The organism is Streptomyces sp. NPDC001507 (assembly GCF_042894765.1).
Classification (GTDB): Bacteria; Actinomycetota; Actinomycetes; order Streptomycetales; family Streptomycetaceae; genus Streptomyces.
The window spans coordinates 641,298-728,376 of sequence record NZ_JBIAVV010000004.1 but is presented as its reverse complement, the minus strand read 5'-3'; the positions used below and the strand labels follow the sequence as shown (position 1 = coordinate 728,376).

Sequence of the window (87,079 nt, the reverse complement as noted above, 5' to 3'; positions counted from 1 at the left end):
CGGTTACATTCCGAACCCGGAAGCTAAGCCTCACAGCGCCGATGGTACTGCAGGGGGGACCCTGTGGGAGAGTAGGACACCGCCGAACAAATATTGGGAAAGGCCCACGCCATTGGCGTGGGCCTTTCTGCGTTTTCCAGGAGGTTCACAGGAGGTTCAGCGGGAGGCGCAGCAGAGGTTCAGAAAGCGACGTCCGCCGTCGCGACCGTGCCGCCCTTTCGGCCCGGGGCCTCCTGCCAGTTCCAGTAGAGGTTCGTGTGCGAGATGACCTGCTCCGGGGCCGGCGCGCCGTACGCGGTCAGGTCCTCCGTGGTGTGGGCGTCGGCGACCAGCGTCGCGTCATAGCCGCGGACCATCGCGCCGTGCAGGGTGGAGCGGATGCAGGCGTCGGTCTGGGCGCCGGTGACGACCAAGCGGCCGATGCCTTGCTCGGCGAGTACGGACTCCAGCTCGGTGTCCTCGAAGGAGTCTCCGTAGCGCTTGTGGACGAGCGGCTCGGAGGCCTCGCGGACGAGTTCCGGGACGTACTGCCAGGGGGCGCTGTCCGGCTTCAGCTCGTCGCTGGCGTGCTGGATCCAGACGACGGGGACCGCCTCGGAACGGGCCCTGGCGAGCAGGGCGTTGATGTTGGCGATGACCTCGTCGCGGTTGTGGGAGCTGTCCACCACGCCGTTCTGCACGTCCACGATCAGCAGGGCGGTGTTCGGGCGGTTCGGGAGAGTCGTCATGGCGCCCACCGTAGACCGCGGCACTGACAGACCGGTCGGCGAACCGATCGGGAAACCAGGTGAGTGCGGTGTGCGTTGGGCGTTAGCGTGGCCGTATGAGTCCTATGACCAGCGGTGATTACGTGATTCGCGCGATACGGGCCGACGAGTGGGAGGCCGTCAAGCGGCTGCGGCTCGTCGCGTTGCGGGATCCGGTTGCGGACATCGCGTTTCTCGAGACCTATGACGACGCCCTGAAGCGGCCGGACTCCTTCTACCGGGAGCGGGCGGCGCGTTCGGCCGAGGAGCCGAGTGGTGCGCGCCAGTTCATCGCCGAGACGGCGGACGGGGAGTGGGCCGGGACCGTGACCGTGCTGATCGAGGAGGCCGGGTCCACGGACTGGGCCGGGTTCCTGGTCGAGCGGCGGCAGGGGCATGTGGTGGGGGTGTTCGTCCGGCCCGAGCACCGGGGGAGCGGGCTGGTGAAGGCGTTGTTCGACGCCGGTGTGGCGTGGGCGAGGGAGCGTGGGGCTCAGCGGGTGCGGCTGCTGGTGCACGAGGACAACCCACGGGCCCAGGGGGCCTACCGCAAGGCCGGGTTCGTGCCGAGCGGCGTGACCGTGCAGCTGGAGGCGGACGCGGGGAAGCGGGAGTTCGAGTTCGTTCTGGAGTGGCCGGCCTAGACCGGCAGTTCCCGGTGCGGCCAGCGGGAGCGGGCCTGTTCGTGGGAGCGGAGCAGGGCGAGGGACGGCAGGCCCTGGTCGGTGCCGGTGGCCAGCAGGTCGGGGAGCTGGGGCAGCGGGGCGACGGCCGCCACGTCGTCCAGGACCAGCGTCAGTGGTGGGTCGAGCCGACCGGAGGATGACCGTTCGGCCATGCGCCGGCCGTGCTCGACCACGCTGGAGACGAGGGCCGTCAGGAGGGGCATCGCGCCGGGGTTGGTCCTGGGGTCCTCGATGGATTCACCGACCACATAAAGCGTGCCCCCTTCGGCGACGAAGGAATCCAGGGCGAGGGCATCGGTTCGGTTGGGTGTGCAGGCCTCGCGGATGTTGACCGTGAAGAGGGCCGCGAGTGCCCTGGCCGTCAACTCCTGGGCGATGTCCCGCCGTTCGGGATGGGACGTGAGGGCGGCCTCCAGCTCGCCCGCGGCGCCGGGGGCGGCCTTCGGGTGGGTGCGGAGGGTCCGTACGGCGTCCTGGACGCCGGTGCCCTGGGCCCAGCGGTGGACGTGCCGCACCGTGCGGTTCTCCAGGGCGGCGGCGTGGAGGTAGCTGCGCAGGAGGGTCTCGGCCGTGTCGGTGACGGTCTGGTCGATCTTCGCGGTGGGCCGGACCGGGGCGAGGAGGGCCTGGGCGCGCTGGATCGCGGTGGGCTTGTCCTCGCAGTGGGCCGTGGGGGACCAGTGGAAGCGGGCAGGGGTGTCGCAGAGGTGGTTCGGGTCGTAGAGGAGGACGGGGCCGAGTTTGGCTCTGGCGTCCTTCGTCTCCGACCACAGGGCGGGGTTCGAGGTGACGACGAGGGCGGGGCCGAGCGCGTCCTGGATCGCCTGGGTCGCGATCGTCTGCCGGCTCTCCCGCGGTGCGACGTGGATTCTGGTCCAGGTGCCCGGCCGGTCACTTTCGGCCGGGAGGGGGGCGGGACGGACGTCCTCCAGGGGGCGGTCCGGCTCCGCGGTGGGCGCCGGGACCGCGGGCGTCAGCGGGGCCTCCTGGAAGGCCGGCTGATAGGCCTCCTGGCGTCTTTCCGGTTCGGTGTGGGGCTCCGGAACCGGGTTGGCGCGTGCGGTCTTCGCCGTCGCCGCCCGTCTTCTCCTGCCGGCCCGCCACCGGGCGATCGTCCCCAGTACGAACACGGTGAGGACGATCAGGACCATCAGCTGGCCGATGAACAGGCCCCAGAACAGTCCCCAGCCGGCCAGCCGGTCCGCCGGTGTGTCCGGCCAGGCGCCCGTGATGTCGTGCGGGGAGCCGATGAGGTGGCGCATCGCGAGGGGGGTGTGGGAGAGGTCGACGGTCGACGGCCAGCTGCCGTGGGCGAACCAGGCCGCCAGTCCCGTCGCCGTCCACACCATGATCGTGATGCCGAGCAGGAACCCGAGTATGCCGATGAGCAGGCCGTCGGGAATCCCGCCGCCCTGCTGATCGCGCCGGTCGCGCTCCTGCCGCGGGTCCGGTCTCACGAACGGCCTCCCTACGCCACCGTCGATTCGGAGTCGCCGAGGTGCTGCTCCACGAAGGCCGCCGCCCGCTGCTCCGCCTCCAGCTCGGCGGCGAGCAAGGCGTCGTCCGCGGCCAGTACGTCGCTGGACGACTCGGTCATCGCGCGGTCGGTGAAGACGAGCGGGCGTTCCGTCTCGGTGACCAGGTGTTTGACCACCTGGACGTTGCCGTTGACGTCCCAGACGGCGATACCGGGGGTCAGGGTCGGGATGATCTCGACCGCCCAGCGGGGCAGGCCGAGGACGCGGCCGGTCGCCCGTGCCTCGTCCGCCTTCTGGGCGTAGACCGTCCTCGTCGACGCCATTTTCAGGATGGCCGCCGCTTCCTTGGCCGCCGCGCCGTCCACGACGTCGGAGAGGTGGTGGACCACCGCCACGAAGGAGAGACCCAGGCGGCGGCCGAACTTCAGCAGTCGCTGGAACAGCTGGGCCACGAACGGGCTGGCGATGATGTGCCAGGCCTCCTCGACCAGGAAGATGCGCTTCTTGCGGTCGGGGCGGATCCAGGTGTGCTCCAGCCACACGCCGACGATCGCCATGAGGATGGGCATGGCGATGGAGTTGCGGTCGATGTGGGAGAGGTCGAAGACGATCAGCGGGGCGTCGAGGTCGATGCCGACCGTGGTCGGGCCGTCGAACATGCCGCGCAGGTCACCGTCGACCAGGCGGTCCAGGACCAGGGCGACGTCCAGGCCCCAGGCCCGTACGTCGTCTATGGCGACGTTCATCGCCTCGGCCGACTCCGGCTCGGGGTGCCGTAGCTGCTCGACGATGTCGGTCAGAACGGGCTGGCGGTCGAGGATCGACTCGTTGACGTAGGAGTGGGCGACCTTCAGCGCGAAACCCGCGCGCTCGTCGAGGCCGTGGCCCATCGCCACTTCGATGATGGTCCGCAGCAGCGCCAGCTGGCCCGTCGTGGTGATCGCCGGGTCCAGCGGGTTGAGGCGGATGCCGTGGTCGAGGGCGGCCATCGGGTCGAGCCGGATCGGCGTTATCCCCAGCTCTTCCGCGATGAGGTTCCACTCGCCGACGCCGTCCTCGCCCTGGGCGTCCAGGACGACGACCTGGCGGTCGCGGAAGCGGAGCTGGCGAAGGACGTAGGTCTTCTCCAGGGCCGACTTGCCGTTGCCGGACTCGCCGAGGACCAGCCAGTGCGGGGCGGGGAGTTGCTGGCCGTAGAGCTGGAAGGGGTCGTAGATGTAGCCCTTGCCGGAGTACACCTCGCGGCCGATGATCACGCCGGAGTCGCCGAGGCCGGGCGCGGCCGTGGGGAGGTAGACCGCCTGGGCCTGGCCGGTGGAGGTGCGGACCGGGGAGCGGGTCGTCTCGACCTTCCCGAACAGGAAGGACGTGAAGGCTTCGGTGAGGACGGACAGCGGGTCCCTCATCAGCGCATCAGCCTCTACCTTCGGATTCCGGTGGCGAAGGGCAGTGTGTTCACGAAGGCGCGGTGGTGCTCGCGGTCGCACCACTCCAGTTTCAGGTACGACTTTCCGGCGGACGCCCTTATCGTGCGCTTGTCGCGGTTGAGGGCCTCCGGGGTGCGGGAGGAGACGGTGATGTAGCCGACCAGGTTGACGCCGGCCGCGCCGCTGGCCAGGTCCTCGCCGCGCTGGTCGAGGCGGTTGTGGGCGGCGATGTCGCGGGGGTCGACGGTCCGGTTCATCTTGGCGGCGCGGGACGCCTCCGCCTCGTCGTTCGTCTTCTCGGTGAGCATGCGCTCGATGGCGACCTCGGTGGGTTCGAGGTCCATGGTGACGGCGACCGTGCGGATGACGTCCGGGGTGTGGACCAGGAGCGGGGCCAGGAAGTTGACGCCGACCGGGGTCATCGGCCATTCCTTCACCCAGGCCGTGGCGTGGCACCAGGGCTCGCGGGTGCTGGACTCGCGGGTCTTCGCCTGGAGGTACGTCGGTTCCATCGCGTCCAGTTCGGCCGGCCAGGCGTTGCGCTGGGTCATGGCCTGGATGTGGTCGATGGGGTGGTCCGGGTCGTACATGGAGTGGATGAGCGAGGAGAGGCGGCCCTGGCCGAGGGGCTGGCGGACGCGGATGTCCGCCTCCTGGAGGCGCGAGCAGATGTCCGTCAGTTCGCGGGCCATGACGACCGCGAGACCGGCGTCGCGGTCCAGCTTGCGGCCCGCCTGGGGGCGGGACGCGCGGGCCATCGCCTGGGCCTCGGCGGCCAGTTCGCGGGAGTAGTGCATGCAGGCGACGAGGTACGCGCGGTGCTGCTCGCTGCTGGTGGAGACCATGGACTGGAGCTGGTCGTAGGAGCGGGACAGCCAGTCCGGGGCCTTGTCGTCGCCGCGCTGGGCGACGTCCTTGGCGTGCGCGTCGGGGTCGGCCGGGAGGGTGCGGGCGAGCATCTGGAGGCGGGTGACGAAGCCGTCGCCGTTCGCCACGTGCTTGAGGAGGGTGCCGAAGCGGTCGACGAGGGCCTCCTGGTCCTCGGAGTCGCGCAGGCCGACGCCGGGGCCCTCGATCTCGATGGCGGCGGTGACCGTCTTGCGGTCCGCGTGCAGGAGTACGGCGATCTCGTCGGGGCCGAAGGGCGCGGCGAGCCAGGTGATGCGGCCGATGCCGGGCGGCGGGCCGATCTCGACCTCACGGCCGTCGAGGCGGGTGCCGGCCTCGGAGGCGGTGGAGCGGTAGACGGTGCCGTTGCGCAGCGTCCGCTTGAAACTGCGGTTGATCTCGAACCACTTGTAGAAGGTGCGGCGCTTGTACGGCACGTAGACCGCGGCCAGTGCGATCAGGGGGAAGCCCATCAGGAGCACGATCCGCAGGGAGAGCACCGGGACGAGGAGCCCGCACATCATGCCGAGGAACGCGCCCGCGATGATGAGCACGATCTCGCCGGACTCACGGTTCCTGCCGATGATCGCGTTCGGCCGGGCGCGGCCGATGAGATACGTACGGCGGGGCGTGATCGGATGGGACAGGTGGGACTCTGTCGTCAACGCCCTTCACCTCCCGAGCTGTTGTTGCGGGTGTTGCTGGCGTGCGGGGTGTTCACCGGGCTGGGCGCCCGGGGTGCGGGTGCGGCGGAGGGGACAGTTCCGCCGCCACCACCGTTCGGGGTGCGCGTGCTGTGCGCGGCGACGCCGCCCGAGGCGGGGTTGGCCGGGCGGGCTCCGGAGGCGCCGGAACCGCCGCTCCCGCCGCCGTTGTTGTCGGTGCGGGCGCTGTGGGTTCTGATGCCCTGGGCGACCAGGTTGGCGGGGCTGCTGATGACGGCGGCGGCCTTGCCCTCGGCGCCCTGCATGATGCGGTTGCTGCGGCCGTTCGCGATCTCGTCGCCGAAGCCGGGCACGAAGCGGTAGATCATCGCGCTGGCGAAGATGGCGAGCAGGATGATGGCGAGGCCGGAGACGACCGCGGAGAAGGAGTCCGGGCCGCCGTCGGAGGACAGGGCGCCGGCGAGGCCGAGCACTATCACGATGACCGGCTTGACGAGGATGACGGCGATCATGATGCCGGCCCAGCGGCGGACGTGACCCCAGAGGTTCTTGTCGACGAGGCCGGCGTAGACGACGGTGCCGAGGAGGGCGCCGACGTAGAGCAGGGCGGCCCTGATGACGAGCTCCAGCCAGAGGACGCCGGCGGCGAGGATGCTCACGAGGGAGACGACGATCAGCATGATCGGGCCGCCCCCTATGTCGGTGCCCTTGCTGAGGGCGCCGGAGAAGGTGCCGAAGAACGTGTCGGTCTGGTCGCCGGTGGTCTTGGCGAGGACGTCGGTGACGCCGTCGGTGGCCGAGACGACCGTGTAGAGGATCAGGGGGGTGAAGGCGGAGGCCAGCACGGTGAGCCAGAGGAAGCCGATGGCCTCGGAGATGGCGGTGGAGAGGGGGACGCCTCGTACCGCGCGCTTGGCCACGGCCAGCAGCCACAGGAGCAGGGTGAGGATCGTCGACGCGGCGAAGACCACGGCGTACTGCTGGAGGAACTTCTCGTTGGTGAAGTCGACGTTCGCGGTCTCCTTGACGGCGCCGCTGAGCTTGTCGATGGTCCAGGAGGCGGCCTTGGCGCAGCCCTGCCCGAGGGAGGCGAGGGGGTCGAGGGTGGAGGTGAGGGGATCGGTGGTGGAGCCGCTGCTGCCGCCGGAGCCGCTCTCGCAGAGCTGCAGGGACGGGCCGGTGATTCCGGCGCAGTTGTTGCTGCTCGGCGTGGCGGACGGGGTCCCGGAGGGGGTGGCGGTCGGTGACGGGTCTGCGAAGGCCCGGGTGGCCAGAAGGATGGCGGAGGCCTGCACGGAGGCCACCAGGCCGGTCAGCTTGAGCACGCGGTGCTGGCTAGCGGGCATAGGTGAACCCTCCGAATTCCTGGACCGCCTTGCTGATCTCGTCGGTCCCGGAGACGGGGTTGTCTCCGGTCACCGGGGTGGGACCGGTCGTCTGGCTGGATTCCAGGACCTTCCAGTCGCCGTCGCTCCAGTTCAGCTTCATGGTGATGGTGAACCAGTTGCTGGTGACCGGGTTGGTGGACTTCTCGCCGGCCATGCCGAACAAACCGTTGCACCAGACCTCGACGGTGGCGGCGGCGTCGCTGTACGACGTGACCTTGGTGCCGGCGGGTAGCGTGCGGTTGACGAAGGTGCTGCCCTGGGGGGCGGTGCCGTCAGTGTTGAGGCCGGCCTTCTTCAGGAAGTCGGCAGAGTAGTCGGCGTCGAAGCCGGACAGCATGCTGTTCACGACGCTGGGGTCGGCGACGGTCTGTACGATCGCGTGCCGGGTGGCCGTGATGAACATGCCGTCGGAGCCCAGCGCCGTCGCGTAGTTGGCCGCCGCGCTCTGTGCGCCCTGCTGGCTGTGCGCGTATCCCGTCGGGATTCCGTCGCTCTTCGCCTCCACCGGCTTGGTCCCGCTGGCCGCCGTCGAGGAGGTGGCAGGTCCGCCGTTGTTGCCGGTGCCGGCGTTGCCGCTGGTGTCCGAGGAGCCGTTGTTGCCGCCTCTGTTCGCGAAGGCGATCGCCGCGATGAGGAGGACGACCACGCCGACGACCGTGACCAGGCTCCGTGAGGAGGAGCGGCCGCCGCGCCGGGAGGCGCCGCCGTACGGGTCGCCCTCGGGCAGCCGGGTGCGGGTGTGGCCGGTCTCCGGGTAGCCGGGCTCGTCTCCGAGGCTCATGCCGGGTACTCCCCCTCCACGTCGTACCGGAACGCGTAGCAGTACGACGGTAGCCGTGCTGGTTCCCGCGCGGGCGCGGTGTGGTGACTCGACATCAGGGAGACGCAACCTCGGAGCGGGGGATACGGAGGTCCAGGCAGCTAGACGGCCATGCCGTACACGATGGTGAACAGGGTGCCGAGTGAGCCGATGATGAAGACCCCGGTCAGTCCGGCGATGATGAGGCCCTTGCCCTGTTCGGCGCTGAAGGTGTCACGGAGGGCCGTGGCGCCGATGCGCTGTTTGGCGGCACCCCAGACGGCGATGCCGAGGCAGAGCAGGATGGCGACGGCCATGACCACCTGGATCATCGTCTTCGCTTCGTTGCCCAGGCTGCCGAAGGGGCCCCAGTCCGGAGCGATTCCGCCGATGATGGTGTTGATGTCACCCTTGTCGGCTGCAAGGAACATGTAAGTCACCGCCCCTGGTGGGTAGTTCTGTCCGCCCCTGCCCGGTGCAGAGGTCACGCATCATTCTCGCCGACAACGCCGCCGGAGTATGTCGACTTGACGTCATTGATTGGCGGGTTTCGCACGAAGGGGTCGTACGGTCACTCTGTGTATCACGGCAGGTCACGCCGGGCAATGAGGCCTGGGCGGAACCTGTGGTGTAGTTCCGTCGTTGTGCCCTTTTGCGACCTGGCGGGGTTTTTGACGGCCAGTCGGGTGAATGCCACCGTCCCGATGTTCTCATGACGAACGGGCCGCGGCTGGTTGCCGCGACCCGTCGGGGGGAGTAGCCGTTACTAGTTGGCGAAGGCGCTGATGCCCTCGGGGGTGCCCCAGCCGGTCGGGCCGTCGTAGCCGGTGGTGGCGGTGCAGTAGTACGAGACGGAGCAGGAGCCGTTGCTGCCGCTCGTCACGTCGTTGAGGGACGAGGTGCCCGCGTAGTCGTACGGGTACTGGGCGGGGTAGGTGCCGCTGGCCGGGGTGCCGGCGAGGGCGTAGACGCCGGCGATGATCGGCGCGGAGACGCTGGTGCCGCCGAAGGTGTACCAGCCGGCGGTGACGCCGTAGGAGTCGTAGACGGAGACGCCGGTCGCCGGGTCGGCGACCGCGGAGACGTCGGAGATCATGCGCTTGGTGCAGCTGGTGTCGGTCTGCCAGCTGGGCTTGGCGTCGTAGGAGGAGCAGCCGGAGCCGGTGCCCTCGGTGCTGGACGTCTTCCAGACGGTCTCGGTCCAGCCGCGGGTGGTGGAGGACGTCGACAGCTTGGTGCCGCCGACCGAGGTGACGTAGCGGGAGGCGGCCGGGTACTCGGCGCCGTAGCCGCTGTCACCGGCGGAGACGGTGATGGCGACACCGGTGTGGTTGAAGTACGAGGAGTCGTACGAGGTGTCCGAGGAGGACTCGCTGCCGCCGTAGCTGTTGGAGACGAACTTCGCGCCCAGGGTGACCGCCTCGTTCACCGCGGTGCCGAGGTTGGCCATGGTGGCGCTGGTGGCCTCGACGAGCAGGATGTTGCAGTTCGGGCAGATCGCGGAGGCCATGTCGAGGTCGAGGGAGATCTCCTCGGCCCAGCCGGAGTCGGAGGAGGGCAGCGAGGTGGTGGAGCCGGTCTGGCTGACCTTCTTGAAGCAGCCGTTGGCCGTGGTGCAGGCGGACAGGCCGTAGTACGAGCGGTAGGTCGCGAGGTCGGACTCGGCGTTCGGGTCGTTGTACGCGTCGACGATCGCGATGGTCTCGCCCGAGCCGTTGGAGGCCGCGGCGGAGGTGAGGCCGTAGGCCGACCGGAGGTTGGTCGGGCTGTAGCCGGAGGGGGTGGACGCGTCGGCGGCCTTGGGGGTGATGCCGGTCTTTGCGGCCTGCTGCTTCTGGTAGGCGGTGAGGCCGCCGGTGACGCGGTAGGAGTTGCAGGCGAGTTCGCCCGTGTGCTTGGGGGTGGCACAGGGGGTGGCGGTGTAGGTCACCTTGGACGACGCCGAGGGTGCCGCGTCGGCCTGGACGGCGGTGCCGAAGCCGGCGAACACCAGCGCGGCCGTGGCCGCTGCGGCGGCGCCGATCCGGCGCCGGCCGCTGCGGGTGGACGGTCTGGCGGGGGGAGTGGAACGCATGCGTGCAGCCTCCTGAGTTCCGGTACTTGGGGGTGGGAACAGGGGCGGTGCGGGTGCGATCTGGTGCTTTCGCCGTCGGTATGGGGGTTCGGCGGCGAGGGCGGCGGCCCGCGAAGAGAATCCTTTGTTGAGTACGCGACAACAAGAGGCTGCTGGAATCCTGACTTCCGCATTGCCGAACGGGGCCTTCGCGTGACCCTTCGATGGCGGGGCGTTGGCTCGCGGGTGACGGGTGCTTGACGCAACTCACAGCAGACGCACGGGAGTTGCAAAAGGACAAGAAACCGTAGCCGTCGGGCACGTGAAAAACGGGCCACGGCCGGATGCCGTGGCCCGTTTCTCTTTCCCTGCCGCCGAGGGGACCCCACGTCCCCCTCACGGTGGCGGCTCCCCGTGACCCGACGGGGAGGTCAATCGGTGCGGGGCTCAGCCGGTGAAGGCGTCGAGACCCTCGGGGGTGCCCCAGCCGGTCGGGCCGTCGTAGCCCGACTTCGCGGTGCAGAAGTACGAGGTGGAGCAGGTGCCGTTGTTGCCGCTCGTCACGTCGTTGAGGGCGGAGGTGCCGGCCGCGGCGTACGGGTACTCGGCCGGGTAGTCGCTGCTGCCCGGGGTGCCGGCCAGGGCGTAGACCGAGGCGATCAGCGGCGAGGAGGCGCTGGTGCCGCCGTAGGTGTTCCAGCCGGTGCCGTCGGAGCCGTAGCTGTCGTAGACCGAGACGCCGGTGGCCGGGTCGGCGACCGCGGAGACGTCGGCGATCATGCGCTTGGAGCAGCTCGCGTCCGTCTGCCAGGTGGGCTTGGCGTCGTAGGCGGAGCAGCCGGAACCGGTGCCCTCGGTGCTCGACGTCTTCCAGACCGACTCGGTCCAGCCGCGGCTGTTGGAGGAGGTCTTCAGGGCGGTGCCGCCGACGGCGGTCACGTAGCGGGAGGCGGCCGGGTACTCGGCGCCGTAGCCCTCGTCACCGGCGCTCGCGGTGATGGCCACGCCCGCGTGCTTGTAGTACGAGGTGTCGTACGACGTGTCCGAGGACGACTCGGAGCCGCCGTAGCTGTTGGACACGAACTTGGCGCCCAGCTTGACGGCCTCGTTCACCGCGGTGCCCAGGTTGGCGTCGGACGCCGACTTCGCCTCGACGAGCAGGATGTTGCAGTTCGGGCAGGTCGCGCTGACCACGTCGAGGTCGAGGGACTCCTCGCCGGCCCAGCCGCTGTCGGCGGAGGGGAGCGAGGTGGTGGAGCCGGTCTGGGAGACCTTCTTGAAGCAGCCGTTGTCGGTGGTGCAGTCCGACAGGCCGTAGTACGACCGGTAGGTGGCCAGGTCCGCCTCGGCGTTCGGGTCGTCGTAGGCGTCGACGATGGCGACGGTCTCGCCCGAGCCGTTGGAGGCGGCGGCGTCCGTCAGGCCGTAGGCGGACTGGATGTCGCTCGGGCCGTATCCGGTGGGGGAGTCGGAGGCGGCGTTCGGCTTGACGGTCTTCGGCGTGACGCCCCTGAGGGCGGCCTGCCTCTCCATGAAGGCGGTGGTGCCGCCGGTGACCCTGAGGGCGTTGCAGGCGGCGAAGCCCGCCTTCGGGGTGGCGCCGCAGCCGGCCTTCTCGTACTGGACGTGGGCCTTGGCGACCTGGGCGGCGATGGCCTTGGCGCTGACCTTGTGGGTCGCGGTGGCGGTCGCGGCGGCCGCGTCGGCGTGCGCCGCGGTGCCGAAGCCGGCCACGAGGAGCGCGGCGGTGGCGGCGGCTGCCGAACCGAGCTGGCGCCATCTACCGCTTATGTGGGGGGAGTTGGGGGTGGGCGTACGCAACGTACAGCCTCCTGGGAGAGGTGGGACAGAGGCCTGCGGGTGGGGGACCACCGGCGTGGTGGCCGGTGGGGGCGGCGGCCCGCGACGAACCATCCCCTTGTTGAGTACGCGACAACAAGGTGGGTTTCGGAATCCTGACTTCCGCGTTACTGAAGCGCGGGAAGGGCTTACTGATCATTGGGGCCCGGATGGCCGGAAGTTGGGGTTCGGTTGACCCGAAGCCCCTTCGGGGCGGGGCTCAATGCGCGTTGATCGGGGCGTACCGAGCCGTTGCGTGACCTGAACTGAGCCTGGATCAGCGGGGTTTGAGGCCGTGCAGAACGAGGTGGACGTGCTGGTCCAGGCCGGCCAGGACCGCGTCCGGCGCGAGGGTGCCGTTGGTGGCCAGCGCGGCCAGGCCGTGGATGCTGGCCGCGGCCGTGAGGGTGACGGCCTCCGGGTCGCCCTGGACGATCTCGCCGCGCCGCTGGGCGTCGGCCACCAACACGACGAAGGAGCCCAGGGAGAGCTCGGCGGCGGCCGCGAGGTCGGTGCCGACGTCCGGGGCGTGCTTGCGGGAGTACATCAGCTCCAGCAGCTCGGGGTTGGCGACGGCGAAGCCGACGTAGGCGCGGGCGAGCGCGGTCATGCGCGGTTCGAGGGCGGCGTCCGGGAGGTCCGCGGCGGCCAGGGTCTGGTTCAGCCGCTCGTACCCGCTGAGCGCGAGCGCGTCCAGCAGGGCCTGCTTGTCCCTGAAGTGCCGGCCGGGGGCGGCGTGGCTCACCCCGGTGTCGCGGGCAAGTTCGCGCAGGGACAGTGCGGCGGTGCCCTTCTCGCGCAGGGTGCGCTCGGCGCTCGTGAGCAGGGCGGCGCGCAGGTCTCCGTGGTGGTAGGGGCGGCTTTGCGGCATGGGGGCCATCGTAACCCGATGTAGTCGCTGCCAGCTTTGTAGGCGGCGTCAGCTTTGTTGTCGTTGCCACCTTTGTTGTCGTTGACAGCATTGTTGTCGACGCCTACATTGGCGGGCATGGCTGAGAAGAATCGCAAATGGAACGCGTCCGACCTCCCCGCACTCGCCGGCCGTACCGCCGTGGTCACCGGTGCCAACAGTGGCCTCGGCTTCACGGCCGCGGACGCGCTGGCCCGGGCGGGTGCGCACGTGGTGCTGGCGGTACGGGACCCGGAGCGCGGGCGGGCGGCCGCGGCGCGGGTGAACGGCAGCACCGAGGTGCGCCGCCTGGACCTGGCCGACCTCTCCTCGGTGCGCGAGTTCGCCGCCGGCTGGGACCGGCCGCTGGACCTCCTGGTCAACAACGCGGGCGTGATGATGCTCCCGGAGCTGCGCACCAAGGACGGCTTCGAGATGCAGTTCGGCACCAATCACCTGGGCCACTTCGCGCTGACGAACCTGCTGCTGCCGTACGTCACGGACCGCGTGGTCACCGTCTCCTCGGGCCTGCACCGGGGCGGCGACGGAGTGATCCGCTTCGAGAACGTGAACCTCGAGGGCGCCTACACCCCGACCCGCGCCTACGCCCAGTCCAAGCTGGCCAACCTGTTGTTCGTGCTGGAACTCCAGCGCCGGCTGACGGAGGCCGGCTCCCGGGTCCGCGCCCTCGCCGCCCACCCGGGCTACGCGGCCACCAACCTGCAGAGCCACACCGCCAACCCGCTGGCCCGCCTGGGCATGCGGCTCGGCAACCGCCTCTTCGCCCAGGACGACCGCGCGGGCACCCTTCCCACGCTGTACGCGGCGACCCAGGACCTGCCGGGCGCGAGCTATGTCGGCCCGGACGGCCTGGGCGAGATGCGGGGAGCGCCCGCCCTGGTCGCCCGCAGCGCGGCGGCGAGCGACCCGGCGGCGGCCCGCAGGCTGTGGACGCTGTCGGAGGAACTGACGGGTGTGCGGTGGCCGCTGGGTGTCGAGGCCGCGTGAACGCCGGTCCGGCGCGGTGACCGCCCAGTTGCTGGACGCCCGGCCGGCCCGTCACGGCACCCGGCTACGGTGAGCGGACACGACGGATGCGACGGGTACGACGGTTGTGCGGGAGGTGGCCGGATGAGCGGCGGCGCCGTGGACTTCTCGCTCGGCGGGCGGACGGCCCTGGTGACCGGCTCCGTGCGGGGGCTGGGCCTGGAGATGGCGCGGGGGCTGGCGGGCGCCGGTGCGCACGTGGTCCTCAACGGCCGGGACGCCGCGACGCTGGAGGAGGTGGCGGCGGGCCTGCGCGAGCACGACGGCCTGGACGTCACGGGCGCCGCCTTCGACGTCACCGACCGCGAGGCGGCCGAGGAGGCGGTGACCGCCCTCGGCGCGATCGACATCCTGGTCAACAACGTGGGCCACCGGGACCGCAGGGGCGTCGAGGAGATGGCGCCGGACGAGCTGTCCGCGCTGCTCGACGTCCACCTGACGTCGGCGTACGCGCTGAGCCAGACGGTCGCCCGGGGCCTGGCCGAGCGGGGCACCCCGGGCCGCATCATCAACGTCTCGTCCGTCGTCGGCCAGCTCGGCCGCATCGGCGACGTCGCCTACGCCACGGCGAAGGCGGGCCTCGACGGCCTGACCCGGGCCCTCGCCGCCGACCTCGGCCCCAGCGGCACCACGGTCAACTCGGTGGCCCCGGGCACCTTCGCCACCGAGGTCAACGCGGAGCTGGCCGAGGACCCGGAGTGGAACAGATGGCTCCGCACCCGCACCGCCCTCGGCCGCTGGGGCCGCCCGGCCGAGATCGCGGGCATCGTCGTCTTCCTGGCGAGCGACGCGGCGTCCTTCATCACGGGGCAGACGATCGCGGTGGACGGGGGGATGACGACGACGTTCTGAGCGCGGGGCCGGTGTCAGGGGCTGCCCGAGGCGAGATACGCGTGGGTCCTGGCCAGCCGAGCCGTGGCCGCCCTGAACGTGATCCCCGAATCCTGGGTTCCCAGGACCACGTCGAAGCAGTGCTCGTGCACGGCCAAGCCGACGTTCTTGGCTTCGGAGGCCCCCCAGCCGGTGACCCGGAGGTCCGTCACTCCTTCGAACGCGAGGTAGAAGTCGAAGGCGTTGAATTCTTTCTCGCGCCATTCTTCTGGAGCGTTCGCCGGGAGTGTCCGAGTACTGAAACCCAGTGTCACCGAAACGTTCCGTTCGTCGATGTGCACGTAGAACGGATCGCACGAGTCGGCCGCGGGCGCGGTGCCCTCGTAGAGCTCTCCGAGGTATTCAGGGGACGCGAGGACGCGTGACCAGTCAGCGCTCATAAAATGTCTTCTCCGTGGTTCCGGGAAGGGTATCGTGCCGTCGGGCGTCCACTTTGCTGAGGAAAAGATGACGTCCCCTGTCGGATCCGTCCTCATGGATTGCGAAGGCGGTCACGTGGCCGACACGTACGGAGTCGCTGCAGTCGAATTCCAGTGACATTCCCGTGCTTCTCACGGAGACCTTCATACGTCGTTCCGTACCCCACGGAGTCGTCTTGACGTCGCCCACGACCGGCGGGACCCAGTTGGTGAGTAAAAGACCATCCACCGCCAGGAACTGAAACTGACACTGCACGGTGTCCATGCCCGCGTCGATCCACTCCTGAGGAGCCGAGCCGGGAAAAGAGGGCATGTCGAGGCGGAGCGTCACCGTGGGGCCGCGCCAGTTCAGGTTGACCGACCGGATCCGAACGCCCGTCAGGTCGGGAATTCCTCCGTAGAGGGACCGAAGCGGTCCCGGATCAACCAGAATGCTCTCAACGGTCATAGTAGTAGTGCTCCTCGCAGCCGGGGACCTGCCCGTTGCGCGTGTCCTCGAACGGCCTCACGTGGACGTGCGGGCCCTGATAGCCCGGTTCCCCCGGTTTCTGATGGCCGAACCAGTGATCCTGGAAGACTATCAGGTCCTCTCCATTCGGATGCTCGTAGATCTCCTCCGTGTAATAGATGGGCTGGTGGTCCTCGCCCATCAACTGCTTGGCACCCTGCCATTCCGGCGTTGTTGCCGGTACATAGGTGTCGACTTCGATGGGTTCGGCACCTGCCGGAATCCCGGCATCCCGAAGTGCCATTGCCTTCGCTTCGTCGAAGGTGCGCCCTACGTGCTCGTAACACGATCTTGTGACTCAGCCCGGGTAGTCGTGTCGTGGTGGAGCGTGGGAGTGTGGCCCTGGATCGTGGGCGATGGCCTGTGTGGGGGGAAGCGGGACTCGGTGAGCGTGGTGTGGGCGGCGACGTCGCCGGGATCAGGACTGTTCGATCCGGTTGAGCGATGCACAGAGGTGAAGGATCTGTCAGATCGCTTCGATGACTTGCGTTCCTGTGGCCAGGGATACGTCGAGGTTCGGTCGCCGGACAGGGAGTTCCCGGTACTGACCCTGGCCTTTCGAGATGATCACGCGGTCGTTCACCTGATGAGTGACACCGGGCGGATGTCTCTGCTCGTAGGAGACGGCACCACCCCCTCGGGTGCCGAGGTCGAGGTCCCGATCATGGACGATCTCGCCGCGTTCACGGGCGACTTTGTCCTGGATATCGATCGGGCGTGGGACCTGGTGCACGACTTCACGCAGACGCGGGTGGCCGGCCCTCTGGGTGAGTGGTGTGAGTTGTAGCCGAAAGCTCGTGACACGATCATGATCGGTGTTTCTTCAGGCGCCTCCAGCAGATGAGGCCGCAGGCCAATGAGACGAAGGCGTCGTGGAGTTCGGTTCGGCGTTCCCATCGCAGGGCTAGGCGTTTGAACTGGTGGAGCAGGGCGAAGGTCTGCTCGACGACGTAGCGGAGCTTGCCCAGGCCCTTGATGTTCGGGGCGCCCTTGCGGGAGATGACCGGCAGGATCCGGCGCTTGCGTAACTCTTCGCGGTTGGGGTTGGAGTCGTAGCCCTTGTCCCCGAGCAGCGAATCGGGGCGGCGGCGTGGCCGGCCGGCTCGCCCGGCCACGGGCGGGATGCCGTCGACCAGGGCGAGGGTTTGGGTGACGTCGTTGACGTTCGCTGCGGTGGTGATGACCTTGAGCGGGGTGCCGCGTCCGTCGCAGATCAAGTGGTGCTTGCTGCCCGTCTTCCGGCGGTCGACCGGTGACGGACCGGTGTCGGCTCCCCCCTTTTCGCACGGATGTGGGAGCCGTCCACACACGCCCTGGACCAGTCGAGCCCACCCGCGGCATTCAGCTCGGCGAGCAGAATACGGTGCAGCCGGTCGAAGACCCCGGCCTGCTGCCACCGCTCCAGACGCCGCCAGCAGGTCTGTCCGGAGCCGAACCCCAACTCCAGGGGCAGCAGTTGCCAGGCTATGTCGTTGTGGAGCACGTACAGGATGCCCTGCAGACACAGCCGGTCCGGCACAGGCCGCGGCCCCGGTGATCGCTCAGGCCAGGGCGGCAGCAATGGCTCGATCAATGCCCACAAGCCGTCATCCACGATCCACGGCCGAGTACTCACACCGTCCCGAACGGCTGAATCGTCACATCGGTCACGCCCGACCAGGACACCTCAACAAGATCGTGTTACAAGCTCTACGGGCTCACCGCATCCCGGCGCGAGGCCGAGGGGGTCGATCCACGTGTGCGGATTGGGTACGTACGTGACGGGGTTGGGTGCCGGGGCCAGGCCGAGGGGGTCAGGGCTGAGGTAGCGGGCCGTCTCCGGGTCGTACGTGCGGAAGTAGTTGTAGTGGAGACCCGTTTCGGGATCGAAGTACTGGCCGGGGAAGCGAAGGGGCGTGTAGGCGGTCGCGCCGGTGTTCCATGTCGTGGTCCCCCAGAGTGTGGCGCGGGTGCGCCACGCTATGGCGCCCGACTCGTCGACGAGCTCGGTGGGCGTGCCGACGAGGTCGCTGACTATGGCGAAGAAGCGCTGGTCGACAACGCTCTGCGGCGCGTCGGCAGCGATGATCCGTTCGGTCTGGGCCAAGGGGCGGAGGCCGTCGTGGTCCCAGGTGACAACGACCGGATGAGACCGGGCCTCGGCCCTGGTGGTCTGCTCGCAGAGCGAGTGCCCGTCCCAGGTGGAGGTGGTCTCCTCCAGGACGCTCTCGCTGTCGGCAGCGAGACGCTGTTTGGCGATGCGGCGCCCCAGCGGGTCGTACAGGTAATGCCAGCGCGTGCCGTCGGGAGTGACGACGGAGGTCAGACGGTCCTCGGCGTCCCAGATGTAGCGCCAGGTGTCGGGTTTGCGCGCTGCAACGGCCTCGCCGTGTGCTGCCCGACGTTCCGCAGCCCCGACGCCGCCTTGTGCATGGACGCGGCTTCTTTCTTCAGGTCCGACATGCCACCCCCCGAACTTCGCTCTGTGTACATGCCAGCCCAAGACACTATGGAGAGCGGGTAGGCGGGAGGTATTGCTGACGTCAAGCAAAAGTAAAGATCGCTGGAGACGGTGCGCACTGGTCGAAGTCGCCCGACCGCCTCGCCGCCCTGAGGACACCGCGTACGGCGAGGCCGGTCGGCCGCAAGGGCGGTTCCCAGAAAAATCTCAGTGAAGTCGGGAACCGTTTCTCACCTTTGTGGGAGACAGTAGGCGCGATGAAGCGCACCTCACGCATCTCCGCCCCCTTGCGACGCGTCGCGCTCTGCGCTGTCGTCGTGCTGGCCGCCACCTCGGCCTCCGTCGCGGCCGCCGACGAGGCGGCGGGGCCGTTCGGGGTGACCGCCGTGGTCGGGGCCTCGCCGGCGAGCGCGCGGGTCGGGGCGCTGTTCGGTGCGGACAAGGCCGGGAACCTGTCCGGCAACCACTTCTGCACCGCCTCCGTCGTGCACAGCCCGCGGCGCGACCTGATCGTCACCGCCGCGCACTGCGTCGACGGGGTGGGAGAGGCCACCGGCCTGGTGTTCGTGCCCGGGTACCGGGACGGGCAGGCGCCGTACGGGGTGTGGAGGCTCGGGAAGCGGTACCTGCCCGACGGGTGGGCCCACGGGCAGAGCGAGGACAGCGACGTCGCCTTCGCGGTCGTGGCGGAGCGGGACGGGAAGCGGGTCGAGGACGTGACCGGGAGCAACCGGTTCGCCGCCGGGGTGGCCACCGGCGCCACCGCCGTCACCGTCACCGGATACCCCGACTCCCGTGAGGTGCCCGTCAGCTGCACCAACAAGCCCGTTCCGCGCAGCGTCACCCAACAGCGCATCGACTGCCCCGAGTTCACCGGCGGCACCAGCGGCAGCCCCTGGGTGAACGGGGACCACGAGGTGGTCGGGGTCCTCGGCGGGCACGAGCAGGGCGGTTCGACCCCCGACGTCTCCTACAGCGTGGTGCTCGGCCGGGAGGCCGCCGAGCTGTACAAGGACGCCACGGGTGACTGAGCGGGCCGGCTGAGGGCGCGTCATGTGCGCCGTCTTCCTGTGAAATAGCGCCACTCTCAGCCGAAATGGCGTTGAACAGCCCTGACATGGGGGAGGGTTGGGGCGTGCGCAAAGTATGGGTGATCGGTGGCGCGGTGACGGCGCTCGGCGTGAGCTTCGTCATGCTGCTCGTCATCGGTGTGTACGTCGTCGCCGGGAACCTTCTCAACGGGGTCGGCGGCGCCGGCAAGACCCTGGCCAAGGGAGCGGTACCGGCCGCGTACTCCACCCTCGTGCAGAAGTGGGGCAACCTCTGCTCCGCCATCAACCCCGCCCTGCTCGCCGCACAGCTCTACCAGGAGAGCGGGTTCAACCCGAAGGCGCAGAGCGCGGCGGCCGCGCAGGGGATAGCTCAGTTCATCCCGGGGACCTGGGCCACCCACGGCATCGACGGGAACGGCGACGGGGTCCGCGACGTCTGGGACCCGAACGACGCGATCCCGTCGGCCGCCTCCTACGACTGCGAGCTCGCCTCGTACGTCAAGGACGTGCCCGGCAACATCTCCGAGAACATGCTCGCCGCCTACAACGCGGGGGCGTACGCGGTCATCAAGTACAAGGGTGTGCCGCCGTACAAGGAGACCCAGAACTACGTCAGGACCATCACCACCCTGGAGGACAGCTTCGCCGCGCCGGTCAGCCGGCTCTCCCCGACCAAGCAGGCCGCCGGGGCCATCAACTACGCCCAGAACAAGCTCGGCACCCCCTACCTCTGGGGCGGCAACGGCACCGCGGCGGACAACGGCCGCTTCGACTGCTCCGGGCTGACCAAGGCGGCGTACGCCAGTGTCGGGATCACGCTGCCCCGGGTCGCCAACGACCAGTACAACGCGGGGCCGCACCCCTCGCGGGGCGAGCTGCTCCCCGGGGACCTCGTCTTCTTCTCCACCGACCTCTCGAACTCCCGCGCCATCCACCACGTGGGGATCTACGTCGGCGGCGGATACATGATCGACGCGCCCTACACCGGGGCCGTGATCCGCTTCGACCCCATCGACTCGGCCGATTACTTCGGGGCCACCCGGGTCACCGAGGATGGCGCGAAAGCACTCCCCACCACGGTGTGAACGGAGCGTATAACCCACCCCCTGAGCTGGGGGTTTGTGTCTCTCTTCGATAACGTCTGCGTGATCATTCGGTGGAACCTGGAACGTAGTGGTGTGGGCCGTGCGTTCCTGTTGACGTAGCCGACCACGGGGGTGGCAGCGAGCGACGCACACCAGGTGCGTCCCGGAACGACGACGAAGGGGCCGCAGCGCGATGGCTGTAATCGCCGAATCCGGGTCGAACCCTGACGTCGACCTGCTCTACGACATCAACGGGCTGGCCAAGGACGCGCCGCACTGGTTCGACCGGGCCATGGAGTTCGTCGGGGAGTACGGGCTGCTGGTCGCGATGGTGCTGCTGGTGGTGTGGTGCTGGTGGTCCGTGCGGCGCCGGGGGGACGAGGACGCGCCGTCCACCATGGCCGCGTTGGTGTGGGCACCGCTCGCCGCCGCGATCGCCGTCCTCGTGAACGTCCCCATCCGCGGGTTCGTCGAGCGGCCCCGGCCGTTCCTCACCCACCAGGGCATCGACGTCCTCGTCTCCGGCAAGACCGACTACTCCTTCGTGAGCGACCACGCGACGATCACCATGGCGCTGGGGGTCGGCCTGTTCGTCGCGAACCGGAGGTTCGGGGTGGCGGGGATAGGGCTGGCGCTGCTGGAGGGCTTCTGCCGGGTGTACATGGGCGTGCACTACCCGACGGACGTGGTCGGGGGGTTCGCGCTGGGTACGGCGGTCGTCCTGCTGCTGTCTCCGCTGGCGACCGCCTTGCTGACGCCGGTGATGAAGGCGGTGGAGGGGTCGGCCCGGGTGGGGTGGATCGTGCGGGGGCGGTCGGCGGGGGTGGGACTGGTGCCGGGGGGCCGGACGCCGGTCGAAGCCGAGGAGCGTGACCTGGCGGCGTAGGCGGGGCTGAGGTCGGGGGTGGGGACGCTTACCGGCCCGCAGCTATGTGGGGCACGGCTGTGAAGCGCCCCTTCAGGGGCGCGGGGAACTGCGCGAGCAACCCCCACGCGCCCGCAGCCGAAAGACTGCTCTACAACCCCTGCGGAGAAGAGAAGAACCGATTCGGGTCGTACTGCTGCTTCACCTTGCCCAGCTTCGTCACGGCGTCGCCGAAGTACGCCTTCTTCCAGTCCGTGAGCGTCGGGTCCGTGTAGTTCTGGTAGGCCGCGCCGGAGGCGTACGGCTTCATGGCGGTGTGCGCCGCGTTCAGCCAGGACTGCCCGGTGCTGCCGGAGGCCCCGGCCCCCCAGGACACGATGTACTGCGCCAGCATCCGCGACCGGCGGTGCACGAACGCCGTCGCCGTCGGCGAGACCCTGTTCACCGCTCCGCCCAGCGCCGTGAACGCGATGCTGCCCGCCCCGCCCCGGACGGCGGCGATCTGGCGCAGGGCCGTCTGGATGCCGGCCGCGGAGAGCGAGCGGTCGAAGAAGTCGGAGCGGGCCGTGTACGTCTCGCGGCCGAGCCTGCCCTGGGGGGAGCGGCCGGGGGTGGAGCCGGGCAGGTGGCACTGGGGCTCGGTGGCGAAGGAGGAGCAGCCGGCGTAGATCTCCATCACCTCCTCGTAGGCGTGGCGCCGCAGGGAGACGGAGGAGGCGTTGGCGCCGGCCTTGTGGGCGAGGGCGTCCACCGCGTTCTGGAGTTCGCCGTACGTGCCCATCGAGAAGCAGGCGACCGAGACGCGGGGGCCGCTGCCCGAGTTCTCCAGGTGGAGGGAGGACCAGATCTCGTCCGGCTGGGACGGACCCCACTCCTGCCAGGCCTTGAACACCTGCGCCGCCTTCGCCCACGGCCAGGTCAGGTACGCGGTCACCCCCTGCGGGGTCGGGTGGGTCCCGAACTGCAGCTCCGTGACGACGCCGAAGTTGCCGTTGCCGGCGCCGCGCAGTGCCCAGAAGAGGTCCTTGTTCGTCGTCGCGTTGGCCACCACCTGCGTGCCGTCCGCCGTGATCAGCGTCGCCTGGGTGAGGCTGTCGCAGGTCAGGCCGTACGCGCGGGACGCGACCCCGTGGCCGCCGCCGAGCACCAGGCCGGAGACGCCGACCGTGGGGCAGGAGCCAGCCGGTATGGTCACGCCCTTGGCCGCGAGGGCCCGGTATACGTCGATCAGCTTGGAACCGGCCCCGACGACCGCCGTACCGCCGCTGACGCGGATGCGGTTCAGCCTGGAGACGTCGAGGATGAGGCGGCCGTCGCCGGAGGAGTAGCCCGCGTAGGAGTGGCCGCCGTTGCGGATCGAGACCTTCAGCGCGTGGGCCCGGGCGTACGACAGGGTGGTGCGGATGTCGTCGGCGTGGGCCACGTAGGCGACCGCCGACGGCTTCAGGCCGTCGAAGCGGGTGTTGTAGAGCTGGTGGGCGGTGGTCCAGGCGGCGTCGCCGGGGCGGACCAGGGTGCCGTCCAGGGCGTGCGCGAGGGCCGTCCAGTTGGCCGCGGCCGCCGCGCTGGTGGTCTTCAGCGCCGTACGAGAGGATGTGGTCGCAAGTGGCGCCCCGGTCGTGTGGGTCGCGGTGGCGCTGCCGGAGCTGCACCCCGTCAGTGCGGTCGCCGCGAGGGCGGCCGCCCCGCCCGATATGAAGGTACGCCGTTCCATGCCCGTGCCTTTCGCTTCGGCTGTCGTGGGACGAGACGGCGTCCGTCGCACACGGGTTCCCGTGCGGTGTAACGAACGCTGTGACGCCGTAACGACTGCGATGGCGAACGGCGAAGAAATGTTCGCGTAACCCGCTCGTTGGAACCGGCATGTGCCCTCACCGTAAGCGTTCCGTGACCTAACCGGGTCGACGGCAGGGGTTCACCCTCCGTTTACCTATGGCCATCGGCCGCTTCACCTGTTCTGCCTAATTTCGGCCTTACCGGGTGCGGTGAGCGGTCGTAAATGCCCAGTCAGGAGGCCCTCACTCACCATCTACTTCGCACGCCGCCGAAGGTGGCGCCTCTGGAAGGAACTCCCGAAAGTGAAGCTTCAGCGCAAGAACCGGCTGCGCGCCCTGTCTCTCGGTGCTGTCGCTGTCTCCGGCGCCCTGGCCCTGACGGCGTGCGGCTCCAACGACAACGGCAGCAGCAGCGGTTCGAGCAGCAACCCCTCGACCTCTGCCAACGCCAGCTCCATCAAGTGTGACGACGCCAAGGGTCAGCTGCTCGCCGACGGCTCCTCCGCGCAGAAGAACGCGATCGACGCCTGGGTCAAGAACTTCTCGCAGGCCTGTGGTGTGCAGATCAACTACAAGGGCTCCGGCTCCGGCGCCGGTGTGACCGCCTTCACGCAGGGCCAGGTCGCCTTCGCCGGTTCCGACTCCGCGCTGAAGCCGGATGAGGTCACCGCCTCCAAGAAGGTCTGCTCCGGCGGCCAGGGCATCGACCTTCCGATGGTCGGCGGCGCCATCGCGATCGGCTACAACGTCCCGGGTGTCGACAACCTGGTTCTGGACGCGCCGACCCTCGCCAAGATCTTCGACAGCAAGATCACCAACTGGAACGACGCGGCGATCAAGAAGCTGAACCCGACCGCGAAGCTCCCGAACCTGAAGATCCAGGCGTTCCACCGCTCGGACGAGTCGGGTACGACGGACAACCTGACCAAGTACCTGATCGCCACCACCCCGTCCAACTGGAAGTACTCCGGCGGCAAGGCCTGGCAGGCCAAGGGCGGCCAGTCCGCTCCGCAGTCCGCGGGTGTCGCCCAGCAGGTCAAGCAGACCTCCGGCGCCATCGGCTACTTCGAGCTCTCCTACGTCTCGGACGGCATCAAGGCCGCCAGCATCGACACGGGCGCCAGCAAGCCGGTCGCCCCGTCCACCGCGTCCGCCACCGCCGACATCGCGGCCGCCCAGGTCGTCGGCACCGGCAAGGACCTGTCGCTGAAGCTCGACTACAAGACCAAGGCCGAGGGCGCGTACCCGATCAGCCTGGTCACCTACGAGATCGCCTGCGACAAGGGCAACAAGGCCGACACCCTCCCGGCGACCAAGGCGTTCCTGCGCTACATCGCCTCCGAGGACGGCCAGAAGATCCTCTCCACGATCGACTACGCCCCCGTCCCCGACGAGATCATCACCAAGGTCCGCTCCACCGTCGAGGGCCTGAGCTAAAGATCCGCGAGTGCGGCCGAGTTCCGGAAGGAGCCCGGCCGCACCGTCCGGTGCACCGCCGCCCGGAGCCGAACGCCCCTACGTGCGGGACGTACGGCTCCTCCGAGCCGCCCCACAGGGCGACTCCGCAGACCGGAGAACCCGATGGACATATCGACGCAGACAGCAGACGCATCTCCCCCGACGCCCCCACAGCCCTCCGCGGCCCAGCAGAAGCGCAACGCGCGCGGTGCCACCCGGATCGGTGACCGAGTCTTCCTCGGTTTCTCCCGCGGTTCCGGCATCCTGCTCCTGGTGATCATGGCCGCGATCGCGGTCTTCCTCACCTACCGGGCCGCCCTCGCGATCAACCGCGACCACGGCAACTTCCTCACCACCTTCGAGTGGAACACCAACCTCATCCCGCCGAGCTTCGGCATCGCGGTGCTCGCCTTCGGCACGGTCGTCTCCTCGATCATCGCCATGGCCATCGCGGTCCCGATCGCGGTCGCGATCGCGCTGTTCATCACGCACTACGCTCCGCGCCGCCTGGCCGGCCCGGTCGCCTACGTGATCGACCTGCTCGCCGCCGTGCCGTCCATCGTGTACGGCCTGTGGGGCGGCCTGATCCTCGTACCGCACATGACCGGCCTGTTCGGCTGGCTGAACGACTACTTCGGCTGGACCGGGATCTTCTCCTGGGACGGCGGCGCCCCGCGCTCGATCCTGACCGTCTCGATCCTGCTCGCGATCATGATCCTGCCGGTCATCACCAACGTGAGCCGCGAAGTCTTCCGCCAGGTCCCGCAGATGCACGAAGAGGCCGCCCTGGCCCTCGGCGCCACCCGCTGGGAGGTCATCCGGATGTCGGTGCTGCCCTTCGGCCGCTCCGGCGTGATCTCCGCCTCGATGCTCGGCCTCGGCCGCGCCCTCGGCGAGACGATGGCCGTCGCCACCGTGCTCTCCCCGGACTTCGACATCCACGCCAGCCTGCTCAACCCGGGCGGCGGCACCTTCGCCCAGAACATCGCCAGCAAGTTCGGCGAGGCGACCTCCGACGGCCGTGACGCGCTCATCGCCTCCGGTCTGGTCCTCTTCGTCATCACGCTGCTGGTCAACGGCGCGGCCCGCGTGATCATCGCCCGCCGCGCGGAGTACTCGGGGGCCAACGCATGAGCACCGCAGCAGTCGACAGGCGCGCCAGCACCCTGCGCGGTGCCAGCCTCCCGAAGTGGACCCCCTACGCCATCGTCGGCGGATCCATCGTCCTCGGCGTGCTCATCGGTCTCGTGGCCGGCCTGGACAGCAAGGTCCAGTGGGGCCTGATCGCCGGCCTCCTCTACGTCCTCGGCACCTATGTCGTCGCCGCCCGCGTCGAGGGCCGCCGACAGGCCAAGGACCGGGTCGCGACCTCGCTGGTCTGGGTCGCCTTCGTCATCGCCGTGGTCCCGCTGGTCTCCCTGCTCTGGGTGACCATCTCGCGCGGTGTGAAGGTTCTGGACCCCTACTTCCTCTCCCACTCCATGGGCGTCGTCGCCGACTCCCAGCCGGGCGGTGGCGCCTACGCGGCCATCATCGGCTCGCTGGAGCAGGTCGGCCTCGCCACCCTGATCGGCGCCCCGATCGGCATCCTCACCGCGATCTACCTCGTGGAGTACGGGCGCGGCCGCCTCGCCAAGGCCGTCACCTTCTTCGTGGACGTGATGACCGGTATCCCCTCGATCGTCGCGGGTCTGTTCATCCTCAGCCTCATGCTGATCTTCGACATGCAGCCCTTCGGCTTCGCCGGATCGCTGGCCCTGGCCATCCTGATGATGCCGGTGGTCGTGCGCTCCACCGAGGAGATGCTCAAGCTCGTCCCGAACGAGCTGCGCGAGGCGTCCCTGGCGCTCGGCGTGCCCAAGTGGCGCACCATCCTGAAGGTGGTCCTGCCGACCTCCATCGGCGGTATCACGACCGGTGTCATGCTGGCCATCGCCCGTATCGCGGGTGAGACGGCGCCGGTTCTGCTGCTGGTGTTCGGCAACCCGTTCATCAACAACAACCCCTTCGAGGGTGCGCAGTCGTCGCTGCCGCTGTTCATCTACCAGCAGTACGCGAACAGCGCCGGTGCCAACGCGGCCTACGACCGTGCCTGGGCGGCCTCGCTCACGCTGATCGCCTTCGTGATGATCCTGAACCTGGTGGCCCGCGGCATCGCCCGCTGGAAGGCCCCCAAGACCGGTCGCTGACGCGGCCTCACAGCGACCGACTGTCTGGAAGTGAAGAAGTAATGTCCAAGCGAATCGACGTAAGCGGGCTCACCGCCTACTACGGCTCCCACAAGGCCATCGAAGACATCTCGATGAACATCGAGCCGCGCACCGTCACGGCGTTCATCGGCCCCTCCGGCTGCGGCAAGTCCACGTTCCTGCGCACGCTGAACCGCATGCACGAGGTCACGCCCGGCGGCCGCGTCGAGGGCAAGGTCCTCCTCGACGACGAGAACCTCTACGCCGCCAACATCGACCCGGTGGCGGTGCGCCGCGAGGTCGGCATGGTGTTCCAGCGTCCGAACCCCTTCCCCACGATGTCGATCTTCGACAACGTGGCCGCGGGTCTGAGGCTGAACGGCAACTTCAAGAAGAGCGAGCTCGGCGACATCGTCGAGAAGTCGCTCAAGGGCGCGAACCTCTGGAACGAGGTCAAGGACCGCCTGAACAAGCCGGGCTCCGGGCTCTCCGGTGGTCAGCAGCAGCGTCTGTGCATCGCCCGCGCGATCGCGGTCGAGCCGAAGGTGCTGCTCATGGACGAGCCCTGCTCCGCCCTCGACCCGATCTCCACCCTCGCCATCGAGGACCTGATCGGCGAGCTGAAGGAGCGCTTCACGATCGTCATCGTGACGCACAACATGCAGCAGGCGGCGCGTGTCTCGGACCGTACGGCGTTCTTCAACCTGGCCGCCGTCGGTCAGCCGGGCAGGCTGATCGAGATCGACGACACGGAGCGGATCTTCTCCAACCCGTCGGTCCAGGCCACGGAGGACTACATCTCCGGCCGCTTCGGCTGAGCCGAGGATTTCACCGACCCCTCGCGGTGCTGCATGGCGGTGCCACCGCGAGGACGCAAAAGGGCCCGCCCCTGGCTCCCGGGGGCGGGCCCGCCCTTTTGTTTCCCTTCAGCCCACCCGCCCACCCGACTCGGTTCGCCGAGAGGCGAGGCCGCAACCGGGCGGGGCTGCCGGCCGGCGGCTGCGGGCCGGGGGGTGCGGAGGAGCCGCGGGGGCTCCTTGTCGTACGGCGGCTGCGGGTGCGTTGGGGCTGGTCGCGCAGTTCCCCGCGCCCCTTACGGGGCTTGTGGTTGCCGTCCCTCGGGGGGCGAGGTCGTGGTCGGGCTTCGAGTGCGGGCTGGTGGGGGGGCTGGTCGCGCAGTTCTCCGTGCCCCTTACGGGGCTTGTGCTTGTTGTCCGCTGTACGTGGGGAAGGGCCGTGGCTACAGGAGCGTCAGGTCGACGATGCCGAAGGCTGCTGCGGCTACGAGGGCTGCCGCGGGCATCGTGATGAACCAGCCCAGGACGATGTTCTTGGCGACGCCCCAGCGGACCGCGTTCACGCGCTTGGTCGCGCCGACGCCCATGATGGCCGAGGTGATGACGTGGGTCGTGGAGATGGGGGCCTTGAAGAGGAACGCGGTGGTGAACATGATCGACGCACCGGTGGCCTCGGCGGCGAAGCCCTGCGGGGGGTCGAGTTCGATGATCTTGCGGCCGAGGGTGCGCATGATGCGCCAGCCGCCCGCGTAGGTGCCGAGGGAGAGCATCGCGGCACAGACGATCTTGACCCAGACCGGGATCGGGTCGCCGTACGTCTCGTGGCCGGAGATCACCAGTGCCATGACGACGACGCCCATCGTCTTCTGGGCGTCCTGGAGGCCGTGGCCGAGGGCCATGCCGGCCGCGGAGACGGTCTGGGCGATGCGGAAGCCCCGCTTCGTCTTGTGCGGGTTGGAGCGCCGGAACAGCCACATGATGGCCGTCATGACCAGGTAGCCGAGGATCAGGCCGACGACGGGGGACAGGAACATCGGGATAATGATCTTGTCCACGACGCCGTTCCAGAGGACGGTCGTGCCGCCGGCCAGCGCCGCCCCCACCAGGCCGCCGAACAGGGCGTGGGAGGAGGACGAGGGCAGGCCGAAGTACCACGTCACGAGGTTCCAGACGATCGCGCCGACCAGCGCCGCGAAGAGGATGCCCAGGCCGGTGGAGCCCTTGGGGGTCTCGATCAGGCCCTCACTGACCGTCTTGGCGACCCCGGAGCCCAGGAACGCGCCCGCGAGGTTCATCACGGCCGCCATCGCGAGGGCCGCGCGCGGCGTCAGTGCGCGGGTGGAGACCGAGGTGGCGATGGCGTTCGCCGAGTCGTGGAAACCGTTCGTGTACGTGAAGAAGAGCGCGACCAGGATGGTCACGACGAGCGCGAGGGTGTCCATCGACGGCTCAGGACTCCTTGACGGCGATGGTCTCCACCGTGTTCGCCACGTGCTCGAACGCGTCCGCCGCCTCTTCCAGGACGTCCACGATCTGCTTGAGCTTCAGCACCTCGATCGCCTCGTACTTGCCGTTGAAGAGGTGCGCGAGGAGCTTGCGGTGGATCTGGTCCGCCTGGTTCTCCAGACGGTTCACCTCGATCCAGTACTCGGTGAGGTTGTCCAGCGTGCGCAGGTGCGGCATCGCCTCGGCCGTCAGGTCGGCGGCCCGCGCCAGCACCTCGATCTGCTGCTCGACGCCCTTGGGCAGTTCCTCGACGTTGTAGAGGACGACCAGGTCGACGGCCTCCTCCATGAAGTCCATGATGTCGTCGAGGGACGACGCGAGGTTGTAGATGTCCTCGCGGTCGAAGGGCGTGATGAACGAGGAGTTCAGCTGGTGGAAGATCGCGTGCGTGGCGTCGTCACCTGCGTGTTCCGCTGCCCGCATACGCTCTGCGATCTCGGCCCGGGCAGACGTGTCCGCCCCGAGCAGTTCCATCAGGAGTTTCGAGCCCGTGACGATGTTGTCCGCGGACGCGGCGAACATGTCGTAGAAGCTCGTCTCCCTGGGGGTCAGACGAAAGCGCACTTGGGGTCCTCGGTATGCATGGGTTTCGGTCAGGCTGATGCTAAGCGCATCATCCGGCCACGGCTAATGGGCCGTCCTCCAGTTTCGCCCATCGGGCTCGGTGATCATGAGGGGGGCGTCCCGAGGGCCCTATACCCAGCAGAGTTCGTTACCATATACCCACCAGGGGTATATGAATCGACGACGCGGAGGACGCGATGACGACCACCGAGGCCGGCGCCACGACGCCCTCCGGAAGCGGAGCGCCGGCGACCACGCACGGCTACCACAAGCAGAAGGACGAGCACCTCAAACGGCTGCGCCGGATCGAGGGCCAGATCCGGGGCCTGCAGCGCATGGTCGACGAGGACACCTACTGCATCGACATACTCACCCAGGTCTCCGCCTCGACCAAGGCCCTCCAGTCGTTCGCCCTGCAACTGCTCGAGGAGCACCTGCGGCACTGCGTCGCCGACGCGGCCGTCAAGGGCGGGTCGGAGATCGACGCGAAGGTCGAGGAGGCCACCCAGGCCATCGCCCGCCTGCTGCGGACCTGAGCAGCGCCGGGCGGGCCCGACCGGCTGCCGGCCTGAATCAGTAGGCCTCGCGCTCCTCGGCGACGCGCAGCACCTCGTCGATACTCTCCAGGCTGAGCCGGTCCTCGGCGGCCGACGCCGCGATGATCAGCTCTCCGCACAGCTCGATCTCGGCGAGGGCCACGTGGTCCTGAACTGCCGTACCGCCGACCGGAGCCACGTGCATCACCTCTTCTCTGCCGTCACCGACTCTCTAGAGTAGGCAGCGGTCTACACAACGCGCATGGCACGGACGGGCTAGTTCACAGGTTGTACGGAGCCGTTCCCTGACTAGTGCGTCGGCTGGTTTTCGGCGATCCGGCCCGCGTAGATGTCCTCGGAGCGTGGCAGTTTCACGTCGACCGGAGTGCCGAAACCGTACAGCAGAGTCGTCGAGGCGACCGCCACCGTGCCCTTGCCGCTGTCGTTGACGAAGCTGAACCGCTGCCGCAGTTTCCGGATCCGGCCCTGGTCGTCGAGGTACACGTCGAACGGGACCTCGGGGGTGGCGAACCCTTTCGCCGCGGCGGCCAGAGCGGCCCGGCCCCCGGCCGACGCCGAGCGGGCCGCGGCCGCGAGGTCGGCGGTGCCCCGGTAGTGCCGGACCTCGGTCCCGGCGAGTTCGGTCCTGCCCAGGTACGTCGCCGTCCGCGTGCCGCGCAGCAGTTCGGCCGCCGCGAACGGGTCGGTCGCGCCGCCGGTGACCAGGTTGCCGTCGGAGAGGCTCGCGGTCTCCACGCGTACCCACTTGTCGGCCGGCACCCCGGCGCCCCGGTTCTTCATGAACAGCGCGCCCGGGGCGAGGAGTTCGGTGATCGGGCGGTGCTCGGAGGCGCCGGCCGGGTCCTGCGGGAGGACGACCGTGAGCCTGCCGAGCTGCCGGTCGTAGTCGTAGACGCCCTTGCCGCGGATGGTGACCCGGGTGCCGCCGGTGGCCATCTCCATCGAGGTCGTGGCCTTGGAGGTGCGGGTGGCCCGCAGGGTGTCCGCCGCGCGCTTCAGGAGGGGGACCGGGTTGGCGCCGGGGGAACCGCTGACGCCCTCGGCCGTGGCGCCGCCACAGCCGGTGGCGCAGGCGCCGAAGGCGACCACGAGCCCTACGGTGACGGCCGTCTTCCCAGCGCGCCAGTGCTGCCGCCGATCCATTGCCTGCCTACCCCCAGCCGGTACGTCCGTCACGGGTCCCGCGTCGTTCCGCTTAACGAGGGGTCGGTGGGGCCGTCACGCATACCGGTGCTTTACCGAGCGTGGGTAACGTTGTCGGCGTGGCGCAGGAGGACGGTTCAGGGCGGGCCTGGCAGGGACACGAACACCACACGAGCACGGTCGAACAGGGGCGGTTCTGTTTCGCCCGCTGCACCTGCGGATGGCGGGGACCGGCAAGACGGGCGAGAAGCCTCGCCCGCACGGACGGCGAGGGACACAGAGCCCAGGCGTGAGGGGCGGCAGCGCCCCGTAGGGGCGCGAGGAACTGCGCGACCGGCCACGACGGTGCCGCGGCCGACCGACGGCGGTGGCCGGCTCAGCTCTCCAACGCCTGCAGCGCTTGCCCGAGTTGACGCCGCGACGAGATGCCGAGCTTGGCGTAGATGTGCGACAGGTGGTACTCGACGGTCTTCTGGCTGACGTAGAGCTCGGCCGCCGCTTCCTGGTTGGTCCGGCCGCCTGCCACCACGTACGCCACGGACAGTTCGCGTTCGGTGAGGGTCAGCAGCCGGCTGGGGGCCTGCGGGGGCGCGGTGAGCCCGCCGGCCGCCAGCCGGGCGTCGCAGCGCTGGAGGAACGGGGTGGCCCGCAGTGCGCTGAAACGGCCGTGCGCCGTGTGCAGCCACATCGCGGCCGTACGCCGTGAGGCGGCCTTGGTGGCCAGCAGGAGCCTGCCGTATTCCTGTTCCGGCAGGGCGCGGTGGAGCGGGGGCGCGTCGGCGGGGTCCGTCGCCGCGGCGACGGCGGCGACCGCCTGCTCGTAGATCTCCAGGGCGTCGTGCGGGCGGCCGCGGGCCTCGGCGACGAGGCCGGCGAGTCTGGCCACCACGACCTGGAGGTAGCCGGTGCCGTCGAACGCCTGCCGCATCTCGTCCAGCGCGGCCGCGGCCGCTTCCGGCTGTCCGCAGCCGGTCAGGGCCTCGACGAGCAGCGACTGCTGCCAGAGCCCGAACGGCCGGTACCGGAGCCGGACCGTGCCGCCCGCGGAGCCCGGCGTGCCGTCGAGCAGCGGCGTGAGCGCGCGCAGCATCGCCGGGTGGTCGGCGCGGGCCTGCGCCACCGTGGCCCCGGCGAGCGACCAGTAGACGATCTCGGTCGACGCGCCGAGGGTCTTCGCGAGGCGGGCGAGGTTGTCGACGTGGTCCAGGGCGGCGTCCCACTCGCCCCGGCCGGCCAGCACGCAGACGGCCGAGAAGCGGGCCGCCGCGTCGCCGAGCAGCTGGTCGTGGGTGGCCGCCACCGCGAGCGCCCGGTCCGCGACCGACTCGCTCTCGTTCCAGTCGCCCGCGAGGTAGTGGACGACGGACAGCAGGGCGAGCGTGAGCGGGCCCATCTTGGCGCCGGCGCCCTGCCGGTCGCGCGCCGCCGCGGTCTGCAGATCGGCGCGCGCGGGAGCGAGTTCGCCGAGGAAGAGCCGCAGGACTCCCCGGGTGGCGAGCGTGTCGAGGCTGTGGTCGGGGACCGCCGAGCCGTCGTCCGGCAGGTGCGTGAGGTCCTCGAGGGCGGCACGCGGGCCCCGGTGCCAGAGCCGTCCGGTGGCCAGGGCGGCCCGGGTGAAGTCCGTGGTGGCCGGGTCCAGGTCGCCGATCGCGAGGGTCCGGCGGGCGACCTCCACGGTCTGGGCGCCGCGGCCGTGCCACAGGGTGATGTTGGCGAGGAAGGTGCCCGCCAGCACGGCGACCCAGTCGGCCGCAGGCTGCGCCAGAGCGTCCTGCCAGGCCCGGTCGAGGTGGGCCTCGGCGGCGGCGAACTGGCCCGCCATCATGTCCATCACGCCCAGCACGCAGCTGCGCAGCGGGCCCGGAGCGCACTCCTCGACCTGCGGGCGCAGCTTCGCGGACCAGCCGGGCAGCATGGTGAGCAGCGACTGGGCACAGGCGGTCAGGAGCAGTCGCTCGTGCTCCTCGCGGTGCTCCGACAGCGAGGCGGCCCACAACAGCCGGGTGGCGGCCAGGGCGTTGCGCCCGTTCGCCGCCTCCCGCATGCCGGACTCCTCCAGCTCGTCGGCGAGACGGGCGTCGGGCCCGCCGGCCGCGGCGACCCGGTGTGCCCAGCCCGCGGACGTGCTGACGACGGCGGCCGCGCCGGCGTGCAGGGCCCGGCGCCGGTCGGGGGTGAGCGTCTCGTACACGGCGTCGCGGTGCAGGGCGTGCACCAGGGCGACGGGGCTCTGGTGTTCCATCGGCCACCACTGCGCGAGCCCCGACGCCAGGGCGGGGCCGAGGGCACGGACCGGATCCGCGACCCCGGCCAGCCGTCCGGCCGTCGCCAGCGGCACCCGGGCGTCCAGCACCGCCAGCGCCGCGAGCAGGTCGCGGGAGCCCTTCGGGAGACGGTTGAGCTGGGCCCGGATCCCGACCCGCAGCGAGGGCGGCACCGGCCAGCGCTCCAGCACGCCGTCGTGGAGCGCGGCGGCGGGCACCTCGGCCAGCACCATACGGACGTACAGCGGGTGCCCCTGGGTGTAGGCGTACAGCCGCTCGATCAGGCCCGCCGCCAGCCGGCCCTCCACCAGCCCCTGGGCCAGCTGGGCCACCTCGCCGTCGCCGAGGCCGCGCAGCTCCAGCCTGACCGTCCGGTCAAGGGACCGCAGCAGCCGGTCCAGGGGCTCCGCCGCGGCCTCCGCGTCCGGACGGGTGGCCAGCACGGTCAGGACCCGGTCCGCCCACAGGCGCCGCAGCACGAAGCCCAGGGCCTGGACCGAGAGCCGGTCCGCCCACTGCAGGTCGTCCACCATCACGGCGACCGGCCGCCCGGACTCCTGGAGCGCCCCCAGCAGGAGCAGCAGCTGCCCGCCGACCGCGTGCGGGGCCGCTCCGGCGGGCGGCTCCCCGGCCAGCAGCGGGAACTGCGCGAGCAGTTCGCGGTCCACCCGCCGGGTGAGCTGGCCGATGACCCCGCCCGAGAAACCCGTCTCCGAGGCGTCGGCGGTGGCCCACAGGACGGTGTGGTCGTCCAGCGAGGCGGCGAACCTGCGCAGCAGGGCGGTCTTGCCGATCCCGGCCTCTCCCTCGACCACGGCGAGCCACGATTCCCCGGCCCGCACCCGGTCGGCGCACTCCGCCAACCGGGCCGACTCACCGAGGCGGCCCACGAACAGCCCCTCCGAACCAGCGCGCTCCAACACGAACCTCCGAGGGCCGGGCCTGCCGCAACCCGCAGGATATCGCCGGGAGGCGGCCCCTCGGGGCTCAGAGATCGTCAAGTCACCGGCAAACAACTGCCGTTCGGTGCCCGCGCGCGGGCCGCCCCGACCCCAGGGGCCGGCGCCCCCGGGGACTGTGGCTCCACCCCGATTCGAACCGCACGGCCCGAATGGTGTCCTGAGCCTCGGCAAGTCCGCACCGTTCCTTCCTAGGAGTTCCCCGTGCGACATCTCTCCGCCGTCTCCACCCCGAGAGCCCTCACCCTGCTGGCAGCGGCGGCGGCGCTCGGTCTGACGGCCGCCGGTGCCACGCCGTACGCGACCGCCGCACCCGCCACCCGGGCCGCCGCCGTGCGGGAGGACCTGCCGGCCGGCTTCACCCAGCACCGGACGCAGGTCGGAGCGCTCGGCCTCGACTACGTGATCGGCGGCCACGGCCCGACCCTGGTCCTCCTGCACGGCTACCCGCAGACCTGGTACGAGTGGCGGTACGTCATGCCCGCGCTCGCCGAGCACTACACGGTCGTCGCCCCCGACCTGCCCGGCGCCGGCCACAGCGACGCCCCGGTGAGCGGCTACGACAAGAAGAGCATGGCCGCGGACATCCACGGCCTGCTCGCCAAGATCGGCCACGACAAGGACATCCGGCTCGTCGGGCACGACATCGGCACGATGGTCGCCTACTCCTACGCCGCCGCCCACCCCGCCGACGTGCGGAAACTCGTGCTCAGCGAGGCCCCGATCCCGGACCCGGCCATCTACACCTTCCCGGCGCTGACGGCGGACGGTCCCGGCGCCTGGCACTTCGGGTTCTTCGCCCTCGGCAACGGCCTGCCGGAGGACCTCATCCAGGGCCGCGAGGAGGTGTGGACCGACCGGTTCATCGACGACCTGGAGGTCCACAAGGGCGCGGTCACCCCCGACGACGTCTCCGTCTTCGCCGGCTACCTGAAGGACCCGGCCCATCTCAAGGCGAGCCTCGCCTGGTTCCGGACGCTCCCGCAGGACATCAAGAACGACGCCGTCTACCAGAAGAAGAAGCTCACCATGCCGGTGCTCGCGATCGGGGCCGAAGGCAGCCTCGGCGACTCCGTGCCCAAGCAGGTCGAGAAGTACGCCACCCACGTCACCGGGGTCGTCGTACCCGACTCCGGCCACTGGCTCTACGAGGAGCAGCCGGCGGCGATGACCCGCATCCTGCTCACCTTCCTGAAGGGACGGTCATGACCGCACCGCACACGGCCGGGGAGCCGTTCTGGTTCCTCGGCGGGCAGGCCCGCGTGCTCGTGCCCAGCCGGGCCACCGGCGGATCGATCAGCGTCATGGAGTTCACCGACGCGGCGGGCCACGCACCCCCGCTGCACGTGCACGACGACGAGGAGGAGGTCTGGATCGTCCTGGACGGGAAGGTGACCTTCTTCGTCGGCGACCAGAAGTTCGACCTCGAACCCGGCCAGGCCGCGCACGGCCCGCGCGGTGTCGCGCACAGCTACCTCGTGCGCAGCAAGTCCGCCCGGCTGGCCACCGTCTTCTCGCCGGCCAGCGTCGAGGACTGGTTCGTGGCCAACGGCACGCCGGTGTCGAGCGTCGACGAGGCCCCGGCCGCCTTCGACATCGGCGCGATCATCGCCTCGGCCGAGGCGTACCGGGTACGGGTCGCGGGACCACCGCCCACCGAGTAGCACCGCTCAGGGCAGCCGGGCCTCGGCGTCCAGCACGGACGTCAGGTGACGCCGTGAGGTGACGCCGAGCTTCCGGAAGACCTTGCCGAGGTGGTACTCGACGGTCGAGACGCTGATGAACAGCCGGACCGCGATGTCGGCGTTCATCACCCCGCCGGCCGCGAGCCTGGCCACCTCCCGCTCCCGGCGCGTCAGTGCGCGGTCGGCCGGCTCGGTGCGGGTGCGGGCCTGTTCTCCGGTGGCCGCGAGCCCGGCGCGGGCCCGCTCGGCGAAGGCCACGGCTCCCATGCCGGCGAACATCCGGTGGGCCGTGCGCAGCTGGTCCCGGGCCCGGTCGCGCCGCTTGCGCCGCCGCAGCCACTCGCCGTACAGCAGACGGGACCGGGCCGCCTCGGTGACGATCCCGGTGCGGCCCAGCAGTTCCACGGACTCGGCGTAGTACGCCTCCGCGTGCTCGTCGTCGGCCATCAGCGCCCGGCAGCGGGCCAGCAGACCCTTCGCCCAGGGAGTGCCGCTCGCGGCCGCGCGCTCCTCCAGACGGGCCAGGGCCTGTTTGGCGGCGCGGTGGTCGCCGCTGCGCACGCCGGCCTCGACCACCTCGTGGAGCACCCGGGTCCCCGTGCCGGGGCGGTCGTTCTCCATCACCACGCGGGCGCAGGCCAGCGCCTGCGGATAGCGTCCGAGGCTGGTCTCCAGCACCGCGAGACAGGCCCGGGCCCGGTCGCCGAAGTCGTCGTTGCCGTGCTGCCGCACCCAGACCTCCGCGATCCCGGCAGCCGCCGCCCGCGTCTCGGCCTCCCGGCCGCTCCAGGCCAGCAGCTCGATCTGCTGGGCGGGCCCGTGCGGGGGCAGGTCCATGGCGGCGGCCAGCTCCGCGGCCTCCTCGAAGCCGGACCGGGCCGAGCCGAACCGGCCCGCCCGCACGTCCCACAGGGCCTGGACCATGAGAGCGGTCTGGAGGGCGCCCAGCGTGCTGGTGTCCCGGGCGTGGCCGGCCAACCGGGTGCAGGCCGCCCGCCCGCCCGCGTCGTCCCACACGTCCTCGGCCGCGAACAAGGCGAGCACCGCCAGCGGAACACCGTCCCAGCCCGGCTCCTCCTCGCCCCCGAACTCCTCGCCCCCGAACGCGCCGTCTCCGAACGGCTCGCCCCCGAACGGCTCGCCCCCGAACGCGCCGTCTCCGAACGGCTCGCCCCCGAACGGCTCGCCTCCGAAGTCCTCGCTCCCGAACGCCTGGAGCGCCCGCTTCAGCAGCGGTACGGCCGACGGGTGGTCGTCGTGGAGCCGCGTGGCCAGGCCCCTGAGCAGGAGATCGGCGGGCGCGGAATCCGTCGGCCGCAGCGCCGGGGACGCCAGCACCGCGGCGGCGAACTCGTACGGCGTGGTGGCGCCGGGGCCGCCGTGGCCCACCACCGCTGCGGCGAGCCCCTCGATCAGCAGCCGGCGGGCCAGTGGGGCGTCGGACTCGGCGACGGAGCGGGCCGCGTCCAGCAGGCGTGCCGGTATGCCCGTCAGCCGGGCGGAATACAGGTCCGCCCGCGTCCTCGTCTGCCGGACGCGGGCGCGCAGGAGGGCGTCGCCGGGGCCCAGTTCGGTCTCGGCCCGGTCCAGGGCGGCCTGTGCGGACGCCGGGTTGCCGAGCGCGAGGTGGGCGCGGGCGGCGGCGAGGAACCGCGGAACCCGGTCGGTGGGGGACAGTTCGGCCGCGCGGAAGAGGAACGCCGCCTGTGCGGCGGGTCCGCCGCCGGCCCGTGCGTGGCGTGCGGCCGCTTCGAGTTCGCCGGCGACCTCCGCGTCGAGTCCGACCGTCGCCTCGGCGCGATGCCAGGCCCGGCGGTCCGGGGCACGCACCGGGTCGGTGACCGCGGCCAGCGCCGCGTGCACGAGCCGGCGGTCCGCCGCCTCGGCACCCCAGTAGACGGCCGACCGGAAGACCGGGTGCCGGAACCCGGTCGCGTGCTCACGGGTGAGGATGCCCGCTGCCGTCGCCGGGTCCGCGGCGTGCGCGGGTATGCCGAGACATCCGGCCGCCCGCCAGCGCTCCGCCGACTCCTGCGGCGCGGCCGCCGCCATGAGCAGCAGCAGCGTCCGGGTCTCGGCGGGCAGCGCGCGGACCCGGCGCAGGAAGTGTGCCCGGAGCGGGCCGGGGACCGGCAGCGCCGGGGGCAGCGGCGCGGTGCCGGAGAGCTGCTCGGCGGTCAGCGTGCGGGTGAGCCGGAGCAGCGCCAGCGGGTTGCCGCCGGTCTCGGCGGCGATCCGGTCGGCCACCGCCGGATCGAGCCGGCCGGCGCTGTTCGCCGCGAGCAGGTCGCGGGCGTCGGCCGGGGGCAGCCCGGTCAGGGACAGGACGGGAATCCCGTCGAACGGACCCGGCCCGTCGCGGTCGTCGCGGCCGGCGAGCACCAGGGCGACGGCGTCCCCGTGCAGGCACCGGCCGACGAAGGCAAGGACGTCGGCCGACTCGGGGTCCAGCCACTGCACGTCGTCGACCAGAGCCAGCAACGGGCGGGCCGTGGCGGCGCCGGCGAGCAGCGTGAGGGCCGCCAGGCCGACCAGGTAGCGGTCGGCGACGGTTCCGGACACCAGGCCGAACGCGGCCCCGAGCGCCTCGCGCTGGGGCGGCGGCAGCGTGTCCAGGCCGTCCAGGAAGGGACGGAGCAGGCCGTGCAGGGCCGCGAAGCCGAACCGCGCCTCCGAGCGCACCCCGGCGATCTGGACGACCCGGTGCTCCGGGCAGGTCCCGGCCAGCCGGTCCAGCAGCCGGGTCTTGCCGATGCCCGGCTCACCGGTCAGCAGTACCGCGCCGCCCGGGCCGTCCTGGACCTGAGCGCCCGTCACATGACCTGCGAGCACCCGCAGTTCCTCGTGCCGGCCGACGAGCGGAACCCGGCGCAGGGCCCGCGCGGATACGGGCAGGTGTTCGGTCATGCCCGAACCAAAGCACCTGCGGCTGTTCAACTCCCCAGGGCCGGACCCCAGTCGGACCCTGGTTCGGTGGCGTTCCTAGGGGGTGTTGTGCAGCGAGGCCAGCAGTTCGTTCACCAGCTCGGCGTCGCGTGGCTGGGTCAGCCGTTGCCGGGCCTCCGCCGGGCGGAGCCACAGGATGCGGTCCACCTCGTGGTTCGGGGTGAAGTGGCCCTCGCCCGCCTCTGCGGCCCAGTAACGGACCTCCTTGGGACGGCCGTTGGCGTAGTAGTGGGCGGTGGAGAGTTCGCTGCCGAGGGCGGCCGCGTAGCCGGTCTCCTCCGCCACCTCGCGCAGCGCGCCCGTGACCGCGTCCTCGCCGTGCTTGAGCTTGCCCTTCGGGTGCGACCAGTCGTCGTACTTGGGGCGGTGGACGAGGCAGACCTCAAGGCCGCCGTCGACCGGCGAGCGGCGCCACAGGACGCAGCCCGCCGCCTGCACCGGGGAGTCGGTCACACGGCCTCCACCCGCTGCTTCTGCCACGCCTGCTGGAACTCGAACCTGGCCGCCTCCACCTCGTGCCGCTGGTCGGCGTGGAGGACGCCGAGGGCGTACGCGGTCGCGGGGGCGATGCGCGGGGTGCGGGCCGCCGCCGCGGCCGCGGCCGCGGCTTCCGAGGCGTCCCGGTGCCGGTTCAGGGCATGGCCGGCCGTGAGCAGTCGTACGTCCACGGGCGCGTCCCGGCCGGACAGCACCTCGCGGGCGTAGCGGTGCAGCCGCAGCAGGAGGCGGACCTGGTGCCAGGGGCCGTCCTGGGGATGCGGGGACGGGTCCGGGGACAGGCCGTGGACCAGGGCCTCCGCGTTGTAGGGGTGGCCCGCGGTGACCAGCGGGAGTGCCGCGATGGCGTCGGTGAGCCGCTCCTCGGCCGCCGACGCCAGCGGGCGCAGGTCGGTCGCGGGCGCCGTGGCCGTCAGCGGGACCTCGCTGGCCAGCACCGCGACCTTGTCGGCGACCGCGTGGAAACGGGAGGAGCCGAGCGCCTGGAGGGCCGTGGAGTGGGCCCGGGTGCGGGCGAGGGTGAGCTGGCGGTCGAGGAGGGCACCCGCCTTGGCCGCGCCCACCGTGAGGTTGCCGCGCTCGGCCACCGCCTCCGAAGTGGCCTGGTTCGGCAGGCTCGTCGAGCCGGAGAGGCGGTGCAGCGCCAGCAACAGGCGCTCCAGCCGGGCCTCGTAGGCGTGCTCAAGGCCCAGCGTGCCCGACAGCCAGGCGAGTTCGGGGCGGATCTCCTCGGACCAGTTGGCCTCCAGGAGTGGTCGGAAGGTGTGCAGGCTGCCGCTGATGCGCCGGGCCGAGCGGCGCAGGGCGCGGGCCGCGTCGACGGACTCCTCCGTCGCGCTCGCCGTCCCGGTCTCCCGGTGCAGGCGCAGCGCGCGGAGGAACTCCGTGGCCTGGGCGCGCAGGTAGCCCGCGAGGGCGTCCCCGGTCGTCACCCGGGCCGTCGGGTCCGTCGGTTCAAGGTGTTGCTGTGCCACGCCGGCGCCTCCGGGCGTCTATGAGCATCTCCTGGATGTTGCGCAGGGGCTGGCCGTCCGCGTCGGTCGCGTGCCGGGTCCATTCGCCGTCCGGGCCCAGGTGCCAGGAGGAGGTGGAGTCGGACATGCCGGTTTCGAGGAACCGGTTGAGCGCGGCCCGGTGAGCCGGGTCGGTGACCCGGACCAGCGCCTCTATCCGGCGGTCGAGGTTGCGGTGCATCATGTCGGCGCTGCCTATCCACACCTCGGGCTCGCCGCCGTTGCCGAAGGCGAAGACCCGGGAGTGCTCCAGGAAGCGGCCGAGGATCGAGCGGACCCGGACCGTCTCCGAGAGGCCCGCGACACCCGGGCGGATCGCGCAGATGCCGCGGACCCAGATGTCGACCGGCACGCCCGCCATGGACGCGCGGTACAGGGCGTCGATGATCGCCTCGTCCACCATCGAGTTGACCTTGATGCGGATGAACGCGGGGCGGCCGGCCCGGTGGTGCTGTATTTCCTTCTCGATGCGCGCGATCAGGCCGTCGCGCAGCGACTTGGGGGCCACCAGCAGGCGGCGGTAGGTCTCCCGGCGGGAGTAGCCGGAGAGCCGGTTGAACAGGTCGGACAGGTCCGCGCCGACCTGCGGGTCGGCGGTGAGCAGGCCGAGGTCCTCGTACAGCCTCGCCGTCTTCGGGTGGTAGTTGCCGGTGCCCACGTGGCTGTAGCGGCGGAGCGTCTCGCCCTCCTGGCGGACCACCAGGGACAGCTTGCAGTGGGTCTTCAGGCCGACCAGACCGTAGACGACGTGGCAGCCGGCCTCTTCCAGCTTGCGCGCCCACTTGATGTTGGCGTGCTCGTCGAAGCGGGCCTTGATCTCGACCAGGACGAGGACCTGCTTGCCGGCCTCGGCGGCGTCGATGAGCGCGTTGACGATCGGGGAGTCGCCGGAGGTGCGGTACAGGGTCTGCTTGATCGCGAGGACGTCCGGGTCCTCGGCGGCCTGCTCGACGAAGGCCTGCACGGAGGTGGAGAAGCTGTCGTACGGGTGGTGCAGCAGCACGTCCCGCTCGCGCAGGGCCGCGAAGATGTCGGGGGCGGACGCCGACTCGACCTCGGCGAGGTCGCGGTGGGTGCCCGCGATGAACTTGCGGTACTTCAGCTCCGGCCGGTCCAGGCTCGCGATGCGGAACAGGCCGGTGAGGTCGAGCGGGCCGGGCAGCGGGTAGACCTCGGCCTCGGAGATCTTCAGCTCGCGCACCAGCAGGTCGAGGACCTCGCGGTCGATGGACTCCTCGACCTCCAGGCGCACCGGCGGCCCGAAGCGGCGCCGCATGAGCTCCTTCTCCAGGGCCTGGAGCAGGTTCTCGGCGTCGTCCTCCTCGACCTCCAGGTCCTCGTTCCGGGTCAGCCGGAAGGCGTGGTGCTCCACGACCTCCATGCCCGGGAACAGCTCCTCCAGGTGGGCGCCGATGACGTCCTCGATGGGGACGTAGCGGCCCGGGGAGCTCTCCAGGAAGCGGGACAGCGACGGCGGCACCTTCACGCGGGCGAAGTGCTTGTGACCGCTGACCGGGTTGCGGACGACCACGGCCAGGTTCAGGGAGAGGCCCGAGATGTACGGGAAGGGGTGCGCCGGGTCGACCGCCAGCGGGGTCAGGACCGGGAAGATCTGGTGCCGGAAGAGCGTGAAGAGCCGCGCCTGCTCCTTCTCGGTCAGCTCGGCCCAGCGGACCAGGTGGATGCCCTCCTCGGCGAGCGCGGGGGCGACGTCCTCGTGGTAGCAGGCGGAGTGCCGGGCCATCAGCTCGCGGGAGCGGGCCCAGATCATCTCCAGCACCTCGCGGGGCTGCAGCCCGGAGGCGGAGCGGGTGGCCACGCCGGTGGCGATCCGGCGCTTCAGGCCCGCGACCCGGACCATGAAGAACTCGTCCAGGTTGCTCGCGAAGATCGCGAGGAAGTTCGCCCGCTCCAGCAGGGGCGTGTTCGGGTCCTCGGCCAGTTCGAGGACCCGCTCGTTGAACGCGAGCCAGCTGCGCTCCCGGTCGAGGAAGCGGCCCTGGGGCAGCTGGGCCCCGTCGACCTGCGACTCCTCGTACGTGTCGAGGTCGGCGTCGATGTCGGGTTCCAGGTCCGAGACCACGGCGGCCACGGTGTGCGGGCGGTGTGCGGCTATGGAGCCCACCGAGGGCTGGGCGTGCTGGACCTCGGCTGCCTGGGTGTTCTGCTGACTCATGACCCCATTCTTCCGCGCCCGGGCCGTGACGGGCGCGTCGGAACGCGCGGGTGGGAGCTGGACGACCCCGTTTCCCGCGAACCCCTCGGGGGGTGGCGAAGGCTCTGGCACGGCGGGCTTCATTGGCTGAGCGTCGCAAGTCCGTCTGAACCAATGGTTACGAAGACATGGCGTATGGGATAGCGGAGGGCGGCCCGCGGACGTCTGTGATCAGCCTCGGGAGGCCTTGGGGATCACGAAAGCGACGTTCCCGTACGACCTTCCCACCGGAGCTTCCCACAGGTCCCGTCCGCCCTGTCCGCCGTCCGGGGTACGCGTGGGACCGACGGTCCCTCAGCGGGCCCGGCGCCGCAAGAGGAGGAACGCGCCGGCCGTGGCCGCGGCGGTCAGGGCGAGCACCATCGCGGTGGCGCTGAGCTGCACCGCCCAGAAGCCGTGCAGCGGGCCGTGCAGCGGCAGCCAGGCCTCGCGCAGGTACAGCCTGGTCACCAGCGTCACCGCGGCGGCCGCACCGAGCGCCGGAAGGGTGCGGCCGAGCGCGATCCCGGCGAGGGCGCCGACGGCGAGGCCGAGCAGGAGCAGGGCCGGCAGCAGCGGGCCGTGCGGGATGAAGACGCGGTCGTAGGTCCAGCTGCTGACCAACTGCCCCTCGTCGGAGCCCCACACCCAGCCGAAGACCAGCGCGAGCACCCCACCCCCGGCGACCAGCGGCAGGGCGGCCGCGGTCAGCTTGCCGGACAGCCAGCGAGCCGGGGACACGGACTGGGTCCAGGCGAGCCTGGCGGTGCCGGACTCCAGCTCCCGGCCGATCAGCGCCCCGCCCGCCCAGGCGGCGACGGCGACGCAGGAGTAGGTGAGGACCTCACCGAGGAAGTTGAAGACGTTGTTGGCGTCCGTGAACGCCGAGTAACCGCAGCTGGGGAGGTCGTCACCCCGGACGGCGTAGTGGAAGCCCTGGCAGGCCCGCTCGGCGGGCACCTCGGCGAAGTGCACCCAGAGCAGCCAGCCGGTCACGAGCAGCGCGAACGCGGCCCAGACGAGCAGGGCGGGCCGGTGCAGCCGGCGCACGGAGCGGTGGGCGGACACGGGGCCGGGGGCCGGAGCGGGGGTGGCGGGCAGGGCGGTCATCGGGCGGTCGTCTTTCCGGTCAGGCGGCGCAGCGCCAGGAAGCAGCCCAGGGTCAGCAGGGCCGTCACGGCGAGGAGCAGGGCGGTACTGGTCAGCTGGAGCGGCCAGTAGTGCGAGGCGGGGTGGTAGTCGCCGGCGGGGACGGTGCCGCGCGGGCTCTCCCACACCGTCCAGGAGCTGTTGGGGAGGGCGTCGAAGGCCTCTCCGGTGCTGGTCCTCGTCGGCCACAGGCGGGGCAGGAGCAGCTGGAGGCCGGTCCAGACCGCGCCGGTGAGGACCAGGCCGAGACCCAGGGCGGGCAGGGTGCGGCGGGACAGCAGCCCGGTCAGCGCGCCCGCGGCCAGGCCGCACAGGGCCAGGGCGACGAGGGTGGGGCCGTTGGTGTGGAAGGTCCAGACGTCGTACCACTGCTTGGCGGTGTCGATACGGCCGTTGCCCGCGGTCCAGGCCAGGTGGTGCAGCCAGACCAGCAGCGCGGTCCCGGCGGCGACGGCCGCGGCCGGTACCGCGAGCCGGAAGGCCAGCCAGCGCACGGGGGTGCTGGACTGGGTCCAGGCCAGCCGGGCGGTGCCGGACTCCAGTTCCCTGCCGAACAGGCCACCGGCCCAGGCGGCCACCAGGAAGGGCACCGCGGCCGCGGCCAGGGTGGCGTAGTTGTACCAGTCCTTGTAGCGCACGATCGCGTTCTGGTCGTACCTGCACCGCCGCCAGTCCGTGCAGGCGTCGTACCGGCGCCAGGCGTCGGCCGCGGCGTCGGTCAGCGGGCCGTGCAGGACGAGGAGCAGGGCGGCGAGGGCCAGGACCAGGCCCGCCCAGACGTACAGCGCGGGGCGGTGCAGGCGCAGCAGCCAGCGGGTGAGGTGGACCCGAGGGGCCGGCGCGGCTGCGGTCAGGGTGGTCATACGGTGGCCTCCACCGCGGTCAGGGCCGGGGCCTCGGGGTTGCGGAGATGGGCGAGGACCAGCTCCTCCAGGGAGGGGGTGCCGGCGCGCCAGTGGGCGGGTAGCGGGCCGGCCGGGCGGACCAGGGCGCTGAGCTGCCGGCCGGTGGTCCGTGAGTCCACGACGGTGTGCGGGGCGAGGTCGGTGCCGGCCTCGGCGGCGATGCGGGCGTGGGCGGCCAGCAGGTCGTCGATCTCGCCGGCCAGCCGGACCCGGCCGCCGCCGATCAGCAGCAGGTGGTCGCAGGAGTCCTCCAGTTCGGCGACCACGTGCGAGGACATCGCGATGGTGGTGCCGTGCTGGGCGGCCTGCACCATCAGTACGCCCATCAGCTCGTGCCGGGCGAGCGGGTCGAGGTCCGCCATCGGCTCGTCGAGGAGCAGCAGTTCGGGCCGCTTGCCGAGGGCGAGGGCGAGCGCGACCCGGGTGCGCTGGCCGCCGGAGAGGGCACGGACCCGGGACTTCGGGTCCAGGTCGCCGGCGGCCACGACCTCGTGGGAGGCGGCCGCGTCCCAGCGCCCGGGGTTGAGGTCGGCGCCCATCGCCAGCGTCTCGGCGACCGTCAGCTGCGGGTAGAGCGGCTTGTCCTGGGCGACGTAGCCGACCCGGGTGCGCGCCTGGTCCGGGGTGGTGCCGAGGACGGTCAGCCCGCCCTCGGTGGCGCCGAGCAGACCGGCGGCGAGGGCGAGGAGCGTGGACTTGCCCGCCCCGTTGGGGCCGACGACGGCGCAGACCCGCCCGGCGGGGAGCCGGAAGGTGCAGTCGCGCAGCGCCCAGCCCCCGCGTCGGCCGAACCGTTTGCCGAGCGCGGACGCCGCTATCGCGGTGTCGGTCATGAACTCTCTCCTTGGAGGTGCTTCTCGAAGTGGGTCTCGAGTACGGCGGTGAAGAGTGCGGCCACGTCGTCGCGGTCCAGGCCGGCCGCACGGGCCCGGTCCGCCCAGTCCGCCAGCTCCCCGTGCAGGGGGGACTCGGCGGCCGGGGCGGAACCGAGCGAGCGCTTCACGAAGGTGCCGAGACCACGCCGGGCCTCGACCAGGCCCTCGCGCTCCAGCTCCCGGTAGGCCTTGAGGACGGTGTTGGGGTTGATGGCGGTGGCCTCGACCACCTCACGGGCGGCGGGCAGCTTGTCTCCCGGCTGGAGGTGCCCGAGGCGCAGCGCCTGTTTGGTCTGCTGGACGATCTGGACGTAGGTGGCGACGCCGGAGCGCCGGTCGATGCGGTACTCGACCACCCGTACAACCACCCTTTCACTAATTGAGTAGTGAAAGGGTGGTGGAAGCACTGCCCGAAAGTCAACCCGGGACCGGTGAACCGATCGCCGGGGCTCGTGCGATGAGGAGACGTGAGCGGAACGAGAAGCGACGGTGAGCTGCTGCGGGCCATAGCCGCGGACTCGGACCGGCGTGCCTTCGAGGAGCTGTACCGGCGGTACGCGCCGTGGCTGACCGCGCGGCTGCGCGGCCGGTGCGCGGACCCGGCGGTCGTCGACGACGTGGTGCAGGAGACCTTCCTCGCGGTGTGGCGGGGGACCGCCCGCTACCACGAGGACGGTGACGCCGCCGGGTGGCTGTGGCGGATCGGGTCGCGGCGGCTCGTCGACGCGCTGCGCGGCGACGGGGCCCGCGGCCGGCTGCGGCAGGCGCTGGCCCGGCTGCGCCACCGGGACGAGGCCTCGGCGGAGGAACGCGTGCTCGCGGGGGTGGAGCACGGGGACCTCGCCGGGGCCCTGGTCCGGCTCTCGCCCGAACTGCGGGCGGTGCTCCAGGCCACGGTGATCGACGGACTGACCACCCGGGAGGCCGCGGTCCTGCTCGGCATCCCGCCGGGGACGGTCAAGACCCGCGCGATGCGGGCGCGCAAGCAGCTGCGGGAGGAGCTGGCATGACCTGGCACGTGTCTGAAGAGGATCTACGGGCGTACGCGCACGGCGAGTTGGCGCCGCCACTGCTGTGGTCGGCCGACACCCACGTCGGCTCCTGCGCCGCGTGCAGGGCGGTACTGGCGTCCGTGTCGGACCCGGTCGCGCTGGACGCCGGCTGGGACCGCCTGGACGCCGAACTGGACGCGCCGAGCCCAGGGCTTGGCCAACGGCTCCTGGTCCGCCTCGGGGTCGCCGACCACACCGCACAACTGCTCACCGCGACCCCGGTGCTGCGCCGCTCCTGGCTGGCCTCGGTGGCGTTCGTGCTGGCGGCGACGGTGCTGGTGGTCGACGCGGTGGACGCCCCGGCGCTGTTCCTGGCCCTCGCCCCGCTGCTCCCGCTCGCCGCGGTGGCCCTGTCGTACGGACCGGTCCTCGACCCGACGTACGAGATCGCCGCGGTCGCCCCGACGCACGGGTTCCGGCTGCTGATGATCCGCACGGTGGCCGCGCTGACCGCCTCGCTCGGCCTCAACTGCCTGGCCGCGCTGGCCCTGCCCGGCTACGGCCTGCTCGCCTTCGGCTGGCTGCTGCCCGCCCTCGCGCTCACCGCGGCCGGCCTCGCCCTCTCCGCCCGGCTGGGTCCGCTGCTCGGGCCCGGACTGGTCGGCGGGGCGTGGACCGCCCTGATGGCGATGGCGGCGATGCACCCGGCGCACACGTCGGTCGCCTTCACCACGGCCGGGCAGTCGGTGGCCGCCGCGCTCGCCGCACTGGCGACGCTCCTGCTCCACCAGGTGCGCGACCGCTTCGACGCCAAGCCCTACTGACCGCTGGAGTCCTGAGTTGAACACCACTGTCTCCGCCGCCGGCCTCACCGTGCGCTACGGCGGCACCCCCGCGCTCGACGGCGTCACCCTGTCCCTGACGGACGGCGTCACCGGCCTGCTCGGGCCCAACGGCGCCGGGAAGACCACCCTGTTGAAGGTCCTCGCCACCGCCGTACCGCCCGACGGCGGCACCTTCACGGTGCACGGCGAGGACCCGGCCACCCCGGCCGGCCGGCTGGCGGTCCGCCGCACGCTCGGCTACCTCCCGCAGACCCCCGGCTTCCACCCGGACTTCACGGCCTTCGAGTTCGTCGACTACGTCGCCATCCTCAAGGAGCTCACCGACCGCGGCGGCCGCCACCGCGAGGTCCGGCGCGTCCTGGACCAGGTCGGCCTGGCCGACGTGCGCGGCAGGCGGATCAAGCGGCTCTCCGGCGGGATGCGGCAGCGGGTCGCGCTGGCCGCCGCGCTCGTCGGCGGCCCCCGGTTCCTGGTCCTGGACGAGCCGACCGTCGGACTCGACCCCGAACAGCGCATGCGGTTCCGGGAGCTGATCGCGGAGGCCGGCGAGGGCCGCACGGTCCTGCTCTCCACCCACCAGACCGAGGACGTCGCGATGCTCTGCAACCGGGTGATCGTGCTGGCCGGCGGCCGGGTGCGGTTCGACGGCACACCGGCCCGGCTGACGGCCCGCGCGGCCGGACGCGTGTGGAGCAGCACGGAACGCGCCCCGGGCGCACGGGCGGGCTGGCGCACCGGCACCGGTGCCTTCCGCAACGTCGGCGACCCGCCCGCCGGCGCCGACCTGCTCGAACCGACCCTGGAGGACGGCTACCTGCTGGTCCTCGACGACGAGACCACGGGGGTGGCGGCATGACGGCCGTACTCGCGGCAGAGCCGGCGGCCGCCGGGCGCGAGCACCAGGAGCGGGTCACCGCGTCCGGGTCCGTCTTCGCCCTGGCCGTGTTCGAGGCCCGCCAGCTCCTCCTCCAGATACCGCTGCTCTTCTTCGGCCTGCTCTATCTCGTCTACGTCGGCTACGGCCTGTTCGGCCGGGACGAGGGCATGGACGCGTATCCCGTCCTGCACGACGTGGACCGCGCCACCCAGGGCGGCCCCGAGCTGTTCGCCGTGGCCCTGCTGGTGTGCGTGCACCGGGCGGCGCTGCTGAACCGGCGGCGCGGCCTGGAGGAGCAGTTCGGGGTGCTGGCGATGGCGCCCGCCCGCCGTACGCTCGCCCACGCCCTGTCCGTCGTGCCCTTCGCGGTCGGCGTGGCCGCGGTGGTCGACGTCCAGTTCGCGTGGGCATCGCTGCGGCCGGGCGCGGTCGGCCATGGCTCGGTCTTCGAACTGGCGGTGGCCCCGCTGACCGTCCTGCTCGCCGGCGCGCTCGGTGTGCTGCTGGCCAGGGTCCTGCCGCACCCGGCGGCCCCGCTGCTCTTCCTGCTCGCGATCGGGTTCGTCACCAGCCTGCTGCCCGCCGGCTCGGGCACGCACGGCGTGGACTGGCTGTGGCCCGCGGTGCTGCAGAACGGCGGCACCCCGGTCCCGGGCGAACTGCTGGGCCGCCCGGCGGGCTGGCACGCGCTGTATCTGCTGGGCCTCACGGTGCTGTCGGTGTGCGCGGCCATGCTGGTGGCCGGCGGCCGGGCGCGGCTCCTGAAGGCGGCGGCGGCCGTGGCGCTTGCGGCGGCGGTGGCCGGCGTGGCCGGGCAGACGCCGGGGGACTCCCCGGGCCTGCAGGCCGAGCGGAAGGCGGAGGCGGACCACCCCGCGAAGTTCCAGACGTGCGTCGAGCGGGCCGGCTCCCGGTACTGCGCGTACCCGGACTGGAAGGGCTGGACCGTCGACTGGGCCTCGGTCGTCCGTCGCGTCCAGGCCGAGGCGGGCGGCGAGCAGGCCACGGCCCGTCTCACCGTCCGCCAGCGCATCCCGGAGATCACCGACCTGACCGCGGACGCCACCCTCCCGACCAGCTCCGCCCCCGGCACGGTCACCGTCGGCACCCAGTGGGGCGGCAACCGGGTCCCCGAGTTCGCGGTCGGCGTCGCCCGGATCCTGGTCGCGGGCAACGAGCAGGCGTCCGTCGAGATGTGCGACGCCCGCCCGGTCATGACGATGTGGCTGGCCCTGGCCACCGACCCCAGCCCCGAGGACGCCTTCCGCCACCTCCGCATCGACGACAGCCTCACGGGCTCGGCCGCGGTCCTCACCCCGGACGGCGGCAGCATGTCCGTCTCGGCCCAGCAGACCCAGGTGGTACGGGAACTGCTCCGCGAGCCGCACGACACGGTGGCGGCCCGGGTCAAGTCCCACTGGCAGCAGCTGGTCTCACCGCACACGACGACAGCCGAGGCGGCCCGCCTGCTCGGCGTAGCGGTGCCCAAGGGCCCGGACGACTGCCAGGAGGGCTGACGGGGGCATGATGGGGGGCAACAGAGGCCGGGACGGGTGAGGAGACGGACGTGGACAATCCCTTCCGCGACAATCCCTTCCGTGACGGGGGCCCGGCCGAGAGGCTGATGCCCTGGCTCTCGGCCGCCGTCGTCCTCGTCCTCGCCACCGCCACCCTGGCCGGCGGTGCCGGGCCCCTCGTCAAGGCGCTCGCCGCGGCGGTCGCCGTCGCCGTGCTCGGCAGGTCCGCCTACCTGATCAACCGCAGGCGGCCGCCGAACCGGTGAAGGTTGCTCACGTCTCCGTCCGGTACATCAGGTCCGTCTCGTGCGTCACGAAGCCCAGCCGTTCGTAGACCGCGACCGCCGCCGTGTTGTCGGCGTCGACGTACAGCATCGCCGTCGGCAGCCCCCGTGCCGCCAGGTGCCGCAGACCGATGGTGGTGAGGGACTTGCCGAGGCCGCCGCCCTGGGCGGCGGGGGAGACGCCGAGGACGTAGACCTCGCCGAGGCGTTCCGCGTCGTGGACCTTCGTCCAGTGGAAGCCGAGGAGTTCGTCGCCGCGCTCGGCGAGGAAGAAGCCGGCCGGGTCGAACCAGGGCTGGGCCTTGCGGTCGTCGAGGTCGCGCTGGGTGAGCGAGCCCTGTTCCGGGTGGTGGGCGAAGGCGGCGGCGTTGACGGCGAGCCAGGCCGCGTCGTCCCGGCCGGGGACGAAGGCGCGGACGGTGACGCCCTCGGGCAGCTTCGGGTCCGGCAGGTCGAGGTCCGTCAACGAGCGGCGCATCTGGCGCAGTTCGCGGAACAGGGTGAGGCCGAGGACCTGTGCGAGGTGGCGGGCCGCCGAGTGGCCGCCGTGCGCCCAGACCCGCAGCCGCTTGCCGGACGCTGCCAGCAGGGCGGAGCCCAGTGCGCGGCCGTGGCCGTGGCCCCGGTGGGCCGGGTGGACGACCAGTTCCGCGGCCGGCGCCTCCACCGGGTCGGTGTCCTCCAGCTGGGCGTAGCCCACGAGTTCGTCGCCGACGGAGAGGAGCAGATGGGAGACGCCCTCCCGGGCGCCGCCGCTCAGCTGGAGGCGGCCCTGCTCGGACACCGGCTGCTGGCCGTCGGCCTGAGCGGCCGCCGCCAGCAGTTCCCGTACGGCCTCGGCCTGATCCGGGGCGAGCGCGGAGTAGGTGTCGATGGAGCGGGAGTACATGGGCGGCCGTGCGGTGTCGTCGCTGGTCATGCGTACGAGGGTACGGGGCCGGATCGGCAAAGTGCGGGCACCTGGGGAAGGTAAAGGACAGGGCAACCGGCAACCAAGATGTAACCATGAACCCCCTGTTGCGCTACGCGCGTTGACCCTAGGCTGCGCCGGACCGGGCCACTTCTCAGCAGACCCACAGGGGGGTTCCATGCACGCGGAGTCCAGACCGTCCCGACGCCGTACGTACGCGCTGCTCGCGTCGGCCGCCGGGCTCGCCACCGTCGCGGCCCTGGCGAGCGCGCTGCCCGCCGACGCGCACTCCGGCAAGGAGCACGGGCACCAGGGCCCCGGCCGCTACCAGGACGTCCAGTTGCTCTCCTTCAACGACCTGCACGGCAACCTGGAGCCGCCGTCCGGCTCCTCTGGCCGGGTCACCGAAACCCAGGCGGACGGGACGTCGAAGACGATCGACGCCGGTGGTGTCGAGTACCTCGCGACCCACCTGCGGCAGGCCCGCAAGGGCAAGGAGTACTCCGTCACCGCCGCGGGCGGCGACATGGTGGGCGCCTCCCCGCTCGTCTCCGGCCTCTTCCACGACGAGCCGACCATCGAGGCGCTCAACAAGCTGGACCTGGACGTCACGACGGTCGGCAACCACGAGTTCGACGAGGGCGCGAAGGAACTGGCCCGCCTGCAGAACGGCGGCTGCCACCCCACCGACGGCTGCTACACCGGCAAGAGGTTCAAGGGCGCCGACTTCCCGTACCTGGCGGCCAACGTCCTCGACGAGAAGACGGACAAGCCGATCCTCAAGCCCTACTGGGTCTGGCAGAAGAAGGACGTCAAGATCGGCTTCATCGGCGTCACCCTGGAGGGCACGCCCGGCATCGTCTCCGCCGACGGCGTCAAGGGCCTGGCCTTCAAGGACGAGGTCGAGACCATCAACAAGTACGCCAAGGTGCTCCAGCGCCAGGGCGTCCAGTCGATCGTGGCGCTGGTCCACGAGGGCGGCTTCCCGTCCTCGTCCAGCTACAACTACGACTGCGACTCGCCAGGCGCGGGCGACGGCATCTCCGGCCCGATCGTCGACATCGCGAAGAACGTCACCCCGGCCGTGGACGCGCTGGTCACCGGCCACACCCACACCGCGTACGTCTGCACGATCGACGACCCGGCCGGCAACCCCCGCATGGTCACCTCGGCCGCCTCCTTCGGCCGCCTCTACACCGACACCACGCTGACCTACGACCGCCGTACCGGCGACATCGCGCGTACGGCCGTGCAGTCCGCGAACCACGTGGTCACCCGGGACGTCGCCAAGGCGCCCGACATGACCGAGCTGATCGGCAGGTGGAACACCCTCGCCGCCCCGATCGGCAACCGCGCCATCGGCTACATCTCCGCCGACGTCAACAGCACCGGCACCGAGTCCCCGATGGGCGACCTGATCGCCGACGCCCAGTTCGCGTACGGCAAGGAGCTGGACCCGGAGACCGACCTCGCGCTGATGAACCCGGGCGGGGTACGGGCCGGTCTGACGTACGCGGCCAAGGGGAGTGAGGGCGACGGCGTCGTGACGTACGCCGAGGGCTTCACGGTCCAGCCGTTCGCCAACACCGTGAACCTCCAGGACTTCACCGGCGCCCAGCTCGTCCAGGTGCTCAAGGAGCAGGTGAGCGGTGCGAACGCGGCCGCCCCGAAGATCCTCCAGCCGTCCGACGGGCTCACCTACACCCTGGACCTGACGAAGACGGGCGCGGACCGTGTCGTCGCCGATTCCGTGAAGCTGAACGGCACGGCCATCGACCCGGCCGCCACCTACCGCGTCGCCACCAACTCCTTCCTGGCGGGCGGCGGCGACGGCTTCACCACCCTCGGCCAGGGCACCGGCGACCTGGTGGGCACCGACGACCTCTCCGCCCTCGCGGAGTACCTGACGGCCCACTCCTCGGCCACGAGCCCGCTCGCGCCGCCGGCCGCGAACAGGATCACGATCGTGCAGTAGTCACCCGCCCCCGCCCCGGGCCCGGTACGCACCCCGTGCGTACCGGGCCCTTTCTGCTGCATCCGCTGGATAAAACCTATGTGAGACAGCGAACGGTTCCCGGTTGCTCCTGAAAATTCATCTCACCCGTAATTCATGGATGTCTAACTGAAAATGGCTTTCTCCGGCTCTCGGGTCACGTAATGTTTTCCATGTCGAAAGCGAACGGCGCGGACGACGGAACGAAGGAGAAAGACATGAGCTTCCACAAGATCGTCCCGGTGAAGAAGACCGAGAAGCCCGCACCGAAGCCGGCTCCGAAGAAGAAGGACTGCAAGAAGTCCCAGCCCAAGCGCCCCGTGGGCAACCGCTGACTCGCCGGCCCAGAGGAGGGAATCACCATGAGCTTTCACAAGATCGTCCCCGTCAAGAAGAACCACAAGCCCGCTCCGGCCCCGAAGAAGCCCACACCCAAGAAGCCGGAGTCGAAGCGTCGTCCGGTCGGCGACGAGCGCTGACAAAGAATTTACAGAAGTAATTCAAATCAATTCACAGGTTGTTGCAGCGGGGCAGTAGAGAAACTGTTGCAGAACCACGACAGAAGTCACCGCAGAAGTGACCGCAGAGAGGCAGAACACCATGAGCTTCCACAAGATCGTCCCCGTCAAGAAGCACCGCAAGCCGGCCCCGGCCCCGAAGAAGCCCGCGCCGAAGAAGCCGGAGCCGAAGCGCCCCGTCGGCGACAAGCACTGAGACGCGCTGCGAGGCGGGGTCACCGGTTACGCGTGGTCGCACCGGTGGCCCCGCCTCGGCCATGTGCATGTACAGAAGGGAGTTGCCGACCATGAGAGAAGCCCGTACGGCCTTCCGCCGTTTCTGGCCGCTGACCCGCGGTGACCGCAGGTGGCTGTGGATGATCATCGCGTGTGTCGTGGTGTCCGCACTCGCCGAGACCGCCGCGATCCTGCTCTTCGCCGACCTGACCGACAACGCCCTGCAGGCCGGTTCGCTCGCCGCCTTCTGGGGTCCGGCCGCCGCCTGGCTCGGCGTCGCCGCGCTCGGCGCGTTCGTCGGCTACCTCGGCAACTCCCTGGCCACCTGGACCGCCGAGAGATTCGTCCTGCGCCTGCGCGCGAAGGTCTTCCGGCACGTCCAGGACCTCCCGCCGCACTTCTTCCAGCGGCACCGCCAGGGCGACCTGGTGGAACGCCTCACCGGTGACGTCGAGGCCATCGAGCAGATGGTCGTGTCCGGTGTCGTCGGCACCGTCGCCGCCGCGTTCTCCGCCGTCTTCTACGCGGCCGCCGCCTTCTGGCTCCGCTGGGACCTGGCCCTGGCCACCTTCGTCCTCGCGCCCCTGTTCCTGCTCGCCGCCCGCCGCTTCTCCGGCCGGATCAAGACGGCCTCCCAGGCCGAGCGGGTCGCCGACAGCGCGATCACCTCGGTGGTCGAGGAGTCCCTCGGCAACGTCGTCCTCACCCAGGCGTACAACCGCCGCCGGGACGAGGAGAAGCGCCTGGACGCCGAGGCCCGCGCCTGGATGAAGGCCAGCGTGCGCGGCGCCCGGCTCAGCGAGATGTACGCGCAGTTCGTCGAGGTCGTCGAGACCCTCTGCGTGCTCGCCGTCATCGGCCTGGGCGTCTGGGAGATCTCCGCCGGCCGCATGACCCTCGGCCAGCTCCTCGCCTTCGCGGCCTTCCTCGGCTACCTCTATCCGCCGATCCGCAACCTGGGCCAGCTCGGCCTCACCCTCACCGCGGCCACCGCGGGCGCCGAACGCATCGGCGAGATCCTGGACGCCGAGCCCGCCGTCACCGACCCCGCCCGGCCCGTCGGCCCCTGGCCCGTCCGCGGCTGGGTCAGCTTCCACAACGTCTCCTTCCGCTACCCGGAGTCCCCCCGCGCCTCCCTCCGCGACGTCGACCTCACCGCGAGCCCCGGCGAGCTGGTCCTGGTCACCGGCAGGAGCGGCGCCGGCAAGTCCACCCTCGCCAAGCTCCTCACCCGCTTCTACGACCCCTCGGCCGGGGTGATCTGCCTGGACGGCGTCCCGCTCACCGACGTACCCCTGGAGTTCCTCCGCGAGAACGTCGCCCTGCTCCCTCAGCAGACGCTGATCCTCAACGGCACGGTCCGCGAGAACATCGGGTGCGGCCGCCCCGGCGCGAGTGACGAGGAGATCGAGCAGGCGGCCCGGGACGCCGCCGCCCACGACTTCATCGCCGCCCTCCCCGAGGGCTACGCCACCCACATCGCCCCCGGCACGGCCGCCCTCTCCGGCGGCCAGCTGCAGCGCATCGCCATCGCCCGCGCGATGCTCCGTGCCGCCCCGGTCCTCGTCCTGGACGAGCCGACGGCCGGCCTGGACGCCATCGCCGCCCGCCAGGTCGTCGGCCCCCTGCGCAGACTCATGGCAGGCCGTACCACCATCATGATCACGCACGACCTCACCCTCGCCCCCGACGCCGACCGCATCCTGGTCGTCGACCGCGGCCGCCTGGTGGAGGCGGGCACCCACGCCGAACTCCTCGCCCGCGACGGTGCCTACGCCGCCCTGGCCCACCCGCTCCCGGAGGCCGTCACGGCGGAACCGGCGGTGCCGGCCCCCGACGAGACGATGATCCTCAGGTGGTAGCACCGTTCCTGAGCGTGTACCCCAGTCCGCGCACGGTGTGGATGAGCCGCGGTTCGCCGCGGCTCTCCAGTTTCCGCCGCAGGTACATGATGTAGACGTCCAGCGTGTTGGAGGCGGGCACGAACTCGAAGCCCCACACGTCCCGCAGGATCCGCTCCCGGCTGAGCACCCGCCCGGGATGACGCAGCAGGAACTCCAGCAACGCGTACTCGGTCCTCGTCAGGTCCAGGGCCCGGTCCTCGCGGTGCACGGTCCGGCTCCGCAGGTCCATCGAGACGTCGCCGAACCCGAGGAACCGGTCCCCGCCGTCCGCCTCCGTCCCCGTCGCCCGCCGCGGACTGCGCCGCAGCAACGCCCGCACCCGGGCGAGGAGTTCCTCGGCGGCGAACGGCTTGGCCAGGTACGCGTCGGCGCCGTTGTCGAGGGCGACGATCCGGTCCCCCACGGCGTTCCGCCCGGTGATCATGAGAATCGGCACGGTGTTCCCGGAGGCCCGGATCCGCCGCGTGGCCGCCAGGCCGTCCAGTCCCGGCATCTCCACGTCCATCAGTACCAGGTCCGGCTCGCTCTCCGGAGTCCCGACCAGATCGAGGGCCACTCTGCCGTCGCCGGCGAGCACCGTCTCGTACCCCTCGAACCTGAGCAGCCGCCCGATCCCGTCCCGTACGGCCGCGTCGTCGTCGGCCAGCAAAATCTTCCTCGCCATCTGACTCGCCATCCGACAAAAGTGTGACGAGCGGCTGTGACGGGGCTGGGGGTGGGATGTGGATGGGCTACGGCTGCCGGGCCGGGGAGCGCGGCGGCCGAGTGCTCCAGTACCGGTCGAGCACGGCGGCCAGGGCGACACCCGAGGCCAGGGGCACGCACACCATGAACAGGAACGGGTGGTCCGGGCGCCCCACGGCGACCCGCCAGATGTCGGTCACGAACATGAGGCAGAAGACCGCGATCGTGCCGTACGCCCCCCACGTCCACGCCCTGCGCCGCGCGGCCCCCCGCAGGATCCGCTCCTCGACGTCCGGGCGGCGCTCCCAGGTGAGGCTGCGCAGCGGGGCGGCGGCCAGGCACAGCTCGGCGACCTCGGCGTAGGGGTCGTCGACCTGCCAGTCGTCGAGGTGCGGGAGCAGGAAGCGGCGGCCCTGGAAGTCGTACAGGTAGGTGAGCCACTGCGGGGCCGCCCGCCCGGAACCGCGCGGCGCGTGCTCGACCCGGATGTCGTACACCTCCGACCAGGCCCAGCTCCGCGCCCGCACCGGCCCCTGCGCGGTGATGCCGACGGCCGTGACCCTGGTGCGCGCCCGGAACTGCTCCAGCGCGATCCGTGCGATCGCCCCGGCCATCAGCAGCGCCATGACCGGCGGCCCCCACCGGACCCCGCCGCCCCGGTCGCCGGAGACCCGGCCGGTCTGGACGAACGCGTTCATCAGCAGCAGCCCCAGCAGCAGAAGCTGCGTCCGCGGCTGCCTCCGCCGCTTCCGGTACTCCCGCCCGACCCCACCCTCGTCCACGCCCCGAACCCCTCCCCGTACGCACCGAACGGGTGCGCGACTGGGGAGAGGATAAGCCGCCCCTCCACAGCCTCGGGAGGCGGTTCGGACTGAGCAGAGGCGGACCGTTCCGTCCTCGCTCGAACGGGTGAGCTGGAGCCGATTCCCCCTGGTCACCGGCAGTGCCTCACCTAGCGTGATCGCGTTGCTTGTGCCGCAGGCACGCCCAGCCCACACTTGAGGAGGAGGTGCCGCCTTGACCGCTCTCGCACATGAGAGGCCCGAGACCATGTCCGAGGCTTCGGCTGACATCGTGAACGTACCCGACCTGGACGAGGTCCTGTGGCAGGCCTGGAAGGCCATGGAACTCCCCGAGGGCTACCGCGCTGAGATCATCGAGGGAGCCATCGAGGTGTCGCCCACCGGCCGTTACTCACACAGCCAGATCGTCTTCATGCTGAAGGAGGCCTTGGGGGAGTTCCTCAAAGGCGGGGACTTCGCTGCCCGGAACGACACGAACGTTATCCATGAGAACCGCGTTTGGGTACCCGACCTCTTCGTCGTCGCCAGGGACCCCGAGCGCTACGTGACAGACGACGGGCTCGGCCTGACTGCTGCGGGCGTACGAGTCGTCTTCGAAGTCACCTCGCCCGGGAAGCGCAGTCTCGACCGCGACCGCATCCGCAAGCGTCGCGAGTACGCCCGCGCCGGCATCCCCGTGTACGTGATCATCGACGACTACGACGGCCAGGGCGCCGTCACCCTCTTCACGGGCCCCCGCCCCGACAAGGCCGACTGGGAGGACATCCACCGCGTCCCCTACGGCACCGACGTCACCGTTCCCGAAGGCCCCGCCAAGGGGTTCGTGATCGGGGAGGCGATCACGGGGCCGAAGCGCGGGTGACTCCGAGGGCGCGTCAGGGCGTCTCCGGCGGAGCCGTGGGTGCCCCCGGCAGCCGTACCGTCGCCAGGGTGCCGCCGCCGTTCGCGCGGGCCAGGGTGACGTCGCCGCCTGCCTGTTGGACCGTGCGGGCGACGATGGAGAGGCCGAGGCCCGAGCCGGGGAGGGCCCGTGCGCTCGGGGAGCGCCAGAAGCGGTCGAAGACGTGGGGGAGTTCGTCCTCGGGGATGCCGGGACCGTGGTCGCGGACGGTGAGGACGCCGCGTTCCAGGGCGACCTCGATCTTGCCGCCCTCGGGGCTGAACTTCACCGCGTTGTCGAGGATGTTGACGATCGCCCGCTCCAGGGCGGAGGGCTCCGCCCGGACGAACCACGGCTGGACGTCCGCCGTGATGGTCAGCTCCGGGCCGCGCAGTCGGGCGCGGCGCAGGGCCGCCTCGACCGTGTCCTGAAGCGCCACGATCTGCACGCGCTCACCGCGCTGCCCCTCCGAGCGGGACAGCTCCTGGAGGTCGCCGATCAGCGACGCCAACTCCGTCATCTGCGCCTTCACCGAGGCGAGCAGCGCCTTGCGGTCCGCCGGGGGGATCGGGCGGCCCGTCTCCTCGCTGCGGGTGAGGAGTTCGATGTTCGTGCGGAGCGAGGTGAGAGGGGTGCGGAGCTCGTGGCCGGCGTCCGCGATGAGCTGCTGCTGGAGCTCCCGGGAGCTGGCCAGCGAGCTGGTCATGCTGTTGAAGGAGCGGGAGAGGCGGGCGATCTCGTCGTCCGACTCCTGCTCCACGGGGATCCTGACACTCAGGTCCTCGGTACGGGCGACGTGCTCGACGGCCTCGGTGAGCTTGTCGACGGGGCGGAGACCGGCACGGGCTACGGCGAGGCCTGCGGCGCCGGCGCCGACGACTCCAATGCCGGAGACGAGGAGGAGGATCAGGGCGAGGTCTTTGAGGGTGTCCTGGGTGCTCTTCAAGGGGACGGCGGTGACCAGCCCGACGTACGAGCCGCCCTGGGTGGGGAACACCTGGGTCATGACACGTACCGCGTTGCCACTCTCGTCGGTGCCGTTGCGGAAGTAGAGCGTGTCGGTGTCCCCGGCCTTGATGGTGTCCTTGTCGGACTGGGCGACCTTGATGGCGTCCGTGGAGCCGGGCAGCAGGCAGACGGTGCCGTCCGTCGTGACGCCCTGGCCGTAGTTGCTCCGCAGGCTGTTGTGTTCCTGGGGTGTGTCGGAGCAGTCCCTGAGGGCAGCGCTGAGGAGCTGCGTGGCCACCGGCCCGTGCAGCTGCTTCTCCAAATCGTTTCGAAGCTGCTCGTACAGCTTCCCCTGCACGATGAACCAGCAGGTCACCGAAACCGCCGCCACCGCGAACGCCACCGCTGACGCGACCAGCATGGACAGGCGGGCGCGGATCGGGAGGGTGCGGAAGCGGGCGGTGAGCCTGTTCACTCGGCGCCGCCCTGGCGCAGGACGTACCCGACGCCGCGCACGGTGTGGACGAGGCGGGGCTCGCCGCCGGCCTCGGTCTTGCGGCGGAGGTACATGACGTAGACGTCCAGGGAGTTCGAGGAGGGCTCGAAGTCGAAGCCCCAGACGGCCTTCAGGATCTGCTCGCGGGTGAGGACCTGGCGCGGGTGCGCCATGAACATCTCCAGGAGGGTGAACTCCGTGCGGGTCAGCTCGACCTGGCGGCCGGACCGGGTGACCTCACGGGTCGCCAGGTCCATGCGCAGGTCGCCGAAGGTGAGCGCCTCGTCCTCCTGGACGCCGTCGGCGACCGCGGCCACGTACGAGTTGCGGCGCAGGAGGGCGCGGATGCGGGCGAAGAGTTCGTCGAGCTCGAACGGCTTGACCAGGTAGTCGTCCGCCCCGGCGTCGAGCCCGGTGACGCGGTCGCCGACCGTGTCGCGGGCCGTCAGCATCAGGATCGGGGTGGTGTCGCCGGCCCCCCGGATGCGGCGGGCGGCCGTCATGCCGTCCATCCGCGGCATCTGGATGTCGAGGACGATCAGGTCCGGCTTGTAGGCGGTCGCCTTCTCCAGCGCGTCCGCGCCGTCGACGGCGACCTCGGTCTCGTACCCCTCGAAGGCGAGGCTGCGCTGGAGGGCTTCGCGTACGGCCGGCTCGTCGTCGACGATCAGGATGCGCTGGGGTTCACGGTCGCCATCGGCGGGGCTCATCGCTCGCGGTTCCTCGGGGTGTGGGGGTTCTTGGTCGGGACGCCTCTCAGCCTCGCATGTTTCCGGGCTGTCGGGTATGCACACCGGTGGGGTGGTACGCCCCTAGCCGCGTACCAGGGTCATGCGGCTCAGCGGCACCTTGCGCTGGTGCGGCCGGGCCGCCGAGGTGCGCAGGCCCATCAGCTGCGGGGCCGGCACGACCTCAGGGGCGCGCGGGGCGGGGGCCGGGACCGGGGCCACCATGGCCTCCGGGGCGCGCGGCGCCGGGGTCGGCGCGACCACGGCCTCCGTCGGTGCGTGGAGCTCGTACGCCACGGCAAGGGCCAGGCTGACACCGGCCGGGCTGTCGGCGGACATCGTGTGCGAAACCTGCTTGATCATGACGTGCTCCCTACGTGCTCTTGCCGGTGGTTCAGCTGGTGGAGCCCGACCGCAGCTTGGCCAGGTCGGACTTGACGGTGTTGATCGGGATGGCGAAGCCGAGGCCGACGCTGCCCGCGTCCGAGGAGGACGACGAGGAGTCGGAACTGGCCGAGTACATCGCGGAGTTGATGCCGACGATGTCGCCGCTGGCGTCGATCAGCGCGCCGCCGGAGTTGCCGGGGTTCAGGGACGCGTCGGTCTGGATCGCCTTGTAGGTCGTGGTGGACGAGCCGGTGTCGCCGTTGAACTGCTGGCCGCCGAAGGAGAACGGCCACCGGCCGGCGCCGCCGCCCTGCTGTTGCTGCTGCTGGCCCTCGTCGGTGGAGACGGTGACGTCCCGGTTGAGCGCGGAGACGATGCCGCTGGTGACGGTGCCGGTCAGGCCCTCGGGCGAGCCGATCGCCACGACCGTGTCGCCGACCTGCACGCCGTCGGAGTTGCCGAGGGTGGCGGGCTCGAGACCGGAGGCGCCCTGGAGCTTGAGGAGGGCGAGGTCCTTGGAGCTGTCGGTGCCGACGACCTTGGCGGTGTACGACTTGCCGTCGCTGGTGGTGACCTTGACCGACTGGGCGCCGGAGATCACGTGGTTGTTGGTGACGATCTCGCCGTCGCTGGTGATGACGACGCCGGAGCCGGTGGAGGTGCCGTCGCTGAGGGTCGCGTTGACCTCGACGACGCTCGGGCTGACGGCGGCGGCGATCGTGGCGACGTCGCCCTTCTTGCTGGAGGGCACCACGCTGGTGGTGGTGCTGCTGGAGACGACGTCGTTCTTGCCGGTCAGCTCCTGGAAGGCGTACGCGGTGCCGCCGCCGACGGCGGCCGCGACGATGGCGACCGCGGCGAGGAGGGCTATCGGGCCCCGGGGCCGCTTCTTGGGTGCCGAGTGCGTCCCGTGCTCCGCGGGGTGCTCCGCCGGGTGCTCCGCGTCCGGGCCGACGGTGGGGAGTACGGCCGTACCCTCGCCGTAGCCGCCGCCCTGGCCGCCGTCGACCACCGGCTGGTGGGTGGGCGGGGGCGGCCACTCCGGGTTGACGGAGGAGGAGGCGTGCTGCTGCTGGGGGTACGCGCCCTGGTAGGCGTCACCCTGGGGACCCTGCGGGTTCTCGTACTCGCCGCTGCGGCGGAAGCTCTCGGTCATGACACATAGCTTGTCCCGCGACCATGAGAGCCTCCTGAGTGCCCGCTGAGAACGCCGCGAGAAGCTCGTTTGCCCGATATAAGGAACCTTCTCGCAGGTCGCGGAGGGTTCTCATGGGCCGCTCATGAAGGTCTACCTGTGCGTGCGGCCCGGTGGGGGCTTGCCGCGCAGTTCGCCGCGCCCCTAAAGGGGCGCTCAGCGCATCGCCCTGCTTTTAGGGGCGCGGGGAACTGCGCGAGCAACCACGACGCACCCGCGGTCGACGAATCACTGCGCACCCGGGCCCGAAGGCCTACCCGCACCCGCAGGAGCCCCGCACCACCAGCCGAGAAGGAAACGTCTTCAGACGCTCCCTCCGCGACCCCGCCACCCGCAGCCCGTCGTCGAGCACCAGGTCCACCGCGGCGCGCGCCATCGCCGGGCGGTCCGAGGCGATCGTCGTCAGCGGGGGATCCGCCAGCGCCGCCTCCTTGATGTCGTCGAAGCCGGCCACCGCCAGCTCCCCGGGCACGTCGATACGCAGCTCGCGGGCCGCCCGCAGCACGCCGAGGGCCTGGTCGTCGGTGGAGCAGAAGATCGCCGGGGGACGGTGGGGGCCGGCGAGGACGTCGAGGGCGACCCGGTACGCGTCGTACCGGTTGTACGGCGCCTCGAACAGCCGGCCCTCCGTCGGCAGACCCGCCTCGTCCATCGCCCGCTTCCAGCCCTCGACGTGGTCGGAGACCGGGTCGCCGACGGCCGGGGTGTCGGCGGTGCCGCCCATACAGGCCACGTAGTCGTAGCCGTGCTCCAGCAGATGGCGGACGGCGAGCTGGGCGCCGCCGAGGTCGTCGGTCACCACCGCCACGTCGTCGATCGCCTCGGGCCGCTCGTGCAGCAGCACCACTCGGGCGTCCCAGGCCTCGATCTCGGCGGCGGCCAGGTCGTTCAGCGCGTGGGAGACGAGGATGAGGCCCGAGACCCGCATCCCGAGGAACGCGCGCAGGTAGTGCACCTCGCGCTCGCCGACGTAGTCGGTGTTGCCGACCAGCACCATCTTTCCGCGCTCGGACGCGGCCTGCTCGACCGCGTGCGCCATCTCGCCGAAGAACGGCTGGCGGGCGTCGGGAATGATGAGGCCTATGAGGTCGGTGCGCCGGGACGCCATCGCCTGGGCGACCCGGTCCGGGCGGTACCCCAGTTCCTTGATCGCGGCGAGTACACGCTCGCGCGTGGCCGGGGCGACCGGCCGGGGTCCGTTGTTGATGACATAACTGACAACGGCGGTGGAAGTCCCCGCCAGCCGCGCCACATCATCCCGAGTCACCTTGGCCACGCGCGGAGTCTACGCGGATGGACCCGCTCTGGGCAGGGCGAATCGGAGCTTCGCTTGCGTAAGCAATGCCCGGTCCGGGCGACGGTCATGCCGCGCCCGGACCGCGACTACGCCTCCGCCGGTACCTCGACCGCGTCCAGGGCCGCCGATGCGTCCGCATCCTCCGGCTTTGGCCGGTCGGCGTGCGCCTTGGCCGCGTCACCGGCGCGCTCGCCCCGTTCGCCCTTCTCCGGCGTAACGAATCGATAACCGACGTTCCGGACGGTTCCGATCAAGGACTCGTGCTCCACGCCGAGCTTGGCGCGCAGCCGTCGTACGTGTACGTCGACGGTCCGGGTGCCGCCGAAGTAGTCGTAGCCCCAGACCTCCTGGAGCAGCTGTGCACGAGTGAACACCCGCCCGGGGTGTTGGGCGAGGTACTTCAGCAGCTCGAACTCCTTGAAGGTGAGGTCGAGGACCCGTCCCTTCAGCTTCGCGCTGTACGTCGCCTCGTCGACCGACAGGTCGCCGTTGCGGATCTCCATGGGGGAGTCGTCGGCGACGATCTGCTGCCGGCCCATGGCCAGCCGCAGCCGGGCCTCGACCTCGGCGGGACCCGCCGTGTCGAGGAGGACGTCGTCGATGCCCCAGTCGGCGGTGACGGCGGCGAGCCCGCCCTCCGTCACGACGAGGATGAGGGGACAGCCGGGGCCGGTGGAGCGGAGCAGCTGGCAGAGGCTGCGGACCTGCGGGAGGTCACGGCGTCCGTCGATCAGGATGACGTCGGCACCCGGGGTGTCGACGAGGGCGGGCCCTTCCGCCGGGGCGACCCGCACGTTGTGCAGGAGCAGGCCGAGAGCCGGCAGCACCTCCGTCGACGGCTGGAGGGCGTTGGTCAGGAGCAGCAGAGAACTCATAAGTCTGGTTCCTCCTCGGTCCCTGCGAGGACTGTGTGCAACGACACTGCGCTGCGCTCCCGATGTTCCGTACACCGCGGGTCACCTGGAGTTTCCCGCTTCGTATACAGCCCTTCCGAAAGCACAAAAGGACCCGGTGGCGGCGCTGCCCGAGTCCTCTGCCCAGCAGAATAGCCCACATGAGCATCGGTCCGGCAGGTCATGTGCCACGTTCCGCCGTTCGTCCGACATATGAGACGAGCAGAAACGCCTCTATGCGGACGTTTCTGCGCACGGACGACGGGGTTTCCATCGATTCCGTATACGATCCCGCCTCCGCCGTATACGACGGCTTCCAGCCACCTTCCCGTGACCTCGCGTTCGTCCTGGCCCACGGTTTCACGGGAGACGTGGACCGGCCACACGTACGACGGGTGGTGGCCGCCCTGACCGATTACGCCCCGGTGGTCAGCTTCTCCTTCCGCGGCCACGGCCGGTCCGCCGGCCACACCACCGTCGGCGACCGCGAGGTCCTCGACCTGGCGGCGGCGGTGGCCTGGGCCCGGGACCTCGGCCACGCGCGCGTCGTCACGGTCGGCTTCTCGATGGGCGGCTCGGTGGTCCTGCGGCACGCCGCGCTGCACCCCGGTGTGGACGCGGTCGTCTCCGTGTCGTCCCCCGCCCGCTGGTACTACCGCGGCACCGCCCCCATGCGCCGCGTCCACTGGCTGGTCACCAGACCCGAGGGGCGGCTGGTCGGCCGCTACGGCTTCCGCACCCGGATCCACCACCGCGACTGGGACCCGGTACCGCTCTCCCCGGTGGAGGCGGTGCCGAAGATCGCGCCGACCCCGCTGCTGATCGTGCACGGCGACAGCGACGGCTACTTCCCGGTCGACCACCCGCGGATGCTGGCCGACGCCGCAGGTGGCGCCGCCGAGCTCTGGCTGGAGCCCGGCATGGGCCACGCCGAACACGCGGCGAGCGACCGACTGCTGGCCAGGATCGGCGACTGGGCGGCGTCCCGGGCGGGCTAGCCTGGCCCCGTACACAGCCGACTGATGAACTTCCGAGCCTCTTGAGGAACCGCATGCCCAAGGTCACGGTGCGCTACTGGGCCGCCGCGAAGGCCGCGGCCGGCATCGCCGAGGAGCCGTACGACGCGGACACCCTCGCCGAGGCGCTGGCCGCGGTGCGTACGCGACACCCCGGTGAACTGGCGCGCGTCCTGCGGCGATGCTCCTTCCTCATCGACGGTGACCCCGTGGGCACGCGCGGACATGAGACGGTACGGCTGGCCGAGGGCGGCACGGTCGAGGTGCTCCCGCCGTTCGCAGGAGGGTGAGCGAGAGCGATGACCAACCAGCCGTACGAGCCGTACGAGCCGTACGAGGGCTACGACCCCTATCAGCAGCCACCGCAGCAGCCGCAGCCACCTGCGCAGCCGCAGTGGGGGTACGACGAGCAGCAGTACGCCACCCAGCAGTGGCAGGGCCAGACCTGGGAGACGCAGACGCACACCCCGGTGCAGGGCGCGGCCGCTCCGACGCCGATGACGGCGGCCCCGGAGACGGCGTACCTCCCGCCGCAGTCGTACGAACGCCCGTACACCGCCGAACAGCCGCAGCCCCAGCCCCGGTCTCAGCAGCCGTCGCAGGCGTTCGGCCCCCCTGCTTCCGCCGCTGCCCCTGCCCCCGCGCCTGCTCCCACCCCCGCCGAACCCGACACGGGCTACGGCCCCGCCACCCTCGCCGGCAACGCGCGCGTCACGGACGCCCAGCGGGCCCGCCTGGAGGGCCGCTCACCGATCATCGAGCCCGGCATGCAGCCCGCCCTGCTCACGGCGCTGCTGGGCCTGCTGCTCGCGGTGGCGGCGCCGATCTCGTCGTACGCCCTCGTCGTCCCCCTGGTGATCCTCCAGGCCGTGACGGCGGCGGGCTGGTTCCGCCTGAACGGCATGTGGCCGGCCCGGCAGGGCATCGCGCTCGCCTTCCTGGGCGGGGTCACGGCGGACGTGGCGGTCCTGGTGGCGGGCCGCGACCAGGCCCCGGCGGCGATCCTCGGCCCGCTGGGCATCTGGGTCCTGCTCACCCTCGTCCTCCAGCTCCGCTCGCACGCGGACCCGGACACCCGGATGTACGGCCTGATGGCCACCGTCGCCTCCTCCGCACTGGCGATCATCGCGACGGGCTACCTGGGCGCGGACCCCGACGCGGTGTCGGTCGGCGCGGCCGCGGTCGCGGTGGCCGTCCTCGCCCGGGCGCTGCCCCTGCCGATCGCTGCCTCGGTGGTCGTGTCCCTGCTGGCCGCGGCCGGCGCGGGCATCGCGGTGGGCGGCATGACGGGCCTGGGCGCGAAGGGTGCCCTGATCGGAGCGGCGGCCGCGGTCTGCGCCCTCATCGGCCACCGCGCCGCGAGCTACGACTACCCGTCACGGTTCGTCCACTTCACAGCAGGCGTCGCCCTCCCCCTGACGGCCGCGGCCCCGGTGGTGTGGATCCTCCACTAGCCCCTCCGGGGGCGAGGCCGAAAAGCCTTTCCCACCCACCCACCCGTCTCGGTTCGTAGAGCAGCGAGGTCGAGCGCCCCGTAAGGGGCGCGGGGTACCGCGCGCTCAGCCTCCACCGACCTGCACCGGGTCGCGGGCCTGGGGCCCCGTAAGGGGCGCGGGGAACTGCGCGACCAGCCCCCGCCGGGCCCGCACTCGAAAACGGACCGGTTCACCCCTGTTGCGGGGGTCTGGGGGCGGCAGCCCCCTGGACCACCAGCGCCCTCACTGTCACAGCTGGTCGACAATCTCGCGTCGGCCCGCTCCCGCAGGGTTAGCGTGGCGGCACCGATGCCATCAGCCGACCCCCGGGGAAACCGACCACATGCGTGCACTGCGAATCCTTCTGATCACCGTCGTAGTCCTCGGTGTCCTCTTCGTGATCGTCGACCGCGTCGCCGTGCACTTCGCCCAGGGCGAGGTCGCCGGCAAGCTGAAGACGAAGGAGAACCTCGCGAGCACCCCCGCCGTCTCCATCAAGGGCTTCCCGTTCCTCACCCAGGTCGCGAGCGGCACCCTCGACGATGTGCACGTCGGCATCAAGGAGTACGACGCCACCACCGGCACCACCGGCAAGACCATCCGCATCGAGGACCTGAACGCCGACATGAAGGACGTCACCTTCAGCGGCGACTACAGCTCCGCCACCGCGCAGACCGCCACCGGCACCGCGCACATCTCCTACGCGGATCTGCTGAAGGACGCCCAGACGGAGCCCACCGACCTCGGCCTCGGCTTCACAGGCCAGGTCGTCGGGCTCGCCTACGGCGGCAACGGCAAGATCAAGGTCACCGTCGACGTCACCGTCCCCGGCGTCAGCGCCCACCAGAAGGCGACCGTCCTGAGCACGGTCGCCGTCAAGGACAACACCGTCCAGGTGCACGCCGACAACCTCCCCAAGCTCGCCGGTATCGGCCTCGCCGAGGACCGCTTCCGGCAGGCCTCCGACTTCCAGCAGGCCATCGACCAGCTCCCCGGCGGCATCAAGCTGGACAAGGTGGAGGCCGCGCAGGACGGTGTGGAGATCGTGGTGCAGGGTTCGAACGTCAGGCTGGCCGGGTAGGAGGAGGCGGCACGACGGGACCGGCGCCGGTCCAGCACGCGAGACGGCTGCGTCCGTACAGTAGATGCGGTGACCGACACAGGCGCCCGCCCGCCCCGGAACCACGCCTCGGGATCCACTCCCGTCTCGCAATCCGGACGATCGCATCTCACCATACGACATGCCGGTGACATGCCCGGTTATCCGTCCCTACGATCGAGCCCATGAAGCGTCAGGCGGATCTCACGAAGCGGCGGGCAGTCGACCTGTGCCGCGTCGCCGCCATGCTCTGTCGCCCCTTCTGACGGCGGAGGCCGCGCCGCCTCCGCATCCCCCTGCCCTCCCTGCCGAGGGCATCCGTGCGCTCTGACGCGCACCCACCGCACTCGCACGCCCCGCCGCACCTGCCCCGGAGGAGAAAGAGCATGAGCCGCAGCGACGTCCTGGTCGACGCCGACTGGGTCCAGGACAACCTGGACAACCCCGAGATCGCGATCGTCGAGGTGGACGAGGACACCTCCGCCTACGACAAGAACCACATCCGAGGCGCGATCCGCATCGACTGGACCAAGGACCTGCAGGACCCGGTCCGCCGCGACTTCATCGACCAGGAGGGCTTCGAGAAGCTCCTGTCGGCGAAGGGCATCGCCAACGACACGCTGGTGATCCTCTACGGCGGCAACAACAACTGGTTCGCGTCCTACGCCTACTGGTACTTCAAGCTCTACGGCCACGAGAACGTCAAGCTCCTCGACGGCGGCCGCAAGAAGTGGGAGCTGGACGCCCGCGAGCTGGTCGAGGAGGTCCCGGAGCGCACCGAGACCACCTACAAGGCCAAGCCGCAGAACACCGCCATCCGCGCCTTCCGCGACGACGTCGTGGCGGCCATCGGCTCGCAGAACCTCGTCGACGTCCGTTCCCCCGACGAGTTCTCCGGCAAGCTGCTCGCCCCGGCCCACCTGCCGCAGGAGCAGTCCCAGCGCCCCGGCCACGTGCCCTCGGCCCGCAACATCCCGTGGTCGAAGAACGCCAACGACGACGGCACCTTCAAGTCGGACGACGAGCTCAAGGAGCTCTACGCCGAGGAGCAGGTCGACCTCGCCAAGGACACCATCGCGTACTGCCGTATCGGCGAGCGCTCGGCCCTGACCTGGTTCGTCCTGCACGAGCTGCTCGGTGTCGAGAACGTCAAGAACTACGACGGCTCCTGGACCGAGTACGGCAGCCTCGTCGGCGTCCCGATCGAGCTCGGCGCCAACAAGTAGGACCCCGGCAAGACCTCAGACCGACCGTTCAAGACCTCTGGAGTATCAGCATGTGTGGAGCGAAGGCCGGCGGCCCGGACCCCTCGACGATCAAGCCCGGTGAGACCACGATCCAGGGTCAGGTGACGAAGGACGGCGAGCCCGTGGTCGGCTACGTCCGCCTGCTCGACTCGACCGGCGAGTTCACCGCGGAGGTCCCCACCTCCGCCACCGGACAGTTCCGCTTCTACGCGGCGGAGGGCACCTGGACCGTCCGCGCCCTCGTCCCCGGCGCCACCGCCGACCGCACGGTCGTCGCCCAGCAGGGCGGCCTGGCCGAGGTCGCCATCGCGGTCTGAGCACACACCCCGCAAGGGCCGCGCCTTCCGGTCCGCGAACCGGAAGGCGCGGCTCTTCGCCGTTTCCGGAGCCGCGCCCAACGCCCGCCGTCGACCTACCCTGGACTCATGCTGGCCCGTCGCCGTCGCGTCTACTTCGTCATGATGGGGATCTGCATCGGTCTCTTCGTCCTGGCGTGGGGTGTCGTACGCATCTGGTCCGTCCCCGCCGCCGTGGGGATGTGCGTGGTGGCCATGGTCATCCCCCCGGTCGCCGCGATGGTCGCGAACCGCCGCGGCCCCGACGACCGCTGGTGGGACGACCCCTCCGGCGATCCGCAGTCCGACGAGTGGTGGGACGAACTGGACGGCAAGAAGCGGCCGAGGTCCTGATGGCAGCGTCCGTAAGGGGCGCTGGGGGAGGAACTGCGCGACCGGCCACGACGGCGCCGCAGTCGATGGGCGGCGGCACATCCAGCGGGAGCGGCTAGTACACGAGCGCCTGCGCCCCGTCCGCCATCGCCTCCTGCACGAAGACCTGCGCGCCCGCGATCCGTACGCCCTCGATGACGTCCTTCTCCGTGATGTCCCGGCGGGCCGCGCACTGGGTGCAGAGCGTGAGCGTGCCGCCGGCCAGGATCGAGTCGACCAGGTCGGGGAGCGGGGCCGCGTGCGGGAGTTCGAACTCGGCGGCCCGGCCCGGCAGGGCGAACCACGCGGACTCGCCGGTCAGCCACATCGACACCTCGACGCCGCTCGCCACGGCCACCGCCGCCACCGTGAACGCCTGCGAGCACCGCTCAGGGGCGTCCGCCCCCGCCGTCACCTTGATCACCAGCTTCTTCGCCATGCCGGAAGCGTAACGACCGCCGTCAGTGTCCGACGGCCACCCCGAGCAGCAGCACGGTGCCGCGTCCCGGGCGGGGCTCCGCGTTGAGGACGAGCAGCCGGTTGACGGCGCTGGGTGACCCGTACACCTCCCGGGCGCGGGCGTCCTCCAGCGGCAGGGCGTGTTCCTCGACCCGGCGCAGCGCCGTTCCCAGGTCGGGCACCACCTTCTGCGCGCCGACGACCCAGACCGCGTGGGCGGCCCCGCCGGCGTTGGCGGGAAGCTGGCTGCCGCTGCCCGAGGCGAGGACGAGTGAGCCGGTCTCGGTGACCGCGGCGACGCTGTTGACGACATAGTCGGGACTGGCGAGCAGCCTGCGGATCTCGTCGGCGCCGGTGGCCCGGTCGATGGCCAGGACACGCGGCCTGACGGCGTCGTACCGGCCGCCGGTGTTGATGTCCTCGTCGATGCCGGACAGCCGGAGCGTCTCGCTGGCCCCGGTGAACACGGTGGCGCCCTCGGGGAGCAGCGCCCTGACGCGGGCGCGCGGCCGCGTTGCCGTCCAGGATCTCGGCGGCGAAGCCGTTGGCACGCAGCGCGGCGGCCGTCCGCTCCAGCCGTTCGGCCGGTGCCGGGTCGGCGAAGGAGGGTGCGGGTGCCGCCTGGGGCGCCGTGCCCGCCAGCGGGGAGGTGCCGAGGTACCTGACCTCGTACACCCGCTCGGCGAACCGCCAGCCCTCCGCGGTACGCTGGTAACGGTCGTGGTAGATGGCGTAGTTGACCCCCTGGCGGCCGTCGAGGGTGCGGGCGATCTCCTGGATGCAGGCGCGGCCGGTCGCGCATCATCGCCGCGTCGGTGAACTCGCCGCGCAGCGCCTCGATCTCGAGATCGCGGACGACCTGATCAGGCACATCTGGGCGGTACGGAATCCCGAGAAGCTCCGTCCCTGGCGGTTCGGCCCGAACCAGCTCTGATCGGACGGTGAACGCGGTGCAGGCGTCGATGCGCCCCCGAGGGGTGGGGATCCGACGGGTTCAGGGCCACAGTGGACGTACCCGGTCGAGCGGAAGCCGGGGCGGGGAGGGACGACCGATGACGCAACCCGATCTGTTCGCGCCGGAAGCCGTCGTGGTGGGGCAACCGAAGCGTTCGAAGTGGCGCACGTACAGGGGCCCTGCCCTGGCCGTGTCCACCGTGGAGGGGACCCCGCTCGCCGAGGTCACGGACATCCACCACATGCACTTCGTCCTGACGACAACGTCCGGCGAGGTCGTCGTCCGCATCGAGAAGCGTTCCTGGGGCGAGCCGTTCCAGCAGTTCGGGCCGGTGCGGTTCCACTTCGCCGACGGAGCGGACCGGGAGATCGGCACCGCCGGTGCCCGTGGACCCGTCAAGTCACGGCAGCTGAGCCTCCGGACGGAACAAGGACGCCGACTCCTCCTCACCCGGCTGAGTGCGGCGTCGGTCGAATGGCGTCTCACGGAGGCCGACCCGGAAAGCGGCGACCCCGCGCCGGAGATCCTCGGCCGGGTCGAGGTGAGCACCATCGACCCATGGCTCGGGTTGCAGCAGTACGTCGTCGAAATGACGCCCCGCCTGGACGCCTCCGAACGGCGGACCTTCGTCGCCTCGGTCGTCTGCCTGCACCTGATCCGCCGCCCTCCGGGCGAGGGCTCCGGGGTGGCGTGAGTGCGCCGCAGCCGACGGACAACGGCACGCGGCCGCCGGACGGCTCACACCGGGGTGAGCACCGCGTAGTCCGCGAAGACGCGCCGATAGCGCAGGTGCCGGGTCTCCTGCGTATGCCTGCGCTGCCACTCCTCCACCTGCGCCGGATGCCCGCACACCCCCGACTCGGCCCCGCAGTCCTCCTCGTCCCCCGACACGCACCGTGCCGCGTACTCGGGCGCGGCACCCGCGTCCTGCACGATCAGGTACGGCACGTACCGGAGGACACGGCGGGTCACGGGTGCTCCGCCCGCTGGTGCTGGCGCAGCAGCACGTTCGCGTCGGTGGCCGCGCCGTGGTCGTGCGCGGCGCGGGCGGTCTCCCGCCGGTCGTCGAGGTGCGTGCACTCGGCGCAGCCTGGCACCGGCCACGGCGGCCGGCTGAGGTCCTCGGGATCCGGCGGCACGGCCCACGTACGGTCGTTCGCCGCCCGTACGCCCGCGCTGAGCCGCTCCTTGTCGGTGGCGGGCCGCAGCGTCGACGGATGGGCCTGCCACTCTCGCCCTCCCCCCACGGGACGCAGCATCGCGTACGGCCCCGACCGGTCCCGGTACTCGCCGACCTGGTCGGTTGCGGTGTCGTAGAGCAGGGTTCCGGGCTCCATGGCATTCGCTCCTTTTGTCCAACATCTATACGAAATGCGAGAGTTGGACTACTCTGCGTGTCGAGGCTGCTACGAGGATGGCCGGGAGGTGGGGTCGGCGCGCCGAGGAGGAGCGGTTCTTCCCCGTCTGGCGGCGCTAATTCCACAAATTCCACGGGGAATCCGGGAGGGGTGCGGTGCCGCAGAGGCGGGTGGTGACGGGACGCAGTCAGGAGCCGAGGCAGCGGTTCGCGGAGGAGCTGCGGCTGCTGCGGGCGGACCGGGGGGTGAGCTTGAAGGGGCTGGCCGAGGAGCTGGGCTGGGACGCGTCCAACTTCGGCAAGATGGAGAGCGGGCGGACCCTGGGGAGCCCGGAGGTCGTGGAGGCGCTGGATCAGTTCTACGGGACGCCTGGGCTGTTGCTGGCCTTGTGGGAGCTGGCGGTTGGGGATCCGTCGCAGTTCAAGGAGCAGTACCGGCGGTACATGGGGTTGGAGGCGGCGGCGGTGAGTCTGTGGCAGTACTCCGTGAGCAGGCCTCCAGGGTTGCTTCAGACAGCTGAGTATGTGCGCGAGGCGCTCGCGGCTGGCGGCTTGAAGGACGAAGAGCTGGACCAGCAGGTCGATGCGCGTATCGGCCGACGGACTGTACTGGAGGGCATGGACGCGCCGCCGTTTCGCGTCATTCTTTTTGAGGCGGCGCTGCGCAATTCACTGCGTGATCCCCAGGATTGGCGCACGCAGCTGGAGTATCTGGTGGATGCCGCCGAGCGTCCCAACGTCACTCTCCATGTGCTGCCGTTCGGCACGGGGCTGCATGGCTTGGACAGTACCGACACGATGTTCCTGCGGCTGCTGGACGGCCGCACTGTCGCCTATGCCGAAAACGACGTACGGGGCGAACTCATCGAGGAATCAAGCAAGGTTGAGCGCCTGCACCGCACATATGATGACGTACGTGACCGGGCCCTGACCCCTGCCGAGTCGCGGACGTTCATCTTGCGAGTGTTGGAGGAAGTGCCGTGCGAGCCATCGACCTGAGCAATGTGACGTGGCGTAAGAGCAGCTATAGCAACTCCGACGGCGGCAACTGCATCGAAGTCTCCGACGACCTGCTGCGCACGGCCGACTGGCGCAGGAGCAGCCACAGCAACCAGGACGGCGGCCAATGGCTCGAAGTAGCCACCGACATCCCCTCCCTCGTCCCCGTCCGTGACAGCAAGGACCCCTCCCGCGGAACCCTCCTGTTCGAAGCCTCCGCCTGGGCGGCCTTCGTCCAGCGGGTGGGGCGCTGACGCTGGACTACGGCCTGGACACGTCCGGGTTGGATCGCGACCTCGCCCTGCCCGGCCTGATCGCCGAAGGCGGCGAACTCGACGCGCTGGTGTCGGCGCAGGACGACTGCAGCGGGTCGGGGGCAGCGCCCTCGACTTCTGCCTCCGGGGTGAGGTAGGCGGCGACCGCCACCCGCACGAACGACCGCAGCAGCGGATTCCCGTCCCCCTCCGCCCACGCCACCACGACCCGGCTCGGCGGCATGTCGGCGACCGGTACGACCGTGAGCCCGGCTCCCGGGTCGTGGCCGGCCAGTGTCATGCCCACCGTGCCGTTCCAGAGCACCGCCTGCCGGCACTCCTGGACGGCCCGTACGACCGGCCCCTTTCGCGCCTGGCCGCCGTTCCAGTACGACTGCCACAGCCGGTCGGTGCCGTCCGGGAACCGGAACCAGCGCCGCGCGGCGAGGTCGGCCAGCTCCAGGCTCTCCCGGCCGGCCAGCGGATCGTCGGCACGGAGCAGCGCCCCGACCGGATCGGCGCGCAACTCCCGCACCGCCAGCCCCGTTACGTCGAACGGCGCGCGGGTGAGGGCCACGTCGACGGCCCCGGCGTGCAACCCGCACGTGGGGTCCGTCAGGTCGGTCTCGCGGATGCGGATCTCGACGCCCGGGTGGCGTTCGCGGTACGCGCGGGCCAGTCGCCGTACGCCCGGATCCGTGCTGTCGCCCAGGAGGCCGACGGTGAGCACCCCGGCGCCCGCCGCCGCGGCGACCCGTACGCGCAGCCGGTCGGCCCGGTCGAGGAGCGCGCGGGCCTCGTCCAGCAGGACCAGTCCCACCGGGGTCAGGGCGACCCCTGCCGGTGACCGCTCGAACAGCAGCGCGCCGACCTCGGTCTCCAGCGCCTTGATCGCCCGGCTCAGCGGGGGCTGGCTCATGTGGAGCCTGGCGGCGGCCCGGCCGAAGTGGAGTTCCTCGGCGACCGCCACGAAGTAGCGCAGCGTCCGTAGCTCCATACGCTCCATGCAGCAACGATACCGATGGGGTATCGGGTCTGCGGAACAGGTCTTGGACAGCCGGACCGCCCCGGCCGTCGAATCGGAGCATGACGACTCACGACAACACTCCCGCGGTATCCGTCGTCGGCCCCGGCGACGGTGAGGTGCTGATGCTCGGCACCACCCGGATGCGCGTCCTGGAGGACGGCCGTACCACCGGCCACCGCCTCGGCCTCGCCGAGTCCGTCCTCGCGCCGCACACCCCCGGCCCGCCGCAGCACCGGCACGCGCAGCACGACGAGGGGTTCTACGTCATCTCCGGTTCGGTGCGCTTCACCGTCGGGGACGAGGAGTACGACGCCACGGCCGGAACCCTCGTCATGGTGCCGCCCGGCGCCCCGCACACCTTCGCCAACGTCACCGGCGAACCGGCCGTCATGCTCAGCACGTTCACGCCCGACCTGTACGTGCAGTACTTCCGGGACCTGCGGGACCTGTTCGCCACCGGCACGGCGCCGGACCCGCGGGCGAGCGCCGAGATCATGAGCCGTTACGCCACCGAGCCGGCCGGCGCCTCATGACCGTGGCGTACTGGACCGTGGCCGGGCTGCTCGCCCTCTTCTACCTCTACGGGGGCGGTCTGAAGGTCGTGGAGAGCCGGGAGCGGCTGCTGCCGATGATGGCGTGGGTGGACAGCATGCCGATGCCGGCCGTGCGGGCGATCGGGAGCGTCGAGATCCTCGGCGCGGCCGGCCTCGTCCTCCCGCGTCTGACCGGCGTCGTGCCCTGGCTCGGCCTGGCCGCGGCCGTCGGGTTCGTCGTGCTCCAAATCGGCGCGATCCGGGTCCACCTGCGGATGGGGGACCGCCAAGTGGCCCTCAACCTCGCGCTCTTGGCGGCGGCGGGGGCGACCGTCTGGCTCGCGGCGGTGTCCTGATCGTAATTGATCCTTGTACAACTCATTGAACGGACCACGAGTCTCCTGTGGCGCGCGGATCGCGGAATCCGTGTTCCCGTTACGAACAGGGGGGACGAAATGGACGTACCCGAACCAGAGAAACCACCGGAAACCGTTCCGGAAGCCGTTCCGGAAGCCCTTCCAGAGATCCTTCCGGAAGCCTCGCCCGGACGGGGGCGCAGGGCGCGCCGTACCGCCGCGCTGATCGCCGGTGCCGCCGTGCTCGGTGTCGTGGCCGGCACCTGCGTCGGCTACCTCGTCCAGGCCGACCGGTCGCCCACCGCCCTGCCCTCCCTCTCCCAGGCGTCGGTCGCGCAGGCGAAGGGCGCCGGTCCGGAGCCGCTGTCGGCCGCCGAGGACCGGAAGGTCAAGGTCGACGGCGACCTGCGCAAGCTGCTGCTGAAGAAGCCGAGCGGGGCGCGCAAGGGGCTGTACACGGTGGGGACCGACGGCTGGATGAGCCTGACCGAGTACGCGGAGACGTTCGACAAGCCGGCCGGGGCCTTCCGCACCCTGATCGAGGACGACGATTTCCGGCGGGCGGCCGCCACCACCTGGCGGGAGGGCAGCACCTTCAGCGTCGAGATCCGGCTCATCCAGTACCGCCAGGAGGAGACCGGCTCGACGGCCGAGGACGCGGCGGCGGACGCGTACTACTGGGCCGACTCGGGGACCAGGGACACCGCGAGCTGGCCGATCCCCGGCACCGGCGACGGCATGGCGTACGTCCACCACAAGCCCGAGAGCGGGTACGGCGTGAGCGTGTACTCGGCCGAGGCGCACGCGTGGCGCGGGGACATCGCCATGGAGATCTGGATCAGCGACACCAAGCCGATCTCCAGGACGAAGGTGCTGGATCTGGCGAAGCGGCAGATGGAGCGGTTGTGAGCGAGGAATCCGTGCACCCCGAACCGGCGGCGACGCCGGAGCCGACGGTCTCCGAGCCGACGGCGACCGCTGCCGAGGCCGTACCCGAGGCCGTTTCCGAGGCGCCCCTCCCTGCGGGTGCTCCCGCCGCCGACCTCGACGACCTCGCCGAACTCGCCGCCCCGCCACCGCGCCCCCGGCGCCGTATCGGCGTTCTCGTCACCGCCGGTGTCCTCGCCGCGGCCGTCGTCGCGGGTGTCGCCGGCACGGTCGTGACCGTGCGTGCCGCGGACCGGGACCCGGGCGCTCCCCACTGGAGCCTGCCCAAGGAGTCCAAGGGGACGGCGGCGACGCAGACCGGTCTCCAGGGGATGCTGTTGCCGTACGACGACGACCGGTACGGCCGCGGCCCGGACCTGCCCGGATTCGGCTCGGACGTGCGGCTGACCGGCGCCCAGGCCACGGCGCTGCGCAAGGAGTCGATAAAGGACCTGCCGCGTTCGCAGCGTCAGCAGCTGGACCGGCAGATCGACAGGAACCCGGTCAAGGGCATGGTGATGCGCAGCTATGTGTACACCGCCGGGAACGAGGACGACGACTACACGATGGACGTCCAGCTGGCCCAGATGGAGAACCGGGCCACGGTCCGTACCATCGCCAACGCCGAGCGTGAGCTCTTCGACTCGCTGGACATCTTCCGGAAGGGCCCGCAGATCGCGGGGTACAAGGACTCGACCTCGTGCTTCCTGCCACCGGCCGAGTCGGGCGAGAAGCTCGACTCGATGCTCTGTTACGGCTACGTGGGGGACGTCCTGGTCACCGCCACGGCCACCGCGGCCAAGCCGCTGGACACGAAGAGCGCGGCGGACATGCTGCACGCCCAGCTCGAACGGATCAAGGACCCGGGGGCGGCCGTATGACCACCGAGACGAACACGAACGCGAACCCGGACCCGGACCCCGTCCCGAATGCGGACCCCGTCCCGAACGCGGACCCGAACCCGGACCCCGTCCCGGTCGCGGAGGTCGCGCGGCCCGTGGAACCCGTCCCGGCCGTGGAGCCCGTGCCGCCCGTGGAACCCGTGCCGCCCGTGGAGCCCGTGCCGCCCGTGAAGAAGGACCGGCGGCTGCTGCGGGCCATGCTCCGCTGGGTCGCCGCCGTCGCCGTCTTCGGCGTCGTCGGAACCGGCACGGCGTACGGCATCACACGGCTCGACCGCACCGACGTACCCGGTCTCGCCACGCACTCCGACGGCCGCTGGACGTACCCCGTCCTCGTGAAGCCCCCGCTGCCCTCCGGCAGCCCCGGCCCGAACGACGACGCCCGCAACCTGGCCGGCACCCACTACGCCGACCTGCGCAAACTGGTCCTCCCGGCGCCGAGGGGAGCCACCGCCGACGCCTCCCTCAAGGGCACGGACGGCTGGCTGCCGACGAAGGGCTTCCTCGCCGAGTTCGCCTCCGCGGACGACCGGAAGGAGCTGGGCCAGACGCTCCTCGACAGGGGCCTGCGGCACATCGCCGCCCGCGGCTGGACCACCCCCGACGGCACGCACACCCGGATCTACCTGCTCCAGTTCGACACGGCCGCCGTCGCGGAGACGATCCTCAACGGCAAGCTCATGAGCCAGGCGGCGCCGACCTACGCGCTGCGCGACGGGGACCAGTTCGAACTCGACGGGAAGTTCCCGGACCCGGCCAGGATCGAGCACGTCCTGCTGGCGCCCTACACGGAGCTCAAGCCGTACGGCGCCCGGCAGGCCCGGCAGGCCTACCTGGCCTCCGGCGACACCGTCGGCGTGATCATCCAGTCCCGCAAGGGCGGCATGCCCGCCGTCCCCTTCGAGCAGACGGTGACCCTGCAGAGCGAACTGCTCGACTGACCCCGCGGGGGTGTACCTCGCCAAGAGCGCCGGGCCCGGGCCGCGTAAGCTTGGGCCCGGCTCTTGTACGTACGCCCGACCTCGCTCAAGGAGCACCCGTGGAAGCCTTCTTCGAAACCCTGCTGGTCCTGGTCTGCGTCGGCGTCCTCGCCTTCGCCTGGCTGACCGTGAAGAAGCTGTACCAGGGCCAGCGCTGACCGAGTCCGAGCCCGAGTCTAGGAACCACCACTCATGATCGAGATTCCGTCCGACCTGCACAAGGACCTCGTCCCGCTCGCCTTCCTGCTCGGCAACTGGGCCGGCGCGGGTGTCCACGACTTCCCGGGCTCGGAGAAGTGCAACTTCGGCCAGGAGGTCACCTTCAGCCACGACGGACGGGACTTCCTGGAGTACCACTCCCACACCTGGGTGCTGGACCACGACGGGAACAAGGTCCGCCCGCTGGAGTCGGAGTCCGGCTTCTGGCGCATCGACGCCGACCGCAAGGTCGAGGTCACGATGGTCCGCGACGACGGCGTGATCGAGATCTGGTACGGCGAGATGGCCGACCAGAAGCCCCAGATCGACCTGGTCACCGACGCCGTCGCCCGGACCGCCGCCTCCGCCCCGTACAGCGGCGGCAAGCGTCTCTACGGCTACGTCAAGAGCGACCTGATGTGGGTCGGCGAGAAGCAGACCCCCGAGGTCGAGCTGCGCCCCTACATGTCGGCGCACCTGAAGAAGGTCGTCACCCCGGAGGACGTCGAGCGCTGGGCCAAGGCCCTCCCCGACGACATGCCGGACGACGGCATCGCGTTCTTCAAGTAGTTCTGGAATTCGGAAGTAGTTCTAGACTTTCGGTGTGGTGAGCACCGACTGGAAGAGCGACCTCAGGCAGCGCGGCTACCGGCTGACGCCGCAGCGGCAACTCGTGCTCGAAGCCGTGGACACCCTTGAGCACGCGACCCCCGACGACATCCTCGGTGAGGTGAGGAAGACCGCGTCGGGGGTCAACATCTCGACGGTCTACCGGACCCTGGAGCTCCTGGAGGAGCTGGGGCTGGTCAGCCATGCCCATCTCGGGCACGGTGCGCCGACGTACCACCTCGCCGACCGGCACCACCACATCCACCTGGTCTGCCGCGACTGCGAGAACGTGATCGAGGCGGACGTGGCGGTGGCCGCGGAGTTCACCGCCAAGCTGCGGCGCGACTTCGGCTTCGAGACGGACATGAAACACTTCGCGATCTTCGGGCGTTGCAAGGACTGCACGCTGAAGAGAGCCAAGGCGGCATCCGCCGCGTCCGCGTCCGTCCAGAGTTCAATTACCGAGTCGTAGGCTTACGCATATGAAGAGCCCCCTGCTGTCTCTGCCCGGCGCCGTCCCCGGTGAGGGCGTGGACGAAGGCGTCGCCGCGCACTACGGCGACCTGTTCCGCGAGCAGCGCGCCCTCGCCGACGGCGCCGGTTTCGTCGACCTCTCCCACCGGGGGGTAGTCACCGTCACCGGCGAGGACCGTCTCGCCTGGCTGCACCTGCTCCTCACCCAGCACGTCAGCGAGCTGCCGGCCGGCGAGGCCACCGAGGCGCTGATCCTCTCCGCGCACGGCCACATCGAGCACGCGCTGTACCTGGTCGACGACGGTACGACCGTCTGGGCCCACGTCGAGCCGGGCACCCAGGAGGAGCTGATCGCCTACCTGGAGTCGATGAAGTTCTTCTACCGGGTGGAGGTCACCGACCGCACCGCCGACTTCGCGGTCGTCCACCTGCCCGCCGGCTCGATCGCCGAGGCCCCGGAGGGCGCCGTCGTCCGCGAGACGGCGTACGGCCGTGATCTCTTCCTGCCCCGGGCCGACCTGGAGGCGTACGCCGAGAAGGCGGGCCCGGCCGCCGGGCTGCTCGCCTACGAGGCGCTGCGCGTCGAGCACCACCGGCCCCGGCTCGGCTTCGAGACCGACCACCGGACCATTCCGCACGAGCTGGGCTGGATCGGCACCGCGGTCCACCTCCAGAAGGGCTGCTACCGCGGCCAGGAAACCGTGGCCCGGGTGCAGAACCTCGGCAAGCCGCCGCGCCGCCTGGTCTTCCTCCACCTGGACGGCAGCGAGGTGCACCTGCCGCCGCACGGCACCGAGATCCGGGTGGCCGACGAGGGCGAGGACGGCCGGAAGATCGGCGTCGTGACGACGTCGGTGCGCCACTTCGAACTGGGCCCGGTGGCCCTGGCGTTGGTCAAGCGCAACGTCCCGGCGGACGCCCGCCTGGTGGCGGGGGAGACGGCCGCGGCCCAGGAAGTGATCGTCGAGCCGTAGCCGCGCCCCGGAATCACATCTCCAGCAGGACGGTGAACGGGCCGTCGTTCGTCAGCGACACCCGCATCTGTGCCCCGAACCGCCCGGTCGCCACGGTCGCCCCCAGCGACCGCAGCTGTGCGACCACCTCGTCCACCAGCGGCTCCGCCACCGCGCCGGGAGCCGCCGCGTTCCAGGTCGGCCGGCGCCCCTTGCGGGCGTCGCCGTACAGGGTGAACTGACTGATCACGAGCAGCGGCGCGTCGACGTCGCTGCACGACCGCTCGTCCGCCAGCATGCGGATCGACCAGAGCTTCCTGGCGAGTTGGGCCGCCTTCTCCTTGGTGTCGTCATGGGTCACCCCGACGAGCACGCACAGGCCCTCGCCCTCGATCGCGCCCACCGTCTCGCCGTCCACGACGACGCTCGCGCCGTCCACCCGCTGTACCACCGCTCGCATGCGCACCATCATGCCCGGTGCCCACATGCCCCCCACAGGGGCCCATTATTGATCCTTAACGTCCCAACTAGGGCCGTTCGGGGGCACTCGGTCACATTGCGGCCACTTGGGGTGGCACCATGCTTCCACACGCCGGTCGAGGGGACGGTTGAGACGTATGAGCACACCGAGCACCGGGCGACTGAAGACGCAGGGCACGCAGAGCGTGCAGAGCCTGCCCAGGCCGCCCGCACAGCGTGGCGAGGACATCCCGCTGCCGGCGGAGCCGCCGGAGCACGACCTGGCCCGCCTGAGCCTGCCAGAGCTGCGTGTCCTGCGCCGGGACGCGCAGCGCGACGAGGCCGACCTCAGCTATGTCCGACGGCTGCTCCAGGGCCGTATCGACATCCTGCGCGCGGAACTGGCCCGCCGGTCCCCGGCGGGCGCCGCCGCCGTCGTGGACCGGCTCCCGGAGATCCTCACGGACGCCCCGGCCCGCCACCGTTCCTCGGCCCGCCACGTCACGCTGGGCACGCCGCACAACGAGGAGTACGGCAGGCTGGCGGCCGACATGCTGGCCGAGGTCGAACTCTCCGATCTGGAGGCCCGCACGGACACCGAACTGAACACGGCGATGGGCCGCCTGGTCCGCTACGAGCAGGAGGTGTCCCGACGAAGGCAGCGGCTGCAGCGGACGGCCGACGATTCGAGCGGCGAGATCACCCGCAGGTACCGGGAGGGCGAAGCTCAGGTCGACGACCTGCTGACCTGAGGCGAAGCGCCCCTGTCGTCGGTCCTTCCTTCGGTCTTCTCCCCAGCCGAAATTCGATCGGCACCACCCCCACCCAGCACCTACCGTGCTGTCATGACTGACGCCGTCGAAGTCCGCCCCATAACCGAACCCGAGCTCGCCGACTGGCACCGTGCCCTGTCCACCGGCTTCCTCCAGAGCCCCACCATCCCGGCGGAACAACTCGAGGCCCGCCGCAGGCAGTTCGTGCCGGGCAGACTTCTGGGCGCCTTCGACGGCCCCCGCTGCGTCGCGACGTTCCGCTCCTTCGAGCAGGAGCTGACCGCGGTCGGCGGCGCGATCCTGCCCGCCGACGCCATCTCGAACGTCACGGTCACCGCCACGCACCGCCGCCGCGGCCTGCTCACCCGCATGATGAGCCAGGACCTGGCCGCGGCGAAGGAGCGCGGAGACGTGGTGGCCACCCTGCTCGCCGCCGAGTACCGGATCTACGGCCGCTACGGCTTCGGCCCGGCGACCACGCTGACGGAGTGGACGGTCGAGGTCCCGCGGGCCGGCCTGGACCCGCGCTGGTCGCGCCCCGAGGACGGCGGCCGGATCGACCTCGTCGACGGCGAGGACATCCGCAAGCTCGGCCCCGACCTGCACGAACGGGTCCGCCGCAGCACCCCGGGCGCGGTCAGCCGCAGCGAGTTGTGGTGGCAGTTGCACACCGGCGCCGTCCGTTTCGAGAGCGAGTGGAAGGAGCCCTACTTCGCGGTGTACCGCTCGGCGGCCGGCGAGGTGGAGGGCATCGCGGCGTACGCGTCGGACGCCAACTGGCAGGGCAAGCAGCCGTACAACACCGCCGATGTGCACTGGCTGCTCGGCACGACTCCGGCGGCGGAGCGGGCGCTGTGGCACTACCTGTGCTCGATCGACTGGATCACGCGGGTGAAGAGCGGCTGGCGGTCGCCGGACGACCTGCTGCCGCACTACCTGCCCGACCCGCGGGCCGCGCGGGTCACCAACCAGGCGGACTGGCTGTGGGTGCGGATCCTGGACGTCGTACGGGCCCTGGAGGCGCGGACGTACGACAGGGCGGGGACGCTGGTCCTGGAGGTGGCGGACCGGCAGGGGCTGGCCGGCGGCCGGTTCCGGCTGGACGCCTCCCCCGATGGGGCGTCCTGCACCCCGACCACCGACACCCCCGACGTCGCCCTCGACATCGCCGAGCTGGCGAGCGTCTGGCTCGGTGACCAGTCCGTGGCGCGGTTGCACGCCCTCGGACGGGTCCAGGAAGAGCGAGTGGGCGCCGCCCGGGAGGCCGACGCCCTGTTGCGCGCGTCCGGGCGTCCTTGGTGCCCGGACATCTTCTGAGAGGGGTCTCCTTCCGCCCGGTGCCTGCATGAATCACCTTGTTCAGTTGTGGCTGTGCTGTGCTGCTCATCCGTAGCGAGCTCTGAAGTTGTGACTGTGCGGGTCTTCCTGTGTTCGGTTGTCGGTGTTCAGTTGTCGTGTTCCATTGTGGCTGATCGGACCTGCTATCAGCTGGCCGTGCGCCTCGACGGCCGCCCTGGATGACCGGGTTCCCGGCTCCCCTCCGGAGGGGAACTCGTCCTGTCACAGGCAACTTCAGTCATATTCAGATGATTGGTTGCCAACTTAGTTGGATTGGGAGGGACTTGGAAGCCAGGTGCGACCATCTTTCCGTGGCCTGCCCAAAGTTGGCGCGAAGTTGTACTGTTTGTCCGTGGACCCGGAAAACGCCTCCGTCAATGGGCGGAAGAGGCCACAGCGGCCCCAGGCGTCCCATCACGAGGTGGCTGATGAGCTGCGCACCCGGATCAGGTCCGGGGTGCTGCGGCCGGGCCAGCGCATGCCCACCCAGGCCAAACTGGCCGATGAGTTCGGGGTTGAGCGGGGGGCCGTACGGCAGGCACTGCGCATTCTGCAGTCGGAGCACCTGCTCACCAACGTATCGAAGGGTGCTCCGGCGACGGTGGCCCGGGGTCAGGGCCCGGTATGGTCCGCGGTGGGCCCGGAGGCGCCGCCGCAACCGACCATGGTGGCCCTCACCCCCCGCATAGAGGCGGCCTTTGCCGCATCGCACGTGGAGATCGACGCGCTCTGTCTGACCTCGGTGTCGCTCAACCTCGCGCTCGGCGGGCCGCTGCGGCTCATCCACGCGGGGAGGCGGGAACCGGCCAAGATCGACGTCCGGGTGCTGCTGCCGAGCCGGAACATCGATCTCGCGTTCCCGACGGCAGTGGACGCCTCGGCCGAGGACGCGGTGCACGACCGCTGGCTGGTCCAGCGCAACGCGCAGAGCCTGGTGCTCCGGCACAACCTGCTGGCGCTGCGCGCCACGCACGGCATCGACGTGCACGTCACCTTCCGGGCCCTGCCGTTCACCCCGCCGGTGAAGCTGTACGTGCTCAACGGGTCGGAGGCGCTCTTCGCGTACTACACGCTGGGGCGCCACGAGCGGGAGATCGACCACGAGCACCTGCAGACGTACGACACCGAGGGGACGCGCTCGATGCTCTTCGTCTTCGAAAAGGGCGCAGGCTTGCGGGACGCCGGGTTCGTAAGCCAGTCCATGCTGTGGTTCAACGCTCTGTGGGAAACGATCAGTTCGGACCTGCAACTCACGTCGTAGCTCGCCACCTTCCACCAATTGGGCAAAGTTGGCGACTAGCTCTCATGAGTCAATGCCTACCCGTCACCGGATGCGAACCACCATCATGAACTTCATGGAAAGTTGGAAGCGTCTGGCTGTGACCCAGGAGAACGCGGCAGTGAACGCCGGCAGCACAGCTCACGAGATTGCCGAGAACCTGCGGAAACGCATCCGCTCGGGCGACCTCAGGGTGGGCGACCGCCTGCCCACCCAGGCCGAGCTGGCGGAGGAGTTCGGCGTGGAGCGGGGGACCGTGCGCCAGGCCGTGCGGGTGCTGCAGGACGACGGTCTCCTCACCAACGTCACCAAGGGCAGCCCGCCGCGTATCGCCGCGCTGCGGCCCCCGGCGCTGGACGAGCCCCAGCCGACGATGGTCGGCCTCGGCCCCCGCATGACGGAGGCGTTCGCGGCCGCCCACGTCCGTATCGACGCCGCCTGCCTGACCGCCCAGAGCCTGCTGCCGGCACTCGCCGAGCCCCTGCGTCTGATCCACGAGGGCCGGATCCGCCCCGAGCGCATCGACGTCCGCGTCCTGCTCCCCAGCCGGGACATCCCCCTCGCCTTCCCTACGGCCGTCGACGGCGACGACGACACGGTCCACAACCGCTGGCTCGGCATGCGCAACGCCCAGGGCCAGGTCCTCCAGTACAACCTCCAGGGCCTGCGCTCCACCCACAAGATCGACGTGAACGTCACCTTCCGGGCCCTGCCGTTCACCCCGCCGATCAAGCTGTACCTGCTCAACGAGGCCGAGGCGCTGTTCGCGTACTACACGGTCACCCGCCGCGAGGAGCAGACCGAGGACGGTCTGCTCGACATGTACGACGCCGTCGGCTCGGAGTCCCTCCTCTTCTCCTTCGAGAAGCGAACCGGCCAACGGGACGCGGCGTTCGTGGAGCAATCGCAGAAGTGGTTCAACGCCCTCTGGGAAACCATCACCACAGACCTGACACTCTTCTAGTGACTTCCGATACGGCGCAGACCGAACTGGCGGCAGCCAAGAGCGAGAGAACGACCGAAGAGGTCACGGAACTGATCAGGAGCGCCCGCGTGGTCCTCTGGGACTTCGACGGCCCGATCTGCCGTCTGTTCGCGCGCCGCCCGGCGGAACGGATCGCCGAGGACCTGGTGGAGTGGCTTGCAAGCCGGGGTCTGCGCGGCGTGGTCACGGACACCGAACGCGACTCCCTGGACCCGCAGGTGCTGCTGCGCGCCGTGGACAAGCGGCACCCCGGCAGTGACCTGGTCGCGGAGTTGGAGGAACGTCTCACCAGGGAGGAGCTGCGGGCCTCGTCGACGGCGATGCCCACGGCGTTCGCGGACATCCTCATTCAGACCTGGCGGGCGCGCGGCGCTCGGATGGCGGTCACCGCCAACAACTCCCCCCGGACGGCCCGTGCCTATCTGGACGACCGAGGTCTCACCCCGTGCTTCGCGCCGCACATCTACGGCCGTACCCAGGACCTGCACCGACTGAAGCCTGATCTGCACTGCCTCAACCGCGCCCTCGACGCGATGGGCGCCGCCCCTGCCACGGCTCTGATGATCGGCGACTCCCCCTCGGACCTGGGGGCGGCTGCGAGGGCCGGCGTCTCCTTCCTCGGCTACGCGCGCAACGAGCGGAAGGCCAAGCCCCTGTACGAGGCCGGCGCGGCACACGTCGTCGGCTCTCTGGAGCCCCTACTGGGGATTCTCAGGCACTAGTTCCTGGCGGTATTGGCCGGGGTGTCAGGGGAGCCGGGTGCACCACCGCGCGAACCTCCCCCTCGGGGAAGCCGGATCAGTCCTCCGCGACTGCCGGCGGCAGGGCCTCGGGTGACCGACCGGGCTCCCGGCTCCCCTCCGGATGGGAGCCCGGTCGGCCGGTCTGTCAGCTCGACGGGGCGAGCAGCATCACGAGGATCACGGCGCCCAGGCCGCTGAGCGTGGCACTCTTGGCCTTCACGCCGACGGAGAGCAGGACGAACGCGATGATCCCCATCGCGCCGAACCTCGACTGGACAAGCTGCTCGAACCCGATGGCGAGGGCGGCGATCAGGACGGCGGCGAGCGGTATGCGGTGCATGTGAGGGTCCCCCTTCGGAAATGGCGTTCTTGGATCAGAGCCCGGTCACCATGTGGCGGGCCGGGTGACCAGGAGGGCGAGCATGGTGGCGCCCACGGCGCTGCATGCCGGCTTGTCGGCCTTCAGGCCGATCGCGAGCAGGGCGAGCGCGACGAGGCCGACGACGCCGTATCTCCACGCGGTGAACTGGTCGGACGTGACGACGATCAGGGTGGTGAGGAAGGCGGACACGGACTCTATGGACATGACGTCACTCCCTGCGTCACCATGCGTACCCTCTCTTTCACCCGGCCAGTCCGCCGGTAAATACGGTCCAACTGGCCTGGCGTGACCGACAACCACGCCACTTGGAGCAGACTGGAGCGGTGACTTCGTACACGAATAACCTCGTTGACCTGATTACGCGTGCTCGTTTTGTGCTCTTCGACTTCGACGGTCCGATCTGCCGCCTGTTCGCGGGGCATGCGGCGGACCGGGTGAGTCAGGAGCTCGTCCGCTGGCTGGAGGAGAGAGGACTGGGCGGTCTGCTGACCGGTGAGGAGCAGCTGGCCACCGATCCCTGGGACGTCCTGCGTGCGGTCGAACGCCGGGACCCGAGCGGCGACCTGGTCATGGAGCTGGAGAAA

At 70.9% G+C, this 87,079-nt stretch carries 93 protein-coding genes, 1 rRNA gene and 2 pseudogenes (1 of these 96 running past the window's edge); 50 read left to right on the top strand and 46 right to left on the bottom strand.

Annotated features, from left to right (window positions below; translation table 11 throughout):
- Window positions 1–88: ribosomal RNA gene (gene rrf / locus ACFY0K_RS17210) — 5S ribosomal RNA — on the top strand; the annotation flags it as partial.
- Between the two features lie 91 nt (window positions 89–179).
- On the opposite strand, the gene ACFY0K_RS17205 is transcribed toward rrf, so the two are convergent.
- On the bottom strand, window positions 180–728 hold the full coding sequence (locus tag ACFY0K_RS17205; RefSeq protein ID WP_390640517.1) for a cysteine hydrolase family protein: 549 nt from the start codon (window positions 726–728) through the stop codon (window positions 180–182).
- Between the two features lie 95 nt (window positions 729–823).
- Between ACFY0K_RS17205 and ACFY0K_RS17200 the strand changes: the two genes are divergently transcribed.
- Entirely contained in the window at window positions 824–1,390 is a 567-nt protein-coding gene (locus ACFY0K_RS17200) for a GNAT family N-acetyltransferase (RefSeq protein WP_390640516.1), read from the top strand.
- Here the strand turns inward: ACFY0K_RS17200 and ACFY0K_RS17195 are convergent.
- From ACFY0K_RS17195 to ACFY0K_RS17155, 9 genes are all read right to left on the bottom strand, one after another.
- Window positions 1,387–2,889, bottom strand: a complete 1,503-nt coding sequence (locus ACFY0K_RS17195) for a type VI secretion protein (RefSeq protein ID WP_390640515.1) — start codon at window positions 2,887–2,889, stop codon at window positions 1,387–1,389. The two genes, ACFY0K_RS17200 and ACFY0K_RS17195, sit on opposite strands and share 4 nt — an antisense overlap.
- An 11-nt stretch (window positions 2,890–2,900) precedes the next feature.
- Window positions 2,901–4,316 (bottom strand): ATP-binding protein, encoded by a 1,416-nt coding sequence (locus tag ACFY0K_RS17190; RefSeq protein ID WP_390640514.1) that lies wholly within the window; start codon window positions 4,314–4,316, stop codon window positions 2,901–2,903.
- A gap of 14 nt (window positions 4,317–4,330) precedes the next feature.
- Window positions 4,331–5,890, bottom strand: a complete 1,560-nt coding sequence (locus ACFY0K_RS17185; RefSeq protein WP_390640513.1) for an SCO6880 family protein — start codon at window positions 5,888–5,890, stop codon at window positions 4,331–4,333.
- Window positions 5,887–7,236: a hypothetical protein gene (locus tag ACFY0K_RS17180; RefSeq protein WP_390640512.1), complete on the bottom strand. Its 1,350-nt coding sequence runs from the start codon at window positions 7,234–7,236 to the stop codon at window positions 5,887–5,889. Before ACFY0K_RS17180 ends, ACFY0K_RS17185 begins: the two co-directional genes overlap by 4 nt.
- Complete coding sequence (locus ACFY0K_RS17175) at window positions 7,226–8,059, bottom strand: hypothetical protein (RefSeq protein ID WP_390640511.1); 834 nt, start codon at window positions 8,057–8,059, stop codon at window positions 7,226–7,228. Before ACFY0K_RS17175 ends, ACFY0K_RS17180 begins: the two co-directional genes overlap by 11 nt.
- A gap of 140 nt (window positions 8,060–8,199) precedes the next feature.
- Entirely contained in the window at window positions 8,200–8,508 is a 309-nt protein-coding gene (locus ACFY0K_RS17170; RefSeq protein WP_089101683.1) for a hypothetical protein, read from the bottom strand.
- A gap of 335 nt (window positions 8,509–8,843) precedes the next feature.
- Window positions 8,844–10,151 (bottom strand): peptidase S8, encoded by a 1,308-nt coding sequence (locus ACFY0K_RS17165; RefSeq protein WP_390640510.1) that lies wholly within the window; start codon window positions 10,149–10,151, stop codon window positions 8,844–8,846.
- Window positions 10,152–10,577: 426 nt separating this feature from the next.
- Window positions 10,578–11,951, bottom strand: a complete 1,374-nt coding sequence (locus ACFY0K_RS17160) for a peptidase S8 (RefSeq protein ID WP_390640509.1) — start codon at window positions 11,949–11,951, stop codon at window positions 10,578–10,580.
- 295 nt (window positions 11,952–12,246) lie between these two features.
- Window positions 12,247–12,849, bottom strand: coding sequence for a TetR/AcrR family transcriptional regulator (locus ACFY0K_RS17155; protein ID WP_351961587.1), 603 nt, complete (start codon window positions 12,847–12,849; stop codon window positions 12,247–12,249).
- A gap of 108 nt (window positions 12,850–12,957) precedes the next feature.
- Between ACFY0K_RS17155 and ACFY0K_RS17150 the strand changes: the two genes are divergently transcribed.
- Both ACFY0K_RS17150 and ACFY0K_RS17145 read left to right on the top strand, forming a co-directional pair.
- Window positions 12,958–13,866 (top strand): oxidoreductase, encoded by a 909-nt coding sequence (locus ACFY0K_RS17150; protein WP_351961586.1) that lies wholly within the window; start codon window positions 12,958–12,960, stop codon window positions 13,864–13,866.
- A gap of 123 nt (window positions 13,867–13,989) precedes the next feature.
- Window positions 13,990–14,757: an SDR family oxidoreductase gene (locus tag ACFY0K_RS17145; protein WP_352089331.1), complete on the top strand. Its 768-nt coding sequence runs from the start codon at window positions 13,990–13,992 to the stop codon at window positions 14,755–14,757.
- 14 nt (window positions 14,758–14,771) lie between these two features.
- On the opposite strand, the gene ACFY0K_RS17140 is transcribed toward ACFY0K_RS17145, so the two are convergent.
- Genes ACFY0K_RS17140 through ACFY0K_RS17130 form a run of 3 tightly spaced genes read right to left on the bottom strand, consistent with a single transcriptional unit; the run spans window position 14,772 to window position 15,967 of the window.
- Complete coding sequence (locus ACFY0K_RS17140) at window positions 14,772–15,176, bottom strand: Imm50 family immunity protein (RefSeq protein ID WP_390640508.1); 405 nt, start codon at window positions 15,174–15,176, stop codon at window positions 14,772–14,774.
- Window positions 15,166–15,663, bottom strand: a complete 498-nt coding sequence (locus ACFY0K_RS17135) for an Imm50 family immunity protein (RefSeq protein ID WP_390640507.1) — start codon at window positions 15,661–15,663, stop codon at window positions 15,166–15,168. The genes ACFY0K_RS17140 and ACFY0K_RS17135 overlap by 11 nt, the downstream gene beginning before the upstream one ends.
- Window positions 15,653–15,967, bottom strand: a complete 315-nt coding sequence (locus ACFY0K_RS17130; RefSeq protein WP_390640506.1) for an HNH/endonuclease VII fold putative polymorphic toxin — start codon at window positions 15,965–15,967, stop codon at window positions 15,653–15,655. Before ACFY0K_RS17130 ends, ACFY0K_RS17135 begins: the two co-directional genes overlap by 11 nt.
- A gap of 141 nt (window positions 15,968–16,108) precedes the next feature.
- On the opposite strand from ACFY0K_RS17130, the gene ACFY0K_RS17125 reads away from it, so the two are divergent.
- On the top strand, window positions 16,109–16,510 hold the full coding sequence (locus ACFY0K_RS17125; protein ID WP_390640505.1) for a hypothetical protein: 402 nt from the start codon (window positions 16,109–16,111) through the stop codon (window positions 16,508–16,510).
- 19 nt (window positions 16,511–16,529) lie between these two features.
- On the opposite strand, the gene ACFY0K_RS17120 is transcribed toward ACFY0K_RS17125, so the two are convergent.
- Window positions 16,530–17,338, bottom strand: a protein-coding gene (locus ACFY0K_RS17120; protein ID WP_390640504.1) for an IS5 family transposase whose coding sequence is annotated in 2 segments (ribosomal slippage) — window positions 16,530–17,018 and window positions 17,021–17,338 — 807 coding nt in all. Because the reading frame shifts where the segments join, the coding sequence is not laid out codon by codon here.
- 81 nt (window positions 17,339–17,419) lie between these two features.
- A pseudogene (locus ACFY0K_RS17115) lies at window positions 17,420–18,046 on the bottom strand (RHS repeat-associated core domain-containing protein); the annotation flags it as partial.
- A 374-nt stretch (window positions 18,047–18,420) separates the two neighbouring features.
- Between ACFY0K_RS17115 and ACFY0K_RS17110 the strand changes: the two are divergent.
- The 3 genes from ACFY0K_RS17110 (at window position 18,421) to ACFY0K_RS17100 (ending at window position 21,186) form a co-directional block, all read left to right on the top strand.
- Window positions 18,421–19,194 (top strand): trypsin-like peptidase domain-containing protein, encoded by a 774-nt coding sequence (locus tag ACFY0K_RS17110; RefSeq protein WP_390640503.1) that lies wholly within the window; start codon window positions 18,421–18,423, stop codon window positions 19,192–19,194.
- A gap of 86 nt (window positions 19,195–19,280) precedes the next feature.
- Window positions 19,281–20,300 carry an NlpC/P60 family protein gene (locus ACFY0K_RS17105; protein WP_390640502.1) on the top strand — a complete coding sequence of 340 codons (1,020 nt, stop codon included), beginning with the start codon at window positions 19,281–19,283 and terminating at the stop codon, window positions 20,298–20,300.
- 193 nt (window positions 20,301–20,493) lie between these two features.
- Window positions 20,494–21,186, top strand: a complete 693-nt coding sequence (locus ACFY0K_RS17100) for a phosphatase PAP2 family protein (protein ID WP_390640501.1) — start codon at window positions 20,494–20,496, stop codon at window positions 21,184–21,186.
- Between the two features lie 130 nt (window positions 21,187–21,316).
- Here ACFY0K_RS17100 and ACFY0K_RS17095 read toward each other — a convergent pair whose 3' ends face one another.
- Window positions 21,317–22,879, bottom strand: a complete 1,563-nt coding sequence (locus ACFY0K_RS17095) for an FAD-binding oxidoreductase (protein ID WP_390640500.1) — start codon at window positions 22,877–22,879, stop codon at window positions 21,317–21,319.
- A gap of 364 nt (window positions 22,880–23,243) precedes the next feature.
- Here ACFY0K_RS17095 and pstS point away from each other — a divergent pair, with 364 nt between their 5' ends.
- The 4 genes from pstS (at window position 23,244) to pstB (ending at window position 27,405) form a co-directional block, all read left to right on the top strand.
- A complete protein-coding gene (gene pstS / locus ACFY0K_RS17090) occupies window positions 23,244–24,377 on the top strand; it encodes a phosphate ABC transporter substrate-binding protein PstS (RefSeq protein WP_390640499.1) in 1,134 nt (377 codons plus the stop codon).
- A 144-nt stretch (window positions 24,378–24,521) separates the two neighbouring features.
- Window positions 24,522–25,532, top strand: coding sequence for a phosphate ABC transporter permease subunit PstC (gene pstC, locus ACFY0K_RS17085; protein WP_390640498.1), 1,011 nt, complete (start codon window positions 24,522–24,524; stop codon window positions 25,530–25,532).
- The gene (pstA, locus tag ACFY0K_RS17080; RefSeq protein WP_390640497.1) at window positions 25,529–26,587 is read left to right on the top strand and encodes a phosphate ABC transporter permease PstA; all 1,059 of its coding nucleotides are present in this window, start codon (window positions 25,529–25,531) and stop codon (window positions 26,585–26,587) included. Before pstC ends, pstA begins: the two co-directional genes overlap by 4 nt.
- A gap of 41 nt (window positions 26,588–26,628) precedes the next feature.
- Complete coding sequence (gene pstB / locus ACFY0K_RS17075; RefSeq protein WP_390640496.1) at window positions 26,629–27,405, top strand: phosphate ABC transporter ATP-binding protein PstB; 777 nt, start codon at window positions 26,629–26,631, stop codon at window positions 27,403–27,405.
- 422 nt (window positions 27,406–27,827) lie between these two features.
- On the opposite strand, the gene ACFY0K_RS17070 is transcribed toward pstB, so the two are convergent.
- Together ACFY0K_RS17070 and ACFY0K_RS17065 are read right to left on the bottom strand one after the other, a co-directional pair.
- Complete coding sequence (locus ACFY0K_RS17070) at window positions 27,828–28,826, bottom strand: inorganic phosphate transporter (protein WP_351961573.1); 999 nt, start codon at window positions 28,824–28,826, stop codon at window positions 27,828–27,830.
- Between the two features lie 7 nt (window positions 28,827–28,833).
- A complete protein-coding gene (locus tag ACFY0K_RS17065; RefSeq protein ID WP_382720715.1) occupies window positions 28,834–29,454 on the bottom strand; it encodes a DUF47 domain-containing protein in 621 nt (206 codons plus the stop codon).
- Window positions 29,455–29,651: 197 nt separating this feature from the next.
- Between ACFY0K_RS17065 and ACFY0K_RS17060 the strand changes: the two genes are divergently transcribed.
- Entirely contained in the window at window positions 29,652–29,990 is a 339-nt protein-coding gene (locus ACFY0K_RS17060; RefSeq protein WP_352089325.1) for a metal-sensitive transcriptional regulator, read from the top strand.
- A 37-nt stretch (window positions 29,991–30,027) separates the two neighbouring features.
- Here ACFY0K_RS17060 and ACFY0K_RS17055 read toward each other — a convergent pair whose 3' ends face one another.
- The 3 genes from ACFY0K_RS17055 to ACFY0K_RS17045 form a co-directional block, all read right to left on the bottom strand.
- Window positions 30,028–30,195 (bottom strand): hypothetical protein, encoded by a 168-nt coding sequence (locus tag ACFY0K_RS17055; protein ID WP_294008537.1) that lies wholly within the window; start codon window positions 30,193–30,195, stop codon window positions 30,028–30,030.
- 104 nt (window positions 30,196–30,299) lie between these two features.
- On the bottom strand, window positions 30,300–31,154 hold the full coding sequence (locus ACFY0K_RS17050; protein WP_390640495.1) for a hypothetical protein: 855 nt from the start codon (window positions 31,152–31,154) through the stop codon (window positions 30,300–30,302).
- Window positions 31,155–31,530: 376 nt separating this feature from the next.
- On the bottom strand, window positions 31,531–34,341 hold the full coding sequence (locus ACFY0K_RS17045) for an ATP-binding protein (protein WP_390640494.1): 2,811 nt from the start codon (window positions 34,339–34,341) through the stop codon (window positions 31,531–31,533).
- Between the two features lie 240 nt (window positions 34,342–34,581).
- Here ACFY0K_RS17045 and ACFY0K_RS17040 point away from each other — a divergent pair, with 240 nt between their 5' ends.
- A complete protein-coding gene (locus tag ACFY0K_RS17040) occupies window positions 34,582–35,586 on the top strand; it encodes an alpha/beta fold hydrolase (RefSeq protein ID WP_390640493.1) in 1,005 nt (334 codons plus the stop codon).
- A complete protein-coding gene (locus ACFY0K_RS17035; protein WP_382720725.1) occupies window positions 35,583–36,041 on the top strand; it encodes a cupin domain-containing protein in 459 nt (152 codons plus the stop codon). The genes ACFY0K_RS17040 and ACFY0K_RS17035 overlap by 4 nt, the downstream gene beginning before the upstream one ends.
- 6 nt (window positions 36,042–36,047) lie before the next feature.
- Here the strand turns inward: ACFY0K_RS17035 and ACFY0K_RS17030 are convergent, their stop codons facing one another.
- The 8 genes from ACFY0K_RS17030 to ACFY0K_RS16995 form a co-directional block, all read right to left on the bottom strand.
- The gene (locus ACFY0K_RS17030) at window positions 36,048–38,969 is read right to left on the bottom strand and encodes an AAA family ATPase (protein ID WP_390640492.1); all 2,922 of its coding nucleotides are present in this window, start codon (window positions 38,967–38,969) and stop codon (window positions 36,048–36,050) included.
- A 75-nt stretch (window positions 38,970–39,044) separates the two neighbouring features.
- Window positions 39,045–39,461 (bottom strand): NUDIX hydrolase, encoded by a 417-nt coding sequence (locus ACFY0K_RS17025; RefSeq protein ID WP_390640491.1) that lies wholly within the window; start codon window positions 39,459–39,461, stop codon window positions 39,045–39,047.
- Window positions 39,458–40,480, bottom strand: coding sequence for a CHAD domain-containing protein (locus tag ACFY0K_RS17020; protein ID WP_390640490.1), 1,023 nt, complete (start codon window positions 40,478–40,480; stop codon window positions 39,458–39,460). The genes ACFY0K_RS17025 and ACFY0K_RS17020 overlap by 4 nt, the downstream gene beginning before the upstream one ends.
- The gene (locus ACFY0K_RS17015) at window positions 40,461–42,818 is read right to left on the bottom strand and encodes an RNA degradosome polyphosphate kinase (protein WP_390640489.1); all 2,358 of its coding nucleotides are present in this window, start codon (window positions 42,816–42,818) and stop codon (window positions 40,461–40,463) included. The genes ACFY0K_RS17020 and ACFY0K_RS17015 overlap by 20 nt, the downstream gene beginning before the upstream one ends.
- Window positions 42,819–43,028: 210 nt before the next feature.
- Complete coding sequence (locus ACFY0K_RS17010) at window positions 43,029–43,823, bottom strand: hypothetical protein (RefSeq protein WP_390640488.1); 795 nt, start codon at window positions 43,821–43,823, stop codon at window positions 43,029–43,031.
- Window positions 43,820–44,725: an ABC transporter permease gene (locus tag ACFY0K_RS17005; RefSeq protein ID WP_390640487.1), complete on the bottom strand. Its 906-nt coding sequence runs from the start codon at window positions 44,723–44,725 to the stop codon at window positions 43,820–43,822. Before ACFY0K_RS17005 ends, ACFY0K_RS17010 begins: the two co-directional genes overlap by 4 nt.
- A complete protein-coding gene (locus tag ACFY0K_RS17000) occupies window positions 44,722–45,600 on the bottom strand; it encodes an ABC transporter ATP-binding protein (RefSeq protein WP_390640486.1) in 879 nt (292 codons plus the stop codon). Before ACFY0K_RS17000 ends, ACFY0K_RS17005 begins: the two co-directional genes overlap by 4 nt.
- On the bottom strand, window positions 45,597–45,998 hold the full coding sequence (locus ACFY0K_RS16995; protein ID WP_351961596.1) for a GntR family transcriptional regulator: 402 nt from the start codon (window positions 45,996–45,998) through the stop codon (window positions 45,597–45,599). The genes ACFY0K_RS17000 and ACFY0K_RS16995 overlap by 4 nt, the downstream gene beginning before the upstream one ends.
- A 111-nt stretch (window positions 45,999–46,109) precedes the next feature.
- On the opposite strand from ACFY0K_RS16995, the gene ACFY0K_RS16990 reads away from it, so the two are divergent.
- Genes ACFY0K_RS16990 through ACFY0K_RS16970 form a run of 5 tightly spaced genes read left to right on the top strand, consistent with a single transcriptional unit; the run spans window position 46,110 to window position 50,139 of the window.
- Window positions 46,110–46,652: an RNA polymerase sigma factor gene (locus tag ACFY0K_RS16990; protein ID WP_351961559.1), complete on the top strand. Its 543-nt coding sequence runs from the start codon at window positions 46,110–46,112 to the stop codon at window positions 46,650–46,652.
- The gene (locus tag ACFY0K_RS16985; protein ID WP_390640485.1) at window positions 46,649–47,458 is read left to right on the top strand and encodes a zf-HC2 domain-containing protein; all 810 of its coding nucleotides are present in this window, start codon (window positions 46,649–46,651) and stop codon (window positions 47,456–47,458) included. Before ACFY0K_RS16990 ends, ACFY0K_RS16985 begins: the two co-directional genes overlap by 4 nt.
- A gap of 16 nt (window positions 47,459–47,474) precedes the next feature.
- Window positions 47,475–48,335 carry an ABC transporter ATP-binding protein gene (locus ACFY0K_RS16980; RefSeq protein WP_351961557.1) on the top strand — a complete coding sequence of 287 codons (861 nt, stop codon included), beginning with the start codon at window positions 47,475–47,477 and terminating at the stop codon, window positions 48,333–48,335.
- Window positions 48,332–49,873, top strand: coding sequence for an ABC transporter permease (locus tag ACFY0K_RS16975; protein ID WP_390640484.1), 1,542 nt, complete (start codon window positions 48,332–48,334; stop codon window positions 49,871–49,873). Before ACFY0K_RS16980 ends, ACFY0K_RS16975 begins: the two co-directional genes overlap by 4 nt.
- Window positions 49,874–49,923: 50 nt before the next feature.
- A complete protein-coding gene (locus ACFY0K_RS16970) occupies window positions 49,924–50,139 on the top strand; it encodes a hypothetical protein (protein ID WP_390640483.1) in 216 nt (71 codons plus the stop codon).
- A 7-nt stretch (window positions 50,140–50,146) separates the two neighbouring features.
- On the opposite strand, the gene mshD is transcribed toward ACFY0K_RS16970, so the two are convergent.
- A complete protein-coding gene (mshD, locus tag ACFY0K_RS16965; protein ID WP_390640482.1) occupies window positions 50,147–51,076 on the bottom strand; it encodes a mycothiol synthase in 930 nt (309 codons plus the stop codon).
- Between the two features lie 169 nt (window positions 51,077–51,245).
- On the opposite strand from mshD, the gene ACFY0K_RS16960 reads away from it, so the two are divergent.
- From ACFY0K_RS16960 to ACFY0K_RS16950, 3 genes are all read left to right on the top strand, one after another.
- Window positions 51,246–53,042, top strand: coding sequence for a bifunctional metallophosphatase/5'-nucleotidase (locus tag ACFY0K_RS16960; protein WP_390640481.1), 1,797 nt, complete (start codon window positions 51,246–51,248; stop codon window positions 53,040–53,042).
- Between the two features lie 594 nt (window positions 53,043–53,636).
- Complete coding sequence (locus tag ACFY0K_RS16955) at window positions 53,637–53,774, top strand: hypothetical protein (protein ID WP_382721186.1); 138 nt, start codon at window positions 53,637–53,639, stop codon at window positions 53,772–53,774.
- A gap of 91 nt (window positions 53,775–53,865) precedes the next feature.
- Window positions 53,866–55,656, top strand: a complete 1,791-nt coding sequence (locus tag ACFY0K_RS16950; protein ID WP_390640480.1) for an ABC transporter ATP-binding protein — start codon at window positions 53,866–53,868, stop codon at window positions 55,654–55,656.
- Here the strand turns inward: ACFY0K_RS16950 and ACFY0K_RS16945 are convergent.
- Together ACFY0K_RS16945 and ACFY0K_RS16940 are read right to left on the bottom strand one after the other, a co-directional pair.
- Window positions 55,646–56,362, bottom strand: a complete 717-nt coding sequence (locus ACFY0K_RS16945) for a response regulator transcription factor (RefSeq protein WP_390640479.1) — start codon at window positions 56,360–56,362, stop codon at window positions 55,646–55,648. The genes ACFY0K_RS16950 and ACFY0K_RS16945 overlap by 11 nt on opposite strands.
- A gap of 67 nt (window positions 56,363–56,429) precedes the next feature.
- On the bottom strand, window positions 56,430–57,164 hold the full coding sequence (locus ACFY0K_RS16940; protein WP_390640478.1) for a PH domain-containing protein: 735 nt from the start codon (window positions 57,162–57,164) through the stop codon (window positions 56,430–56,432).
- A 292-nt stretch (window positions 57,165–57,456) separates the two neighbouring features.
- Between ACFY0K_RS16940 and ACFY0K_RS16935 the strand changes: the two genes are divergently transcribed.
- Window positions 57,457–58,047 carry a Uma2 family endonuclease gene (locus ACFY0K_RS16935; RefSeq protein ID WP_390640477.1) on the top strand — a complete coding sequence of 197 codons (591 nt, stop codon included), beginning with the start codon at window positions 57,457–57,459 and terminating at the stop codon, window positions 58,045–58,047.
- Window positions 58,048–58,060: 13 nt separating this feature from the next.
- On the opposite strand, the gene ACFY0K_RS16930 is transcribed toward ACFY0K_RS16935, so the two are convergent.
- From ACFY0K_RS16930 to ACFY0K_RS16905, 6 genes are all read right to left on the bottom strand, one after another.
- On the bottom strand, window positions 58,061–59,488 hold the full coding sequence (locus ACFY0K_RS16930; protein WP_390640476.1) for an ATP-binding protein: 1,428 nt from the start codon (window positions 59,486–59,488) through the stop codon (window positions 58,061–58,063).
- Complete coding sequence (locus ACFY0K_RS16925; protein ID WP_390640475.1) at window positions 59,485–60,219, bottom strand: response regulator transcription factor; 735 nt, start codon at window positions 60,217–60,219, stop codon at window positions 59,485–59,487. The genes ACFY0K_RS16930 and ACFY0K_RS16925 overlap by 4 nt, the downstream gene beginning before the upstream one ends.
- 102 nt (window positions 60,220–60,321) lie before the next feature.
- Entirely contained in the window at window positions 60,322–60,600 is a 279-nt protein-coding gene (locus tag ACFY0K_RS16920) for a hypothetical protein (RefSeq protein WP_390640474.1), read from the bottom strand.
- A 31-nt stretch (window positions 60,601–60,631) separates the two neighbouring features.
- Window positions 60,632–61,780: a S1C family serine protease gene (locus ACFY0K_RS16915; RefSeq protein ID WP_390640473.1), complete on the bottom strand. Its 1,149-nt coding sequence runs from the start codon at window positions 61,778–61,780 to the stop codon at window positions 60,632–60,634.
- A gap of 292 nt (window positions 61,781–62,072) precedes the next feature.
- Complete coding sequence (locus tag ACFY0K_RS16910) at window positions 62,073–63,095, bottom strand: LacI family DNA-binding transcriptional regulator (protein ID WP_390640472.1); 1,023 nt, start codon at window positions 63,093–63,095, stop codon at window positions 62,073–62,075.
- 107 nt (window positions 63,096–63,202) lie between these two features.
- A complete protein-coding gene (locus ACFY0K_RS16905; RefSeq protein ID WP_351703435.1) occupies window positions 63,203–63,991 on the bottom strand; it encodes a response regulator transcription factor in 789 nt (262 codons plus the stop codon).
- Window positions 63,992–64,170: 179 nt separating this feature from the next.
- On the opposite strand from ACFY0K_RS16905, the gene ACFY0K_RS16900 reads away from it, so the two are divergent.
- The 8 genes from ACFY0K_RS16900 (at window position 64,171) to ACFY0K_RS16865 (ending at window position 69,535) form a co-directional block, all read left to right on the top strand.
- Window positions 64,171–65,007: an alpha/beta hydrolase gene (locus ACFY0K_RS16900; RefSeq protein ID WP_390640471.1), complete on the top strand. Its 837-nt coding sequence runs from the start codon at window positions 64,171–64,173 to the stop codon at window positions 65,005–65,007.
- A gap of 53 nt (window positions 65,008–65,060) precedes the next feature.
- Window positions 65,061–65,315: a MoaD/ThiS family protein gene (locus tag ACFY0K_RS16895; protein ID WP_093501288.1), complete on the top strand. Its 255-nt coding sequence runs from the start codon at window positions 65,061–65,063 to the stop codon at window positions 65,313–65,315.
- A 9-nt stretch (window positions 65,316–65,324) separates the two neighbouring features.
- Complete coding sequence (locus tag ACFY0K_RS16890; protein WP_390640470.1) at window positions 65,325–66,479, top strand: hypothetical protein; 1,155 nt, start codon at window positions 65,325–65,327, stop codon at window positions 66,477–66,479.
- A gap of 364 nt (window positions 66,480–66,843) precedes the next feature.
- Window positions 66,844–67,581: a DUF2993 domain-containing protein gene (locus ACFY0K_RS16885; RefSeq protein ID WP_390640469.1), complete on the top strand. Its 738-nt coding sequence runs from the start codon at window positions 66,844–66,846 to the stop codon at window positions 67,579–67,581.
- A gap of 203 nt (window positions 67,582–67,784) precedes the next feature.
- Window positions 67,785–67,865, top strand: a complete 81-nt coding sequence (locus ACFY0K_RS16880) for an Ms5788A family Cys-rich leader peptide (protein ID WP_350751515.1) — start codon at window positions 67,785–67,787, stop codon at window positions 67,863–67,865.
- A gap of 120 nt (window positions 67,866–67,985) precedes the next feature.
- Complete coding sequence (locus ACFY0K_RS16875) at window positions 67,986–68,825, top strand: sulfurtransferase (protein ID WP_093501295.1); 840 nt, start codon at window positions 67,986–67,988, stop codon at window positions 68,823–68,825.
- Between the two features lie 50 nt (window positions 68,826–68,875).
- On the top strand, window positions 68,876–69,163 hold the full coding sequence (locus ACFY0K_RS16870; protein WP_093501297.1) for a DUF1416 domain-containing protein: 288 nt from the start codon (window positions 68,876–68,878) through the stop codon (window positions 69,161–69,163).
- A gap of 108 nt (window positions 69,164–69,271) precedes the next feature.
- Window positions 69,272–69,535: a DUF3099 domain-containing protein gene (locus tag ACFY0K_RS16865; RefSeq protein ID WP_351703420.1), complete on the top strand. Its 264-nt coding sequence runs from the start codon at window positions 69,272–69,274 to the stop codon at window positions 69,533–69,535.
- Window positions 69,536–69,629: 94 nt separating this feature from the next.
- Here the strand turns inward: ACFY0K_RS16865 and ACFY0K_RS16860 are convergent, their stop codons facing one another.
- Together ACFY0K_RS16860 and ACFY0K_RS16855 are read right to left on the bottom strand one after the other, a co-directional pair.
- The gene (locus ACFY0K_RS16860; RefSeq protein ID WP_093501301.1) at window positions 69,630–69,992 is read right to left on the bottom strand and encodes a DsrE family protein; all 363 of its coding nucleotides are present in this window, start codon (window positions 69,990–69,992) and stop codon (window positions 69,630–69,632) included.
- 22 nt (window positions 69,993–70,014) lie between these two features.
- Entirely contained in the window at window positions 70,015–70,479 is a 465-nt protein-coding gene (locus ACFY0K_RS16855) for an LUD domain-containing protein (protein WP_390640468.1), read from the bottom strand.
- Between the two features lie 269 nt (window positions 70,480–70,748).
- Between ACFY0K_RS16855 and ACFY0K_RS16850 the strand changes: the two genes are divergently transcribed.
- On the top strand, window positions 70,749–70,946 hold the full coding sequence (locus ACFY0K_RS16850; protein WP_388714921.1) for a hypothetical protein: 198 nt from the start codon (window positions 70,749–70,751) through the stop codon (window positions 70,944–70,946).
- 118 nt (window positions 70,947–71,064) lie between these two features.
- Entirely contained in the window at window positions 71,065–71,661 is a 597-nt protein-coding gene (locus tag ACFY0K_RS16845) for a hypothetical protein (protein WP_388714924.1), read from the top strand.
- A gap of 44 nt (window positions 71,662–71,705) precedes the next feature.
- Here the strand turns inward: ACFY0K_RS16845 and ACFY0K_RS16840 are convergent, their stop codons facing one another.
- On the bottom strand, window positions 71,706–71,939 hold the full coding sequence (locus ACFY0K_RS16840; protein WP_390640467.1) for a hypothetical protein: 234 nt from the start codon (window positions 71,937–71,939) through the stop codon (window positions 71,706–71,708).
- Entirely contained in the window at window positions 71,936–72,304 is a 369-nt protein-coding gene (locus ACFY0K_RS16835; RefSeq protein ID WP_390640466.1) for a hypothetical protein, read from the bottom strand. The genes ACFY0K_RS16840 and ACFY0K_RS16835 overlap by 4 nt, the downstream gene beginning before the upstream one ends.
- A 176-nt stretch (window positions 72,305–72,480) precedes the next feature.
- On the opposite strand from ACFY0K_RS16835, the gene ACFY0K_RS16830 reads away from it, so the two are divergent.
- Together ACFY0K_RS16830 and ACFY0K_RS16825 are read left to right on the top strand one after the other, a co-directional pair.
- Window positions 72,481–73,323 carry a helix-turn-helix domain-containing protein gene (locus ACFY0K_RS16830; RefSeq protein ID WP_390640465.1) on the top strand — a complete coding sequence of 281 codons (843 nt, stop codon included), beginning with the start codon at window positions 72,481–72,483 and terminating at the stop codon, window positions 73,321–73,323.
- Complete coding sequence (locus tag ACFY0K_RS16825; protein ID WP_390640464.1) at window positions 73,305–73,577, top strand: DUF397 domain-containing protein; 273 nt, start codon at window positions 73,305–73,307, stop codon at window positions 73,575–73,577. The genes ACFY0K_RS16830 and ACFY0K_RS16825 overlap by 19 nt, the downstream gene beginning before the upstream one ends.
- A gap of 154 nt (window positions 73,578–73,731) precedes the next feature.
- Here ACFY0K_RS16825 and ACFY0K_RS16820 read toward each other — a convergent pair.
- A pseudogene (locus ACFY0K_RS16820) lies at window positions 73,732–74,574 on the bottom strand (LysR substrate-binding domain-containing protein); the annotation flags it as partial.
- Window positions 74,575–74,663: 89 nt separating this feature from the next.
- Here ACFY0K_RS16820 and ACFY0K_RS16815 point away from each other — a divergent pair.
- The 8 genes from ACFY0K_RS16815 (at window position 74,664) to ACFY0K_RS16780 (ending at window position 80,557) form a co-directional block, all read left to right on the top strand.
- Window positions 74,664–75,137, top strand: a complete 474-nt coding sequence (locus ACFY0K_RS16815; protein WP_390640463.1) for a cupin domain-containing protein — start codon at window positions 74,664–74,666, stop codon at window positions 75,135–75,137.
- A complete protein-coding gene (locus ACFY0K_RS16810) occupies window positions 75,134–75,493 on the top strand; it encodes a DoxX family protein (protein ID WP_390640462.1) in 360 nt (119 codons plus the stop codon). Before ACFY0K_RS16815 ends, ACFY0K_RS16810 begins: the two co-directional genes overlap by 4 nt.
- A 240-nt stretch (window positions 75,494–75,733) precedes the next feature.
- Window positions 75,734–76,402 (top strand): hypothetical protein, encoded by a 669-nt coding sequence (locus ACFY0K_RS16805; protein WP_390640461.1) that lies wholly within the window; start codon window positions 75,734–75,736, stop codon window positions 76,400–76,402.
- Window positions 76,399–77,301, top strand: coding sequence for a hypothetical protein (locus ACFY0K_RS16800; protein WP_390640460.1), 903 nt, complete (start codon window positions 76,399–76,401; stop codon window positions 77,299–77,301). The genes ACFY0K_RS16805 and ACFY0K_RS16800 overlap by 4 nt, the downstream gene beginning before the upstream one ends.
- On the top strand, window positions 77,298–78,263 hold the full coding sequence (locus ACFY0K_RS16795; RefSeq protein WP_390640459.1) for a hypothetical protein: 966 nt from the start codon (window positions 77,298–77,300) through the stop codon (window positions 78,261–78,263). Before ACFY0K_RS16800 ends, ACFY0K_RS16795 begins: the two co-directional genes overlap by 4 nt.
- 231 nt (window positions 78,264–78,494) lie before the next feature.
- Window positions 78,495–79,070: an FABP family protein gene (locus ACFY0K_RS16790; protein ID WP_382720813.1), complete on the top strand. Its 576-nt coding sequence runs from the start codon at window positions 78,495–78,497 to the stop codon at window positions 79,068–79,070.
- 34 nt (window positions 79,071–79,104) lie between these two features.
- Window positions 79,105–79,581, top strand: a complete 477-nt coding sequence (locus ACFY0K_RS16785; protein ID WP_351703365.1) for a transcriptional repressor — start codon at window positions 79,105–79,107, stop codon at window positions 79,579–79,581.
- Window positions 79,582–79,591: 10 nt separating this feature from the next.
- Window positions 79,592–80,557 (top strand): YgfZ/GcvT domain-containing protein, encoded by a 966-nt coding sequence (locus ACFY0K_RS16780; protein WP_390640458.1) that lies wholly within the window; start codon window positions 79,592–79,594, stop codon window positions 80,555–80,557.
- A 13-nt stretch (window positions 80,558–80,570) separates the two neighbouring features.
- Here ACFY0K_RS16780 and dtd read toward each other — a convergent pair whose 3' ends face one another.
- Window positions 80,571–80,996, bottom strand: a complete 426-nt coding sequence (dtd, locus tag ACFY0K_RS16775; protein ID WP_351961524.1) for a D-aminoacyl-tRNA deacylase — start codon at window positions 80,994–80,996, stop codon at window positions 80,571–80,573.
- 157 nt (window positions 80,997–81,153) lie between these two features.
- Here dtd and ACFY0K_RS16770 point away from each other — a divergent pair, with 157 nt between their 5' ends.
- The 5 genes from ACFY0K_RS16770 (at window position 81,154) to ACFY0K_RS16750 (ending at window position 86,092) form a co-directional block, all read left to right on the top strand.
- A complete protein-coding gene (locus ACFY0K_RS16770) occupies window positions 81,154–81,747 on the top strand; it encodes an aerial mycelium formation protein (protein WP_352360860.1) in 594 nt (197 codons plus the stop codon).
- A 93-nt stretch (window positions 81,748–81,840) separates the two neighbouring features.
- Window positions 81,841–83,085, top strand: a complete 1,245-nt coding sequence (locus ACFY0K_RS16765) for a GNAT family N-acetyltransferase (RefSeq protein ID WP_390640457.1) — start codon at window positions 81,841–81,843, stop codon at window positions 83,083–83,085.
- A 367-nt stretch (window positions 83,086–83,452) separates the two neighbouring features.
- Window positions 83,453–84,367, top strand: coding sequence for a winged helix-turn-helix domain-containing protein (locus ACFY0K_RS16760; protein WP_390640456.1), 915 nt, complete (start codon window positions 83,453–83,455; stop codon window positions 84,365–84,367).
- A gap of 94 nt (window positions 84,368–84,461) precedes the next feature.
- Window positions 84,462–85,349 (top strand): FadR/GntR family transcriptional regulator, encoded by an 888-nt coding sequence (locus ACFY0K_RS16755; RefSeq protein ID WP_390640455.1) that lies wholly within the window; start codon window positions 84,462–84,464, stop codon window positions 85,347–85,349.
- Complete coding sequence (locus tag ACFY0K_RS16750) at window positions 85,349–86,092, top strand: HAD family hydrolase (protein ID WP_390640454.1); 744 nt, start codon at window positions 85,349–85,351, stop codon at window positions 86,090–86,092. Before ACFY0K_RS16755 ends, ACFY0K_RS16750 begins: the two co-directional genes overlap by 1 nt.
- 166 nt (window positions 86,093–86,258) lie before the next feature.
- Here ACFY0K_RS16750 and ACFY0K_RS16745 read toward each other — a convergent pair whose 3' ends face one another.
- A complete protein-coding gene (locus tag ACFY0K_RS16745; protein ID WP_390640536.1) occupies window positions 86,259–86,444 on the bottom strand; it encodes a hypothetical protein in 186 nt (61 codons plus the stop codon).
- 54 nt (window positions 86,445–86,498) lie between these two features.
- A complete protein-coding gene (locus ACFY0K_RS16740) occupies window positions 86,499–86,699 on the bottom strand; it encodes a hypothetical protein (protein ID WP_390640453.1) in 201 nt (66 codons plus the stop codon).
- 170 nt (window positions 86,700–86,869) lie between these two features.
- Between ACFY0K_RS16740 and ACFY0K_RS16735 the strand changes: the two genes are divergently transcribed.
- Window positions 86,870–87,079: the beginning of an HAD family hydrolase gene (locus ACFY0K_RS16735; protein ID WP_390640452.1), read on the top strand. Its footprint extends 447 nt past the window's final position; the window shows 210 of its 657 coding nt (coding positions 1–210); its start codon is at window positions 86,870–86,872; the stop codon falls past the right edge of the window.

Coding starts and splice junctions, on each gene's coding strand:
- ACFY0K_RS17205 (WP_390640517.1), bottom strand. CDS start 728: ATGACGACTCTCCCGAACCGCCCGAACACCGCCCTGCTGATCGTGGAC.
- ACFY0K_RS17200 (WP_390640516.1), top strand. CDS start 824: ATGAGTCCTATGACCAGCGGTGATTACGTGATTCGCGCGATACGGGCC.
- ACFY0K_RS17190 (WP_390640514.1), bottom strand. CDS start 4,316: ATGAGGGACCCGCTGTCCGTCCTCACCGAAGCCTTCACGTCCTTCCTG.
- ACFY0K_RS17180 (WP_390640512.1), bottom strand. CDS start 7,236: ATGCCCGCTAGCCAGCACCGCGTGCTCAAGCTGACCGGCCTGGTGGCC.
- ACFY0K_RS17175 (WP_390640511.1), bottom strand. CDS start 8,059: ATGAGCCTCGGAGACGAGCCCGGCTACCCGGAGACCGGCCACACCCGC.
- ACFY0K_RS17170 (WP_089101683.1), bottom strand. CDS start 8,508: ATGTTCCTTGCAGCCGACAAGGGTGACATCAACACCATCATCGGCGGA.
- ACFY0K_RS17165 (WP_390640510.1), bottom strand. CDS start 10,151: ATGCGTTCCACTCCCCCCGCCAGACCGTCCACCCGCAGCGGCCGGCGC.
- ACFY0K_RS17155 (WP_351961587.1), bottom strand. CDS start 12,849: ATGGCCCCCATGCCGCAAAGCCGCCCCTACCACCACGGAGACCTGCGC.
- ACFY0K_RS17150 (WP_351961586.1), top strand. CDS start 12,958: ATGGCTGAGAAGAATCGCAAATGGAACGCGTCCGACCTCCCCGCACTC.
- ACFY0K_RS17145 (WP_352089331.1), top strand. CDS start 13,990: ATGAGCGGCGGCGCCGTGGACTTCTCGCTCGGCGGGCGGACGGCCCTG.
- ACFY0K_RS17140 (WP_390640508.1), bottom strand. CDS start 15,176: ATGAGCGCTGACTGGTCACGCGTCCTCGCGTCCCCTGAATACCTCGGA.
- ACFY0K_RS17135 (WP_390640507.1), bottom strand. CDS start 15,663: ATGACCGTTGAGAGCATTCTGGTTGATCCGGGACCGCTTCGGTCCCTC.
- ACFY0K_RS17130 (WP_390640506.1), bottom strand. CDS start 15,967: ATGGCACTTCGGGATGCCGGGATTCCGGCAGGTGCCGAACCCATCGAA.
- ACFY0K_RS17110 (WP_390640503.1), top strand. CDS start 18,421: ATGAAGCGCACCTCACGCATCTCCGCCCCCTTGCGACGCGTCGCGCTC.
- ACFY0K_RS17105 (WP_390640502.1), top strand. CDS start 19,281: ATGGGGGAGGGTTGGGGCGTGCGCAAAGTATGGGTGATCGGTGGCGCG.
- ACFY0K_RS17100 (WP_390640501.1), top strand. CDS start 20,494: ATGGCTGTAATCGCCGAATCCGGGTCGAACCCTGACGTCGACCTGCTC.
- ACFY0K_RS17095 (WP_390640500.1), bottom strand. CDS start 22,879: ATGGAACGGCGTACCTTCATATCGGGCGGGGCGGCCGCCCTCGCGGCG.
- pstC (WP_390640498.1), top strand. CDS start 24,522: ATGGACATATCGACGCAGACAGCAGACGCATCTCCCCCGACGCCCCCA.
- pstA (WP_390640497.1), top strand. CDS start 25,529: ATGAGCACCGCAGCAGTCGACAGGCGCGCCAGCACCCTGCGCGGTGCC.
- pstB (WP_390640496.1), top strand. CDS start 26,629: ATGTCCAAGCGAATCGACGTAAGCGGGCTCACCGCCTACTACGGCTCC.
- ACFY0K_RS17070 (WP_351961573.1), bottom strand. CDS start 28,826: ATGGACACCCTCGCGCTCGTCGTGACCATCCTGGTCGCGCTCTTCTTC.
- ACFY0K_RS17060 (WP_352089325.1), top strand. CDS start 29,652: ATGACGACCACCGAGGCCGGCGCCACGACGCCCTCCGGAAGCGGAGCG.
- ACFY0K_RS17055 (WP_294008537.1), bottom strand. CDS start 30,195: ATGCACGTGGCTCCGGTCGGCGGTACGGCAGTTCAGGACCACGTGGCC.
- ACFY0K_RS17050 (WP_390640495.1), bottom strand. CDS start 31,154: ATGGATCGGCGGCAGCACTGGCGCGCTGGGAAGACGGCCGTCACCGTA.
- ACFY0K_RS17035 (WP_382720725.1), top strand. CDS start 35,583: ATGACCGCACCGCACACGGCCGGGGAGCCGTTCTGGTTCCTCGGCGGG.
- ACFY0K_RS17030 (WP_390640492.1), bottom strand. CDS start 38,969: ATGACCGAACACCTGCCCGTATCCGCGCGGGCCCTGCGCCGGGTTCCG.
- ACFY0K_RS17015 (WP_390640489.1), bottom strand. CDS start 42,818: ATGAAGCCCGCCGTGCCAGAGCCTTCGCCACCCCCCGAGGGGTTCGCG.
- ACFY0K_RS17010 (WP_390640488.1), bottom strand. CDS start 43,823: ATGACCGCCCTGCCCGCCACCCCCGCTCCGGCCCCCGGCCCCGTGTCC.
- ACFY0K_RS17005 (WP_390640487.1), bottom strand. CDS start 44,725: ATGACCACCCTGACCGCAGCCGCGCCGGCCCCTCGGGTCCACCTCACC.
- ACFY0K_RS17000 (WP_390640486.1), bottom strand. CDS start 45,600: ATGACCGACACCGCGATAGCGGCGTCCGCGCTCGGCAAACGGTTCGGC.
- ACFY0K_RS16985 (WP_390640485.1), top strand. CDS start 46,649: ATGACCTGGCACGTGTCTGAAGAGGATCTACGGGCGTACGCGCACGGC.
- ACFY0K_RS16975 (WP_390640484.1), top strand. CDS start 48,332: ATGACGGCCGTACTCGCGGCAGAGCCGGCGGCCGCCGGGCGCGAGCAC.
- mshD (WP_390640482.1), bottom strand. CDS start 51,076: ATGACCAGCGACGACACCGCACGGCCGCCCATGTACTCCCGCTCCATC.
- ACFY0K_RS16960 (WP_390640481.1), top strand. CDS start 51,246: ATGCACGCGGAGTCCAGACCGTCCCGACGCCGTACGTACGCGCTGCTC.
- ACFY0K_RS16950 (WP_390640480.1), top strand. CDS start 53,866: ATGAGAGAAGCCCGTACGGCCTTCCGCCGTTTCTGGCCGCTGACCCGC.
- ACFY0K_RS16945 (WP_390640479.1), bottom strand. CDS start 56,362: ATGGCGAGGAAGATTTTGCTGGCCGACGACGACGCGGCCGTACGGGAC.
- ACFY0K_RS16925 (WP_390640475.1), bottom strand. CDS start 60,219: ATGAGCCCCGCCGATGGCGACCGTGAACCCCAGCGCATCCTGATCGTC.
- ACFY0K_RS16920 (WP_390640474.1), bottom strand. CDS start 60,600: ATGATCAAGCAGGTTTCGCACACGATGTCCGCCGACAGCCCGGCCGGT.
- ACFY0K_RS16915 (WP_390640473.1), bottom strand. CDS start 61,780: ATGACCGAGAGCTTCCGCCGCAGCGGCGAGTACGAGAACCCGCAGGGT.
- ACFY0K_RS16905 (WP_351703435.1), bottom strand. CDS start 63,991: ATGAGTTCTCTGCTGCTCCTGACCAACGCCCTCCAGCCGTCGACGGAG.
- ACFY0K_RS16900 (WP_390640471.1), top strand. CDS start 64,171: ATGAGCATCGGTCCGGCAGGTCATGTGCCACGTTCCGCCGTTCGTCCG.
- ACFY0K_RS16895 (WP_093501288.1), top strand. CDS start 65,061: ATGCCCAAGGTCACGGTGCGCTACTGGGCCGCCGCGAAGGCCGCGGCC.
- ACFY0K_RS16890 (WP_390640470.1), top strand. CDS start 65,325: ATGACCAACCAGCCGTACGAGCCGTACGAGCCGTACGAGGGCTACGAC.
- ACFY0K_RS16885 (WP_390640469.1), top strand. CDS start 66,844: ATGCGTGCACTGCGAATCCTTCTGATCACCGTCGTAGTCCTCGGTGTC.
- ACFY0K_RS16880 (WP_350751515.1), top strand. CDS start 67,785: ATGAAGCGTCAGGCGGATCTCACGAAGCGGCGGGCAGTCGACCTGTGC.
- ACFY0K_RS16875 (WP_093501295.1), top strand. CDS start 67,986: ATGAGCCGCAGCGACGTCCTGGTCGACGCCGACTGGGTCCAGGACAAC.
- ACFY0K_RS16870 (WP_093501297.1), top strand. CDS start 68,876: ATGTGTGGAGCGAAGGCCGGCGGCCCGGACCCCTCGACGATCAAGCCC.
- ACFY0K_RS16865 (WP_351703420.1), top strand. CDS start 69,272: ATGCTGGCCCGTCGCCGTCGCGTCTACTTCGTCATGATGGGGATCTGC.
- ACFY0K_RS16860 (WP_093501301.1), bottom strand. CDS start 69,992: ATGGCGAAGAAGCTGGTGATCAAGGTGACGGCGGGGGCGGACGCCCCT.
- ACFY0K_RS16845 (WP_388714924.1), top strand. CDS start 71,065: ATGACGCAACCCGATCTGTTCGCGCCGGAAGCCGTCGTGGTGGGGCAA.
- ACFY0K_RS16835 (WP_390640466.1), bottom strand. CDS start 72,304: ATGGAGCCCGGAACCCTGCTCTACGACACCGCAACCGACCAGGTCGGC.
- ACFY0K_RS16815 (WP_390640463.1), top strand. CDS start 74,664: ATGACGACTCACGACAACACTCCCGCGGTATCCGTCGTCGGCCCCGGC.
- ACFY0K_RS16810 (WP_390640462.1), top strand. CDS start 75,134: ATGACCGTGGCGTACTGGACCGTGGCCGGGCTGCTCGCCCTCTTCTAC.
- ACFY0K_RS16795 (WP_390640459.1), top strand. CDS start 77,298: ATGACCACCGAGACGAACACGAACGCGAACCCGGACCCGGACCCCGTC.
- ACFY0K_RS16790 (WP_382720813.1), top strand. CDS start 78,495: ATGATCGAGATTCCGTCCGACCTGCACAAGGACCTCGTCCCGCTCGCC.
- ACFY0K_RS16780 (WP_390640458.1), top strand. CDS start 79,592: ATGAAGAGCCCCCTGCTGTCTCTGCCCGGCGCCGTCCCCGGTGAGGGC.
- dtd (WP_351961524.1), bottom strand. CDS start 80,996: ATGCGAGCGGTGGTACAGCGGGTGGACGGCGCGAGCGTCGTCGTGGAC.
- ACFY0K_RS16770 (WP_352360860.1), top strand. CDS start 81,154: ATGAGCACACCGAGCACCGGGCGACTGAAGACGCAGGGCACGCAGAGC.
- ACFY0K_RS16765 (WP_390640457.1), top strand. CDS start 81,841: ATGACTGACGCCGTCGAAGTCCGCCCCATAACCGAACCCGAGCTCGCC.
- ACFY0K_RS16755 (WP_390640455.1), top strand. CDS start 84,462: ATGGAAAGTTGGAAGCGTCTGGCTGTGACCCAGGAGAACGCGGCAGTG.
- ACFY0K_RS16740 (WP_390640453.1), bottom strand. CDS start 86,699: ATGTCCATAGAGTCCGTGTCCGCCTTCCTCACCACCCTGATCGTCGTC.